Below are 115,343 nucleotides of genomic sequence, written 5' to 3'. Positions count from 1 at the left end.
TCCAAACAATAAATCAAAGTAACCATTATCCCACTGTGTTGGGTTAGCAGTCCAAGAACCTTCAAGACCGCTGGTGATGGTGTCACGGCCTTTACCGCTGCCGTATGTACTTAACCAGCCTAAACCTTGCGCTTCAATAGGAGCAGCTTCCGGCTCAGGACCAACATGGGATGCATCTCCTGCACCATGTGCCTTACCAAAAGTATGTCCGCCAGCAATTAGTGCTACTGTTTCTTCGTCGTTCATTCCCATACGTGCAAAGGTTTCGCGAATGTCGTGAGCCGAAGCAAGCGGATCTGGTTTGCCATTTGGACCTTCTGGGTTAACATAGATAAGTCCCATTTGAACAGCAGCAAGTGGATTCTCAAGATCACGTTCGCCTGTGTAACGATTATCACCTAGCCATTCCTTTTCATTACCCCAATAAATATCTTCTTCTGGATGCCAAATATCTGCGCGGCCGCCTCCAAAACCAAATGTCTTGCCGCCCATTGATTCAATCGCGACATTACCTGCTAGAATCATCAAGTCGCCCCAAGAAATCTTGTTCCCATACTTCTGCTTAATTGGCCATAGCAGGCGACGTGCCTTATCAAGGTTACCGTTGTCAGGCCAGCTGTTCAGTGGAGCAAAACGCTGGTTGCCAGTGCCGCCGCCACCACGGCCGTCACCAGTACGATAAGAACCTGCGGAGTGCCAAGCCATACGGATAAAGAATGGACCATAATTTCCATAGTCAGCAGGCCACCAATCTTGACTGTCTGTCATTAGGGTCTGAAGATCCTGCTTAAGAGCAGTGTAGTCTAATTTATTAAATTCTTCTACATAATCAAATTCTTCACCCATAGGGTTAGATTTTCTGTCATGCTGATGGAGAATATTCAAGTTTAACGCGTTTGGCCACCAGTCTCGAGTAGACGTACCACTTGATTTGACACTTGTAGCACCGCCGTGAAAAGGGCATCCCTGGGTAGTTCCATTGTTTTTAGCATCCATGTTATTAATCTCTCCTTTTGTATAAGTTTAGAAGTATTATAATTATATATCTAGTTTTAAACTAGAATTATAATAATTATTATGTAGTCATTATAATAAATTATGAAACAAATTGAAAGCAAATAATAAATATAATTGAAAGAAAATTTCGAAATAAATTCAGTAAAGGAGGAAAAACATATAATAGCAACAATAAACCAATCCTAAATTTTGAAAAAGAATACTAAATATTGAAGTTTCATAGGTAATGTAAGTAAAATCTGAGTTAGGGTTGTGAAATACATGACAAAGAGGAAAAATTAAATATTTGAGAAATACTAAATTCATGATCCAGGGCACCCGGACTATTATATTAGCTGTTCTAAAAAAAGTAGAGGAGAATGAAAATAATAATTGTAAATGAGAATGTAAAAGAGCTCTTAGAAGAATCATTTCAATGATAATTACATTGAATAAAAGGGTTTTTAAGAAATTATATATTTTCCTATATTACCATTATAATGAAATGGAATGATATTAGGCAAGCAATAGCATTGAAAAAGCACCGATTTGAACGGTGCTTTTTCAAGATTATATTGTGGCTTTTGCTTCTTTTGCCATGTTGTTCTTTACAAACACTGCTACCACCAAAATGATCGCCATCGCAATTGGAACAACTAAATGAAGTGAATCCGGAATTAAGATGTGGAACTTTTCTAATCCTTTATCTTCAACCATCATTTTACCGGCAGCATAGGTTAATAATCCTGCACCGGCATAAACGATGATTGGATATCTCTCCATTAAGCTCGTTAATAATTTGCTGCCAAAAATAATGATTGGGATCGAGATGGCAATTCCAACAGCAATCGGCAGAATTCCTTCTGCAACGCTTGATAACGCAATAACATTATCAATAGACATTGCGAAATCGGCAATCGCAATCGTTTTGATTGCACCCCAAACTTTATCTGATGGTTTGATATTCGGGTCATCTTCTTCTTTTTGTGCGATTAAATTATAACTGATCCGCAACAAGATTAAACCGCCAACTAATTGCACGAATGGTAAATCTAGAAACTGAATTAAAACAGTTGCTGCAACAATCCTTAACACAATAGCCATTAATGTTCCGCCGAAAATGGCTCGATTTCTCATATGAGGTGGCACTTTGCTGGCAGCTAATGCGATAACTACCGCATTATCACCCGATAACAAAATATCGATTCCTATTAAACTTAAAATTTGTAGAATCGTCATGTCTTATGATTCCCCCGTGTTTATGTATTTTTTTGAACATCTATAATATTGATATATCATATCTTTTTTGATTTAGGTAGAAAACATTATGAACTAAATATGGAAAAGTTTTGCCAAATCTATTTTTTTTAATATATGGACAACGGTTAACCAAAAAATAACCCTGCAACAGCTGGGTTATTATTGTATAAGATGAAGTTTATCTTTCAAAAAATTAAATGTACAACCTTGTTATACAATTACTTATTTCTTTCCTTTTATTTCGTCTTTATCCGGATAGTCATATCGCTTATGGTTAGAATCACCTTCACCTTTTTCATTCGACTTTTGTCCGCCTAATTTTACATTCGGGTATATCTTTGTATTTTCATCCATTTTTTTATCACCTCCAAATCTTTATTCTGTTCAAATTCCAAACATTTATGTTTAACAAGTCTGTAAGAACTAAGATTCCGCATAACCTTGAATCACGGAACAATTTCAAAAACACTACCTTGGTTAAAATCAGTGACTTTCATAGAGCTATTAACCCCTAAATATAGTCTGGTTTGATCCAGATTCGTTCCTAAACTAACATAATAAGCTGATTGAGACTCAAAATTATAATCGGCTTCAATAACACTAAAATCATTCAGTTTACCGTCTGTTCTTACTCTGGTATAAGCTAAAACCCCTCTAACTGGCGGCCCGGATTCTTCATTTCGGGCAAGGTCGGTAAACACAACGTTTCCCGTTAATTTGGGGATTGCATTCCCCGTATAGGCTTGCACTCCTGTGAGGGCAGTTCCTCCAAACTTATCGGGGCGAGGATCTTTATGAAAATAACTAGTTAGAGGCGGAAGACGCCTTACTGAAGTTTTTACTGCTTCATCGTAATAAGCAATTGTTTTCTCTTCCAGGTCCGGATTTCCAGAGCAGTCCTTAATAATCGAAGTAGGAAAAGCACCTTCCCAGCCTCGCCAGCCAAAGTTAATACATCCGTCTTTGTCAGGTTCGGTGTTTCTTAAAGAAGCTTGAGTAAGCTGTGTAACTGGTATGGGTTTATATTGTACAAATGAAAAAATCGACTCTGCTAAATCCTGGCCGACATTTCCTACATACTTGATATACTGATTATAAAACCTTTGATATGAAATGCCTGGTATATTACGAACCCCTTTGGCCATTACTGTAAGCGTCTCCTGAATAGGTACGGGAAGTTCATCAAAACGTGTGACTACTGGTGGATTTAAGATAAATGTATCCTTAGCGACGTCAATTTCAATTATTTTGCCGGCTATTTCCATATTATCCTGGCTTAAATTAAATGGATCATAGCCTGCTCCGCCATCTCCGTTTGTTAAAACTAGTTTTCCCGTTTCAGGTGAAAAGTTTAAGCTATTGACGCCATTATGATTGAAAAATGGTCTTCTTAAGTTTAGTAATGTCCGTCGTTTTTGAGGCTGCCTATTTGATTGTACAATCCATTCTTCGACTGTATCAATATGATCATATTGAGTTTCTCTATTTATCCACTTTAGGTTTATGGTTCCGGGATCACAAGGGTTAGGGTTAAAATGTTCAGGAAGAGCACCCGGACCCTGTGTTCCGGCTATTGAATAATGAAGATAAAACAGACCGTTATAATAAAATTGGGGATGAAACGCTAACCCCACCAAGCCCCGTTCATCATAACCACCTCGAGAAACACCTGGTTCAGAAGTTCCTAGCTTTATGATTTGCGGGCGTATATCTAAAAAAGTCCGTAAACTACCGTTTCCTATGTATATGATCTCTCCTACCTGGGTGGCAATAAATAATCTTTCCATTGAGTCACCCGGAAGTATAGCTGTTTTCAAGACGGTGGGTAAATTTATCTTACTAACAATGGGCAGTAAATTAACCTTCACTTTTTTCATCTAACTATACACTCCTCTCCTGGTTTTCTTGTATAAAAATATGATTAGAACTGGTCTATTAGTACCAAATTAGGGCAGACCAAAAAAGGCGGCAGACCGCCTTTTTTTGCCCCCTGTTGAAATTTTTTTCTGGACATGAATATTCTATATTACGCTCCAAGTCAAATGTTTCGAAAGGGTGATAATGTTGGCAAAAAAATCGAACAACAACAAAAAGCAGAACAATGCAACATCTAAAAATAGCAATAATAAAAATAATAATTCCAAAAAGTCAAACCAAAAGAATAAGAATAAATGAATGATAAATGCTTTTATTTTGTAAAGAATAGAAGAAGGAGTCTTGTTTAATGGGCTCTTTTCTACAATAATTACGAAAACAGCAAATAAATATTTATAGCTTGGCAGGAGATGGATTTCTCCTGCCGTTTTTTGATTTAAGAATATTAATTGCCTTGAAATTTGCAGGACATCCTGGAATCCAAAAATCAGCGAGGATTAATAAGATATTTATCCAAAAATTCGAATGTTAGGACATCTCGGTTAATAAAGTAATGGTAACGGGCGAAAAGTTTTTTAGAACCGAGAGATTCATATAGAAGGTTAAGTAATGGCCCTGCCATTTGCTTTTACAATAAAAGGAGGGATTAAATGCTGCACATTGTAGCTTGTATCAAGCAAGTACCTGACACCAAAATTATCAAGATGAATCCAAAAACAAACACAATGGACCGACGGACAGCGCCTGCGATCTTGAATCCGTATGACGCCCATGCTGTTGAAGAGGCAGTTCGGATAAAGAATAGATATGGAGGACATGTTTCTGTTGTGACGATGGGGCCGCCTCCTGCTGTTAACGCGATTAAAACGTGCATTGAAATAGGCGCCGACGAGGGTTATTTAATTACGGACCGCCGGTTTGCCGGGGCAGATACATTGGCAACGAGCTATGCTGTGACAAAAGCGATTGAAAAGATTGCAAAAATAAAGCCAGTAGATTTAATTATCTGCGGAAAAATGTCCATCGATGGAGATACCGGGCAAGTCGGACCTGGAATCGCAAGACGGCTCGATATTCCACCGCTGACTTCGGTGAACAAGGTGGAGGAAATCAATCAAGAAGAAGGATTTGCCATTGTCCATCGCAAGTTAGAGGAAGGCTATGAAGTCGTAAAGTCGACCTTGCCGTGCTTGTTTTCTGTTGAGAAAACAATCAATGAAGTGCCATACTCTCCGCTTCCAAACATGCTAAAGGCTGCCAGATATAAACCTCATATCTGGTCGGTTGATGACCTGGAGGATGTAGATATTAAGCAGCTTGGTTTAAAGGGCTCGCCAACGATTGTCTCCAAGGTATGGGCTCCGCAGAAACCGGCAGGGGGAACGTTCTTTGAAGGCAGTCCAGCGGCACAGGTAGAGCAATTGCTCTCTGTCCTTTTTGAAAAGAAAGAACTCTTTGAAACAAAGGGGGAAGTGTAATTGGATTTCCAAGATTACAAAGGTGTTTGGGTATTCATAGAACAAAAAGATGGAGCGGTTGCTTCTGTATCCCTTGAACTATTGGGTGCCGGCAGAAAGCTGGCAGATAAACGGGGAGTAGTATTAGCAGGTATTTTAATCGGAGAAAATGTTAAGCATTTAACAAACACTGTATTTGAATACGGGGCAGATACCGTGTATGTCTATGACCAACCCATCTTTAAACATTACCGGACAGAGTCTTATATGAAGGCACTGCTGGATTGCAGCGATAAACATAAACCTGAAATTATCCTGTTCGGGGCCACGTCGACCGGAAAAGATCTGGCAAGCGCGGTAGCCACCGACCTGCCGACAGGTTTGACAGCCGATACGACGGAGCTGGATGTGGAAGAGGAAACAGGGTTATTGCTCGCCAGCAGGCCAGCTTTTGGCGGAAATATTATGGCAACCATTCTTTGTAAAAAATACCGGCCGCAAATGGCGACAGTCCGTTCCAAAGTCATGAAGGCGCTGCCTCCACAGCCAGGGAGAACAGGCAAGGTGGTTGAAGAAACAATACTATTAAAAGAAGAAGATATCCGGACAAAAGTCTTGGAGATTGTAAGGGAAACGGTAAAGAAAGTAAGAATAGACGAAGCGGATATCATTGTTGCCGGTGGAAAAGGATTAGGGAGTTACGAGGGATTCCAGTTAATCCACCATTTGGCGGAAACGCTAGGAGGTGCGGTTGGCGCCAGCCGGGATGTAGTAGAAGCGGGATGGATTGACCATGCCCATCAAGTAGGGCAAACTGGTGTGACGGTAACGCCGAAAATTTATTTTGCGATTGGAATTTCCGGTGCGATTCAACATATCGTCGGAATGAAAAATGCCGGGTTAATCATTGCCATCAATAAGGACAAAGAAGCCCCAATTTTCCAAAACTGTCATTATGGAATTGTAGGCGATGCCTTTGAAATCGTTCCTGTACTAATCGAACAGTTTAAAAAGGCTCTATCCAGAGAGAAGGTAAGCAGTACCAGCGAAGGCTGATGTATTGGTGCCGGGCCGGTACTGGCAGGAATCTGCCTTGCTATACAAATTTAGCTTTTTTATTAAGAGAATCCCATAATAAAGTGGGGTTCTTTTTCATTTACAGCCGTAAATGTTTTTGTATCACCAACGGAATTGAAATTTAATAACTGCCAAAGGCATTATATTTTTAAAGCCAATGGAAACGGAAGTAGATGGTATAATTTTTGATGTATAGCACTGACTTTGTATAGTGATAAGTAAAGGCGGGAGAAAAAATTGAATTTAAATTATGAAATCCTATCTATTGAAAGGGCTGAAGATTGCAGGGAATTATGTAATGAACTTATGGCCTTTCAAAAGTCAAAGACAAAGATTAAAGCTGAATTGTTTGACACCATGAATTTTGAAACACGAATGATTCCTTCTTTGAAAAGTGCAATTTACAATCATATTGTGGTTGCTAAAGATGCTGATAAGATAATTGGCTATGCTTACTCGAACATCTCTCCCAAAGAAGTCTATTCCAATGATTTTGCCACTTTTTTTGATATGTTTTCTGTTGCTAGAAAGAATGTAGGTTGTCTATCCCAGTTTTATATTAAAGAAGAATATAGAAAATACGGGATTGGATCAACACTTTTCGAAATGTCAATGAGTTGGCTGCATCAATTTGAGGATGTCGAGGATTATTTTATTTTTGTTTCGAATGGCAATAATGATGCGTTGGAGTTTTATAAACGAAAAGGATTTGTTTTTAGCCATGAAATTTTGGATGGTTTTATAACAGTTTTACGAAACAAAAATGAAGAAAGCTGAGTATTAGATACACGGAAACTCTCCTTGAGCAGGAGAGTTTCTTGAATTTTTTCCTATTTACAATTGACAAAAAAGTGAACTGTGATTTATATCACATAAAAAAATAGGGTTTGTTGGATATTCTAGAACTAGACCAATGGAAAGAAGGAAAGTGAAAAAAATGTCTATGTTCTGTTATCAATGTGAGCAAACACCATCAGGAGGATGTAATGTGATTGGTGTTTGCGGAAAGGATGAAACCATCGCGAGTTTACAAGACACAATTATCTTTGGATTAAAGGGGATTGCTGCTTATCGGACACATGCAAACCAACTTGGTTTCACAGACCCGTTTGTTGATGCGACAACGCATGAAGCCCTTTATATGACATTAACCAATTCAAACTTTAATGTTCAGGAACATATCTATATGGCCATGAAAGTGGGGCAATCCGCCATCCGCGTGATGGAGCTGCTTGATGAGGCCCATACTAAACGGTTGGGAATTCCGGAACCGATTCGTGTCAGTCAAAATAAAATTGAAGGAAAAAGTATCGTAGTGACGGGGCACAATCTATTTGCTTTGGAAGAATTACTAAAGCAAACAGAAGGAAAAGGGATCAATATCTACACACATTCCGAAATGCTTCCTGCCCATGGTTACCCGGCATTAAAGAAATACTCTCACTTAAAAGGGAATATTGGAAAGGCATGGTACGATCAGCGAAGGCTTTTTGAGAAATTCCCTGGTGCCATCTTAGCAACAACCAACTGTGTCATGCCAATTAAAGGAACTTATGCTGATCGGATGTTTTCCTATGAAGTCGCTGGTCTTGAGAATATTCAAAAAATCCTTAACGAAGATTTCTCGCCACTAATCGAAAGAGCTCTTGAATTACCGGAAGCAGAGATTGACTCTGAAGAAACTTTACTGACAGGATTCCACCATGAAACTGTTTTAGGATTGGCACCAGAAGTAATCGCAGCTGTAAAGTCAGGCAACATCAAACGATTTTTTGTGATTGCTGGCTGTGATGCACCCGGCCAGGGCGGCAATTATTATCGTGAACTGGCCACATCTTTACCTAAAGATACCGTTATTTTAACAACATCATGCGGCAAGTTCAGATTTAATGACGTGGATTATGGTGTAGTTCCAGGAACAGATATTCCTCGCTATATTGATTTAGGACAATGTAATAATTCCGTTTCTACTATAAAGATAGCAAAAGCATTAGCAGATGCATTCGAATGCGAAGTCAATGAACTTCCAGTTAGTATTGTATTATCATGGTTTGAACAAAAGGCAGTAGCCATTCTATTAGGGCTCTTCAGTTTAGGAATTCAGGATATTCGGATTGGGCCAAAAGCGCCTGAATTTATTTCTGAAGGTGTATTAAATGTTCTTCAAGATACGTTTAATTTGAAATTAATCGGCTCAGCAAAAGAAGATATGGAAGCAATGTTAAGTCTTTCCTAAAAAATAATATAAATATTCTATTAAACACCTAGATTGTCAAGAAAGGAATTTTTCTTGGCAATCTTTTTTATTTTCCTAACATTACGGGGGAGTTGATACCACTCATGTTTTTGCATGATTTTTGGCGGCTTTTTATTAGATAGGCTATATTTGACAGCAAAATGGAATAATTTAAAGAAAGGAGGGTTTTATAACATGTCTCTTCTAAAATGGAAAAGGGGATTTTGATATGAAAAAGATGATTGTCTTCTTTGCCGTCTTAATTTTGATTGGAAACCTTGCAGGTTGCGGTATTCAAATCGGAAACAACAACGCCGAAAACAACAACGGCAGGAACAATAGCACTGCCAACAATAATGATAAGAACAATAATAGCACTTCCGACAATAATAAGGGTGAAAAAGAACCAACGACAAATTCAGAAACCATTAATGATTATTATCCAATGAAGAAAAATATTCGATATATATATGAAGGAACGGGAAACGAATTTGCCTCTTATGAAGTTTACAATGATTATATTTCTGAAGAAAAAGTTCAACAAAGAATCGATAATGGCGGTACCGTTATGGTCAATGTATTGGAAATTAAGGATGGCAAGCTTACTAAAGTCTTCTCAAGAGGAGAAACCTACTACAGAGAAAATCTGTTAAAAGCTAACAATGATGAAAAAGAAGTCATTTTGATGACCCCATTAACAAAGGGGACCACTTGGACATTAAAGGATGGGAGAGTGAGAACAATCACGAATACGGCAGTTGATATTACAACGCCAACAGGTAATTATAAAGCAATCGAAGTTACTACAAAAAATACAAAAGATAAAACCATTGATTATTATGCTAAAAACGTTGGTTTAGTTAAATCTATTTTTGTATCTGGCGGTACTGAAATATCCTCCACGCTAACTAAAATGGAGGAAAATGTGCCTTTGGTTCAGATCATCAACTTTTTTTACCCGAATATTGATGACGGAAAGCTTTATATTAAAAGCAAGCAAATAAAGTTTTATACCAATGACATTACGAGGAAAGTTTTGGCGGAGGCATACAAGGAGCCAATAAACAATCAATTGGGAGTTGTTTTTTCGAAAAATACTGAGATTAACAGCTTATATTTAAACCAAGATGGAATCGTGTATATCGATGTGAATCAGGCCTTTAGGGATGAAATGTCTGCTGGAGCAGCATATGAAGAAATGCTACTTCAAAGCGTTGTCAATACAGTAGGGCAATATTATCAAACGGCAAAAGTATACCTCACCATTGACAATAAGCCCTATGAATCGGGCCATATCAGCATGAAAAAAGGAGAGTACTTTAAGGTGCAAACTCAGAACTCCATAGAGATGAAGGATTCTCACTAATCTACTTTAGTAAAGACCGGTACACCCGGTCTTTTTTTATTGGTGCAACGCCAGAATGGTGGTGCCCCTCCGTAAACATTTTTTAATTCATACTTTACAGATAGGAATTATCAGTTTATAATAAAATTATCAACTAACCGGTACTGTAAGCTTTTGTAAAACCAAAGGAGTGTTTCTAATGAGAAATAACGACGAAAAAAAGCGACAAAAACTTATTAATAAACTAATTTTCCTTAACGTATATAATAAAGAAGATCAACAGCTTTATGGAATGACACTAAGAAAGCTAGAATCTGAATACAGAAGATATAAATTAGTAAACCATCCTCACGGTGAGTTCGGCTCTATTCAAATAATATAGGTTTTAAATTTTTTAGACTGTACGGTGTTTCCGCACCTGCAGTCTTTTTTTCTGCCCACCTTAATCCTCTTTCAAATGCTCCACAAGCCTGCTAAGCAAATCGCTTAAAACCATTATTTCTTGGTCATTATAAATATGATAAGTCTGGGCATTAAAATCGTTTCGTAAAGAACTCAATTGCTCATAGACTCGGAGTCCTTCCTCCGTTATTTTCACACGAGTTCGTCTTTTATCCTCAGGGTCTTGATATAGTGTTACTAAATTGGATTGCTGCAACCGGTTGATCATTCCTGTCATATTTTGTTTCGTGACAAGCATTTCATCTTTAAGTTCACCGATGGAAATACTTCCCTTTTGAATGATGGTCCTTAGAATCACCCATTGCTGTATGCTGGTCAATCCAACATCGGAGACCATTTTTGCTCCATATCTGCTTAATAAATTGGATATTCTCATAAAATCTAATGTAATGTTTGTTTTTAAATTATCCATATAGACCTCCGTTATATTGACTATTTATAATTTTAGTCAAGTTGTTGACTAAAATGCAATGATAACTTACACTATTTTAGTCAACAACTTGACAAACAAGGAATTTTCTCGATTTATGCAGATTATAAGGAGACATGAAACATGCCAAAAACAACTACGAATCGTAAAATGGTTACTGTTGCGATGCTGGTTGCGATTTTGCTCGTCGCCATTGATGTTACGGTTGTCAGTACCGCAATGCCGCGGATTGTCAGTGACCTTAGCGGGTTAAGATTAATCAGCTGGGTGTTTGCCATCTATACTCTCACCACGTCTGTAACAACACCGATTTACGGAAAATTAGCTGACTTATTCGGCCGAAAGAAAGTTTTTATGACAGGGGTTATTTTGTTTGTAGCTGGCTCGATGTTGTCAGGAGCTGCTCAGACGATGCATCAATTAATTTGGTTCCGTGCTTTTCAAGGAATTGGAGCAGGTGCGGTGATGCCGTTAACCTTTACGATTATCGGTGACCTTTACCCTGGAGAGCAGCGTGCAAAAATGCAGGGAGTTTTTAGCTCAATTTGGGGAATTGCGGGACTTCTCGGTCCATTGGTAGGCGGATTCTTCGTCGACCAAATCAGCTGGCGGTGGATTTTCTACATTAATTTACCGGTTGGGTTAGTGTCCATAGTCTTAATCACCTTCTTCTTCCACGAAACAGTTGAATTGAAAAAGGAACGTAAAGTTGATTATCTTGGGGCCGTTACGTTTACAATCGGGATTTCGACTCTTTTATATGCATTGCTAAATGCGGGTCCAGGGCAAAAGTATGCATGGAATTCAGCTGCAATTTATATGCTGTTTGCTGTTGCGGTGATCTTTATTGTGCTGTTTGGCTTTATTGAAACCAAGGTGAAGGAACCGATGCTTCCGCCATCGTTATTCAAGATTCCGGTCATTCTTGTTTCAAATTTTATCGGTTTTCTGGTAAGTGCTGTACTTATAGGAGTGAATGTTTATTTGCCAATGTGGATTCAAACTATTCTTGGACATAGTGCGACAAGCTCAGGGCTTACACTGATGCCAATGTCGATTGCATGGCCTTTAGGTGCCACTTTTGCCGGACGTTATATGTACAAAATCGGCTCCAAGTTAACTGCAGTCATTGGTGCTGTTTTGATTGCCCTTGGCGGAACATGGTTACTGGCTGTGGAACTTGATTCCCCATATTGGTATTTTGTAGGGATTATGATTGTTATCGGTCTTGGTATGGGTTACGCGACAACCCCGACAACTGTACTTGTTCAAGCAGCAGTAGGCTGGCAAATGCGTGGGGCGGCAACCGCTTCTAACTCATTTACCAGGTCAATCGGACAAACGGTAGGAATTGCTGTGTTTGGAACTATTTTTAACAACTCACTCATTCAGTTTGGAAAAGAACATTCAAACGGAGCATGGAGCGGAGGCGGCAATATTAACAGTCTCTTAAGCTCAGAAGCTGTCAATAAACTTCCTGCAAACGTCATGACGTTGATTCAAGAGGCTCTCGCTCATGGTATGCACCTTGTGTTTATTCTCGTGTTCTTTATCGCAATTGCAAATTTACTGGCTACTTTCCTCCTTCCTTCACATAAGAAGGTAATGGAGCAGCAAAAGCAGGTTCAACACTAAACGAAAAAAGCCGGAACCTGACCAACCTTCGGACAAAACCGATTGAAAAAAGGGAGGTAGTGCCCGAATCCCGGTTAATCGCAATGCTTGAACCCAACAAGTTGGAGTCCGAAATACAACTTGAAAAAGGGCCGGCAGCTGCGGACCCTTCTTTGCTTCAATTATATGTTGGAAAATGAGCATCATGAATGTGCCCCGGCTCTTGTCTTTCATTTAACTCTGCCAGTGCTGCCAGTAATACTTTCATTTGTGTTACTTTATCATGAGGCTTTCCCAATGAATGGCCGAATTCGAATCCAACTGGATGGATCGCACGAGGTGGTCTCATCAAACTGGATTGTTCAACATCCAACGTAATTAATGTAGTAGGAATTCCCTGTGATTCAATGCCGCGCTGCACTGTAACTACAGTGCGATGACAGAGCGGTCAGCCGGCAGTTAAGAGTACTGCATCCGCCTTGGAACGGACAACTTCTTTTACCAGCGCGGGAATGGTTTCATTATTAATTTTATTCAATCTCATAGAATAGCCCATCATCGTTAGATGTTTTTCTGCTACTCCACCAATGTCTCCATCATCAACCATTTCCCTGAGGCGGTCGATAGGGAAAACGCAGTTAATATCCTCATTAGGAGCATCTGTATTATAATGCTCCTTTGGGGCTGCATGGGTGACCATTAAATCCTTGGAATCAACATCTCCTGGAATAATGCGGAAGGTGGCATCTCCTTCTGAGGGATTCGTGTTAAAAGGTTCCTGCTCCTTCAAATGGACGCCAGAAGTTGAAACAATCATAATGGTCATTTCATGTAGCGGTTTACTGCTAGGTGTATATGGGATGGCTTTTCTTGAGAGTTCCATACCCATCCTCCTTATTTTCTACTCTCTTATAAACATTTAAAGTTTTCGCAGAACATCAAACAACTCTTCATTATCAGGCTGCCGATCAATTGGATGGACATCAATCCACTGGACGATACCTTCTTTATCAATGATAAACAGGGCACGCTCTGAAGCCCCATATGCAGGTTCGCCTTTGTTTTTGCGAAGGACTCCATATTTTTCCGAAACTTCCCCATGCGGATAGAAATCGGAACAAAGCGGGTATGAAATTCCGCCAATTGATTTTTGCCATGCGTCATGACTGTGAACACTATCAACTGAAATACCCAAGACCTGGGTATCAAACTCCTCAAAACGAGGTAAATCATCCTCGTAAGAAGGCATTTGCGCGCCTCAAACCGGGGTCCAATCTAGAGGATAAAAACAAAGAAATACATTTTTTGTTCCGCGGAATTCACTCAAAGTAACCCTGCGGCCGCCATGTGCTTCCAAGGTGAAATCAGGTGCTTGGTCACCAACCTTTAAGGTGCTGGTTTCAGTAGCTCCTTGTGGCATGTAAATCACTCCTTTCCTGTTATGTTTCACGAACACTTTTCATTATTCCCATGTCCCATCTGCCTTATCCCAAAATTAGTTAATGGCAAAAAAATAGCAAGAAAAACTTTCTGATAGCAAAGTATCAGTTGTTTTTTACGGATTAATTCATTTTCCTATTTTTTGAAAAACTGATTAGATGAATAAAGTAAAATAAACTGGGCACGACATTCATTGATAAAATGTCCTGCCCAGATTGCTAAGATAAAGTTATGCTTTAATCGTTACGATCTCTTCGCCAAGCATTTGTGACTGTTTTACCTTTCTAAATTTAATAAAGGAAATAATTCTCCAAGGAACAACATAGCCAACAGCAACTGTAAAGAAAAGCATACTTAAACTGATTGGATCGATGCCGGAAATAAATTGTCTTAAAGCGATTCGAATTACTAGAACGGCAATCAATGCAATAAAAAAGGTTTTATTTTTTTGTGCATAAATCTTTCCGTCCTGACGAATTTCATAGTTGGTTGTAAAAATAAGCGGAACTGCAAGCAATACTCCGATTAAAGCTGCAACGCCAACTTCCCAAACTTTTAAGTGCAATTGAAATTGTAAAAGTGCGGAAAACCCTGGAAGTAAAAAGAGCATCGGGAGCAATATTTTGATCCCCGACCCTTGAACCGGACGAACCATCGCCCTCGTACGTCTCCAAAATACCAATCCAAAAATCACAAAAAATATTCCATACATTGCTAATCCGTTCATCTTTCATTCTCCTTTTCTGTGAGCTTATTTTCAATTTAATTTTGTTTTTCTTATTTACAACTTGATTATAAGGTCACCGGAAATTCAAATATAGTCACCTTCGTCAATAGTGATATATGACTTTAGTCATTATTTTTGAAATTTAGAAGGCATTGGGCAAAGAGGACACTGAAAAAAACACAAATTCATAAAGAAATTTTAGAAAAATCTAAAAATATTTGATTATCTTAGAAAGCGGTTTCAATTATAATGGTTAGCATGTTAAAAGGAAAAAGGGGGGAAGGAGGGAGAAAAAGTTGTTTCACAAAAATCATATGAAAGGTGGAAACATAGTTGAAGAGATTTAAAGTAGGTATCTCTACCATTCTAGGATCGTTACTAGTATTCAGCCAGCTAGGTGCAGCAGCACATGCCGGAAAACCATCTTCCGGAAGTGCACCTGCATCGCCTGTAAACCTACAAGTCCCAAACCTTGCTAATGACGAGGACAGTATCACCCTTGTGTGGGAAAAACCAGAGGATTACAGCTCTATCGTAGATTTCAACGTTTATATGGATGGCAAGAAAATTGGCAGCGCCCAAAAAGATAATGGCGGCCCTGCAAAAGCCTATATCGATAATTTCTATAAGAATATCGATAAGGACGGTTTCCACGTAGATATTCTGATTCATAATTTCACCGTTGAAAATCTTAAACCAAACAAATCGCATGAATTTTATGTGACATCCGTCAATGCGGAGGGTGACGAATCTGCTCCTTCCAACAAAATTACGGGAAAAACTACTCCTGTACCGGAGGTTTTTAATATTGTTGATTTCGGGGCGACGCCGAATGACGAAACAAAGGATACTAAAGCGATCCAGGCTGCAATTGATGCAGCAACACCTGGAGCGAAAGTATTAATTCCGGACGGGAAATTTATCTCCGGAGAAATTTGGCTAAAATCTGATGTGACACTACAGGTTGATGGGTATTTGCTTGGTTCACCCGACGCTGAAGACTACAGCCGAAATTTCTGGCTTTACGACTACTCAACGGATGAACGATCTTATTCCTTAATTAATGCTCATACGTATGATTACGGAAGCCTAAAGAATATCCGGATTGTCGGCAAAGGAACGATTGATGGGAACGGGTGGAAGCAGGACCCTAGTTCTCCAACAATCGACGAAGCAGGAAATGAGCTTCCCCTTTTAATGGCAGGGAGCAACACTAAAGTTACAGGGAATGTTTCAGTAAAAAATGGAAAAATGAGCCCGTTAAATCATGATGAAGCATTTGGGATTTTGGCAGCAAACCAAACGTATGCAGCTCAAGTAGACGGAATGAATGCAAAATCTGCCTATTCTACTCGTTCCAACCTGATTACTGTACGTGGTGTCGACGGCATGTACTACGAGGGATTCACCCAGCTCAACCCGTCCTTCCATGGAATTGTGAATCTTCACAGTAAAAATATCGTGGTAAATGGGACAACGGCTAAAACATACGATGCCAATAATGCCGACGGCTTTGAGTTTGGTGATTCGCAACACATCATGGTTTTCAACAACTTTGTAGATACCGGAGATGACGCAATAAACTTTGCAGCAGGCATGGGACAGGCAGCCGCAGGAGAAGAGCCAACTGGAGAGGCTTGGATTTTTAACAATTATATCCGTGAAGGTCATGGCGGAGTGGTAACTGGAAGCCATACTGGAGGCTGGTTCCAGGACTTTTTAGTAGAAGATAATATCATGTATAAAACAGATGTCGGCTTGCGCGCCAAGACAAACACGCCAATGGGGGGCGGAGCAAGAGAAATCCTGTTCAGAGATAATGCTTTAGAAGGCATTGACGGGGATGGTCCGTTTGTTTTTACTTCCTCCTATGATGATCCGAATGCAGCTATTCTGTACGAGCCGGCCCAGCAAATTTCTCAATTTAAGGATATTAAGGTCGAGAATACGACAGTGCGTAATCAAGGCGGCAGTAAGAAACAGGCAATCCTTGTCCAAGGTAATAATGATGTAGGGGAAGTCTATCACGAAAATATTACCTTTGAAAATGTTAAATTTGACAATGTTTATTCCGTTAAAATGGATTACGCAAAAGATTTTACTTTTAAAAATGTATCTTTTACAAACGTCAAGGATAATGGCGGCAACCCATGGAGAATTACAAATTCAACGGGACTTGTCTTTGAAAATACTACAGGGGCACCAGAAGATGCTGCTCAAAGACCAGAATGGTCTAATAGCAAAGCTGTAGAAGCAGTATCGTCAGAGGATGGGAAGAGCGTTACTCTGAATTGGGACGGAGCCTCCGACAATACTAGGGTCACAGGCTACACCATCTTTAAAGATGGAAAGAAAATCGGCACAAATTACACCACCACCAAAGACTCAAGCTACACTGTGTCCGGTTTAACGCCAGCTAAGGAGTATACCTTTAAAGTAGAAGCTGCCGATGCAATAGGAAATCGTACTTCTGATGGTCCAGAAATTGCCGTGAAGACTAATGGAACAGCAGATGTGACAGCGCCGGTGGTTCCTGAGAACACTCAGATCAAAGAGCAGCAAACCACTATTTCAGCTAGCGAAACCTTTAGTGGCAAAGCAGCAGAAGTGGTTTACCCAGGATTCACCTGGGCATCACTAGATTGGGAATCTGCGAGTGATGATACCGGCATCGCCGGCTATAATGTTTATGCAAATGGGGAACTGCATGGGTTTGCGGAATCCAGCAATTATACCTTAACCAATCTTCAGCCAGGTACAAAATATTTGGTGGAGGTAGAGGCTGTCGACCTTGCAGGTAATAAATCAAAATACGGATCCTCTTTGGAAGTTGAAACCGCTGTTCCGTACGCAATTGGTGCTCCATCATTTGCCGGTGGGTTAAAAGCCGAGATTGGAACGGATGGTACCAGCGTTTCACTTTCCTGGAACAAGGCTACTGCAAAGAATCAAGATGTGATCGGGTACCGCGTTTATGTAAACGGGCAGCCAATTAAGTCAGAAGGAGCTGTATTTACACCAATTAATGCGGAATTGACAACAGCTGAAACCCATTATACCGTTACGGGCCTAAAACAAGGCAAAAAGTATACATTTAAGGTGGAAGCTGTTGGAAAAGGAATCAAGTATTCAAAAAGGGAAAGACTCTCTGATGTGATTCCTAACGGCCTTGAAAAAGTTTTTGGATATCGCTGGAGCGGGTTTGGACCAAGTGCATCGGCTCATTTAGTGCCTGGTAAAGCTATTAGTGAGCAGGCGAAACAAAAATAATATGCTCGCAGAGAAAAGAACAGGGTGTAATTTTTCTAAATTATGCCCTGTTTCTACCAAACTTGAATTCGTGGAGGGGTTTTATGAGAAAAAAACTAAAAGAAAGGATGTTATTGGTAATCTTGTTTTTATTAGTAGGTAGTACTTTTATGGAAAATTACCCATCTAAAGCTGCTAGTGATGGTAACATCCACAAGAACCGGATCACTGTTTATCTCGCGGGCGATTCAACAGTTTCTAACTATGCCGATTCGTTAGCGCCAAGGGCTGGCTGGGGACAGGTGTTTAATCGATTTTTCGATGATAAAATTGTCGTCAAAAATGAGGCCTCCTCAGGGAGAAGCTCAAAAAGCTTTATCGATGAAGGGAGACTCGATTCCATCTTAAATCAAATTGAAAAGGGGGATTACCTTTTCATTCAATTTGGACATAACGACGAGAAGATGGAGGATCCGACTCGTTATACAGAACCGTATACCACTTATAAAAGCTACTTAAAGCAGTACATTGATGGTGCTAGGGCAAAAGGAGCTAAACCCGTCCTTGTGACTCCAGTAGAGCGCCGTAGTTTTACGGCAGACGGGATGGCCCGTGATTCCCATGGTGAATACCCTGCTGCGATGAAGGAGCTTGGTCAGGAAGAAAATGTACCTGTTATTGACCTTACTGCTAAAAGCAAGGCGTTATTCCAGGAGCTTGGGCCAGAAGGGACTAAGGATATTTTTCTATTGCTAGATCCAGGCGAAAATGTGAACTATCCAAATGGTGTGCAGGATAATACACATTTTCAAGAGGCTGGTGCAGAACAGATAGCCGAGCTTGTCCTTGAGGGCATCAAGGAATCTCATTTAGTGCCTCTGCGTAATCACATTTTAAAATAGGTACTTTTTGATAATTTACTGATATGTACAACCGAACGCCTGGGGGGATTTTTCAAACGGTAACTAATAAAGGGTATGGATGCCCAAACTCAAGGAAAAGCCGCCGGAGGGTAACCAATAAGGGGTATGGGTGCCCGGCCTAAGGAAAAAACAGCCGGCAAGGTAACCAATAAAGGGGATGGGTGCCTGAACCCAAGGAAAACCCGTTGGCTAGGTAACCAATAAAGGGAATGAGTGCCCAAACCCAAGGAAATCCCGCCGGTAGGGTAACCAATAAAGAGTATGGATGCCCGAACCCAAAGAAAACCCGCCGTTAAGGTAACCAATAAAGGGTATGGATGCCCGAACCCAAGGGAAACCCGCCGGTAGGGTAACCAATAAAGGGTATGAATGCCTGAAGCCAAGGAAAACTCGTCGGCAAGGTAACCAATAAAGGGAATGGATGCCCGAACCCAAGGAAAAGCCGCCGGCAAGGTAACCAATAAAGGGAATGGATGCCCGAACTCAAGGAAAAGCCGCCGGCAAGGTAACTAATAAAGGGTATGGGTGCCCGAATCCAATGTTTATGAGAACATCTTTAAATAAAATGCACCAGGATAGATACGATACGACTGCAACTTATGTAAAGGAAGGAAAAAAATGTTTACCATTGGGACATCAAGTATTTATGATATCAAACAATATGGCGCGATCAGCGATGGAAAAACGATTAATACCACAGCAATTTCATTGGCAATTGAAGCATGTGCAAAAGCGGGCGGCGGGACTGTTTATGTGCCCGCTGGACGATTCTTGACGGGAGTAGTCATTTTAAGAAGCAATGTTCATCTATATTTAGAGGCAGGCTCCATTTTAGTGTTCAGCCCTGATGAAACAGATTACCCAGTCGTCGATTCCCGCTGGGAAGGTGTATCGAGGCAAGTCTACACCTCTTGTATTTATGCTGAAAATAGTGAAAATATTTCGGTAACCGGTCGTGGCACGTTGGATGGCAGCGGACATTTTTGGTGGAGCCTGTTTCGGAAAAAGGAAAATCAATTCCCAAGGCCGAAACTGATTGGCTTCGACCATTGTAAAAATGTCCTGATTTCTGGAGTGAAACTGATGAACTCTCCAAGCTGGACCGTTCATCCACTTTGCTGTGAAGATGTCACCATCCACAATATTCGGATTCAAAATCCAAGCGACTCTCCTAATACGGATGGGATTAATCCGGAATCCTGCCGAAACGTCCGTATTTCTGATTGCCATATTGACGTTGGCGATGATTGTATTGCCATAAAGGCAGGTACAGAGGAAACAGCGGAGCGGGTACCTTGTGAGAATATTACCATTACCAATTGTACGATGATTCATGGCCATGGCGGTATCGTATTTGGCAGTGAGATGAGTGGAGATATCCGGAATGTCACAGTAAGCAATTGTATATTTGAGGGAACAGACCGCGGGATCCGTCTGAAGTCAAGAAGGGGCCGGGGCGGAGTGATTGAGGATGTTCGAATCAACAATATTGTCATGAAGGGGGTAATCTGTCCTTTCATTGCCAATCTATATTACTTCTGGGGTCCACGCGGCGAGGAGAAATATGTATGGGATAAAAATCCTTACCCGATTACAAAGGAAACACCGGTGTTTAGAAGAATTCATTTTTCCAATATTACAGCCCGTGACGTAAGTGCCGCAGCTGGTTTCCTTTATGGTCTCGCTGAAATGTATCTAGAAGATATTACGTTTGATAATGTTTCTGTTTCAATGGCTGAAGAAGCTGAACCAGGAATGCCAGCGATGATGGCGGAACTCGAGCCAATGAAACAAAGGGGTTTTTATTGCTGCAATGTTTCGAATATTCGGTTCCACAGGGTAACAGTCAGCAATCATGAAGGACCAGCTTTCTATGTGGAAAACGGTAAGGATGTAGAAATAACCGGATGCAAATCCAAAAATGCTCTTACAAGCGACCCGCTTTTTGTATTTAAGGATGTTGCCAATGTTTAGACAATTATCTTTTCATGCCTAGCCAAATGGGTAGGCAAGACACATCTTCTTTAGGTGGTATTCTATAAGACTATTAAATAGTAAAAAGGGAGTGAACATATTGACCGCACTATCAAAATTCCGGAGTATTGGTCTTACCTTACTTATGGTTTGCAGCAGTATTCCGGCCGCGTTTGCGGAAGAAACAGGAACTGAACAGCAGGCTTCCAACAAAGAGAATCTAGTATGGCAAAGCGTAACCTTTGGACAATCGACCGATTTAAACTTTGCCGCGAATGTGCTGCCTGAAAAGATAGGAACAAACTATGCAGCGCCGGAAAAACCGGGCACGATTGAGGGCAAAATTACCTTGGAGAGCAGGGGAGGCAAGTTAGCGCCAGGACACGATGGGCTGACCTACTATTTTACAAAGCTTAATCCTAACCTTGATAACTTTGTCCTGGAAGCGGACATGACTATTGAGCAATTTGGACCTGAGACAGGGGCTGGACCCAATGGTCAAGAAAGTGCCGGAATTATGGTGAGGGACACGATCGGTGCACCGCGCCAAGACCCGATGATCCTTGGCTATGAAGAGGTTCCTGCTGCCTCCAATATTTTTGGAGTCGGTATGATGCGGAATGGTGTAGCCCCTATTTACAGGACAGGTGTCGTTTATCCATGGGGGAATCTCGGAAGCCAATTAAAAGCCTCTCCTTTTACAACGGATTCACAGTATAAACTCCCCAATGGAACACCTGTAAAGGTAAGGCTGGAGAGGACGGACACTGAATTTATCATGTCTGCTACTTTTACCCATTTGGCTGAGCAAAAAACATTTGAACAAAGAGTAAAAGGCGCAGACTTTGTCCAAGTGATGGATAAGGATAACATGTATGTTGGTTTTTATGCGGCCAGAAATGCTAAAATGACCATTCAGAATGCAAAGTTGACTCTGAGTGAGGCCCATACTGTGCCTACACCTCCTGCTGAACCTGTACCCGCCAATCCAGCTATTAATATCGTTTCTGCACTTGAGTCTGGTTCAGAACATTATGACTTTAAAGCAATGGCAAATTATAAAGGTACCGTAACAATTAAAAAAGCCGGTAAAGAAATAGTAAGTGCTGCTGAAGTTCAAAAAGACGAGGTCTATTCGTATAATACAACTTTGGACCAAGACACCACTGATTTTACTGTTACCTATACTCCAAGTGAAGGACCTTCAACATCACCAATCACCAAAAACATCACAGTAACGAAGAAAATATACACAAACGGAGCCGGTCTGTATGTATCGCCAAACGGAACTAGTTTGGCTAAAGGGACAATAGATGACCCAGTAGATTTAGAAACTGCGATCAAATTCGTCATCCCTGGTGAAACCATTTATATGCGCGAAGGAACCTATACTCCTGCTTCGATCATTAACATTAAGAAGGAATATAGCGGCAGCAAAGATAAAATCAAAACATTAATGGCCTACAATGGTGAAAAAGTCGTGATCGACGGACAAGGGAAACTTGGCAGCGTCCTGCAGTTAAATGGAGATTACTGGCGCTTGTTTGGTATCCAGATTACGAAGGCTGTATCAAGTGGAATGAGAGTCAGCGCTGACCACAACGTGGTCGAGCAAATGCTGTTCAACTATAACGGAGATACCGGCCTGCAAATCAGCGGCAGCGGGTCCAATCCTGATTTCTGGCCTAAGTACAATTTGATTTTAAACTGCGAATCGCATGATAATCGCGACCTTTCTGATGAAAATGCAGATGGATTTGCGGCCAAACTGGGTGTTGGGGTTGGAAATGTCTTTAGAGGAAACATCGCCCATCACAATATTGATGATGGCTGGGATTTATACAACCGCACGAATGAAGGCGCCAATATGCCGATAACACTGGAAGGAAACATTGCCTATTCAAACGGTAAACTGAGCAATGGCTACAATAAAGATGGCAATGCCGGCAATGGGTTTAAGCTTGGCGGGGAAGGCTTGCCGGTGGATCATATTGTCCGAAATAATATATCCTTTGACAATAACATGGACGGATTTACCGACAATTTTAATCCGGGCAAGATGATTGTCGAGAACAATACTGCCTTCAACAATAAACGCTTTAACTATGTGTTCAGAATCAATCCATACTTCACTGCACAAGAGCAGGGCACTTTTAAAAACAACCTTTCGGTCCGAACTGCTTCCGGTGCTGTTAAAGATTTTATTTCCGGTAATTGTGATCTGACGAACTTCTTCTATGATGGGGTAAAAACAGCAAACAGCGAGGGAACCACTGTAACTGAAAAAGACTTTGTCAGCCTCAATATTCCAGAAAAGTTTGATAGAGACTTCGATGGCAATATTGTGTATGGCAATTTTCTTCGGATAGCTCCTGATAGTTTGCTAAATAAAGCAGGAGTTGATAAAGGGTTCGTCGGGGCACTTCCAGCAGATCCTGTGTCGATTAGGGTAGTAGGACCTGCCACTCTAAGAGAAGGCGAGTCAGCGAACCTTGTAGTCAAAGCCACATTCTTTGATGGCTCTGAAAAAACATTATCTTCCGGTGCTCAGTTTACTAGTGGAAATAACTCCATTGCAGAAGTGGACAGAACTGGTCATCTTCAAGCAAATGAGAAAGGCAAGACGAATGTTTCCGTTACGTACCATGGATTGGAGGCCAAGCTTGCTATCCATGTTAAACAAATGCCGCCGGGTCTTAACAAGAAACAATAAATAGTGATGAAAAGGCAGCTAATTGGAGCTGCCTTTTTGATTGACCTTTGATAAAAGAATTTCCATCTTTGCTGTATTTCTAAAAGAAAACGAATTCTAAAAAACTATAAACATCTAAAAATATCTAACAATCTCCTAAAGATATTGAATTCTTCATGTAAGCGGTTTCGATTACAATAAAATACAAGAAAGGAGGATCCATACAATGAACCTAAGGCAAGAGTTGGAAGTACCAGCTGTTTCTACAGAGAAAAAGAAACCATTGAAAAAATTCAAAATAGATAAATGGATTCCTTATTTGTTTATACTCCCCTCTACATTAATGATTGTAACATTTTTGTTCTATCCTATCGGGACAGTATTTTACTATAGTCTTCAGCACTATGATATCTCAGCACCGTTCTATAACGCTTTTGCTGGGCTAGACAATTTCAAGAAGATTTTTACCGAGGATAAATTATTTTTTCCAAGTTTGCTCACCACTTTAAAATGGGTGGTTTCAGAGGTAGGCTTACAGCTAATCTTTGGCTTAACAGCAGCACTTCTTCTCAATCAAAAATTTAAATTTAGAGGAATGGTAAGATCAGCTGCCTTTATTCCGTGGGCAATCTCGGGTGTGTTAGCCTCTGTCATGTGGTCTCTCATGTTTAACGAGCATATGGGTGTCATCAATGATCTTTTTATGAGATTAGGCATTATCAGTGAAAGCAAAGCATGGCTGGCTGGTAGCACTAGTGCCTTTATATCGGTCGTTATTGCAGAGTTGTGGAGAGGGATTCCTTTCTTTGCCATTACTTTACTCGCTTCACTTCAAAGTATTCCGGAAGAACTGTATGAGGCGGCAAAGGTAGATGGTGCTAATAGGGTGAAAACGTTCTTATATGTGACATTGCCGTCATTGAAAAATACTATTGTCTTGACAACTTTACTTCGTGTAATTTGGGAATTTAATAACGTGGACCTTCTATTCAACCTGACAGGGGGAGGTCCGGCACACAGTACCACCACCTTGACGATGTACATTGCAGAACAGGCAGTACACGGATCGAATTTTGGCTATGGATCGGCGCTAACTGTTGTAGTCTTTGCTATATTGCTAGTCTTTGCCATCATTTATTTACGCATTACAAGATATGATAGGGAGGGTAACTAATGATCAAAACAAAGAAAAGAGTTGACCGGCTGCTAACATTCAATCTCCCGCTTCTGGTGATGCTCATCTTTACTCTCTTTCCGTTATACTGGACCATCAATACAGCTTTTAAGCATGAAGGAGATATCATCAAACGCCCGCTTGGATATGTACCAGCGTCCCCGACCATCGATAACTTTGTGACAGCCTGGACAAATGTTGGTTTTTCCACTTACTTTAAAAATAGTTTACTAGTAGGTGTTTGCACAGTTTTTATTGTCTTAATTCTATCAACACTATCTGGTTATGCATTAAGTAGATACAAATTCAAGGGAAAACGGGCATTTCTGCTGATGCTTCTATGCACGCAGTTTATTCCAAGGTCCATGCTCATTATCCCGCTGTTTATTATCTTTAAATTTTTAGGCTTAATCAGTAACCCGCTTTCCTTAATAATTACCTATGCGGCGGTTGAAATTCCATTTACGACTGTATTAATGAATGGTTTTATTTCAAATGTCCCACGAGAGCTTGAGGAAGCAGCAATGGTTGACGGATGCAATAAGCTGCAGGCCATCCGCTATGTCATCTTCCCACTGTTGGTTCCTGGGATTGTTGCCACAAGTGTGTTTACCTTCATTTACACATGGAATGAATTCTTGATTGCTTTAATGCTGACAAACCAGCAGGGCAAGTTCACGCTGCCAGTCGGCCTCAGTTACATGATGGGTGAATTCAATATCAACTATGGTGCTTTAGCAGCTGGAAGTGTAATCGCTTTAATTCCGGCAGTCATTTTGTTCGCCTATGCGCAAAAGCATTTGGTCAATGGCATGGGTGGGGCTGTCAAAGGCTAATCTAGGGTTTAATATTAAAATTATATAACAATATGTTAAGGGGGATTTTTGTGTACACAAAGTTTTTCAAAACGGTTGCCGCTACTTCAATGGCTGCATCGTTACTGTTAGCAGGCTGCAGTTCCGACTCCGGCAGCAGTAAAGAAGCCAATACAAAGGAAAAGAAAGAAGATCCAAATGAAAAAGTTACGTTAACGTTCTGGGATGAAAATGCCGGGCCGCAGCGTACACCAATCTGGGAAGAGTTAATTAAACGATTTGAAGAGAAAAACCCTAACATTGACGTGGAATATGTCGGGCTGCCAAAGGATTCTGCCAAAGCAAAGTACGATGCATCGATTGCTGCAGAAGACACACCTGACGTGGGCAGTGTTCAAACAAGCTGGCTTCCTGAATTTGCGCTCCGTGAAGCATTGCTGCCACTTGATTCTTATTTTGATAAATGGGATGAAAAAGGCAAGATTAATAAAGGCGCGGTAGCTTTTAACAAGGAAATCGTTGTCGACCACAAATTATACGGGGTTCCTTATACCCAAAATCTTGACATCTTATGGGTGCGCCCTGACTGGTTTAAGGAAAAGGGAACTAAAATTCCTGAGACTTGGGATGAGTTCTTCACAGCAGCCCAGCAGCAAACTGACAAAGCAAACAACCGCTATGGTTATACTATCCGCGGCGGCGCTGGCGGATCATTCCAATTACAACGTTTAATGTATGCATACTCTGGGGAAAAGGACTACATCAAGGATGGCAAAAGTACCATCAACAACAAAAAGCATGTTGAATTCTTGAAAAAGTATTTTGCACTCTATAAGCAAAATACTCCGCAAAGTGATATTACCAACGGTTATAAGGAAATGATTGCTGGCTTCGATACAGGTGCTGTTGCTATGGTTCAGCATAACATTGGTTCTTTTGGTGAGCATAAAGAGGCATTACAGCCAGACCAGTTCCAAGCGATTCCACTTCCAAAAACTGCTGATGGCAAGTATGTGGCAGAAGGTGGTAACACAATCGGAATCAGTGTCTTTAAAACAACCAAGCACCCTGATGCAGCATGGAAACTGGCAGCATTCCTGAACTCAAAAGAAAGCCAATCTTACTGGAATCAACAGGTTGGACAGATTCCTACCAACTCTGATGTCTTAAGTGAATCTTGGGTAAAAGATTCTCCACATATTCAAACAGCATTTAAAGTCTATGATGACAAGGAAACAATCCTTTACGAGCCGCCGTTCTATCTTCCTGAGTACAGATCGATTCTTGATACTGTCGTGGACCCTGGAACACAGGCTGTAATGAGCGGAAAAATGACAGTAGAAGAATTCTTAAATGAGTGGGCAAAAGCAATTGAAGATGCTCAGAAGAAATATGATGAGCATTTCAAGAAATAAACAATAAAAATAAAGCCGTCTAGAAACTTACTTTCGAGACGGCTTTACCTCTTCTAAGGTGGTGAATAGGTTGATAGGTAAAGAGTTTCCCTCTGAAATCAAAGAATACGTAGATGAGAAGACTGGCAAGACTGTTTTGCAGCTAACATCTGATGGCTCTAACAATTATCATTTTTATTTTACAGATAATTCTTTCACGCTAGGAGACGAGGAGATTTACTTCCTTTCTGACCGTTCTTCCAAGACTCCGAGAATCTATAATCTATTTAAAATGGATTTGAATTCAGGGCTCATTGTTCAATTAACGGATGAAATAGATGGGATTGAGCCCGGCAGCCACACGAAAACACCGGACAGCGAGTTAGTTGTTTATGTTACGGGAAAGGTGATAAAAAAACTAAATACAAGAACATCGGAAATCCAAGTTATTTATGAAGAGAGAAACGATGTTCACCTCGGCCATCCACATATTTCACCAGATAAAAAGTATATCGGTTTGGCCAGGAATGAACGGGTTCCTATTCCTCGGGGAGCTAACTACAAAGGGTTCAAAGAAACGATGTTTGCTACAAAAAAGGGCTGGATTACCCTCATAAGCCTCGATGGCTCAAAGGTAATCGATGTCTTTGAAGATACCCATTGGCTGGGGCATTTTCAGTTTTGTCCGACAGACAGCAGTGTTGGGATGTTTTGTCATGAAGGGCCGTGGAACCTTGTACACCAAAGGATGTGGCTGATTGATCTCACAAGCAGAAGTGTGCAGCCTGTTTACCGCCAAGGAGAAGATGATTGTATCGGTCATGAATTTTGGACGACAGATGGAAAGATATTTTTTGACAATCGCCGAAAAGGCCACGATGGAACTATTACAGTACATAAAACCCAGGCTACCGTCGAAAAAGTAGAAACCGATCAAGTTCCCTTTATTGGCCTGGCAGACAAGAATGGTACCATTCTCCGGACCGTTGATTTGCCTTATTACTGCAATCATTATCACAGTAATAGGGAAAATACCTTATTGGTTGGGGATGAAGTAGAGGACCTAGTGTTAATCAACATTGAAAGAGAAGAAGCTTCCATTGAGACGCTATGTACCCATATGACAAGCTGGAATACCCAGCAAACACATTGCCATCCAACCTTCAGCTGGGATAATGAAAAAATCTTATTCACTTCCGACCGTGAAGGTACGACAAATCTTTATTTAGTTGACATTTTAAATCCATAGGATTAACAGGAGGTACAAGCATGAAGAGTTATTCAGAGACAAAAACAACTGATGTAACAGCAGAACTTGCTCTTGCAATGGCTGAGAAGGCGTCAAAAACACTGATGAGAACATTTACTCCGGAAGAACTGCCGCCTGCCAATGTGTGGCACTATCACCAGGGAGTTTATCTTTACGGGATGCAGCGTGTTTGGGAAAAGACGCAGAATCAGGAGTATTTTGATTATCTAAAGAGCTATTTAGATAATCTTCTGGACGAGGAGGGCAATTTTCTATTCGAGCGGGATCAGCTGGATTCGATTCAAGTAGGGATATTATTATATCCTTTGTTGGATGAGACAAAGGATCAACGCTATAAAAAAGCTGCCGATAAGTTAAGATATCTATATTATACATTGAACAAAACTAAAGAAGGCGGATTCTGGCATAAGGACAAATACCCTTATCAAATGTGGCTGGATGGTTTGTATATGGCAGGTCCGTTTGCTTTAATGTACCAAAATGCCTTTAACGAACAAGGGTTAGATGACATGGTTTTATATCAGGAAAAACTGATGCGGAAAAATATGAAGGATGAAAAAACCGGACTCCTTTATCATGCCTACGATGAAAGCAGAAAGATGCCTTGGGCAAACCTAGAAACAGGCTGCTCTCCCGAGTTCTGGGGACGGTCGGTTGGCTGGTATGGCACCGCTTTAATTGATATCCTCGATCATCTTTCAGAGGAACATAGCGGAAGAGAAGAATTGATAGAATCCTTGCATAGCCTAATTAAAAGCCTTGTAAACTATCAGGATGAAAAGACTGGATTATGGTATCAAATTGTAGATAAAGGTAGCAAAGAGGATAACTGGCTCGAATCCTCCTGCTCCAGCTTATTCATTTATACCATTGCCAGAGCAGTTGAAGAGGGGTATGTCGGTAAAGAATACCTTGAAGCTGCTGTCAAAGGATACCAAGGATTATTAAACAAAATGATTGAAGTCGATGGTGATTTATTAACGATGAAAGGAATTTGTATCGGAACTTCTGCAGGTGTGTATGACTACTATGTTTCTCGTCCAGTGTCTGAAAATGATCTTCATGGTGTTGGTGCCTTTATTTTAGCAAGCATGGCACTTGTCAATATCATTAAATAAGCGCAGGGAACCCATAATTTTGTTATGGGTTCTAGCTGTGTCATCTAGGAAGTTTTTGGATGCGTGGGAAGACCCATTTACTAGTTTAGTAAAATATTGTATTTTATAATAGGATTTAGTATAAAAGGAATGGAGAGGAGGGTGCAGATATGAAAACGCTTCCTAGTTTACCTATGAGAAACAAACTTGTCGCATTTATAAAAAAGTATTTTCTATTCTCCCTTCGATCCACGATTATTTCGTTATTTCTGCCAGTCATCATTTTTTTTATCGCATTTACGGGCTGGATTTCCTACCAACTGGCTGTAACCCAGCTCGAGGAAAACGCCTATAAAAGTGTCGATGATACAGTATTTCAGACGAAGGCTTATTTGGAAAATAGATTATATGATATATTTGAACAGCTGGTTGCCTTCTCTAATGATCCGAAGACACTGGATTTGATTAACTCAGAATCTTCAGAAGTAATGCCTGAGGATTATATTAAAATAAACAATTCGCTAAAAGTGATTCATTTGAACTTTAACTCGATTATTGATTCTATTCTGGTGGATATGCAAAATGGAAAGTTTACGTTATATCGAAGCGATTTCCGGATGAAATTCAATCAATTTCCATATAAAAAATATGGAGAACTTTATCAAGGCAGCAAGGAAGGGTTTTATTGGCATAATGAGCATCCCGATGATATTTTTGCCAGTGATTCAGAAGTAGTAAGCGTTTTTAAGTTGATCGGTAATGGCAACTCGAAAGCGAATGGTATTTTACTCTTTAATTTAAGAAAAGAATTTTTTGAAAACGTTTTAAATAAATCTTTGATTGGGGACCATGGTTACCTCACCCTAGTAAGCCCTGAAGGAGCCTTCAATTCCAAAGCAGTGGCAAAGGAATACAGCTTGAATTCAAAAGAATTAAATCATTTGCAATCGTTAAAGGAAGAAAGAGGCCGATATGAGTTTCAAAATACAGATGGGAAGAAGATGACGATCATTTATGATACGATGGGTGTCAATAAGTGGAAAGTGGCGGCTGTTTTCCCCACAGATGAGATTTTAAAGAAAGTCAATTATATTAAAATTGTAACGGTTGTTGTCATTCTCATTTTAACTGGAATAGCCATCTTAATAGCCAACTTTTTCTCAAAATACATAACAAATCCGGTCTCTGCTCTAGTATCACAAACAAAACTCATCAATGAGAAAAATCTACAATTGGCTTTCTCTCACAATGGCCCTCGAGAAATTGGAATCTTAGGAACGGCATTGGATGATTTAATGGTTAAAATCAATAGTCTATTAGACCAAATACGGCTTGAACAGGACGAAAAGCGGCATCTAGAATTCTCAATTATGCACGCCCAAATTAATCCCCACTTTTTATATAATACCCTTTATTCCATAAAGGGCTTGTCTGATATGGGAATGAATCAGGAAGCTAGCAGCATGATAACAGCTCTGTCCAACTTTTTTCGAATTAGTATTAGCAGGGGGAAAGAAATTATCAGTTTGGAGGAAGAAATTGCTCACATCCAAAATTATCTGATTATACAGGAAATGAGATATGGAGATAATTTCTCCTATGAAATAAATGTCGATTCTAATCTATTACAATATAGAATTGTTAAACTTACCCTGCAGCCTCTGATTGAAAATGCCATCTATCATGGAGTCAAGCAAAAAAGAGGCAAAGGGAAGATTACGGTAAAAGGGTATGAAAATGAGGATATTATATTCCTTGAAGTGATCGACAATGGTTCAGGTATCGACACCGAAAAATTAACTGCCATTAGGGATGAACTTTCAAACAAAAGTAGAACTTCCGCGATTATTGGCATTGGTCTTAGAAGTGTTCATGAAAGAATCCAGATGCACTTCGGGGAGGCCTACGGGTTAACTATTGAAAGCGAGCTGGGGGCAGGGACAAGGTCCATTGTCAGGATTCCTAAGACGAAGGGAGAAGTTAACTAATGTATAAGGTAGTAATAGTTGATGACGACCGAATTATCCGCAAGGGGTTATCCAGTGTGATTCCTTGGACTGAGCATGGGTTTGAACTGGTGGGTGTTGCTGGAGACGGTGAACAAGGTTTAGAAATCATTGAGGCCACAGAACCTCATATTGTCATATCCGATATCCAAATGCCGTTTATGGATGGTCTTGAAATGACAAAGGCGATCAGGGAGTTTAATCCAAAAATAAAAGTCATCTTGTTGACGGGATATGAAGATTTTAAATATGCACATGAAGCTATACGATTAAGGGCATATGATTACTTGCTAAAGCCTGTAGAAACTAGTGAACTACTAGATAAGCTAAAACAAGCAACGGCTGATTTTGATTTTCAGAGACGAACAGAAAACCATCTTAACGAAAGCCAACATTATATCCAACAGCAGTTTCTAAAAAAACTAAGACTTAACAAGGTAACAGATGAAGAGATTTACAAAGAGTTGAGTTTAGTAGGAATAGAGCATAGTGGGTCACCCATTACAGCTCTATATGTCAAAATGGACCAAACAGATTTTGGCCCTCAGTCAAATTTGGAAACGATGAAAGAACATATGATGGATCACTGTAAAAGCATGCTCAATCTCTTCAACATGGATGGCTGCGTCTTGAACGATGAATCCAATCATTTTACCATGTTTCTTTTTGGTTCAAATCAATTGGTTGATAATTTTATTCATTTTATTTCCAATGTGACAAGTGAACTCCTCTCGACCATAAAGGAAACGTTTAATACGACCATTACGGTTACGAGAGGGAGAGTATATGATGAACTTTCAGGCCTTTCCTGCTCGTATCAAGAAGCAGTTAAAGCGATGGAATTCCGCCACTTGATTGGTATCAATCAAGCTTTTTCCATCGATGATATTGAATCTTCCGATTGTAACGAGGTGGTTGCCCAGCTAGCCATAGAAGAGGATCTTTTCCAATATATTTCACTGGGGCTTCCGGAAAAAGTTACGGAACTATTGGACCTAACAAAGGAACGTTTAACAAATAATAAAGCATCCTTACAGGAAGTGACCCTGCTTGCTATCAGGATCATCAGTTTAATTTTCCATGAATCATCCAAAATCGCGAAGACCTGGGATTATTCAAGATTTGAGAATGCCGAAAGCAAAGTAGTAAACATGCAGACGATCGATGAAATTTTTTTAGAGATTAAAATCATTGCAGTAGATTTATCTGAGTTTCTCAAAAGGATCAATACCAATCAAAAGCACTCGCTCGTTGATAAAGCCATTGATTTCATTCGTGAACACTATCATGTGGCTAATCTAAATCTTCAAACGGTATCCGAAGAGGTTCATGTCAGTTCAGCCTATCTTAGTAACCTCTTCAAAGTGGAAAAGGGCTTTAACTTTGGCGATTTCCTCCTTGAAACGAGGATGAAGAGAGCGATGGAGCTTTTTCAACAAACAGATTTAAAGACTTATGAGGTGGCGGAAAAGATAGGGTATTCCAATCCCCAATATTTTAGCAGCAGTTTTAAAAAATACACGGGGTACTCCCCAATTGAATTCAAAAAACTAAAGTAGGCATATAATTCGTGCTATCCGGATAAAAATAAATGACTCTGTAATTACCGAAATATAATGAAAGGAGTAGTGAAATTACATTGCCTCAGATCTTTAAGGATTCTAGCTTTGTACGAATCCTTATATTTTTTATTCCATTGGCCGTTTCTGCAAGCCTAACATCCATTTCTCATGTGATTATTAATGGAACATTGAGTAGAGCAGATCATGCGGAAGTCATTATTGCAAATTATGCTATTGCCTTTTCACTATTTGGAATTCTCGAACGGCCGGTCTTGGCGTTTAGGCAAACGAGCTCCGCTTTGGCAAAAGGGCAAGCTTCCTTTAACAAAATTGCTGCCTTTTTTATAAAGGTCTCTCTCATTATTACAGCCCTTTGTGCCATCATTGGTCTTACACCGATTGGAAATTTAGTGTTTAGGTACGGGTTTAATGCGGAAGCTGAATCAATGTCATCCTTGAAGTTAACCTTTCTTGTCCTTTCAGGGGTCATTTTATTTTCCGGACTCCGTTGCTTATATCAGGGGGTCATCATTAATAAGCTAGAAACTAAATGGTTAACGATTGGAGTCATTATTCGATTAGTATGCATGTTTGCTATTGCAGCTTTTTTAATTTTATCCAATCAGGCCAATACGAGCGCTGCAGGTGCAATGATTTTTTTGACAGGAATGGGAATCGAGTGCTTCATCAGTGTCTGGCGCGGGAATTCCATTATGAAAGGGTACGTCAAGGAACCTGATACTGCCCTAAGGCAAAAAGACATTTCTGCCTTTTATTTTCCGTTGGTTTTTTATTTGTCCTTTCAGACCATCTTAATTCCGATGATTTATGCGTTTCTTGGCAAAATTCAGGATGTTCATTTAGGGATTGCCTCCTTTGCATTGGCTTTTAGCATTACTAACCTGATTCTCAGTTTTTTTATGTACACACACCAAATTGTTCTGCAATTTTATGAACATAACAAACAGACAGTTTTAAGATGTGTGATTGTTTTCAGTATTGTTCCATCTGTCTTTTTGGCTAGTCTTAGTTTCACTAGCGCCGGCCCTTGGTTTATGGGCACGGTATTAGGGGCGGAAACGAAATTGGCGGCCGAAAGCCTCGATGTATTAAAATTCTTTATCTTTAAGACCATGGTCTTCCCGTGGGTTGATTATTTTGGCGGGATTCTTATGCTCCAAAAGAGCACAAAATCTCTTTTGAAACCGCAAATTTTTAATATGATCGCTGTTATCCTGATGATTATTCCATTGGTGTATTGGTATCCAGGGTTGAATGGCAAGGCAGGAGCCATTGCAGCTTCCACAGGCGAAATCATCGGTCTATTGGCTGTTTCCTTCGTCGTTACCCGCAGAGGAAAGGGAAAGCAAATAGAGGGACAGAAAGTAGTTTAGAGAATTGTTCACGTTAACATTTTTGAAGACAGTGTTTGGCTATAGAACGAAAGAGGTGGATTAGTATGAATTTAGGGATTCGGGCCCATGACATCGAAGCAAATTCATTAGAAGAACTGGTGACAAAAATAGCGGATAAAGGGTTGAGTTGTGCTCAGTTGGCATTAAGCAAGTCATTGCCATTCCTTTATCCAGAATTAGGCAGTCTATCTCCAGGCCTTGCCCGCCATGCCGGTAGAGCTTTTTCTGCCAGGGGAATTCAGCTTGCCTTCTTAGGTTGTTATTTTAATATGATTCATCCAGATTTAACAGAGAGAAAAAAAGGCCTTGCCCGTTTTAAAGAACATATCCGATTTGCAAGGGATTTTGGCTGCAGCATCGTCGGGACAGAAACGGGCAATGTCAACGCAGAGATTGTTTACACTAAAGAAAACTTTAAAGAAAAGCCTTTTATGGAGGTAGTTGAAACTGTCTCAGAACTCGTAAAAGAGGCAGAAAAATTTGGTGTCATTGTGGGGGTTGAGGCGGGAGTAAATCATCCTGTCTATTCTGTCCAAACCTTGAAGCGTCTTTTAGATATGATTGACTCGCATAATTTACAAATTATTTTTGATCCTGTGAATCTCTTAACCATTGATAACTATTTACAGCAGGATGAGATATTTGAAGAAGCATTTGCTTTGTTGGGAGACAGGATCGTTATTTTCCATGCCAAAGACTTTATCATTGAGGGCAACTCTTTGAAACAAGTGCCAGTAGGACAGGGGTTGTTACATTACGATAAGTTGTTTAACTTATTAAAGCTCAAAAAACTATATATCAATATTCTGATTGAAGGAACTAAGGAACCTTTTATTGATGAAAGTATCCTCTATTTGAGACGGATATACGAAAAATAGAAAATTAATAATGAAGGAAAAAGAAGCTGACTAAATGGTGGGAATGACACCATATTTGTTTAGCTTTTTCTGTGTACTTGAATTTGACTTTGAAATAAGGGCATCCTAAATCAAAAATGCAATTTAAGATAAGGATTTTTTTATGGAACTTCATAGCTTTACTTTGAGAGCAGGGGTGTGAAAACCATGTCAGAGACAGATATGTCGAAATACGAGAAGAAAATTGAGATTCGCAACATCTTTATTGAAGACATAGATGAAATTATTGCGCTTGGTAGAGTTTGCTTCCCCAACATGGACCCATGGAAGCGGGAGCAACTGCTTAGCCATATTCGAATTTTCCCTGAAGGTCAAATTTGTGTGGAATATGAGGGCAAAATCGTAGGGTCCTGTTCAAGCCTTATCGTCAATTTTGACGAATACGACGACCAGCACACCTGGGATACCATTACAGACCATGGGTATATCACTAATCACGACCCAAGTGGACTTAATTTATATGGAATTGAAGTGATGGTCGATCCCGAATATCGGCGCATGAAATTAGGTCACCGTCTTTATGAGGCGCGAAAGGAGCTAGCCGTTCGTTTAAATCTAGAAAGCATCATTATTGGCGGACGAATCCCAAATTATCACAAATACAAGGATGAAATGACAGCAAGGGAATATGTGGAAGAAGTGGAGAAGCACAATATTTATGATCCTGTGTTATCCTTTCAGCTTCTGCAAGGATTTAAAATTAAACGGATAAATACGAGCTACCTCCCAGACGACAAAGCGTCTGATTCAATGGCCACTTTGATGGAATGGAATAATGTCGATTATCGGCCCAAATCTAAGCGTATTTATCGTACATCATTCCCCGTTAGAATTTGCGTCGTCCAATATATGATGAAGAAAATTGACTCTTATGAAGATTTCAGTACACAAGTGCAATATTATGTGGACGTAGCCGCCGATTTTGGTTCCGATTTTGCGGTGTTTCCAGAAATATTCACAACCCAATTGATGTCCTATCTTGAAGAAAAACGGCCAGACCGGGCAGTAAGGCGACTGGCGACCTTTACAGATCAATATATAGAACTGTTTACGCAGCTTGCTGTAAGATATAACATCAATATAGTCGGCGGAACTCATTTTATCGAAGAAGATGGAGATATTTACAATGTCGGCTTTCTTTTCCGCCGGGACGGCACAATTGAAAAACAATCGAAGCTTCATGTGACACCTAACGAGAAAAAGTGGTGGGGAATCGCTGAAGGAAATGAGATCAATGTATTTGATACAGATTGTGGAAAAATTGCAATTCAGGTATCCTATGACATCGAGTTTCCTGAACTCTCACGAATTGCAGTTGAACAGGGTGCTAATATTATTTTTGTCCCATTCAGTGCAGAAGATCGGCAAAGCTATCTTCGCGTACGCTACTGTGCCCAGGCCCGTGCGATTGAAAACCAAGTTTATACTTGTATTGCCGGAACTGTGGGCAATTTAACACATGTAGAAAACATGGATATTCAATATGCTCAATCTGGAATTTTCTCGCCAGCCGATTTTGAGTTCGCAAGGGACGGGATTGTCGGGGAATGTGATGCTAACGTTGATACCGTCGTTGTTGGCGACGTTGACCTTGAGAAACTGAGACGCTCTCGGAATTCCGGTTCGATGCGACAATTACGTGACCGGAGACATGATTTGTATCGAATAGAATGGAATGGCTTATCTTAAAAAATAAATTTAAAGGTGCATACTACTACGGGTGATGAATAATGCCATGTCAACTTTAAGAGTAAGTTTTAATTTTTACTATAAAACGAGGGATTGTCATGAATAAGATCTCTAATATCTACTGCGTCGGTCGAAACTACGCTGAGCATGCTAAGGAGCTGCAAAATGAAGTGCCGACTTCTCCGATTATTTTTTCCAAACCTACTCATGCCTTGGTGGAACCTGTTGGTGAGGAAATTTTACTGCCTGGAAATCGAGGTTCTATCCATTTTGAAACAGAAATAGTAATAAGGATAGGAAAATCATATGAAAAAGGGATTAGAGTAGAGGAAATAGTCAATAGTATGGCCATTGGCATCGATTTTACCTTACGGGATGTTCAAAGTGAACTCAAGAAAAAAGGCCAGCCATGGCTATTGGCAAAAGGATTTCCAAACTCAGCTATTGTGAGCAAATTCATCTCCTTTCCTGGGATAGAAGAAATGAAGAAGACCGAATTTTCTCTTCTTATAAATGGTAAAAAGGTACAGCATGGGAACATAAAAAATATGATCTTTGATTTGCAGACCATAATTGATTTCATTGCCCTAAACTTTGGATTAGGGGAAGGGGATCTAATCTTTACGGGTACTCCTGAAGGGGTTGGACCAGTTAGGGACAAGGATCATTTATCATTACTTTGGGGAACTTCGGTTCTAGGTGAAAGTATTATAAAACTAAATTAAATTACTTAACAGGCTCTAAGGAATACCTTTGGGCCTTTTTTGACAGTTTTTTAAGCCTACGTATGGACTAGGACTATTCTTGTCTTGCTACCTATTGAAATATCACCGTACAATAGATTTAGCTTGTACGATATATTGAGCCGTGATTTGAACAAAGCAACCGCGATCGTTATTATCGGAGTATTACTAGTCTTATTCTTAGTCATACGTTCGTTCTGGACACCAGTTTTTATCACTGCGTCCCTTTTAGGAGCATATTATACTGCGATGTTCATCATTAACTATATTTTCATAGATTGGTTGGGATATGCTGGTATTTCTTCCTTTGTTCCATTCTTCTCTTTCATCATCATTGTAGCCTTAGGTGTGGACTACAGTATATTCTTAATGATGCGCTATAAGGAATATCAACATCTGTCACCAAAAGAGGCAATCGTTTTGGCTTCCAGAAATACAGGTGGAGTCATTATTTCGGCAGTAATTATACTCGGCGGCACCTTTGCTACACTAATGCCATCCGGAATTATCCTGTTGGGTGAATTGGCAATTGCCGTCATCACAGGTCTCGTCGTCCTATGCTTTATTCTGCTTCCTGTCTTCTTGCCAGCGATGATTGCCCTGCCAGAGGCCCTTGCCCATTTATTTTCTCGTAAAAGGGAAGATGAATTAAGCCTGGAGGAAAAAGTAATCTAATAAGTAGGTAGAGGATCCCGATGGCAAATGCTATCGGGATCATTTTGTAACCATTATTACGACATTTTTTGATCAGGTGATAGGACTTTTTTAGTAAAAACCATGATTAATGTGGATTTATGTAATAATAAGCAGGAATTTAAGTTTTAAAAAAGAAATATAAAAGATATGTTGAAAGATAAGGAGAAAAACTGTTTTCAACCATTCTATTAAGGTTTGAGAGAAGGTGTATGATATGATGGATCATTTTTTTGCAGACTATAAAAAATTTATTGTAGTACCGGAAGATGAAAAAAAACGCAATGAAGTATTTGATCACAAAAACTATGCAGCATATTATATACTAACACTGTCTTTATTTGATCCACGAGTATCGTGCTGGAGAGACGCGGGTAAATTTGAAATAGATATTGATAAAAGTATCGAAACGGTCTTAAAGGATTTCAATGAAAAGCAGCGTGAGAGGTACCATCTTCAATTACTAGAAGTAGATAAGGAGAAAAACTATTTTATCTTAGCCCTTTCTTCAAAAGTAAAATTTACATCAGAGGAAGAAAAGGAAAGCATTTCTTTTATTATTGATAGAATATTAACAAACCCTTTTTATGTTAGGCAAAGCTGGTTCAACCTAATTGGTGAAAAAGGAAGAATCGCGCGTAAACTATTTAGCTGTTCGTTTAAGGAATATGTGATTGAAGATTCAACCAATCCAAATAGGGACGAAAAATATGAAAACATTAGTGAATTTCCTAAACCAAATGGAGAAATTAAACTGCTTAAAAATCCTTTGAAACGAGATATTCTCTAAGAAAGGGTACCTAGATAATGATGAATTATCTAGGTTTTTTTGTATATGGAAAAAAATAACTTATGTTACTCTTTTTCTGAAATTACCCACCCATCAGGTGTCTTTACAATATGATAAACATCTTCATTGAATTCTTTTCGTAATTCTTTATATTCCTCATTTTCGATTTTAACCTGTGTTTTTTTTATATGTTTTACCGGAATTTCCGGTTTCTCAACTTCAAACACCAAATCTTCAATCATAAAATAGGTTCTTTTACGTTTCATAAACGAATTCCCCCTTTTAGGTTTCTTATGTATAGAATTTGCCAAAAATGAATAAAACCCTATAAATCAAATGTAAAAAATTTGTAAACAGCGCAAATTTACACTACTTTAACAGAATGAATACAAGAATTAAACATTATCTTGTTAAACTACTAACAGCAGAAGTTCTAGTAAAATCTGCTTTCAAAAAACTACTTTCACAAGAAAGGTGAATTAGAATGAAAAAAAGAAACATTCTTAGGCCGAAAAATATTCTTTCAGCTTCCTTAGCTATAACGATTATGACAGTACCACTGCTTTCCACACAAGTAAATGCAGCAGAATTACAAAATAAAAACATACCAGTAAACGTTCTAGCAAAGCAATCCAATAAAGACCTTGTAAATTTACGTCTCATGGAAACGACTGATATTCATACAAATCTATTAGCCTATGATTATTTTAAGGATGGCCCTTATGAGAAGGTTGGATTGGCTAAGACTTCAACACTCGTAAAACAAGCAAGACAAGAAGTAAAAAATAGTATTTTAGTAGACAATGGAGACTTAATCCAAGGTACTCCTCTTGGAACTTATAAAGCAAAAATTGAACCAATAATTGAAGGTGAACTACATCCTGCCATTAAAGCCATGAACAAAATGGGTTACGATATGGCTACACTCGGAAACCATGAATTCAATTATGGCTTAGACTTTCTAGATGAAGTATATGATGATGCCAACTTTCCCGTTATAAATGCAAATGTATATATTGATGATCATGATCAAAATCCAGAAAATGATATTAATAAATATACTCCATATCGCATTGTCAATAAAAAGGTAATCGATGAGAGTGGTAAAACGCATGTGATAAAAATTGGATATATCGGTTTTGTTCCGCCGCAAATTAATGATTGGGATCAATCTAATCTTGATGGAAATGTCATCACCAAAAATATTGTTGAAACGGCAAAAAAGTTCGTCCCACAGATGAGAGAACAAGGTGCTGATATCGTCATCGCTTTGACGCATTCTGGATTTAGCAGTGATAAGGCAAGTACGGAAAATGTGATTTATTCGTTAAGTGAAGTACCTGGCATAGACGCTATTACTTTTTCTCATACTCATAAGTTGTTCCCTGCTAAAACGGAAGCAGCTCTTGACAGTTCGTTTTTAGGTGCTGACAAAAAACCTTTACCGGGAGTGGATAACGCAAAGGGAACCATTAATGGCGTTCCTGCAGTACAAGCAGGTTACGGCGGTGGTTCTTTAGGACTAATCGATCTTCAGCTGAAGAAAGAAAAAGGCAAATGGTCTGTAGTTAATTCGCAATCCTCCACCCGTGAGACCTATAAGGATGTAAAGGATCCTGCTACTGGTAAGACGAAAACAGAGAGCACTGTGGAGCCCGATCCAACTATTACCAATCTGTTGAAAGCCGATCACGAGGCGACCGTTAACTATGTAAATACACCAATCGGTAAAACGACTGATGATATCCACAGTTACTTTTCATTAGTTCAGGATGATCCTTCTATTCAAGTCGTGACAAATGCTCAAAAATGGTATGTCGAAAAATACATCGCCCAAAGTAAACCAGAATATAAAGACATTCCAATCCTTTCTGCGGGGGCTCCATTCAAGGCTGGTGGCAATGGGCCGGCAGAATACACTGAAATTAATAAAGGGGATTTAACCATCCGTAGCGCTAGTGATTTATACCTTTATGACAACACGTTAAAGGCGATAAAGGTAAAAGGCTCAGTAGTTAAAGAATGGGTTGAAATGTCGGCTGGGAAATTCAATCAGATTGATCCTGCAAAAACGGACGAGCAACAACTTTTAAACTCGACGTTCCCAGGTTTTAACTTTGATGTCATTGATGGTGTACACTATCAATTTGATATTACAAAACCTGCTAAGTACGATTCAGCTGGTAAACTGATTAATCCAGATTCAAGCCGTGTTATTAATTTGACTTATAACGGCCAACCAGTGGATCCAAATCAAGACTTTATTGTTGTGACAAACAACTACCGCGCAGGTGGCGGCGGAAACTTCCCTGGTCTAAAAGGGAGTGAACTAGTAGTCGACTCTGCGGATGAGAGCCGTCAAATTCTAATGGATTATATCTCTGAAATGAAAGAGATCACGCCTACTGCTGATAACAATTGGTCGATTGCTCCAATCGATGGGGATGTAAATGTTACGTTTACAACATCTCCTAATGCAGAAGGCTATATAAACCAAGGCAGCAATATCACTTATACAAACAAAACAGACGACAAGGGTTTTGGAATCTTCAAATTAAATCTTAGTCCGATAAAAGTACAATTACTAGGCTTAAACGACTTACATGGGCAGCTTGATACCAGTACAAAAGTTGGAACAGAGCTAGCTGGGAATATGAAGTACACAGCTGCGGCGATGAAAGTTCGTAAAGCAACAAACCCTAATACTCTTTTAGTTCATGCTGGTGATATGATTGGCGGCAGCCCGCTCATCTCCGCTCTTTTCCAAGATGAGCCGACTGTTGAAGTGATGAATGCGATGCATTTTGATGTTGGTACACTAGGGAATCATGAATTCGATGAAGGAATCGCAGAATTACAGCGCATGATCCATGGCGGCGACCATCCAAAAGGTAGTCCTGGTTATAAAGGAATGGATTTCCCGGTAGTAGCAGCGAACGTGTATGATAATTCAACCGGAAAATTAATTACCGAACCTTATGCAATAAAAGAAATTGGCGGCAAAAAGATTGGGTTTATAGGTGTTGTGACGCAAGAAACACCTAATATGATTGTTACTAAAGGAAACGAAAATCTTCAAATCACCGATGAAGCAGAAGCCATCAACAAATATGCTGCTGAATTAGAGAAGCAAGGTATCAAAGCGATCGTCGTTCTGGCACATAATCCAACAACACAGACAGGTAGTTCAGATTCCTATGATGCTTCAAAAATTGCTGAAAATATCGATGATGAAGTAGACGTTATTTTTGCTGCTCATAACCATGTCGGGGTTAATAAAGTAGTAGATAACAAGCTTATCGTCCAGGCTTATTCATATGGCTCTGCTTTTTCCGATGTCGATCTTGAACTTGACCCAGTAACCGGGGACATTGTGGACAAGAAAGCAGAGATTGTAACGGTATTCCAAAAAGATTACCAACCGGACCCAGAGGTATCTGCGATCATGCAGAAGTATGAGGAAAAGATCGCTCCAATTAAAGCAGAAGTTGTTGGAGAGTCTAAAACAATTCTAGACAAAGCTTATCCTAGTGCAGTAACAGGTGATTTTGCACTTGGAAACTTGATTGCGGATGGAATGAAGGCCGAAATGAATGCGGACTTTGCCTTAATGAATGGCGGCGGTGTCCGTGCAAATCTTGATGCGGGGACAGTAACGTTTGGCGACCTTTTCACTATCCAGCCCTTCGGGAATGTGTTAAATAAAGTAAAGCTTAGCGGTTCAGATTTGGAAACTGTTCTAAATAACCAAATTACTCCGTTTACTGAGACAGATGGGACACAAACATACAGGTTAGATTTTCATGTTGCAGGTTTTAAGTACACATGGGATGGAAAAACAGGTAAAGTAGCTGACATCTTCTTGCCTGATGGTTCAAGGATTGACAAAAATAAAGAATATACAGTGGTTGTTAACAACTATATGTACGGTAATGTCAAATATGGTATTCAAGACCTTGCTACAGACTTAGAGGTTGGCCCGGAAGATCTTCAGGGGACTGTTAACTTTGTAAAAACACTTCCGAAACCATTTGAATATAAAGCGGAAGAGCGCATTAAACAATTAATTCCATTGGCTATTGCACAATAAAATGAACAAACTCAAAAAAGTCTTGGTTTAGCAGCTCCTAAACCAAGCTTTTTTTGACTGTTGTTCAATCCTGAAGGCTCAACAGAAATGTAACTAAATACTTCCATTTCCTTTCCTATATTCAGGGAAATAGTAGGATGCTGTGGAAATTACTTGATAGAACTTTACATTAAATTAATCATATTTAATAAAACGCTTATAAAATAAAATGAGTAACAATGATTGATTAAGGGGGAATTTGTATTAATGTTAAATCAAAACGTTCTTTATAATAATAAAAAATATATTCTCCTTTATGAGTACACTTCGGGTTTTTGCGAAATAAAAGAAGTTGATTCTGCTGATTATTATAAAATCGAATTAGTACATAAATCGGAATTAAAATTTCATCCTACAAATAGTTTTAATCTATAATTTTTAAAGACTAATGAGGTGTTTGGAATGGAAACTATCTTTTTATCTATCTATTTAACTACGATTATTTATACTCTTCTATATATTAACTTACCTATTATGCATGGCGATGACTACAAGGGGATGGATTATTTTCACAATAATGATTGGGTTGAATGATTGATATTTGAGACAGGAATCCAGTGTTCCAGTGCTTGATTTAATTGTGTGGGGAATTTGCTGCCTGCGTCCAGACCAATAGATGGAGCTTGAGTCTTAGACTCGGGCTTCTTTTTTTTCAAATGGTTAATTATGGAATTACCTCCTCCTTGCTCAAACATTAGTGGTGCTAAGCAGCGGAAACGCCTGTTTCATAATAATAGATACTAAATCCTATTCCGTTCACTTACAATTCAGGAAAATAGTAGGATGTTATTTTTATTTATTGATAATAGAATAAAAATACTATAAAAGTAGTAAATATACATAATTGGGGGGTAAATCAATGAAAAAGAACAAAAAGAAAAAAGCCGCAGCAAGCTTGTTGATTATTAGTCTAGTTTCCACTGTTCCATTTTCAGCTGGTTATGCTGAGGGGAACAAGTGGACAAACGTTAATACATATGAAGAACAAGATGGAAGCAAGTTTAATAGTGAGAACTATGATTTTGTTAAGTTCTCGCAAATCGGCACGAAGCTGAAAGATATTGAGAAACAATCCAACCGTGTGAAGGTTGAAGTCCGTGGAACATCTGCAGATGGGAACCCTCTTTATGTTGTCACCATTGCAGACCCAACCACACAAGGGAAATTTGGTAAAATACAAGCTTTACGGAAACAAATGTTTAAAAATCCAAGCAAGGCTCAAGACTGGATTGCCGCCAACCCGGATTTTAAAGTTCCGATTATGATCAATGGTTCAATACATGGAACAGAGTTTGTAGGAAGTGATGCAGTTCTTCAGTTAATTGAACGCTTTGCGACACAGGATGATCAAGAGACCAAAGATATTTTAGCTAACAATATACTAATTTTTAATGTTGTCCAAAATCCTGATGGCCGTGTCAATGCTACCCGTTTTAACGGTGAAGGAATTGATTTAAACCGTGATTTTATTACGCAATCACAGCCGGAAACCCAGGAAACGGTTGAGTTGATTAAAGAATGGAATCCGATGGTATTCCTTGACACACATGGTTATGTAAAAAATTATGCTCCAAACCATCAAGGCTTAATCGAACCTTGTACACCACCGCATAATCCGAATTATGAATATGATTTGTATAACAAATGGGCATTTCAGCAGGCTGAAGCAATGGAAGCCAACATCATGGCCGATAAAGCTACTTTTAAAGGGAATTTGTATAAGAGTATGGAGGGTGTTTATGTTCCTCAGCGCGATGACTCCGCCGGCTGGGACGACTATCCGCCAATTTTTACTCCAATGTATGCAATGTACCATGGTGCCTATGGTCATACATTAGAAGCACCAACAAACGATTGGGATGGTGTTCGCTGGCAGTATGATGCCATTATGGGTGCACTGAAATTTGCTACGGAGAATAAGCAAGCAATGATTACCGATCAAATTGAAATGTTTAAACGTGGTATCAACTTTGACCATCCGTTCCATAAGGACGGCTTTTTCCCAAAAGCATACATCCTACCGGTTAAAGAACAGGATCCAACTGTAACGGATAAAGCCGTTAAGCATTTGCTGAAAAACGATATTGAAGTGGTACAAGCCGCAAAAAGCTTCACTGTTGATGGAAAAAACTATCCAAAAGGAACCTATATTGTAAAAATGGATCAAGCCAAGGCTGGTTTAGCTAACACGATACTATGGGATGGAGAGGATATCTCAAACGATACACCAGCAATGTATGATATTTCGGCATGGAGCTTACCAGAGCTTTGGGGCTTTGAAGCTATTTCAACGGAAAATGATGTGAATGTAGTTACAACTAAAGTTAATCAGGTTACAGAACAAGGTGCGGTTACCGGAAAAGGACCATTTGTTATACCGAATAGTTCTGTAAAAGCTGTTAATCTAGTAAATACACTACTTCAGCAAGGCGTATCTGTGAAGCGTGATGAAAACGGTGACTTTTATGTAGAGGCAGCAGCTAATCAAATTGGTGCAGCGGTCAAGGCATCTGGCATCCAAGTTGGAAGCACTGAAAAGGTACCAGCAAATGCCGCTAAACTATCGAGCTTAAAAGTGGCAATCTTGAAGGACGGCGGCATGGGAAAACAACAGTCCCACAGCGGTACAAAGCTGGCACTTAAACGACTTGGTTTTGCTGTAACCGAAGTGACGCCTGTAGAAGTTGCTGAAAATGGTTTAAGTGGATTTGATGTATTTGTATTTAGCGGAACTGAAAGTCTAATCGCCCTGCCAGATAGATTATCAGCTGCTAATAAAGAATTTGGCTTCCAAGCTGCCAGCCAATTTGATTCTTTTAAAAACAATGTTTCTGATTTTGTAAGTAAGGGTGGAAAGTATATTGCGGTTGGTGCAGGGGCATCGAGCGCAACCAAAACCCTAGGGCTTACTGATGATACCATTAATACCGCCGGATCTAACAGTAACGGAATCGTAAAGGTGAATTATTCGGGAACTGGGGTAGCTGCCGGTTATGACCAGGATGATCTTGGTTTTGTTTACCGCCCGGTTTGGTATACTGGTACAGGCAATGATGAAGTAATTGCTAGTTTAGGAAGCGAAGATGATTTCTTTATGGCTGGCCATTGGATTAATAAAAAAGCGGAAGCAAAGGGTCAGGCTGTCATTGTGAAAGAGCAGGATAAAGATGTAACACTAATTGGATTGGAAGCTGGTTTCCGTGATCATACAGATTACTTGTTCCGACTATTATCCAATGCCATTTTTGAAAAATAAAAATGAAGTAGAGGGCCTGGCTTAAAATATGAGTTAGGCCCTTTTATATGTAGTGTTAAAAAGTGTTCAGGTTAAAAGTTTATATAATTACCACTTTGGTTAAAACGCAGCAAAAAACTAATGAATGACAGTCACTTCATTCGCCCATACTACTACGGGTGATGCAGAATGCCATGTCAATCAAGTGACGAATTGCGGCAATTGGTGGAAGAAGCAAAACGATGCACAAAAGAGGGAAAGGTCGCAGATTATATTCCTGAATTGGGTAAAGCAAATCCAAATGCCTTGTCGATTGCGATAAACTATCCTGACGGAAGATGTATCTCAGCGGGAGATATTGATAAGAAGTTTACGCTGCAAAGTATTTCAAAGGTTATTAGCTTAGCTCTTGTTCTAATGGAACATGGCTTTCGCTACGTGTTTGAACGGGTTGGGATGGAACCGACTGGAGACCCGTTTAATTCGATTGCCAAGTTGGAAACCATGGCTCCGGCCAAACCATTAAACCCGATGATCAATGCCGGGGCCCTTGTTGTCACTCATATGATAAAAGGGGGTTCAGTGGAGGAGCGGTTCAATCGATTATTAGGCTTTATTAGGGAATTGGCTGGCGCCCCTGCTATTGGCTATAGCGAAAAGGTAGCCCGCTCAGAGTTTGAATCGGCGAATTTAAACCGGGCATTATGTTATTTTCTCAAGCAGCATAAAATCATCACTGAGGATGTCGAAACATTATTAGATTTATATACAAGACAGTGTGCGGTGGAAATGAATTGTCTGGACTTGGCGAGAATCGGTATGATTTTTGCGATGGATGGAGTGGATCCTCTTAACGGGAAGCGAATTTTGCCTGACGATGTAGCAAGAATTTGCAAAACCTTTATGGTTACGTGCGGAATGTATAACGCATCCGGCGAATTCGCAATAAAAATTGGTATTCCTGCTAAAAGTGGTGTATCAGGCGGAATCATGGGGGCGGTTCCAGGTAAATTTGGAATTGGCATTTTCGGTCCAGCATTAGATGAAAAAGGAAACAGTGTGGCCGGACTTAAACTTCTGGAACTTTTGTCAAGAAAATATCAGTTGAGTATGTTTTAAAGGGATTCCTTAAATGAACAATAGGGACGGTTCTTGCATTTGATACGCTAGAACTTTCCCTATGTTTCATTATTTGTAAGATGTGGTGTAATAATATATAGCAGTTTCTGCGATAAGTAGAGTCGTGGATCCTATATCAGCAATCATTTTTAAAAAGAACATAGAAAAATCTATTAAAATCCCTATGAATATACTGTATATTATTCCAATACTTTGATATACTTTAACCCAAATATAGAGGCAAGGGGTACAAACCGTGTCAAAATCAAAATTACAATTCTGGCTCATTCAAATTTTGCTTATTTTATCAATTATTTTCGTTTCAACAAAAATCACCTTTATGTTTAAGCCGATAGGAGTCTTTTTCTCAACGGTTTTCTTTCCAATTCTGATCACTGGATTTCTTTATTTCCTTTTAAATCCGTTAGTGAATTTTCTCGAACGTAAAAAGCTGCCAAGAATAGCCTCGATTCTTATCATATATGTCGGGTTTATTGGCCTCCTTGTGTTGGCGATTAGCAGCTTGGTTCCAATTGTTTCTAAACAGGCGACGGACCTTGCCAACAATTTGCCGGTCTTTGCCCATGAGATTACTGAGTTTTTAAAAAATATGGTTAAGTCTTCAGAGTTTAAAAGCTTTCGGGATACTCAGAGTGAAATTATTGATACGGTACAGCAACGGTCAATGGAATTTGCAAATACATTGCCAAAAACCCTGACGAATGCACTATTGAGTTTGTTTGGAATGGTCACCAATCTAGCTATTATACTTGTCACAGTACCATTCCTATTATTTTATATGTTTAAGGATGGTCATAAATTTCCAAAAGCCGTTTCAAAATTTTTTCCGTCAGGTTACAGAGATGAAGGCCTAAAGATTTTGAAAGAAACAGGGGAGACATTGTCTGCCTACATCCAGGGGCAGGTTATGGTTGCCCTGGCAGTCGGAACCTTGTCTTTTATCGGTTATTTAATCATTGACATGCCATATGCGTTAATCTTGGCGCTTATTGTAGCCTTCACCAATATCATCCCATATGTTGGGCCAATCATTGGCGGTACTCCCGCTGTGCTTGTTGCATTCTTTGATTCTCCAACAAAAGCTTTACTGGTCATCGTCGTCATCCTAGTCGCCCAGCAAATAGAAGGAAACTTCCTGTCCCCGATGATCTTAGGAAAGTCATTGGATACGCATCCAGCAACCATCATCATTATTCTATTGGCCGCAGGCAATCTGGCAGGAGTACTTGGAATGGTATTGGCTGTCCCAACCTACGCCGTTTCAAAAGTAATTGTTTTAAACCTAGTCCGATTTTTGAGAGCGAGAAAAGCTGCAAATAAGATCGTAGAGGGAACTTGAGTCTTAGACTCAGGTTCCTTTTTGAAACAGGGGTGAAACACGGGGACGGTTCTCGTGTGTCAGAAAATGAGACGCAAGAACCGTCCCCGTGTTTCAGGAATATTTTATATATGTAATTTACATATAAAGGTGGTCTGTTGTATAATAGGTGTAAATTACATATATAAGTAGGAAATGGTATTAGGGAACTTACATCGAATGGAGGCTTTTTTATGAGTGATCAAGAAGAAATTTTGCTTTATAAAACTTCTCGAATCCTTAATAAAGACACAAGCATGATGAGGTTAAACGATATTATTGAGGAGCTGGTAAATATTATCGAGTTAAACGCAAAGAATAGCAAAAATACTAATTGATTATAACTTTGTGGTAGCTGCTTGTATCGAATAATCTGAATAGATCGGGTGATAATAATCCCATGATTCTTTTAAACAAGGAGTGGGATAATGTATCAAATAGCTGATATCACAGAAAATCAGAAGGAAATGATAAAGCAGCTTGAACATGAATTAGGCTTAGTGTTAATTGCATACGACGATAAAAACGGCGGGCAGATGAAGGAATACAGCAAGGACCTGAAGTAATAACAAGGAACCTATAGAGTGGACATTTTGAAAAAAGTCACCCTATAGGTTTTTTTGTGCAGAGTGAAACATGGGGACGGTTCTTGTGCATCATGCTTGTGATGCACAAGAACCGTCCCTGCGTCTCATCCTGGGATTTTTAAAGTTTGTCCCACATAAATTGTGTCTGTTGTTAGGCCGTTTAGTTCTTTAATAGCGGTGACGGTAGTGTTATACCGTTTCGCAATGGCTGATATGGAATCACCGGACACCACTTTGTACGTAATGACTGTTGAATTCACTTGTGTAGTGTTTGTGGTCGTGATTTTTAAAGTTTGCCCTATATAAATCGTATCAGTTGTTAACTGGTTTTCTTCTTTAATGGCTGTCACTGTCGTATTATACCGATTTGCAATGACCGATAATGAATCGCCCGACACTACCGTATAGTTCACGGTGGTGGCGGTCGCAGCAGGCGCCGGCGTAGGTGCAGGTGTTGTATTCGTCCCTGTTGTGTTCGGTAATGTTAATGTCTGGCCAACATAAAGAGTGTCGGTAGTCAATTTGTTGATTTCTTTAATTTGGCTGACAGTTGTATTGTATCGAAGGGCAAGTGAATATAAATTATCGCCCGCAACAACTGTATACGATACATAAGATGGAGCAGGTGGACCAGCCGCTTCCAAAGGTGGAGGAGTCTGAGTTACAACCACGGTTGTCGGAAGCGTAGTCGCATAACTGTTCCAAACCTCTTTGTTTTCCTGTCCGATACTCCAGTTTCCAACACCGAGCAAATTATATTTACTAATCAGCAGTAATTTTTGCCGAATCGATTCCTCGTTTTCGTACCAGATGCTATAGGTACCGGCAGTCAAAGTAGTACCCCCAACAACCGGCTTTGGGTCTCCGTCTCTAATGGTAATAATGGCTTTTGGCGTTTTACTTACTTCATCAAAAACAACCGTTCCATTATATTGTTTAATTAATTGTTCCACCTGCCAATTTGAAATTCCAAAGCCTCCATAGGTTTGTCCCTGAATCCAGTAGCGTCCATATTGAGCAATACCAAGTAAAATTTTATTAGAAGCAACATTTTGATTAAGGGCATATTGAATCGACCTTTCCACCCAAGGGAGACTGGCAACAGGGCCTGCTTCTCCACCCGGATAGCTTTCGTCGTAACTCATGATCATTATATAATCAGCATATTTCGCTAAGCGGTTATAGTCATACGAACCATGCCAGCCTGTCGTCCAGCCATTAGGATTTGCCGCAACCGCCACTGAAACTTCCTTCCAGGCTGGAATCTTTTCCCGTAATAACCGAACAAATTCTGTATAGTTGGCCCGGTCCACTTCCGTGACATTTTCAATATCCACGTTGACACCATCCAAGTTAAAGCGGGCAACGGCATCGGCAATCTGTTGGGCGGCAAGTTCTTTATTGGCGAGCATAGCACGGCCGAGATTTCGATCCCAATGATTACTTAAGAATGGGACCACCCGGATTCCTTGCAAATGCATCGCTGAAATGAAGGCTGGGTCCAAGCTGTACGTTAGTTTCAATGTACCGTTGGCATTGATATCAAAATAACTTGGCGACACGGTATTGACGGAACTTGCGGTTTGGTTCACCATCGAGCCGTAATCTTGAGTATTGCCAAAATACATATAGCCAAGATTGACTACTTCACTTGCCATTACTGGTAATCTCAACAGCTGATTTGGCTGAATGGCATCATTGGACAACTGATTCAGTGCCATTAATGCGTCAACCGTGGTGTTATAGCGTTTGGCAATCGTATACAGGGTTTCGCCAGCTGTAGCTGTATGGCTGTAAAGTGGAACCGAGGCTAAGGTACTGATATTTCCTGCAAAGTCCGTTTGATATACAGAAGCCGTCGCGGCGCCGGTCATATCTGCTTGGTCTAGATAGAATTTTAAGGTATAAAAACCTTCCGCGTCCGCTGTCCCAGAAGTGCTCATTAACTCTGCCCCATTTGTGTTGCGAATGGTTGCATAAACGACAGAATAGGGTTCTGCTGTGCCAAGCATCGTATAAATCGGACGTTTATTTTCAAAACCAAAGCCGTTTTTGGATATGACTGGATTTGGAACAACGGTATCTTTTACAACAGTTGAAGTTTGAACGATACTTGCATTTCCTGCTTTATCAATCAGCATGATTTCCAGCGTTAAGTTTCCATCTTTCAAACTGGCTAAATCAAAGTTGAGATTAAATTTGCCGTTTGAAATCATGGTGTTTTTGACTATATTGGTGGTCCCATCGCTAACGGTGGTTTTAACCGAAGCACCTTCTTCCACAGAAGAACCACTGACAGAAAATTGATTTTGATTTAACAGATTCACATATGGTGCCATGGTTGTTACTGGCACTTCCGGTGCAGTTGTATCCTTTGTTATGGTCAGAGGCTGAAGCTGGCTCCTGTTCCCGGCAGCATCAGTGGCCACAACGGCTACTATAATATCCCCATCCTTCAGGCTGCTAACATCAACAGGCAGAGAAAAATTGCCTCGCGAATCCGTTACGGTAGTTTTAATCAGACTGGTTACACCGTCTGAAATGGTCAAGTCCAGTGTGATAAGCGGTTCAGCAGTACCACTTAGTTTATAGGTGTTGACGTTTCCGCTAAAAATACTTGAAGGCTGGTTAAATTGGATACTCGATGGACCGAGCGTATCTTTGTTCAGCGTCTTGACGGTCAATGGGCTCATATTACCGGCTTGGTCGACTTGGGATATTTCGAAACGGATATCGCCATCATTTAAGTTGGACAGGTCTGCGGGAATGGTGTATCCGCCAGTTTCATTCACCTGCCCGATTGTTTCAACGCTTTTGCCTGTCCCGTCGAAGGCTTTGATGTTCACCTGTGCATTTGGTTCGCCAGTTCCGTTTAGTAAAAATGAGCTCTTGTTTTCCAGATTTATAAAATTGTTATTATTTAAGATTGGTGCAAGGGGAGCACTTGTATCTTTCGCAACAGTCATTTTTCCAGCTGGGCTTTTGATACCCGTTGGACTTGTTTGCACAGCCAAAATGTTGAGGGCACCATCCTTCAGACCAGTTACATCCACATTAGCAATAAATTCGCCGTTTGCATTCGCAACAGCAGTTGTTGTAATGGCATTACCTAAAGTCCCATCTGAAACAGATATGTCCACTCTTGACCCCGGCCGGGCAGTCCCGAATATCGGATAATTTGTAGCTGTTTGGCTGTTTATTACTTTCGCATTTCCGATCAGCGGTGCATCCAGACTAGTGTCCTTTGTAATCGTCGTTTGTCTGATGGCGCTAATGTTTCCCGATGGATCGATAGCCCGTGCGGTGACGGTTAATTGCCCATCATTTAGAGAAATCAAATCGGCATTTGCACGAAATTCACCTATTTCATTGGCAATTGCTCTCATCGTTACATTTGGATGGACACCGTCTGAAACGGTCAAATCCACGAAAGCTCCAGGGTCAGTTACTCCAAAAAGGGTGTAATTTTTTACAGTCTCAATCGTTACTTTTACGGTACCATCTAGAACAGGTTCATTAACAATGGTATCTTTCGTGACAATTAATCGGCTTTCTGGACTTCGGTTTCCTGCCTGGTCCGTTGCTACAGCGGTAATTGTAATTGTTCCGTCTGATGAGCTGGAAGTGTCAACTTTTGTTTCAAACCTGCCGCTGACATCAGCTTTTATTTGAAGCAATTTTGCTGGACTGATTCCATCTGATAGTGTTAGATAGACGGTTGCGTTTGCTTCAGTAGTCCCTGAAATGGAAGTACTTGCCTGATTGATTGAAGTAATTTTACTAATTGAGTTTAGTAAAGGTGCTGCAGGTGCTGTTGTATCGGCAGTGACTGTGCTGCCTGCTGAAATTGTTAGGATCTGGCCGACAAAAATCAAATCGCTTGTTAATTTATTTGCTGCTTTAATTTGATCCACAGTCGTGTTAAATCGTTTGGCAATAAGTGATAAAGAGTCGCCTCCTACAACTGTATAGGTTGTGGTGGTTACTGGAGCAGGAGGAGTCTGCTTCTGTACCGGTTCCGGGCTTTGAACGGTTTGTGTCTGCGATACTATTAAGACTTGCCCGACATAAATGCTATCAGTAGTTAAATGGTTTAGATTTTTAATTGTATCCACGGTAGTGGCGAATTTTTTTGCTATTTGATATAACGTATCACCTGCTGCAACTTGATATGTACTCGTTGTAGTTGTGGTGTTTTCCACCGTAGGGGCAGGTGTTGGAGCAGGCGCGGGTTCCGGAGCAGGTGTCGGCGCTGGTGCTGGTGTAACAGCTGTTGTTTGCTCAACAGTCCTTGGAATCCTTATTTTTTGTCCAATCGAAAGGAAATCGCTCGGAAGCTGATTATAAGAACGAATACTATCAACGGTTGTGTTAAACTTCCTCGATATCGAATATAAAGAGTCACCTGCAACGACGGTATATGTATAAAAAGGCAGGTTTAATACCTGGCCTACATAAATGGTGTCGGAAGTTAAATTGTTTGTAGTTTTAATAGACGATACTGTTACATTAAACTTCCTTGCAATTGAATATAAACTGTCGCCAGCCTGGACTTTATACACAACGTATTGACCGGTTTGCTGAGTCTGAACAGCGATTGTAGTTTCTGCACCTGCCCTTGTAATGTTGGAACCAAAATAAATAGTCGTTACCAAGAGTGAACCAGCCATAACCTTGGCCGCATTAATATTTAAATAAGGGAATCTTTCCCTGATTAAATGATCGATTTGTACTTGGAGAGTTTTTTTTCTGAAATCCGAGGGTCCCAGTTCATTCGAAAACTCCTCCAAATAAGAATCGAGGTAAACCACTAACGTAAACCCGCCTCGTTCTTGAAGCAACTCATATCTTTTAATCTCCACTTAACCACCTCCATTTAATAAAATGAAACATGAGGACGGTTCTTATGCATCATTTTGATGCATAAGAACCGTCCCCATGCCTCACCTTAAATAAAGATTTAAGGCAAAGGAGATTTATAACGCATGGAGAATTTTCTAAGATATGAATTAAGAAGACTGGCTTCTAGTCGAGATGAGTATGAATTGATTGTCCATCTTGATAGCCAATTAACGGAGTTTGCAGGTGAATTGGGGGCAATTCAGAGGGATAGGAAAGATATTACTTCGTTGGCTAAACAGCTTTTAAAGGATCGGTACCCTTATTTAAAAGTAACAGTGATTAAGGTCATTCTTGGAGGAGTGGCAGCAGCCTCGATTCCGCTGACACATCATTCAACAGCATATGCGGAGGATTCCAACGGAAACAATCCTTCACAGATGGCGCACGCAGACTCTATCTATTATCACGTTTCAGCCGGAGATACTCTATGGGGATTATCCGTTAAGTTTGGAACGACTGTTGATAATATCAAGAGAGCAAACCACCTGACTACTGATAGTTTGAGTGTAAATCAGCTTTTAATCATCCCGAAGGCATTTCACACAGTAGGTACAGGGGATTATTTAACTGTTCTTGCCAAAAAATATGGAACGACAGTTGAGGGTATCAAGCTGGCAAATAATCTAAACAGTGATGCCACATTTCTTGGGCAAACACTAATTATTCCCGTCTTAATAGGTAGCGGACCGACAATTGGGCAGGCCCAAGAGGTAATTCAGGCACCACCCCAAAACCCAACTATTTCAACATATACGGTTGTTTCGGGTGACAGTTTGTCTGTTATTGCAAAACGGTTTGGTACGACGGTTGAAGTGCTAAAAAGCACCAATCAATTAACATCCGATTTCCTCAGAGTTGGACAAATTTTATCGATCCCCCAAACTGCTAATGAAGTTCAAAAGCCTGTATCCGAACGTCCCCTTGAATCAGTACCATCGCAGGAACCAGCGAATGTTCAATATACCGTTGCCGCAGGAGACACTTTATGGGGAATTTCTGCGAAATTTACAGTAAGTTTAGATACATTGCGAATAGCCAATAAATTGCCAAATGATTTGCTACACATCGGTCAGACTCTAATCATTCCAAATGGGCAAGCGGGTGTTACAGCCCCAACAGTTTCAACGGAACCAACTGCTTCCTCCAATCTCGAGGAAACAACGTATACTGTAGTACCAGGGGATACTTTATTTTCGATTGCAAAGCGGTACAATCTTACAGTCAATCAATTAAAACAAGCCAATCAATTAACGAGCGATAATCTCCATGTTGGCCAATTACTAACTGTTCAGATGGCATCGGCAGCCAAGGACACTGGAAGAGGCGGTGCAGTGACGGCGCCTGATCCTGCTCTACCCGGGCCATCTGCAGCTCCCGGTATCGATTTGGCAACGATTCAAAAGAATCTACAGATACTCGGCTACTATACCGTCCCAACTATGACTGGAAGCTATGATGCCACAACAACACAGGCGATCAAAACCTTTCAGGCAGATTACAGTCTTCCTGTGACAGGGACAATCAATGAAGCAACAAATACCGCCATTAACCACGCGGTTATTAAGAAAGAATTAGTCACGGACACAGCTAAATATCGCGGTGTTCCTTACAAGTGGGGTGGTGTGACCCCTAATGGCTTTGATTGTTCGGGATTTGTCTATTACATGTTCAATCAGCATGGTGTAAACATGTCCCGCAATACTTCTGAAGGACTTTTTAAAACAGGGACACCCATTGACCGGTCTCATTTACAGCCTGGAGATTTGGTTTTCTTCGCTGTTAACACACCTGGAACCATTTCACATGTAGGTTTTTACTTAGGGGACAACCAATTTATTTCTGCGACCAGCTCCAATGGGATTGCTATTCAACCATTAGATAGTGGATATTGGGGGAAATATTATGTCGGTGCTAAAAGAGTATATTGAGGCGCGGGGACGTTTCTCATGCATCAAATTGATGCACGAGAAACGTCCCCATTATTATTGGCTTTTTAATCTCCCATCCCCAGAATACACATAATTAAACAAGCTAATCGAATAGGTAAACAGTAACTAAGTTACGAATGTTTTGGTTAATGGTAAAATATTAATGAAAACAGAAAAGTTCTTACTCTCGATGAAGAAAAATAAAATATGAAAGCAAGCAGGCTCTAAAGGAACTTTCCATTAGTGCAATATTTAATTTTTCGCCAAATGGAATATTGGCGGAATTGAGGTCGCAAATATGTTCGCTAATTTATTTTTATTGAGTTTTGTAATAGGTTCCAATTTAATTATCGGAATTTTATTAGGGTTGTCGGGGATTTCTGGTTTTCTCCTGCCTTTGATTTATGTAGGTGTTTTAAACATGCCCGTGCATGATTCCCTTGCACTTAGCTTCTTATCCTTTTCAGTCTCAGGCATCATCGGTGCCTATTCCTATTGGAAATCCAAAAACATGGATTTAAAATTGGCACTTTACTTGAGTATTGGCAGTCTTCCCGGTGCCTTTTTGGGTGTGCAAATTAATGTGATGATTTCGGATTTCCTGGCAAAACTCCTTCTTTATATTTTCGTCTTGTTTGCAGGCTTATCCATCTTATTGAAGAAAAATAAAAAAAACACAAATGCACTAAATGGCAATAGCCATTCGAAAATTCTTGATCATTCATTAATGGTTGTTTTGCTCGGTTTCATTACATCTGCCATTTGCTCATTAACAGGAGCAGGCGGTCCTATTTTACTAGTGCCGTTATTAGCAAGTCTTGGGATCAATATTAGGGTGGCAGTAGGAGTGAGCCTGCTAAACTCCGTCGTCATTGCCATTCCGTCTATTTTCGGATATTTTGCCCATGCAAGTACGCTAAATACACCCTCGTTAATAATCGCTAGTCTAATAGGGACAATTGTCGGGATTGTAACAGGCGCCCGCTTCGCTACGAAGGTGCCTATTCACCAATTAAAAATGGCCATCGCCATCATCACCATCCTTTCATCAGTTTACATGCTTGTCATGCTAAAAATGGGGGCCTAATGGATAAGAGGGGGTAATCCCCCTCTTTTTTATATAACGAGATTTAACAGGACAGGGTATTGACTCTGTTTATTATATGCTTAACAATGGGTCCCCTGTATGGGTTATTACCAATTCGAGATTTGCCTCTCTCCCTCAAAGTGAATATTCGACTTGGAATACAGCATCAGGGAAAGTACAAATTACCTATAGAGAGCATAGTGTTTTATTAGTAGGCTATGACGAAAATAATGTTTATCTCAAAGATCCATTAGCGGAACAGCCGTATAAATCTGTTCCAAGAAATAGTTTTGAAGAATCATGGATTCAAATGGGGCAACAAGCAGTAAGTTATCAACAAAATTAATTATCTGAGTAAACGCGGCGGGAAGAAACTGCCGGGTTTTTATCTACCTAAAATATTTATAAAAGTATCCAAAATTAGTCGATAACTTTTATTTTTATAATAGTGCTAGTATTGTTATATTGAGGATGGAAATTCGTAAAAAAATTTTATAAAAAAGGAGCAAATAGCATGATTAGGGTTGTGTGCAAATCTAAATTAAAACCGGATGTAAACGTTGAGGAATATCTTAAATTGGCGAGTGAAGTGATTACCGAATCGAGAAAAGAAAAAGGCTGTTTCATGTATACGCTTCATGGTGATATCAACGATCCGACCATTTTCGCTACAATTGAAGAATGGGAAGATGAAGAAGCTCTGAGACAGCACGATAATAGTGAACACGTTCGGAGAATTGTGCCAGAACTTAGGAAACGACGAGAAAGTACAGAAATGAATATTTATAAAGTATTAATATAATCATTTGCAGGCCCACTATTAAGTGGGTCTTTTTTTAAAATGGCAGGGTGAACAAATATATTGATATATTTTTATTTTGTTGCAATAATTAAGAAATATCAAAATACTAAAGCAGTATTTTTTATAGGAGGGAACGCAATGTCAGAGATAAAAACCGCACTCATTGTCGGCGGCGGAATCGGCGGCCTTGTAACGGCACTTAAACTTAATCAAGCCGGAGTGTCTGTCCGCGTTTTCGAGAGTGTAGAAACGATAAGAGCGCTGGGAGTGGGGATTAACCTTCTACCACATGCTGTCAGGGTCCTCACCGAGCTCGGCCTCGCAGATGAACTTGAAAAAACTGGCCTGCCAACGGCTGAACTCATGTATGTTAACAAATTCGGCAAGAAAATTTGGCAGGAACCACGTGGTAAAGCTGCCGGCTATCATTGGCCGCAATATTCGATTCATCGCGGACGCCTGCAAATGCTGCTGTTAAATGCTGTCATTCAAAAATTAGGGGAGGATTCAGTTTTAACCGGACATCATTTGCAATCGTTTGAACAGACAGGAGACACGGTGACGGCTAGGTTCATCAATCGAAAAACAGGAGAGTCTCTTGGCTCTTACAATGCGGACTTGATGATTGCCGCCGATGGCATCCACTCGGTTGTCCGAAAAACGTTTTATCCAAATGAAGGTCTGCCAAAATTCAGCGGCCGGATCTTATGGCGTGGAATTACCGAAGCTGATCCATTTTTGACCGGAAGATCAATGATCATGGCGGGTTACCAAGATCAAAAGTTTGTCGCCTATCCAGTTTGTCCGGAAACCGCAGCAAAAGGGCGCTCTTTGGTTAACTGGATTGCAGAATTGGCGATTGAAGATGAAATGCCTGACCGTGCCGACTGGAATAAAAAAATTGATAAGGAAAAATTTGCTCCGCAGTTTGCAGCATGGGATTTTGGCTGGCTGAATGTTCCGCAGCTAATCGAGGAAACAGATGCAGTGTATGAGTTCCCAATGGTTGACCGTGACCCGCTTCCGGCTTGGACCTTCGGACGTATCACGTTGCTTGGAGATGCAGCCCATCCTATGTACCCAATCGGCTCAAATGGTGCTTCACAAGCGATTTTGGATGCAGATGCCCTAGGAGAGGCCATTTTAGCAGACCTGACTGCAGAACAGGCATTGAAGGCATATGAAGAAGCCAGAATAGAACCAACTGCCAACATTGTTATGGCAAACCGGAAAAATGGGCCTGAAATGGTCATGCAAATCGTCGAAGACCGCGCACCTAACGGTTTTGCCAATTTAGATGATGTCATTTCCCAGCAGGAATTACAGGATATCGCCAATCAATACAAGCAAATTGCCGGTTTTGATCGCGAAAAATTAAACAGCAAGGCGGGGAAACGGTAATGGTAGAACACATTGTTTTACTGAAATTCTCACCAAAGACAACTATAGAACAAAAGCAAGAGACAATTAGCCGGACCCTGCTGCTAAAAGAAGTAATCCCCGGTATTATGGATATACAGCAAGGAATCAATTTTTCAAATAGGAGCAAAGGTTTTGAAATTGGATTAACGGTCCGATTTGAGGACAGAACGTCCTTGGAAAACTATGGACCACATCCGGCACACCAAGAGGTTTTCGCCTATTTACAGGAAATTGGGGTCGAAGACATCATTGTCGTTGATTTTGAATTTTAATATTTTTTTAGCATTATGCTTTAATGCTTAAACGCGTTTTAGTATTTAAGAAAACAAAATTATAATTTGCGATAAATATATGTAAAGGACCCCTAGAGGTCCTTCTTTCATTTTACGTTCTCTGGATAAATTCAATATTTTTGCAAATAAAGAGACTTCCCAGTTTGCCATTCAGCGTAACAAACTTCCTTGGGATTTTTAACCCCGCCTTTATCCAACTCCTTATAAAGCCAATTCTCATCTAACCCGGCTTGTTTAAGGTTCTCTTCTAAAATTTCGCCGTCACTGATAATGGTAAGTGGAATTGTTTTCTGTTCCGCTTTGATTTTTAAATCCTTGCATGTTGGAGTATCCGCCTCTGGCTTCTTCAGAATACTAATTCCGCCGCTGTTTTCATAAATGGCATACTCTACCTCTTCGAGAGAAAAAACGTCTTTGGAACGCAGGAACTGCTTTAATTGATCCAAATCCAACCGGTTCTTTTTCATTTCTCTCCAGTCAATCTTCCCTCTGTTAATAATCATCGAAGGCTTACCCTCAAAAAACAAGCGTAATTTCCGCGATTTCTGTGTAAGCAACTCTGTAATATAAATAAGGAACCCCCACACACCAATAGCTAGAAGGACTTTCAAAATGCCGGCACCATCATCAAAGACCGCACTACTTAATAAATCACCTAGGACTAATGCTGAAATAAAATCGAATGGAGTAATTTGACTTAATTGGGTTTTTCCTAAAAATTTTACAGTAATAAAAAGGGCAATATATCCAATTACCAATTCAAAGATAATATCCACGTAACTCATAAGCTGCCTCCAATTTATTCATACTGTAATGTTATGGACATCGGGGCTATTTCCTAAACGAGAAATTCATGATATTAGGGCAATTGAACTAGTTTTGTTCAAAACAATTTAATTTTAGAAAATTTAAACTAAAATAGAGGAAATAGAAAAAATTTACAGAATTAAAACATAAACATGTTAATAAAATGTACAAATTGGGTTTTAGAAACATGTAAGCGCTTTATTGGTGACGCAATGAGAATTTGGGTGCAAGGGATTTATTAAAAAAACACTAAAAGAGGTGTATGAAATGAAAGTAAGTCCACTTGAGTTTATTGAATGCGTTGAACTAATGGTAGCAGCTGAGGAAAATCGGTTAATATTAGACGGAACGACGATAAAAATTTTTGGTGAAGAAGTGGAATTCTAAAATTAAACCAGCATGTTCGAGTAGCAACATCATAACTAAAAGCCGCACAATTCACAGTGCGGCTTTTAATATAGAGATCAAGCTGTTCTATAGAATTGATATTTATCCCTAATCATACTAAAGAGTTTTAATAAGATGAAAACAGCAATAAATAACATCATTGGAACGACAACTAGCACGAAGGATTGGCTGTCTGTTTGAGCTTTAGGAGACTTTGTACTTTCCCCAACTGCATTCCTTCCGGCTACGACATACGAATAACTGCCGCCGTCACGGAATGTAGCAGTTTTATCCTCAAAATTAGGTTCTGTTAGTTTTGTTGCAATAGGAGTATAGTCGCTGCTGAATCCAAATCTATTGATGGTTTTACGATAGACGGTATAGGACTCCGCTCCATATACAGGATTCCAAGTAATTGTAACGGAATTTTGATTATTCCTGTCAGCCATGACCCAATCTGGGGCAGCAGGAACTGTTGATATATTTGCATTATAGGGAGTATATCGGTCTCCACTCAATGAAGTGGGAATTACATGAACCATACGAGAAGCATGAGTGGAAAGTTCTGTGGTGAATCCTGAATCCAGGCTGCCTAAATCCTGATGGCTCCACATATCATGTACCATTGCTGAGCCCTCGACCCCCAAATCTGCCCATTTCACACTTACGTTTTGTGAAGCTGGTCCGGTATTAAAGAGTCCGATAGTGTAAGAGCCGTCCGGTAGTTTTTGATAGAATACTTGAGAGGCAGCGGTTTTGTATAGACGTTTCCCTGCTGCTCCACTTTGGTTGGCCCCAATAATTTCGTCATTTGTCAACAAGCTGATCCCGTAATCGTCTAGCTTTGTCAGGTCGTTCCCAATCACAAACTGGGATGCCGCAATCGCCCACAGAGATACATAAGATCGTTTTTCCTCCTCTGTCAGGCCATCCTTACCTCCGTTTGCTACATTGAGTGAATCAAAATCGTTCCACCCGCCAGGACTTGCATGTTCGTGCCACTCTGCGGCATCATCAAATCTTCTAGACACCTTTTTCCAGTTTGTGAGAGTTGGCTTTCCATATGCCTCTACGTCGTGATCGGTTCGCCAGCCATTCGATAATTCCCTCCATGTAGAAGCATGTTTGATATCAAGATTATTGGACAGCTCCACATGAATCGGTCGTCCAGTTTTCTTCAACGCCCTTGCCCAGGCCTCGACATCTTGAATATCCTGGTTGCGGACACCATCAATTTTTAGATAATCCACCCCGTAAGAAGCAAACAGCTGAGCCCACGAATCAATATACTCCTGTGCCCCCGGCTTGGAAAAATTAATGGCATACATATTCTTGAAGTTAAAATTCACTTTTTGCCCTTTCCTGAAGTTCACAATATCTTTAGCGTGATAGGGCGTTCCCTCAATCGGCGTGTTTTGATCCACCGCACCTTGTGGAATACCTAGCGTAACATAGAGACCAAACTTTAAGCCTTTGTGGTGAATATAATCTCCAAGTGCTTTCATCCCGCTTGGAAATTTCTTTGGATCTACTACCCACCGACCATATTTATCAACGGTTGTGGTCCAATCAAGCATATAGTAATCATCCAAGTTAACATATTGGTATCCGTGCGACTTGAATTTTGCAGCCATTACATCAGCTGCATCTTTGATGTTTTGCTCCGTCGGTTTTTTCCGAATCGAGCTCCAGCTGCTCCAGCCCATAAATGGCCGGTCGGCTAAACTATTATAGGAAGAAGCTTTTGCCTCTTCTATGTCAAAAATGGATACGGGAAAATTTCCACAAAGTAAAAATGAGAATGATAGCAAAGTTGTAATAATTTTCTTAAGCATAGACATTTCCCCTATAAGCAGATAGGTATTAATAAATCTATAATAATACAGAAAAGTCTATATATTAATGAACAATATGTTCCAGCAAAATATGAAAAAATTCACATAATGTTCTAATCCACTCACGATCGGAAGTGTGAAAAAGTTATATAATAAAAGTGAATAAATGGTATTTATACCAATATGAGGGGGATAAGTAAATGCTGACTGATTATTCAAGAATCGTGGTTCCTTACGATCATTCCGAATTAAGCAAAAAAGCTTTAAAAATGGCAATGAATCTAGTAAAGCAAGACGAAAAAATTGAATTATATGTTGTCATGGTTATTCAACCGGAAATTCAGCTAGCTTACCATTATGCAGTTCCGATACAAGATCGGCGCGAGGAACAGTTTAAAGCGATCGAACCGATTCGCGAAGAAATAAACCAAGAGCTGCTTAAGCTTCCAAATAAGACAAGAACATTTGTGTTGGAAGGGGATCCTGCAAGAACCATTATCGATTTTGTTAGAAAGAATGACGCCGATTTTATTGTCATGGGAAGCAGAGGATTAAGCGGACTGAAGGAACTGTTCTTGGGAAGTGTAAGTCATTATGTAGTACAGAAGGCCAATTGCCCGGTTCTGATTGTAAAATAATTTCTAACCTATAATAAAAGGTTGTTCTTAAGTTCTTGGGAACAACCTTTTTATATTCATCTTAGCTAAGCTTACTAAAAAAGATGGTGAATCTTCAGAGAATTTAGAAAAACATTCTGAACTTTCAAGAAATTATGACAAGGATTTCCGGTGATATAAATAAACATGTTCACACGAATGACATATTTTATCAAAATCTTTGTTTTACATTTCGACACTCACATACAAAGTTCTTGTTTTTTTCTTTCTAATGATGGTGGTTCCTAATAGAATAAAGAATAAATTTGTAAAAAAAAGGTTAAAGTAGTCGGAATATTTAAATTTTAATAAACTGCGAAGTTTGTTACAATGAAAAACATGAAGGAAGGTCGGGGAGTTTGAAATAAAAGCTTTTTAAGAAAACTTATTTGTTTTGAGGGAGGGGTTTATATGGTATTCAAGGTAGCATTTTGGAGATTGTTAACAAAAAACCAGAAGTTACGATTGCTAATGCAAAAAGCTCATATAGAACATCATTCTGCTGGGCCCCGTGAATTATAGGGGTTCTTTTTTTATGTGTGTGCGTACAAAAATAAGAATATCAAAGGAATTTCCGTACTTGTTATTGAACTTAAATTAGTTATAGATGTAATGGACAAGTCGATAATTATGGGGTGAAACCTTGAGGAAAATTGTGATATCTGATATTCATGGCTGTGCAGCGGAACTGGATCAATTGATAACAAAAACTAATGCACAACCGGAAGAGGTAATTTTTTTAGGTGACTATGTCGATACAGGCCACGACAGTATGGCTGTACTTGATAGAGTACAAGAATGGTGCAGTCAAGGGGCAACTGCTTTGCTTGGCAACCATGATGATATGTTTTTGCAATGGCTAGCTGAAAAAGAAATTATCTTTTATTATGGCAGGGTTGGCGGAATAGCGACGATAAATAGCTGTTTACATAGACTTGGTATGGATCGGGTTGAATACTCAGAATTGCTGAATGACATGAAAAAGGAAAATGACATAAGAAACATCATCCTAGATCATTTTTCTTCGCAAATTTCATTTTTACAATCTCTCCCTTTATTTATCAAGGAACAGGATTTGATTTTTGTCCATGCAGGAATCCATCCGAAAAAAGGTCTGGAAAAAACTACAAAAGTGGAGTTTCTAAATATTCGGGATGAATTTATTTACGAATATCAGCATCCTGAAACGGTCATTTTTGGCCATACTCCGACCAGAAGGATCCATAAACAAAACAATGTTTATTTTGGTCCAAACCGGGTAATCGGAATCGATGGAGGCTGTGCTTTCGACGGCCAGTTAAACGCATTAATCATAAAGGATGGAAGTTTTGAGACGGAATCTGTTTTAAAAATAAAAGAAGGAAAATAAACATTATTTGGAGAATTAAATTTTAGTAGAATGTTAAAAATTTGAATGGAGGGACAAGGAAAATGCCAAATATCCCAACAGTACTGAAGGACTTGCGTTTACCTGTAATCGGTTCACCGCTTTTTATTATTAGTAATCCAAAATTGGTCATTGCTCAATGTAAAGCTGGAATTGTCGGCTCTATGCCGGCCCTAAATGCGAGACCGGCCTCACAACTTGATGAATGGCTGCATGAAATCACCGAGGAACTAGCAGCATATAACGCTCGTAATCCGGAGCGGCCTGCTGCACCATTTGCCATTAATCAAATTGTGCACAAGTCCAATAATCGCCTTGACCATGATGTGGAAATGTGTAAGAAGTATAAGGTTCCTATCATTATTACGTCGCTTGGGGCACGTGAAGAAGTAAATACCGAAATACATAGTTACGGAGGTATTGTGCTGCACGATATTATTAATAATACATTCGCACATAAGGCAGTTGACAAAGGTGCGGATGGGTTGATTGCCGTTGCCGCAGGTGCCGGTGGTCATGCTGGTGTGAAGAGCCCGTTTGCCTTAGTTCAGGAAATCCGTGAATGGTACGATGGTCCGGTTGCTTTGGCAGGTTCGATTGCTACCGGCAGTGCTGTACTCGCCGCTCAAGCAATGGGGGCTGATTTTGCTTACATTGGTTCGCCATTTATTGCCACTCACGAAGCTAATGCTGTAGAAGAGTATAAGCAGGCAATTGTAGATTCCACATCTGACGATATTGTCTATAGCAGTCTGTTCACAGGTGTTCCAGGAAACTATTTGGCACCATCCATACGTGCGGCAGGGTTAGATCCTAATGCGCTCCCTGAAAGTGACCCGTCTAAAATGAGTTTTTCAGACGGCAGTTCGAAACCGAAGGCATGGAAGGAAATTTGGGGTTCTGGCCAAGGAATTGGCGTCATTAATAAAGTTAGCGGTGCTGGAGATTTCGTTGACAAGCTTTATCAGGAGTATATGGCAGCGAAAGAGAGACTAGGTCTGGTTGTTGTTTAATGGCAGGATAAAATTAAAGCGGAAAAACTGACACAACTTTTGGAGTCAGTTTTTTTTATTGAATATCCATATTGCGAACAATGGACTGGTTATCATTCATAATCTATTGTATCAACTAGAAAAGGTGTTCAATATGAGAAACATGAATGAAGTGCAAATACAACCTATTATTGGGCAGGCATGGACAGGTAAACATGTTATCCTGCTTCATTGTACAAATAATAATCAATTCCTGCAGCTTTATAAAAGCTACCACGCACCGATTGAGCCCCCCCGGCATAATTGTGCAGAAACTTTATCACAACTTTTAAGTATCGGCTATTCTGTTGCGGCTATTACACCCATTTCTTCCAATCAAATTCAATATGTGCTGGTACTTTGAGATAGACCTGGGCATGCAGCGTGGGTCTTTTCTTATTCCGCTAGTTTATATACAATATATATAATAAAGAATGTATTGGAGAAATTGATTATGGAATATTTATCACTGAAAGACCATGTTTATAATTATATTGTTGATCAAATCAACAGTGGGAAATTGCTTGCAGGGGCAAAGTTAAATGAAAACAATATTTGCGAAAGCCTTCAAGTCAGCAGGACCCCAGTAAGGGAAGCACTCATCCAACTAGCGTCGGAGGGGCTGATTGATAATGTACCAAGGAAAGGGTTTGTCATAAAAAGTCTTACAAAGCAAGAGGCTGAAGAAACCTATTTTATCATCGGAGCATTGGATGGTCTCGCTGCTTCCTTGGCTGCACCGCTTTTAACCGAAAAGCACTTGAGTGAAATGGATTTCTACATACAGAGTATTGATTTGGCGCTGAATACCGAGAATTATCGAATGTATGATAAGATGCAAGAAGCTTTTCATAGTGTCTATTTATCTGTTTGTCCCAACAAAAGCTTAGTCAACCTTTTGCTTCAATGGGAAAAGAAATTTTTGAAAAATTTAGGGGAAAACGGCTCACAGGAAGGCTTGAAAGAAAAACTAATGCAAACCAATAATGAGCATCGAAAAATGCTTGAGCTTTTTAAAAGTAAAGATACTGTTGAATTGGAAAGAATATTGAAAGAAGTCCATTGGAACCCTGAAAAGGTGGAAAACCTGCCACTATAAGAAGAAAAACCCGAAAGATTTTGTTGATTATTCGACAGAATCTTTTTTTATTGACAGGAAAAAATAAAATATATAATATAAAGTATACAAATAACTGAATATTTGAAAAGGTGTTTAAATTGAAAAGGGTTTATTTTATTAAACTATTAAATTAAAAAAGGGGAAATTTATCTATGGCAAATAACACCAATGACCTTCAACGCGGCTTAAAACAGCGGCATATTACGATGATTTCCATTGGCGGAACAATCGGTACAGGTCTGTTCCTTGCTTCTGGTAATGTCGTTTCGAAGGCCGGAGCCCTAGGCGGCCCGATTGCCTATTTAGTGATTGGGATTTTAGTGTTTGTTTTAATGAAAGGTCTAGGCGAAATGTCTACCTTCATGCCTGTTCCGGGTGCCTATACATCCTATTCGGGGCTCTTTGTTCATCCTGTATTGGGCTTTATGGTAGGCTGGAATTTATCCATCAACGGATTCCTCGGCCTTGGCGCTGAAATCGTTGGGGGAGGAATGATTCTAAATCAATTTTTTCCTAATGTACCTCCTTCTGTCTTCTGTATCATCATTTCATTATTGATATTGGCCTTGAATTTAATCGATGTAAAATCATACGGGGAAGCAGAATACTGGTTTGCCGGCATCAAGGTTGTTGCTATTATTATCTTCTTAATTGTTGGTGTGTTAATGATTTTTGGATTGATTGGACATCAAGGATTTATTGGATTATCCAACTGGACAGACAAGTCCATGTTCCCTAACGGATTCGCAGCAGTTATTTTGATGATGACTGGCGTTATCTGGTCATATCTTGGGGTTGAAACCGTTATTACTGCATCTGGAGAAACAGAGAATCCTCAGAAAAATGTACCTAAAGCGATAAATACTATTTTCTTCCGGATTTTGCTTTTTTATGTTGGTTCCGTGACTGTCATGGGATTGGTTGTTCCTTACAAAGAAGTAAGCGTTTTAAATAATGGATATGCTGGTCTATTTGGGTTGGCAGGCGTTCCCGGCGCTGCCACCATAATGAATATTGTCATTCTGACTTCACTCGCATCTGCGGCAAATTCGATGATTTATGCCATCAGCAGAACGCTGGTCGCCTTGTCAAAAGAAGGAAAGGCTCCAAAAGCTTTGGGTAAAGTAAATAAACGCGGGATCCCGATGAATGCGGTTATTCTGACATTGTTCCTTGGACAAGTTTCTCTGATTACAAACTTCGTTTCACCAGATAAGGTGTTTGTATGGTTAATCTCCATCGCTGGTTTCAATACATTACTTGGCTGGTTCGGTAGTTTTCTTTCGCACTATAAATTCAGAAAATGGCTGGTGTCAAATGGCGGTTCTGTGGACAAACTAAAGTTCAAAACGAATATTTATCCACTTCCAACCATTATTTGTTTAATCGCATTAGTTGCGATTGCCTCTTATACGGCCTATAGTCCTGATACAAGATTTTCATTCTATATTGGAGCACCAATGCTAGTCTTGTACGCCATTATTGGTACCATCTTGTATAAAAAAGGAAAACTGAAAGATCCGGACTATAAGCCTTTCTTAGAGGCCCACATTAAAGAAACAGAAATAAAATAATGAATCTCACAAATTTTCATATTAGTAATGTGTAAAGGCGGGTCCCTAGTTGCTAGTATGTAAACTAGGGATTCGTCCTTAAATGGAGAGGAGAGAAACAGATTGGAAAAGAAAAACCTTGAATTGGCGGTGCAGCTTCGTCATGAATTACATGCACATCCTGAATTATCCAATTATGAAGTATGGACTAAACAACATTTAATTGATTTCCTAAAAGCAAACACAAAACTTGAAATCGTTGACCGGGGCCGCTGGTTCTATGCCATCTATCACTCTAATGTTGGAAAAAGAAACGTTGCCTTCCGTGCGGACTTTGATGCCCTCCCAATAGAGGAAACTATTAATCTTCCATACGGTTCTCAAATTCCTGGAGTGTCACACAAATGCGGACATGACGGGCACTCCGCAACTCTTGCTGGATTTGCGTTGGAAATCGATCAAAAAGGATGTGACAACAACGTCTACTTCTTATTCCAGCATGCGGAGGAAACAGGCGACGGTGCATCCGAGTGTGCTGTTTTTATCAAGGAAAATAACATTGAAGAAATTTTTGCTTGGCATAATATGAGTGGTTTTAAACACAATTCCGTATTGGTCATAGACGGAACAGCTCATTGTGCATCCAAGGGAATGAGCATACATATGGAGGGTGTACCTTCTCATGCCAGCGAGCCGGAGAAGGGAATCAATCCATCCTTTGCGATTGCCAAGGTCATCGATGCCATTCCTGGATTCATTGATCCTGATGTGAACGAAGGCATTGTTCTATGCACGATTGTTCAAGTGGACATCGGCGCCAAAGCATTTGGTGTTAACGCCGGCAAAGGTGTGCTTAGAATGACAATTCGTGCTCTTTATGAAGAAGAAATGGATAAACTTCAGAAGAATCTTGAGGAAGTTGCCAAGGCCGAAGCGGAAAAGTATGGTTTGAAGGTCAGCTTCGAATACCAAGATGAATTCCCTGAAACAGCGAATGACAAAGAAAGCTCCGATAAGATTCGTCAGGTTTGTAGAGATAAAGGATTTGATTTGATTGAGCTAGTGGAAGCGTTCCGAGGTTCCGAAGATTTTGGTCATTACACAAAACTCACCAAGGGAGCCTATACTTATATTGGAAACGGGGAAGATTATCCGAACCTGCACAGCTATGAGTATAACTTCCGTGATGATATCATTGAGACAGGTGTGGAACTGTTCAAAGGTTTAGCGGATTTGTAAAATTTAATAAAAATATTAGAGGGTGTCCCAAAATATAGTTTGGGCCCTTTTTTTGATTTTTATATAAATAAATCTGAAGTTACCATCAATAATATTAAATTTACTTAAAAATATTTTAATTATAAAATGAATTTAGATAATTTCAAAAACTAAGGTAGCAACTAGAAAAGAAGGATATTTTAAAAGGGAGGTTATAACAATTTGTCGAAAAAGTCGTTTATGAAAGGTACGGTATCGGTTCCAGTTGCCTTTATGTTATTGCTAGGTTCAACTAATGCAAGTGCTGACACAAGTAAGCCGATGCCCGCTTCTAGCACTACCATCCTGGCCAATAAGGCCATTTACAATCAGTTGGATTTTTCAAACAAGCAAGAATTTGATGATGCTCATAAAGGATTTATTTCGCCTTTACAAATGGATCCAATAAAGAATCCTGCTGGGAATGTGATCTGGGACAGCAATCAGTATTCGTTTATAAAAGAGGATGTCCCGGCAGCGCATACGGTTAACCCAAGTTTATGGAGACAAGCCCAATTACAAAATATTTCCGGTTTGTTTAAAGTCGTCGATGGGGTCTACCAAGTTCGTGGACAAGATTTATCTGTCCTTACCATTGTCGAGGGAAAAACAGGATTAATTGTTTTGGATACCCTTTCAACCGTGGAAACGGCTAAAGCGGCAATGGAATTTTATTTTCAACATCGTCCTAAAAAACCAGTAAGCGCCATTGTCATAAGTCATAGCCATGTTGACCACTTCGGAGGAATTAAAGGGGTATCTCAATATGCTGCCGATCCAAAAAAAGTTCCCATTATTGTACCGGACGGATTCAATAAAGAGGCACTAAGTGAAAACGTTCTTTTAGGCACCATCATGTCCCGGCGGGCGGGCTACATGTTTGGTAATCTCTTGCCTGCCAATGAACAAGGTTTTGTCACTTCAGGAATCGGACCGGGATTAAGTAATGGAACCTTCAGTTACATGCCTCCAACAGTGGAGATAAAAGATAACGTGCAAACAATGGAAATAGACGGGATTACTTTTTCGTTTCTATTAACACCAAACACGGAAGCACCTGCTGAAATGCACTACTATATTAAAGATTATAAAACACTGGTGGTAGCAGAGAATACAGGACACACCTTACACAATATCTACACGTTAAGAGGTGCCAAGACCAGGGATACATTAAAATGGGTAGAGGCACTTGATGAAACAATCGATTTATATGGTAGTGAAGATATTGAGGTCATGGTGACAGCTCATTCCTGGCCAACATGGGGTAAAGATCGTGTGTTCGAACAACTTAAAAACCAGCGTGATTTGTATAAATACATTCATGACCAAACCATCCATATGGCTAATTTAGGCTACACCGCAGATGAAATTGCTGAAAAAATTAAACTGCCAGAAAGCATAGACAAGGTTTGGGCGAATCGTGGCTATTACGGTACACTAAAGCACAATGTAAAAGCGGTTTATAACTATTATTTAGGCTATTTCAGCGGCAATCCTTCCGATCTGGACCCGTTGCCTCAGGAAGAAGCTGGAGCTAAATATGTTGAATACATGGGCGGCGAAAAAAATGTTCTTAAACAAGCAAAACATGATTATGCCAAAGGTGAATACCGCTGGGTAGCACAAGTGTTAAAGCATGTGGTGATGGCAGACCCCAAAAATAAGGAAGCAAAGGATTTACTTGCCAAAACATACGAACAGTTAGGATATGTGGCAGAATCCTCTGTTTGGAGAAACTTTTACCTGTCAGGGGCCCAGGAGCTAAGAAATGGAGTGGCAGAATCGAAAGGCTCAGGCGGCATGATGAATCTCGATACGCTTCTGAACATGCCGATGGATGATTTCCTAAACTTAGTCTCGATTAAGTTAAACGGAACGAAGGCAGAAGGCAAAAATATGACTTTTAATGTGTCGTTCACAGATTTAAAAACGAACTATACAATTACCTTAGGAAACTCTGTTGTCAATTATAAGAAAGGTCAAACGGCATCAATGCCTGATGCCACGTTAGTATTAGATCGAGTAACATTCTATCTTATCGCTCTAGGAAAAGAAGATTTGGATAAAATGGAGGCTTCCGGAAAGGTATCCGTTACGGGAAACAAGGAACAATTTAAAGAGTTTTTATCTTTACTGGATAAATTTGATCCTAAGGTAAATATCGTGACACCATAAATATTTATATATGTGCTGGTTCCGAATCTATGCGGAACCAGCCTAAACTCAAATTTGATTGAATGATTATCTATCAATTTAATTTATATCATCATAATAATCGCTTAATTTTCTTAAATTTATTTTATGATAATATTAATCCTAAGATTAAGAATATTTCCAACTATTAAACTAGCATAATCAATCAGATGTATCAACTTTGTTCAATTAGCTAGTCATTATTTATAAATTGAAAACGCTTCCTGTTAGCCCCGGTTTTAGTGAATTGTGGCCGCAGGTTTACTAATGTTGTATTTCAAACTGAACTAAAATGGAGTGAGAGTGGAAATGGAGATGTATGCAAGTAAAAAACGGAAAATAATCATTAGCGGGCTTTTATTTGTAGGAATGGTTTTAAGCTTTTTTGACAGAGTCGCCATTAACGTTGCGGTAATCCCAATTGGCGATGAGTTTCACTTAAACACCTCTCAGACAGGTTTGTTGATCAGTATATTTTTCATTAGTTACTCGCTCATGCAGCCGCTTGGCGGATGGATGACGGACAAGTATGGTGCGAGAGTCATGATTACATTATCCCTGTTTGGCTGGTCTTTGTTTACCTTAATGACTGGATTCGCTTGGTCCTTTGTAACTTTATTATTCATTCGCTTCATTTTCGGATTGGGAGAGGGCCCTTTTTATCCAGCCAGTATGTCAACCATCCGGGATAACTTTCCACAAGAAGAACGCGGCCGGGCCAATTCCTTTTTCCTATCTGCGCAAAATATAGGCGGAATCCTAGGTACAGCCCTTGCTGCTGCGATGATTGCTGCATTTGGATGGAGAGGCATGTTTTCTGTTGCAGGTATTTTGGGAATGATTGTTGCTATTGGATTTTGGTTTATCTTAAAGCCTAAAAAAGTACAGAAAACAAACGTCATCCTAGCGCGAAAAAAGGTTCCTTTAAAGCAATTATTAAAAATAGATAATATATGGAAACTCATCTCTTTTAAATTCTTATTCAATATTATTAACTATGGATTAATTACATGGATGCCAATCTACCTGGTAAAGGAAAAAGGAGTGGATTTAGTTCATGCCGGAAGTTTACTGGCCATCCCTTACATTCTTGGGTTCTTTATGTTTAATGTGAGCGGATTGGTATTGGATAAATGGATGGTCGGCCGTGAGAAATACTTGGCTGCTGCCGGTGCACTTTTATGTGCAATTTTCCTATACTTTATGGCAAATGCTACGTCAGTTACACAGTTTATTACGTATCTTACGTTAAATTCCATCGCTCTTTCTTTTTTCGGAACCGTTCTTTATACGATTATTATCAAATATTCACCAAAGGAACTTACCGGTTCGGTATCTGGTGTTGTCACCTTTGCAGGTCAAATTGCCGGCGCGGTTTCTCCAACAGCAATTGGCTTGATCATTAGCTTATTTAAGGGCTCCTATAATGCGGCTTTCTGGTTTTTAGTCATTTCAGCGCTACTAGCTATGGTTATTGTCATTTCGATTAAAAATAATGCATCACAATCATCAAAGGAATTTGAAAATGAAACTGCGGCCATTTAATTCTATTAAGCCAAATCCATCTGGCTATGCTTAAACTCTTTGATTGAATGGGCTTACAATTCGCGGTATGATTCTAATATGAGAAATTGAAGGGGAATCATCCATGAATATTGAACAATTGGAATATATCATTAAAGTCGCTGAAACGCGTTCGATTTCTACCGCCTCGGAAAGCCTTCATATTTCCCAGGCCGGTATCAGTATGGCGATTACTAGCTTGGAAAAAGAACTAGGAATCAAAATATTCAAACGGTCGAGATTGGGGACGATTCCGACTGAAGAAGGCATGGACATCATTCAAAAAGCCTATGAGGTAATGAGTAAGCTTGAGGAAATGAAGGACAGTGCCCAAGCACATTCGGACACGATCGAAAAAGAATTGCGCCTTTCCTCTACACAGGGACTGTTTCTGACGGTCCTGCCCAAATCATTGGCTTTATTTAAGAAGAAGTATCCCGAAGTAAGAATTGTTATTGATGAAAAAGGCGGCAAAGAAATTATCCAAGATGTTCTGCAAAATAAAATAGACATCGGGTTGTTAAATATGCCTAAAGAAAATCCTAAAGAGGATGAACTGGAGTTTTGCAAACTGATGGAAGCAAAGGTGGTTGTAACAGTAGGCAAGAACTCCCCCTTAGCCGGCAAAAAAAGTATCACACCCCAAGAACTGCAGGATCAAACCCTGGTTTTCTACAATGGGCCAAATATGAAAGCATATCTCGATGATTTTTTCGCAAAATACGGAGAACTGGATGTTTTGTTTTTAACCAATAATACAGAAGTGATTAAAAAAACAGTTGCCGAGGGATTGGCGATTACCCTTTCTTATGAAATCGGAATCAACAGCGACCCGTATTACCTGAGCGGGGAGCTTGTGCCTATTCCATTGAGGAATTTTCATCATGATTTAATGGAACTAGGATATGTGCGTTCAAAGAAACAGCACTTTTCCAAAGCAGCCAAAGAGTTTATTAAATGTCTTGAAGTATACACTACGACCTTAAAATACTAGTTTCCTATTAATGATAGGGGACTAGTTTTTTTATATTAAACATAAATTTTATTTAAGTAATTATAATAAATGGTTATTTTACTTAAAAATAATTTATAAATATAATTAATTTAAGATTTAAAATATTAAATAAAATTCATTCTGAAAGAAGGGGAGTAAATGTTAATGACTTTGGGAGAAGATTTAAAAACGGTTCATAGGAAATTGCGCGATTTCATTCAAAATGAATTACTTCCATATGAACGAGAGCAGCGCCTAAATGCGGAAGAAGACATCCCGATGGAGTCGATTAAATGGGTCAGAAAAAGATCTAGAGAGTTAGGGTTCTATGGAATTAATCTGCCAAAGGAATATGGAGGCCGGGATATAAGCTTAAAAGGGCTTTGTCTGTTGAAAGAGGAATTGGCCCGATCCGGTTCTGTTTTATGGGGCCAGGTACTTGGAGAAATCGGTGGACCGCTCCGAATTGGCCAGATGCTCGAAAGCTTTACAAAAGAGCAAATTGAAAAATACGTCATCCCGTTAGTTAAGGGAGATATCGGATGCTGTTTCGCATTGACAGAGCCAAATGCCGGTTCAGATGCGTTTGCCATTGAAACAACGGCAGTTAGAGATGGAGATGACTACATATTAACAGGGAAAAAGCATTTTATCAGTGCTGCCCCATATGCTGATTTTGCTATTGTCATAGCAAAAGAATTAGTAGAAGACGAGAAACCTAGAATTACAGCTTTTCTAGTTGATAAAAAGACACCGCTAAATGATGGTTTTGAACTCGGAAATATCCAAGTTCCGATTTCAGGAGAACGAATTCATGCTGAATTATTTTTCAATCAGTGTCGGGTGCCTGCCACAAATATTATCGGTGCACCGGGAAGAGGCTTGTTGCTGGGCTTAAAGAGAATCAATACGAATCGCGCCTCTCATGCTGCCAGTTTCGTAGGAATGGCTCAGCACCTTCTTGATTTAGCAGTGGAACAGGCCAAAAAGAGGGTTCAATTCGGCCGCCCAATTAGTGAATTTCAGGCAATTCAGCACATGTTGGCGGAAATGGCTACGGAAATATATGCGGCAAGAAGTATGGTTTACGATGTAGTTGAAAAAATCGACCGGGGAGAAGAAGAGCGGGCAGGAGCTTCCATGGCAAAGTTGTTTGCATCAGAAGTAAACAATCGTGTCGCCGATAAGGCCATCCAAATATTTGGATCCCAAGGCTTGGTGAAAGGGCACCCGGTTGAAAAAATGTACAGAAGTTCGCGGATGTACCGGATCCTGACCGGAACTTCGGAAATTCAAAAAAATACAATTGCCAAGGAACTTTTGAAGGATTAATTCAATTTTTAAGGAGGGACGACTTATTATGCAGCAGACGACTTTTCAGGCAGTGCTCCTTAAGGGATTAAGGAGATTCGCAGAACTCCCGGCAGTCACCCTACTGCCGTCTGAGGAAACGATAACATATCGGGAGCTGTTAGAAAAAATAGAGCTTGTTTCAACTTATTTACACAATTTAGGTGCCAGAAGGGGGACCCATATTGCTACCCTTATTTCTAATAGCTTAGAAGCGGTTATCTTTGGGCTTGCTGTCCAGCGGCTTGGAGCAACCTTGGTCCCGCTTGGCGAAAAGCTTGGACCACGGGAAGTTGGTTTTATTTTGCGGGAAGCAAAACCGAAATTGGTGATCATGGCAACAAAGCCACATGTTACGACCATTCTCGAATACTTAGAGGAGGCAAATGATCCGAATGTACATGTAATTGGGCTTCCGGGCTTTGGTGTCGACTATCCAGAAAAATTTATGATATTCGAATGGCCTGTGGAAAAAAAGGATTTGGATTTCCCTGTATCGGAAGGGGAAGATATCGCACTTCTTTCTTACACTGGCGGGACAACAGGTACACCGAAGGGCGTTATGCATTCCCAGGCAGGTTTGGCTGCGGGCATCCTTTCTGCTGCTATTGAGGATCCAATAGATGACCGTGACCGGTTGCTGCTAAGTACACCAATCGTTCATGCGGGCGGTTCCCTGCTGTGGAGAGCCCTGATTTCCGGGGTCCATGTTTATGTCATGCGTGCATTTGATGCAGAATATTTTATCAAGGCCATTAAAAAATATCAGATTACTACTACATTTATGGTCCCGACCATGCTGTACAGACTTCTCGACCAGGTGAAAATCATGGAATATGATGTCAGTTCCATGCGCAGTATCTTTTATGGTGCTTCACCCATTTCACCAAAGCAGCTTAAGGAAGCCTTCGAAGTGTTTGGGCCGATTATGCGCCAGCAATACGGCATGACAGAGTGTAATATTGTGATTTCTAGACTTTCGAAAAGCGCCCATGTTTGGGCTTATCACAATAACCAGGAAGTTTTGAAAAGCTGTGGCAAACCGTGCCTGTTTACTGAAGTTCGAGTAATTGACGATAACGGGCAAGATGTGGGACAAAACGAGATGGGAGAGATTATTGTAAAATCACCTTCCATGCTGGTAGGCTACTACCAAAGGCCGGAGCAGACCCAGGAAGCCATTCGTGATGGCTGGTTCTACACGGGAGATATCGGCAAGTGGGATGAATATGGATACCTTTATATTGTCGATCGAAAGAAGGATATGATCATTTCCGGGGGCATGAATGTCTATTCCTCAGAAGTTGAACGGGTCGTCAATCAGCATCCGGCCGTAGCCATGAGTGCGTGTATTGGTGTTCCACATCCGGATTGGGGGGAAGCAGTCTGTGTCGTTGTGTCAGGAAGAGCAGGAAGCAGCTGCACGGAGGAGGACATTATTCAATTCTGTAAGGAGCGCACTTCAAAGTATATGGTGCCGAAAGTGGTATATTTCCAGGAGCAGTTTCCACTTACGCCAATTGGAAAGATTGATAAGAAAGAATTGAAGAAAATGTATGCCCAAGGTTTACTAACCATTTAAATAGAATGAAAACTGGGAATATGGTTTTATTCCCAGTTTTTAATTCGTAAGGGAGGCATAAGAATGGATATCTCAACAGGCCTCTTGCTGCTATTAGTTGGAATCATTGCTGGAGGATACGGAACCATTGTAGGCGCCGGCGGCGGGTTTATTTTTGTACCGGTGCTATTGATGGTTTTTCAATTAAAACCTGCGGTTGCAGCCGGCTCAGGTTTAGTTATTGTCTTAATCAATGCAATATCTGGCGTTGTAGGGTATGCAAGGAAAGGACAAATTAATTATTGGATGGGAATGACACTCGCCATTGGAGCATTGCCCGGGTCACTCATCGGGTTTTTGCTGCTGCAATTATACTCTTCGAATTTTTTTTATATTCTTTTTGCCAGTATCCTAGTTTGTTTGGGCATTTTCTTAATGGTGAAAAATACTTCGGTTCAATTAAATAGGAAACAAGTTTTATTGGAGGGGGAAAGGGATGGTCTATCTTCACGAAATGCAGAGTTCGAATCAGTAGACATACCCAGTGTTCAGTCAAAATGGCTGCTTCCTTTAGGTTTTTTAATGGGTATCCTCTCAAGCTATTTGGGAATTGGAGGAGGCTGGTTACTTGTTCCAATTTTAATCTATTTGTTTCACGTTTCTACCCACCAGGCGACAGCAACATCCATCTTTTCATTATGCATATATTCATCAGCAGGCGTTTTTCTTCATTTTTATTATGGCAGTTTTGATTGGTTTACGATCGTCTGGGGAGGGGCGGGGGTTACCATCGGTGCACAGTTTGGGGTCATCATGGCACAAAAAATCCCGGGTAAGATTGTCCTTCAAATGTTGTCGGTATTACTTATCATCATTGGATTTCGCATGTATTTAAACTAAATTGATAAAAAATTTAGGAGCGGTCAAAGTCTTGGCGGCTGCTTTTTTTAAACAAAATTTCTATGCGTCTGTGCCTTTTTTTTCAAGAGTAAGGTGGCATATAAGGACTCTATGCGCCCGAACCAGAGAGAGTAACAAGAATACGGTAGCATATAAAGGCTCTATGCGCCCGAACCAAAGAGAGTATCAAGAGTATGGTAGCATATAAGGGCTCTATGCGCCCGAACCAGAGAGAGTATTAAGAGTACGGTAGCATATAAAGGCTCTATGCGCCCGAACCAGAGAGAGTATTAAGAGTACGGTAGCATATAAAGGCTCTATGCGCCCGAACCAGAGAGAGTATCAAGAGTATGGTAGCATATAAGGGCTTTATGCGCCCGAACCTGAGAGAGTAACAAGAATACGGTAGCATATAAAGGCTCTATGCGCCTGAACCAGAGAGAGTATCAAGAGTACGGTAGCATATAAAGGCTCTATGCGCCCGAACCAGAGAGAGTAACAAGAATACGGTAGCATATAAAGGCTTTATGCGCCCGAACCAAAGAGAGTATCAAGAGTATGGTAGCATATATGGGCTCTATGCGCCCGAACCAGAGAGAGTAACAAGAGTACGGTAGCATATAAAGGTTTTATGAGCTCAATCCAGAGTACTTCATAGGTACGGTCACATATATAGACCCTATGCCGCAATGCAGAAGACTCCTATTCTCTTGCTGAATTCATAAAGCAAGAAAGAGCCAACAGAAGAAAAAATGTTAACGTTAACAATAAGCGTTTACATATATTACTAGATTTGATAGACTATAAAGGAATGGAAATGTTAACGTTTGCAAAATGGCGTGACAGTACGAAGCATCCGCGTTTCACAAAACCTATCGGCAAAGAGTCCGGCAGGCTTTGAAAACTATAAATTATTGACGAAGGAGTAATGAATAATGGAAACTCGTTATGCAATTCACCCCGAGGATATGAAGAAATACACAACGGAAGAATTAAGAAGGGAGTTTTTAGTGGAAACCCTATTTGAGCTTGGGCAGGTCCACTTAACCTATACACATAATGACCGGATGATTTTTGGAGGGGTCACGCCTGCTGAACAAGAATTGACCATCAAACTTGATAAAGAGCTTGGCGTGGAGTATTTCCTTGAACGTCGTGAGCTGGGAATTATCAACATCGGCGGCGATGGTGCAGTTATACTTGATGGCGTGGAATATGAGATGCAGGGAAGAGACGGCCTGTATGTCGGCAAGGGAACAAAGGAAGTCCTGTTCCGTTCAAGTGATGCAAACAATCCGGCCAAATTCTATATCAACTCGACTCCAGCACATCATACCTATCCTACAGTCAAAATTGATATTAACAAGATTGTTCCCCTTGAAACGGGCGAGCCGGGTACATTAAATGAACGGAAAATTTATCAGTATGTTCACCCGAATGTTTGTGAGTCCTGCCAGCTGCAAATGGGGTTAACGATGCTTGCACCGGGCAGCGTTTGGAATACCATGCCATGCCACACCCATGAACGGAGAATGGAAGTCTACCTGTATTTTGATATGGAACCTGAAACGCGCGTTTTCCACTTTATGGGCAAACCGGATGAGACAAGACACTTAGTGTTGAAAAACGAGCAGGCGGCCATTTCTCCTAGCTGGTCCATTCATACAGGTACAGCCACAAGCAACTATACATTTATTTGGGGAATGTGCGGTGAAAATATCACTTACACTGACATGGATTTTGTAAAAATGGAAGATTTGCGCTAGTTTTTACAGCAGTATGAAAATATAAAAAAGCGGAGGCTAATGATATGACGAATAATCTAAGATCCTTCTCTCTCGATTTTTTCAGTCTAGCAGGAAAAGTCGCCATCGTTACAGGGGGGAACAAGGGACTTGGGCAGGCGTACGCCGTTGCCCTTGCAAAAGCCGGGGCCGATCTTTTTGTGGTGTCCCGCAGTGAAGATTGGCAGGAAACAAAGGAGCTGATCGAAGGGACAGGTCAACGTGCCGTCTTTTTCCAAGCAGACTTAAGCGACAGGGATAAAGTTAAGCAGGCAGCTGCAGAATGTGTGAAGGAATATGGCAGGATTGATATTCTGGTGAATAACGCCGGTACTATCCGCCGTGCTCCTCTACTGGAGTATAAGGAAGAGGATTGGGATGCCGTAATGGAAATCAATCTTAATTCCATATACCTGCTCAGCCAGGAAGTGGCGAAGGTCATGGTCGAGCAAAGATCCGGGAAGATTATCAACATTGCCTCCATGCTGACATTCCAGGGCGGCAAGTTTGTTCCTCCCTATACAGCCAGCAAGCATGCTGTTGCCGGCCTGACTAAGTCGTTTGCCAACGAACTTGCCGAATATAATATTCAAATTAATGCGATTGCGCCAGGATATATTGCGACAGACAACACAGCGCCAATTCGGGCGGATGAAAAACGCAATGCGGAGATTCTCTCCCGCATCCCTGCCGGACGCTGGGCGGACCCGTCTGACTTAATGGGTGTGGTCGTATTCCTTGCAAGTGACGCCTCTAATTATATGAATGGCCATATCTTGGCGATTGATGGCGGCTGGTTAGCAAGATAATATCGAAAATATATAAAGAGGCCGCTCGTGGATGAGCGGCTTTTTATTATACAAACACTGTTTCGACCGCAAGTGGCTCAAGTGCGGTTGTAGAATTGATATAGATAAATGCGTCGGTGTTTGGCTGTTTGGCGTTAACTTTTTTAATCGCCTAAGTATTTTATCGAAGAGCCTTCGAAGGTCTTGCTCAATATCCTCATCTTTAGAAGCTAAATCGTCAATGCGACGTTTAATGTCGTCCAGATTGGGGTCATTTTCTTTTTTTAATTTGGTTAAAATTGGGCCCAAAATTTCATCTCTATGGATGTTATATTCTTGTTCTAAAAACAAATTAAATTCTGCCTCAACACGCTTGGGCAACCCTTTAAATTGTTTTTCTATTGCATCACCACTTTTTCCGTCGCCCTGACCGATAATCTCATGGAATATTTCGTTTTAATTTTCTTATGCTCCTTCAATTGTTCCTGCAATTGGTCCATTACATTTTTTAAATTGTAATAGGTATTTTCCATTAACTTGTTTACGTTTTCATTTTTTATTGCAAGAATATGGTCGATTTCTTCATATGCCTTAAAATTAGGATCAAGTATTTCATCCTCGAAGGATACACAATACAGCCCATCGTCACTTCGTTTGATATTCATAAATAAGTAAAGAATCTGGGCTATAAAAAACAATAAACGGATTTTGGTTTTGGGTTCTTCACTTGCATCCTCTAAATGTATAGATAGCCTTTTCCTTACTCTATTTGCTTTTTCAAAAGCTGCATCATTTTTGGGCTGTACAAGTTTATCAAGTATATGTTCAATAAAATTAAAAAGATTATGGTAAGATTTCGCAGGTCCATCCAATTCTTTCTCTAACATAAATTGATTAATTTCATTAAAAACTTTTAATTTGTCCTCTGAGTTTAAATCTTGAAATTCTTTGAGTATGCCTTCAACTCCCATATTTACCACTCCACCAATTTTTATCTATTTTTTGTAGGTAGGGAGGGATTATACAATTTTCCTTTTCTAGCGTGTTAAATAAATGTGAAATGACAATGTTTGTTTATTGTACTTAGATTAACCATGAAAAAAGTAGGAGGACATTTTTAACATAAAAACGAAAGTTTGGGTTAAGAGTTAAAGAGTATTAAAGGGGATGTAATTATTTTAAAAAATGATTTGGAGGCATTGAAAGTGAATATTGATGTTAATGACATAAGAGGAATCATATTGAGCTCAATAATTTAAAAGGTATGAATGAGAGCTATACTTTTTATTATGATGAAACAAATAATATTAGAAGCTTTCACTTAAAGGAAGGTAACCTTAATGCTATGGCAGAGGCCAACTTTGTTCTAGGTGGAGTGATGCATATAGGGAACAACCCAACCGCTGATTTCAATACCTTACGAAGTGATTTAAAACTGCAGAAAACAGTTAAAGAGATAAAACTTAGACATTTAGCTACAGGTAACTTTATCGAGTGTTTAAATTCTAAAAAACTAAACATATATTTAAATTGGCTTTTAACAAGTGACCTTTACATCCATTATACTAATTTAAATATCTTTTATTATTCAATAGTGGATATAATTGACTCGATAATTGATGATGCAATCCTTAGACAATTCCCTGTGGATTTAATAAACAATTTAAAGAACGATTTATATCGTATAGCCATGCTTGAAAAAGATTCGTTTATAGATTTATTCTATACTTTTGAATACCCAAATATTAAGGATAATAAGATTACAGATTTTATAGATTCGTTAATTGACATTATTGATAAATACATTTCCAACATAGATTTTCATATAGGTCTGACAATAATCAAACAGCTGTTAAAACAATCAAGGAAAAAGGGAGAACTATATTTCCTCAATAACGAAACAGACCATTCACTAATTAATGATTTTTCAGATTTCTTTTTAAGGTCCATTTACTTATTTAAAAACTCACACCATGTTTTTGATGAAGAGTCAGTTATTGAAGGAATCTTAAATGATATTGACTTGTATGATGGTGGCAAGAAAGTTAAACCCTATGAATTTGTGGGTTCTAAGAAAACTTCATTGACTCAGGTTTCAGATGTAATAGTTGGGTTACTTGGCAAATGTTTTTTATTTATTAACTCTACACCAGCATATAGTCTTCATGTAATAAAAAAAGGGCTAAAACCTTTGCAACTGGATAATTTAACATTACTAATTAATATCATTGCTAAGTCTAATAACTTCAATAAAGCACTATTACTGTCTGTTACAAGCTTACATGAAAGAGAAAAAACCAGTATTCTTTTATCTAAGTGATATAAAATAAAACACAATTTAAGAAAAAATGGGGGAGGAAATTCTTCCTTGCCCATTTTTTTAACTGTGTATGGCAGTATTTTTAATGAATCTTAATAAGCAAAAATTTACATAGTGTGTATTAAAACTTGAATATTTTTCGACTTTTTTGTTTATTCCTTTTTGTGTTAAAGCACTCGTTAGTTTAATAAGGAAATCAATACTTATTAAAAAATCACAACTATTCATTAAGAGGTAAGGAATAAATTTACTATTATTTTTGAATATTTATTACTAATACGGTTAGTATAAGGGTTTTTGACTTATCAAGTGGATGTTCAGTATTATACCGTAAGGTATATTTATAGTCTTGAACCTCTAAAGGAAATTTTTTAAAGGTAAGTTTATTGTCTTTAAAAAACTTATCTGTTCTTTCTTCTGCGTGCCTAACTGCAACTGAAGAATCGTAATTTTTATTGAAAACTATTAAAGCAACTTTATCATCGTATGTAGTAGTATACTTTAAGAGTAATTGTTCTAAGCCTTCATCAATACTACCTGGTCGATGAAGAACTTTGCATTCTGCAACAAAAATATTAATATCTTTTACACGAATGCAAATGTCACTTTTACCTTCCTTATTGAAGGTTTCACCACCACCAAGACCATTATAAATAACGTTTAGAGCATTTAGAATAGTAAATCGAAGTGGTTCCTCATCCAGATTAAAGTAAGGTTCTACTGTTCGAGACATTTGAATACCATACCGATAAATAACGTCTATAATACCAGCGTAATCAGGATCAGTTAAGGCCATATCCTCCTCAATCATTTTAAAATCTCTTCCCATCCCTATAATATCTCTATGTTCAAATAACTCAATGGCATCATTTAAATGATTATAGTAAATTTTCATATCATCAATAAACCCATCTATGTCACTAAACACTTCCAATTCTGATTTAGGTAGAGGATCAATAAAAGCTTTTAAATCCTCGTTGTAGTATAACTGATGAAGGATACAAGTTTACCTATATTCTGAAACCATTCTTTAAACTCAAGGGATATTTTTGATTTTACTTCATTTAGTACTTTCTCTTTATCCTCAGTCGTATCAGTTAACAAGCGATCGCACGACTGGTTAAAGGTGATTAATTATAAATATGCAGGTGTTTTTATCACAGGGTTAAGGAAAGATGATTTTGTCCTTCTATTAAGCACTTATGATGGGGATAATCTAAAACCTTCAGGTGTTATGGAATTCATTAACCAAAAGGAAATGATGAAGTTCTATGCTAGATACCAAGATTTAATAATTGGAGAAGATAAGAAGTTTGTTTTTATCAAGCCAGAAATATAGTGCCGAGTAAGATTTAGAAATTATACCAAACAGGGGTTATTACGGATCCCATCATTCGTTGAATATATTTCCTAGTTAGAGTCTTTTATTGATCTCTTTTTTAATTTGTTTATAAACATAAAAAAACAAAAGAAAAGGCCCCAGTAAACTGGTTCCTTTTCCAATGCTGTCCTATTGGATCTATTTCATTACTAGTGCTTCCACAATTCTTCTGTCTTAATCACTTTATAATCTGAATTCTGAACCGTATATCTCATGGTGGGATTATTTGGAAATGATGCATTTCCATCAAAGCTCGTGATTACTGTGGTTTCATCATTTTTAACAAATTGATCATAGCTGCCACCAGCCCCACTAATATTAGTAAAGTGTAACGTTATAGTATTGCCTGAAGTTCCATTTTTGACCAAACCCCACAAATCCCTTTGGTAATTTTCCCATGCAATTTCTTTAGAAGCCTCATTATCAGCATTCTTATAAGTCTTCTCCCAAAAATCAATTACTTCATCCATGCTTCCCCATGCATTCTGTTGAAAAGTAAATTCGATAAGCTGGCCATTTGGCACCGTTCCATCAGCTAAGTATTTGTCGTAAGCTTCTCCTTCAACAGTTATACCTTCAAATTTCCTGCCATTACCTTTCAACAACAAAGCATGTGTCTTGCCTTCATTATTTTTTATCGTCACAACAGTATACCGATTAGAATCTTTAGTTTCGGCGACCACATAAGAAAAATTATACACGTAATTTACTACTAATTGCCCTCTATTAAAGTACCAAGTGCTACTTATCCCATCCTCTTTACCCGTTGCCTTCCAAACACCACCGACATCCTCACTAGCCTTGGATACTTCTGAAGATCTTGAAGTTTCAGATTGTGAAGTCGTTTCTGCCGTTTCTATTTTCTGTTCCGAACTTTCTGAAGAAGTTTTTGTTGGTTCATCAGTTGTTTTTCCGCATCCAGAAAGGATTACCCCAAGAAAAACTAATAAACTAACTAGCATCCTTTTCAATTTCATTAACCACCTTTGCCTCCATTTTTCATTGATTAGCACTAATGAATCTTACTTTTTAATATTTGATCCTATTTAAAAGCTATTACTGATAGAATAAAATTTATTAAACTGGTTTTGTATATTTTGTAGACAATAATTATTAAATCGGTCTACATGTGATTCTGGACTATGTTTTTTAAATGAATTTAAATCTATAAACTCACCACCAATATAGTTTATTAGGGAAAAGAGAATGAGTTGATAATCAAAAAAGACTCCGCTAAATCCCGTCCAGTAAATATTTTTTCGCTCAGCTAATATGTTATATAGTTTTTTATACAATAAAAAAGGTTTTTCAGTTTTGAAAACAAACCAATTGCTATCCAAAACATGTTTTGTTTCATAATCAAATGAATTTGAATCATTGAATTTTTGTTCTTTTAATGATTCGTAAAGTGCGTATGATAAACGATTAAAGAAATTGCTTAAAAAATCTGATAGCCTAATACCGGCAACTAATTCGGAATCTCCATTAATAACCTTTTTGAAACCCTGTTTTTTTGCCGTTTCCAGTATTTTTCCTGTCCCTTCTTTATCAAGAGTAAGATTAATTCTATTTGATTTTATTGAAAATTCTTCGGTTAGAAATTTAAAACCATCAAAGAGTGGTTGATAATCCCAGTTATATTTATTTTGAGGGGATGGTATGACAACTGATTCCTCTAAGATGGATAATAGGTTTTTAAGAACAGGTAATTCTATTTTTTTTCGTGGCACATGTTTAATTTTCTTGATTACTTCCTTTAACATTTCTATTAATTCGTAAAGAAATTCTTCGGTGGACTCAATATTTTCAGAAAACATTTTTTGCAGTAGCTCTGTATTTCGATAATTAAATAGAAATTTGATAATTGAATAAATCAAGGGGGGATAACTAATATTCATATACTGAGGTAATATGATTTGTTTAAAATAATGGGTAATTAAGAATTCAGTTTTACTAAAGAGATTGATGTGTAGGATAACATTGTTATCAATCAGATCAAACATCCGACTATATATATCAAGTGCGTTTTTATTGAAAGAGCTAAATCCATATTTAAAGTTAGACTTTTTAATATTTGTGCCCTTTAGTTCTAGTTCTTCAGCTAATCCTAAAAGTTTTTTTCCATAGGTTTCAAATTCTAGATATTTATTTTCGTATTCTTTTTCAAAACGACTATCTATTCCCCAAAATACTCCTAGGAAAAGATCATTGTTGCCTTCCATATAAATATTAATTCCCTTTTGGGTATTAGTTACTTTTCGATCGTGAGAAGATTCATCAAAAAAGAAATTATACGTTTTTTTATGTTTCATATTAATCACCATCACTATTCAAGTTAGTCCGCTATATAAATATAACGAAAAATCCTAACATTTCATATAGTTGACTGTTTTATTTTGGAAGGAACGCTGTATGGCTTGATCAAGGAAGTTACTAGTGTAGTGTAAAATTTAGAAAGTCACAAAACTATTGTTATTATAAATCCCTTCGTTTGTTTAATAAATTTCTCAGTACGGATCCTTTAAAACAACTCCAAACGAATAAAAGAACCCTCAAAAGAGAGTCCCTTAAGCGTATCTTCGTCTATTTTTTTAAAGGTGAATCAATTCAATGATTAGAATAATCAATATTACCCACCAGAATGCTGCATAAATGAAAAACAGAATAATGTTGATCCACAATTTCCTAGCCTTTAATCTATGAGCAAGTACTGGACGTACATCAAATGCATGCTTGATACTTGGAAATAAAAAGAATAGTACAGCTAGTATTAATCCTGTGATAGCATAACCATCACTTACTTCCTCTGGTTTTTTGGTCGATTCTAAATCCCCACTAGTCACCTGTTTTTCTTCCTTTTTTACTTTTTCATTTTTGTCATCAGGTTGAGTAGCTGTTTCAACTGCCACTTTATCTTCCTTCTTTTCCTCGGTTACAGTTGTATTATTTTCAGGTTGTGTTGTAGTTTTTTTATGTTTGTTAGATCCTTAGTTCTATTTTCTGCTTCTTCTCAGAACAACTCGGTCTGTTGTCCGATACCATCTACTTCTCGATACATGCATTCAAGAGAAACGTATTATTCGCAATAAACCTTATAGGATGCCGAACGTCATTGCTGCTAAAACAGGATATACTGATGCTGCTCAGTATATCCTCATAGAATATTTAAAAAAGGAGAGAACGAGGTTATTTCTGTTGGATATTTAAAAACCTTCCGTACCAAATTTAACAATATTACAATCTTTTTCGAAAAATGACAAATTATTTACTAAGTTCCAAATAATAGATAAAATTGATAATAATAGCATAAAAGGAGTAGGAAAAATGTATCTTTCAGAAGTATCAATAACGAACTTTCGTAAGTTCGGGGAACCTGGTCTTCAATTAAACTTAAATAAAGGGTTCAATTTGTTTGTTGGGGAAAATGATTCTGGGAAAACAACTGTTATAGATGCAATTAAATTAGTGCTTGGTACTCAAAGTAACGATTTTAATAGAATAGAGATCGATGACTTTCATTTTCCAAATGGCTCCACGTCTGAAAGAGATAGGGCTACTACAGTTGAGATCTCTTGTGTCATTCGAGAAATATCATTGGATGAAGCTAAACATCTGTTAGAATGGTTGTCATTTGAAAAGAATAATGGCAAAACGGAGTACATACTCCATCTTACATATAACGCAAGAAGGCAAGGAAAGAAGATCTTTTATGATGTTAAAGCAGGTATGGGTGAGGGTGCAAAGTTATTAAACAGCGAGGTTAGAAATCGTATAAAAGCCACATATTTAAAACCCTTAAGAGATGCCAATACTGAACTCGCACCAAGAAAAAACTCAAGATTATCCCAAATACTGAGTAGCCATTCTGCTTTCGAAAATGAAGATTCCCACTTTTTAATCGAAACTTTCAGGGAAGCTAATAATAAAATAGATTTATATTTTAAAGGAAAAGATTCAGATGAGAGAAAACTGCCAGATCAAGAAGGTAAAAATCTTTTAGAGGATATCAACACTTACCTTGAAAAATTCTCGAATAAAAACAATGTACTTGAATCAGGATTCAAAGTATCGGATTTAAAGCTAAGATATATCTTGGAACGACTAAGTTTGCAGTTTTCAAGTGAAAAACCAGGTTTAGGTTCTCACAATGTTTTGTTTATAGCTGCTGAACTTTTATTGTTAAAAAGGGAAAAATTCGATGGATTGAAGTTAGCGTTAATTGAAGAAATAGAGGCTCATTTACATACCCAAGCTCAAATAAGACTTATTGAATATTTACAGGAAGAAGCAGAAAACTCGAACATTCAACTTTTATTAACCACACACAGCACAGGATTGTCGTCAAAAATAAAATTAGAAAATCTTTTTATTTGTAACAATGAAAATATTTTTTCAATGCGGCCAGACGAAACAGAACTTTTAATAGGGGATTATCTATTTTTAGAACGATTCTTGGATGCAACAAAAGCTGATATGTTTTTTGCTCAGGGAGTGATAATGGTTGAGGGTGATGCAGAGAACCTGATCATTCCAGCATTAAGTAGGGTAATAGACAAACCACTTTCGCAGTACGGCGTAACCGTTTTAAATGTCGGTAGCACGGCCTTTTTAAGGTACTCAAGAATTTTTAGACGCAAGAATATTGAAGAGGGTCAATTTGCAATCCCTGTAGCATGTATAACTGACTTAGATATTGATACTGAAAAGTATATAGGTGATGAGAAACTAGATACAGCTTTTTATGAGAAACGGACAGAGAAGGTAAGTAGTATTAAGAAGAGGATAGATGGCCAAATGGTTAAAACATTCATTTCACCATTTTGGACATTAGAACATGATATAGCCCTGAGTGGGCTCCGACCATTACTGATTAAGGCAGTTTTACAAGCAAAAAAGATTCAAAATAGCGATGAATATGGTTTAACAGATAAGAAAAATGAAACGGTCGAAGAAGAGATAAAAATCCTTGAAGCCCAATGGAATGCAAAAAGATACAATGAATATCAAATAGCATATGATATATACAAAAACATCATCACTAAAAAGCAAAATAAGATTTCCAAAGCAATTATCGGACAATGTTTTGCGAGTTTACTTGGACAATACGAAGATAAAGAAGGGTTAAAAAAGCTGATTTTGGAAGATAAATATATTAAATACCTTGTAAATGCAATAAACTATGCTACTTCCCAAGGAGGTGGAAACATTGATTGAGATTACCAATGAGGATATAGATAATATTGAAACAATTCTTTTTCCTGACGGGAGTAAGTTTAACGAAAGCCATAGGACTGTCATAAAAAATCTAGAAACAGTCGACATTAAAGCTTGTCCAGGAAGTGGGAAAACGACTTCTTTAATTGCCAAACTATTAATTCTTGAAAAGAAACTTCCACTTGAAAACAATAGGGGAATTTGTGTATTAACCCATACAAATGTGGGAGTAAATGAAATCAAAGGTAGAAGTTCACAACAAGAGGGAAGCAGGCTGTTTCAATATCCCAACCATATTTCAACTATACAAGTGTTTGTTGATAAGTATTTGGCAATTCCTTCGTATAAACATTTTTATCATGGTAATGTTTATAGTATTGATATGGATACATACATTGAGCATTTTAAAAAATTGTTTTATAAAATACCATGGAGATTTAGACAAAATATAGAACGTAAATTTCCACTTGAAGACCTATGTCAAAAGCTCGTTTTTGATTTTGAAGATGACGGAATTATATATTTGGGGGCAAAAAAATTAGAAGGTGTTTACAGTAACGCTACAGACACTTATCAATACTTAAAAGATTTAAAAGTAGATCTCTTAGAGAATGGCATCCTTTCATATCGAGATGCATATGTTATGGCATTTAAATTTATAAAAGAATTCCCAGAAATTCGTGACCTAATCTCCACAAGATTTAAATTTTTATATATGGATGAAATGCAAGATACTTCTCCGATTCAAATGAAATTGCTAAATCAAGTCTTTGATAAGAGTCTAGTAACAATTCAAAGGATTGGAGATACAAATCAAGCGATTTTTGAAAGTTCAAGCGACGATTTAAGCTGGAAGCCAGATAAGAGGGCCCTTTCCATATCCGAGAGCAAGAGATTTTCACCTGCTATTGCAAAATGTATTGAGAAAGTATGTGTGGATCCGCAAGGTGTTAGAGGTAATGAGACTATCCAAAATATTAAACCTACCATAATTGTATTCAAGGATAATAACATAGAAAAAGTATTGCCAACCTTCGCAGATCTGATTATAGAGAATAATCTACATCAAAATAACAGGAAGGTCTTTAAGGCAGTTGGTCGAGTAGGCAAGTTACATTCCGAAGGTAAAATAACACTGCCCAGCTATTATCCATCCTTTAATAAGAGTAGTAATAATAGGTCAAGAACAAGTTATAGTTCCTTATACGAATACATACTTGCCATTAATCAAATTGATAACCCAAACGTTAATGAATATCGTAGACTTTTAATCAATTCCTTGCTGCATGCAACGAGGATTGAAAATATTAAGAATAAAGATAAATGGTATTCTGATAAATCACTTTTACAGACCATAGCAGAGAAAAACGAACAATTAGTTATTAATCTAAACAAAAGGATCGCAAAATGGATTTTAAATACAAAAAATGGGCAACAAATTCATGAAGAATTAGCCAAATTTATAACCTGTAAATTTATTCCTTACTTGAAAGGTAGTAAACAGGTGACGAAAGATCTTAAAGACTTTTGCACTACCAAACACATTAGCGAGCAAAAGGATAGTACAAAAGAAACTGAGCAAATAAACACCTATACTCATGTTGTAGGCAATTTCGAGGGAGAGGTTAAAATAAACCTGGATACGGTATATAACGTAAAAGGGGAAACCCACACAGCCACCCTTTATTTAGAGACGTTTTATAAAAAATATGACCTATTTCACTTAGTGGAGTATTTAAAACAAAACCATACAAAACTTAAAGGAAAAGAAAAGACTAATGCTCTGTGTGTCGCTTATGTAGGGTTAACCAGGCCTACTCACTTCCTTTGTTTAGCAATGAGACAAGAAACCCTTGATGGTAATGAAGAGGAACTTAAAAAAGTAGGATGGAATATTGTTAATATAAAAGATTAAAAAAGGCTGAATCTCAGCCTTTTTTACGTTTATGTTCCATAATTTTTTTCTAATCAAAACTAACTTCTATATTTGTAACATCATAATAATTCAATTCAGTAATTGTTGTTTTTGATTGATTGAATATAACTATATTGTTACTTTTTCCTAACGAGCTTTTAAATATCACACCATCATAACCCAGTGATTTAATAAATTCTGTTAAATATTGTGATGGAATGTACTCTAATTCTGATTTATTAGGATCTACTGGTCGTGATAATATTTCTTGCAACTTTAATAATAAATTCCTATTGCGAATCTCAGACATTATATCATCAAATTGAAATGGTGACATAATCGGTTTAACTTTTGATAAATCAATTAGAGTTAAATCTTGGTTATTTCTTACTGTTGCAACCGTTACCTCTGAGCCTTTCCATGGCCTTACTTCCGATAGGGCCGTCTCTATCCGTATAAGCACAGTATAAAACCGAAATACCAACGGGATTCGCTCTACCACCTCTAAGGATATTTTCAAAAGGAGGGGCTTGGAGATCCTTATTTTCCGTAAAGTGACCTATACGTGCTCTGTAAAAGGATTGATCTGGGCTAACCTCTGTCATATATTGTTTAATTAACTCTTCAATTTCATCCAAAAGGGAATCTGTACTATAAAAATAATCTAACTCTTTACTTGGGAAAAATCTATTTTCTTTAATTATTTGTAAAGAAAAAGTTTCCGATAAAGAAGAACCATCGACATATGAGAAAGAAGCAGATGCTCTTGAAAACAGTACTGATTCATCAATTTGCCCATCGATTTCATAGTCACGGCTAATATTCATAATATCAAAGAATAATGATTCTCCTGATTCATCAGGGAATATAGCCCAATCATCTTGAACTAATTGAAACAGATTGTTACCAAAATCAGATGGATCATCATGTATTTGATATATGTAATGTTCACCATGTTGAGTTTCTTGATAGTAGGTCAACAGTTTTTCAAAAAAACTATAATAAAGATCAACTAGTCCAACAATAAGTGTGTCTTCTTCCCCACAATAAACACAATTTCCTTGTTCCCCTTGTTCTCTAATAAACTCGATTAATATTTCATCTTCAAAACAATTTTTGCAGCAATACAAAACATTAATCCCCCTATAACAATTTAAATGGTGCCTAAACGGCGAAGTTTATATTGCTTTTTCAATTATTGTTCTATTGGTAAATGATTGGTAAAAATTGAGGTGGTTATTATTTAAGTTAAATCATTTTCCCCTTGTTATATTTTACCTCAAATTAAATGTGAAGGTTTATAGTTTAATGGAGGTAACAATTTATTTCTAAGGGTCCTCGGACTATTATCCTGCGGAGACGCCTCCCGCTGGGCTATGTCCCCCTCTAATAATATTAATGAATTGTGATAACAATATTGTTAATTTTCTTATTCAAAGGTATTTCACTCTAGCATTACCCAACGTGATTAATTATGTACACTCAAATCAATTACAATATTTCTCGATACGCTATTAATTTAATAATCCCTCTCAAATAATTATGTACAGAGTAATATTAGTGACTAAGATAAACAAAAAGTGGGTATATCAATGTTTGCATGAACTATTCCATGTCATTGACGTACCAAGTTATTTATGTACAACATTATTATGATAGGGTTCCGTGTGAGGATTCTCCTAATAATACATTTTTCTGGTGATTGATTTCGTTTATTAACGGCTGGAAGTCATTCATCTCTTTTAGTGGAATTGACGCATTTAAATGGCTTGAATTTGGTTTTTATTCGTGATTTCATACTCCAGTTGCTTTTTTTAGAAAGAGCATTTTTGTTTTTTTCAGTTAGGAATTGTTTTATCCGATAGAAGCTGTTTAGAAAGAAGATGCGGTTGTTCTGTAAAATCTAAAACGCCTGAAGAAGAAATTATAATGTTAAAGCGTTATGGGGCTAATAACACTCGAAGGAGGAAAAGAATAAGGGCTTCAGTCGTTATGAAAGGTTCATAACGACCGAATGAGGAAGCAAATAGAAGGCCCGGTCGTTATGAAAGGCTCATAACACCCGAAGGAGGAAGCAAATAGAAGGCCCGGTCGTTATGAAAGGATCATAACGACCGTAGGAGGAAGCAAATAGAAGTTCCGGTCGTTATGAAGGGTTCATAACTCCTGAAGAAGGAAGTAGATAGAAGGTCCGGTGGTTATGAAAGGGTTCATAACTCCCGAAGGAGGAAGCAAATAGAAGTTCCGGTCGTTATGAAGGGTTCATAACTCCTGAAGGAGGAAGTAAATAGAAGGCCCGGTCGTTATGAAGGGTTCATAACGCCTGAGGGGGGAAGCCAAAATAAGTTCCGGTTGTTATGAGGAGTTCATAACGCCTAAAGGAGGACAAAATAGAAGGTCCGGTGGTTATGAAGGGATCATAACGACCAAACCTATGAAACAAAGTGAATTTACGAGTCACTACAAACTACCGATTATTTATATGCCTCCACGTCCGAACCAATCCATCCGCAATCCCTTCAATTACATCCTTGTCTCTAAAATAACTCGTATGGCACAAAGGGTTCCAGCTTGTTAAAATATTTCCTACGTTCACCTGCCTATCCTCCGTCACCGCATTTTTATAAATGTCATTGATCGGCTGTAATGGATAGCCAAGAATATCGTCTTTGTCATAAAAATTAATCCATTCACCTTTTAGGCCAGGATAGAATTCTTTCAGTTTAGGAGAAGGGATTTTAATGGGTCGGTCAAAATTATAATAACGCAGGCTCCACAATGGAAGGGTCGTACCTAATGTATAAAAAAGCGTAATGGTGTCACCGTTTTCTAATGGTGAAAATTCATTTTGCCTATTCTGTAAATCATAGAAGTAATTACTGGTGATGACCGACCCTAAACTATGGGAAATCACGCATAATGGGGCACTCCCGCCTGCATTATTAGCAAGCTCATGGAGATTTTCAGCAATTTTTTCATGGACTCTTTCGTAATTATGCTTTGCCGACTCCACAGGCTGATAGGCGATGACATCTCCCAAATAATGAATAATAAAATGACGAAGTTTTTGATAATCCAAATTGTGATTCAAAACGATTTTTTCATAAAGTTCTTGCTCTCTGTCCTCTAATACCTCCGACCATTGTATTGGCTGGAATATCAGCTGGGAAGAAGGGTCTGTGACCAAATTTCCTAATTTCTTGGAAAAATTCTTTTTTAGCATGCCAATCATACCTGAAGCAAAGTTCTTATCTTGTCTGCCTATCCCATGAATAATGGCAACAGCTATTTTCTTCACGAAAGTCCACACCCCTTTAATGAAAGCTATAAGACAATATATTTAATTTTTTTCAAAATAAGAATGCCTTTATATCCGTTCGTTTTAAATCCTGTGAGGATTTTGGAGGATTTGACAAACAGTTTGAAAAGTACTAGAATTATCTCGAATTCGAAATGATTTAAATTGAGGTTTTATTTGAGGCAATGAAGGAGGCCAATGACATGCTCAGAAAATTAGATAACGAAAACATGGGAAGAAGTAATTTAGGCTGGCTAAATAGTATTTTTCATTTCTCGTTTGCAGAGTACTATAATCCGAAAAATATCCATTTCGGGCAGTTGAGAGTCATCAATGACGATTTGATTGCACCCGGTACTGGTTTTAATCTTCACCCGCATAAAGAAATGGAGATAGTTTCTTATGTGGTGAATGGAGATCTTACACATGGAGACAGTATGGGAAACAAAAATACGGTTACGCGCGGCCATGTCCAATATATGAGTGCGGGGACAGGTGTTTTCCATAGCGAGCACAATCTTGGCAGCGAGACATTACGATTTTTGCAAATCTGGATTCTCCCAGATAGGGCGGGGTATGAACCAAACTATGGAGATTACCGATTTAATTGGGAAGACCGGCACAACGAGTGGCTTCATATGGTTTCAAGTAAGGAAGGGGATGCCCCAATCAAAATAAACCAGGATGCAAATATCTATTCATTGGAACTTGAAGCAGGCAAAGAAATCAGTTTTCCAGTTAGTGAAGGAAGACAAGCCTATTTGGTGCAAATCGAAGGAAACTCTACCATAAATACTCTAACTTTAAATACAAGAGATGCTCTTGAAATTGTTGAAGAGGATATTCAGATTAATTCAAATGAAACCTCCCATATCCTGCTAATAGAAATGAAAAAAGGCTGAGACACGAACTCAGTCTTTTTGGTATACTCAAAATTAACTTATGGGTATACAAAAATTTTTTAGAAAGCAGGGAAATTTTTGAAAGAAATAACAGAAACGATTTCTTTACGAACAATAACTACACCCGAGGAACTGGCTTTGGTCACCAACCTTGAACGGATTGTTTGGGGAGATGATGATCCCGTCCCTGTCAACCATTATGTTGCAGTAGTAAAAAACGGAGGGCTGGTCATAGGAGCTTTCTTGGATGAAAAACTAATTGGTTTCCAATATAGCTTTCCGGGATTTAACGGATCGAATGTCTATTTATGCTCACATAGTATGGGGATACATCCTGATTATAGAAGAATCGGGATCGGTGAAAAATTAAAACGAAAGCAGCGGGAAGTTGCTTTGGAAAGAGGCTACAAGCATATTGAGTGGACATATGATCCACTTGAAACCGTAAACGGATATTTGAATTTAAGCAAGTTAGGCGGGGTTTGTAGGAAATATATTGAAAATTGCTATGGGGATATGCCCGACGTTCTTAATGCAGGAATGCCGTCTGACCGGTTTTTAGTGGAATGGCGAATTGCCGAAGAAAGGGTTGAAGTGATCCTTGATGTGAACGAAACTGGTGACGTCCCACGATTGATAAATGTGATCTATGACGAGCAGGGATTTCCTGTGCCAGAGTCCGTACACCTTGATTACGGAAATAATGCAGAGCTTTTATACGTTCCAGTTCCGGGTAATATCCAGGAAATTAAAATTCAGCGGATGTCTCTCGCCTTAGAGTGGAGGATGCGGACGCGGGAGGTATTCACCCATTACTTTAATAGAGGCTGGATGGCAACAGCCTTGAGGAAAAGTGATCAATCATCAATCTATTATTATGTGTTGCAAAAGACAAAAAAAATTTAATAGTCCAAATTTAAAAGCAGTCTCGGTTTCATTTGAGACGGCTTTTTCTACATTAGGTTAATAATTTCATATATAACAATTCAAAATAAACTGAAATATATTATAATAAAACAAAAACAGATCCGATTCGCAACAAATTTTTCGGACAAAGGGGATGGCATACAACAATGAGAGTGAGTCTATTTGCAACCTGCTTGGTTGATATGTTTCAGGGCAATGTAGGGAAAGCAACGGTTGAACTGCTCGAGCGGCTAGGCTGCGAGATAGATTTTCCAGAATCACAAGTCTGCTGCGGACAGCCGTCATATAATAGCGGGTATATAAAAGAATCGAAGGAAGCCATGAAACGGATGATCGAAACGTTTGAGGATGCTGAATATGTCGTATCTCCCTCCGGTTCTTGCGCGTTTATGTTTAAGGAATATCCTCATATTTTTAAAGGCGACCCAGTTTGGGAATCGAAAGCTAGGAAATTGGCGGAGAAAACCTATGAACTTACTCAATTCATTGTAGATGTTTTAAAGGTCGAGGATGTCGGGTCCACATTTGAAGGTAATGCTACCTATCATACCTCCTGCCATATGACGAGATTGCTAGGAGTAAAGGAAGCACCAATGACACTATTAAAAAATGTAAAAGGTTTAAACTTTACTGAATTGCCTGGCAAGGAACAATGCTGTGGCTTTGGCGGGACCTTTTCTGTAAAAATGGCACAAATCTCTGAGCAAATGGTCGACGAAAAAGTGTGCCACGTTGAAGAAACGGGTGCGGATTATTTGATAGGCGCAGATGCCGGCTGCCTCATGAATATTGGCGGCCGTATCGATAGAAAAGGAAAACCAGTTAAGGTTTTGCATATTGCTGAGGTATTGAATAGCCGTTAATAGTTGTTGCTAGATTGATAGAAACGAGGGGGATTTTTGAATGGCTATGAAAATTGGCAATGAACAATTTAAAGAACGTGTCGATAAGGGAATCCATAATGACTTTATGCGCGGAGCCGTTTCCAGCGCTCAGGACGGAATGGGCATGAAGAGACAACTTGCGGCCAAGGAGCTGGGGAACTGGGAAGAATGGCGTTCGCATGGGGAAGAAATTCGCCAGCATGTTCTTGAACATTTGGATTATTATTTGGAGCAATTAAGTGAAAATGTGGCAAAGCGGGGCGGTCACGTCTTTTTTGCTCAAACGAAGGAAGAAGCCGTTGAATATATTCGTGGAGTGGCTAAACGGAAAAATGCTAAAAAGATAGTGAAATCAAAATCGATGGTAACCGAAGAAATCAGCTTAAATCAGGCGTTGGAGGAAGAAGGCTGCGAGGTTATTGAAACAGACCTTGGCGAATACATTCTCCAAGTGGATGATCACGATCCCCCTTCCCATATCGTTGCCCCTGCTCTACATAAAAATAGAGAGGAAATCCGTGAAGTTTTTGCAAAAAAACTTGGTTATAATAAATCCTCAGAACCAGTGGAATTGGCTGGACACGCCCGGCAAATGCTGCGCGAGGAATACCTGTCTGCTGATATTGGTATCACCGGCTGTAATTTTGCTGTGGCAGAAACAGGCTCTATTACTCTAGTTACGAATGAAGGCAATGCGGATTTAGTTACGGCATTGCCAAAAACGCAAATAACCGTGATGGGAATGGAAAGGATCGTTCCTACCTTTGAGGAAATGGAAGTGCTCGTTTCTTTATTAACAAGGAGTGCGGTCGGGCAGAAACTAACTAGTTACATTACTGTGTTGACTGGACCTCGTGAGGAAATGGATGTGGACGGTCCTGAAGAGTTTCATCTGGTAATCGTGGACAATGGCCGTTCCAATATTCTAGGCGGGGAATTCCAATCCGTCCTGCAATGTATTCGCTGTGCGGCCTGTGTTAACGTATGTCCAGTTTATCGTCATGTCGGCGGACATTCATACGGTTCCATTTATTCCGGACCAATAGGGGCTGTGTTGTCTCCATTGCTTGGTGGTTATGACGAATACAAAGAACTGCCTTACGCATCGACACTTTGCGGGGCCTGCACAGAGGTTTGTCCTGTAAAAATTCCGCTGCATAACCTGCTTCATAAACATCGGGAAGTTATCGTGGAAAGGGAAGGCAAAGCACCTATTTCGGAAAAGCTGGCCATGAAGGCTTTCGGTTTAGGAGCAGCGTCACCGACCTTATATAAAATTGGCTCGAAAATTGCACCAACGGCGATGAATCCATTTACAGTTGGGGATAAGATTTCGAAGGGACCTGGTCCATTGAAGGCTTGGACAGAAATTCGTGAATTCCCTGCACCGAATAAAGAGAGATTCAGAGATTGGTTTAAAAATCGCGAGAAAGGGGGCAAATAGAACGATGATTGGTACAATCCAAAATCGCGATGCATTTTTAAATAAAATTGCCGGACAGCTTGGACGTTCAAGAATCACCACACCAGTTGAGCGCCCTCGATGGAAATTCCGTCCGCAGGATGAGGTATTAAAAGGCGCATCCCAGGATGAATTATTAGAAGTGTTAAAAGAGCAGTGTAAAAGGATTCATACAACGATTTATACCACTGATCTTATCAATTTGGGCTCCACCCTCAATGGAGTGGTAGCTGATTTTGGTGGAGGTCCAATTGTGACTTGGAAGGATGAGCGGTTTGCGGAATGGGGCATTAATTCCCTAATGAAGTCAGAATGGCCATCACAGAATATTGATGTCTTTGAATGGGATTCTGCAAAAGGAACAGAGAACATTTCAAAAGCGGAAAACGCCAATATTGGCATCACAATTAGTGAGGTCACGCTTGCTGAATCTGGTACAGCTGTCTTATTTAGTGACGAGAATAAAGGCAGGACAGTAAGCTTTTTACCTGCTGCTTCGGTAGTCCTTATTCCAAAAAGCTCGTTAGTCCCAAGAATGACACAGGCCGCTCAAAAAATGCGGGAAATCCACGGAAAAACCGGCCGCGTCGCGTCATGCATCAATTTTATCACTGGACCTAGCAACTCAGCGGACATTGAGCTGAACCTTGTGGTTGGGGTCCACGGACCGGTGAAAGCGACTTATATTGTTATTAATGATCTTTAAGTTTAAAAATCTGCCTCGGGATTTATTTGAGGCAGATTTTTATTTCTTGGGGGATAAATGGGGTTTGTCTTTAAATCCCATCTTTACCAAGGGTACCTATCTAACCTGTCGATCATTACCTTTTGTATTGTTTATTCAATATAAAAACACTCGCCCCAAGCGTAATAACTGAAATAAACTTACTTGCCAAAATTAAGTAGGTCGTTGTTTGATTATTCAACGTGACATTTGGCAGTTTGACCAGGGCAATGACGACAAGAATGCCGAAGGATAATATGGCAAACGCATAGTTATAAGCCTGGTTAATAATGAGAGAGCAGCGTTCCTCCTTCTCACTAGATAAGACAAAGACAAGATACGCCATGACAACCAATAAGACATATGTTAACAATGCAATTGCTAACTCAATGCCCACTTATACGAGGCCTCCTTTAAAAGGTGTTGTTTTGATCCTCTACTGACTTTTGTGGGACAGGGGTGAGTCGTTTTTTTGCTTTGTCCTCCCATTTGAAAAATCTATTCAAAAATTTGTATATAATCTTAGATTCCTTCGCCAGCAACGGCCCGAGGATCGCCAAAATTAAAACGTATACTGCGGTAAAGGGTTTGAGAATGGGCATCAGCCCTCCGGCAAGTCCCAAATTAGCAACAATGATCGAAAATTCGCCTCTTGAAACGATTGTCAATCCGATATTGGAGGAAGCTTTGTGTGATAAACCAGCTTTTCTCCCGGAAATCATTCCAGCTACAAAGTTGCTAATGATTGTGAGAATCACGGCACCTAAAGCAAGCCATATGGCGCCACCTAAGCTAAATGGGTCAATGCTTAACCCGAAACTGAAGAAAAATATGGCACCAAAGAAGTCTCTAAAGGGAATAACCAAATGCTCGATTCGTTCACGGTGTTTTGTTTCTGAAAGGGCTAAACCTAATAATAATGCGCCAATCGCTTCAGCGACATGGAGTTTTTCAGAAAAGCCAGCTACAAAAAACAGCAAGGCAAAGATGACGAGGATAAAGATTTCATTTGATTTAATATCTAACAGTTTGTTTAGAATCGGGGTACCTTTACGGGCGATAACGAAAAATAGCAGCATGTAACCGAGAGAAATGAGAACCGAAACGATCGTACCTAATACGGTCGTGGAACCGCCTAACAAGAGTCCCGACATGATGGAGAGAAATAATGCCAGGAATATATCATCAAAAAGAATGATCCCTAGAATCAATTCTGTTTCGGAATTGGCCGTTCTTTTTAAATCAACCACCACTTTAGCCACTATCGCAGTGGAAGAAACGCTTAAGAGTCCTGCAATGATTAACGTTTCCATTATCGGAAAACCTGTAGCAAATCCGTAAATCAGGCCAAGGAAGAAATTCATCGCTACATAAATTGTCCCGCCAACAACAATTGATCGTCCTGAGCGTATTAATTTTCCGACTGAGAACTCAATTCCCAAATAAAATAATAAAAACAAAACACCAATGCGCCCGAAAAACTCGATGATTTCTGCGCTTTCAATAAATGTGAAATCAAATATACCAATTTCAGGGGCATGGGGGCCAAGTGCCATCCCTAAAAGGATGAGAAATGGGATGAAGGAGAATTTTAATTTGGATGCCAGAAAGGCGGTTAGAGCAACCAAGACCAAAGCTGTTCCGACTTCAAAAAGTAAAGTGTTAGTCATTCTAGTATCACCCGTCCCTTCTTGTGAGAACTTCTTTTACGAACATTTTTACTTGCTTACGCTGTCCAGATACGATCACGGTATCACCTTCCTCTAAAATTGTTTCAGGTCCAGGGGTATGAATTTCTTTGTGATTCTTTTGTTTAATGATAGCGACGATATTGACTTCATATGATTGACGGATATTGAGCTGCCCGATAGTTTGGTCCGCTGCTTCTGACCCGTCTTGTACTTTAAACCATTCTATAACCAATTCATCAAAGGCCATTTCGATCGTTTCCAATGCCTTTGGAGCATACGTCATTCCGCCGATAATTGCAGCAATCTGTCGTGCTTCGGCATCATCAAAGGAAGTGCTGGCAATTGCCTCCTCGTAATCATCTTGGTCAAAATAATAAAGATCCCTTCTGCCGTCATCGTGAATAATCACCACGATTTTATCCTTGTTTTTGGTGATGACTTCAAACTTTTTCCCAATTCCCGGCAGTTCGATTTCGCGAACGTTCATTTTTTGATTCCTCCTCTAAAAATTTGCTTCATGGATTAAGCGGGTTTTGACATTATAGATTTACATCAATTTCAGTTTTAATTTTCTCCTCTTTAGAGATGCCAAGATATTTTAGAGTTTCAGATGGGGTTGAATGATTAAAATGTTTTTGCAAAAGGGAGATGGCCACCCCGCGTCTATACGCATGATATCCAAATGTTTTCCTCATTGAATTGGTCCCGATTTTCCCCTCAATACCAATGGCTTCAGCTGCCTGATGAATGATTCGATAGGCTTGTTGGCGAGTGATAGGCTTTTCTGTTTTATTGGATTTGAACAAATAGACTTCCGTGTCCAGTTGGTTGGTTTGGACATAATGGAGGAGGGCTTTTTTGACCTTTTGGTTAAGGTAAACCTCCTTGTTGATATCGTGGTGTAAATACTGATAAAAATTCTTCGCCGTGTGCTCGTTTTCTAAAACATCGGCCACCCTAATTTCCAGCATTTCGGTAATTTTCAACCCAGTGTTAATCCCAAACACAAAGAGAAGATAATCACGCTCGGAATGCTTTTTTAAATATTTCTTAATTGCATTGATTTGCTTAACATCCCTTAATGCTTCAACATATTCCATGCTAAACGCTCCTTAATCCATGTTACATAATAGTATTGTATCATGATATTATGTAACATACAAAAAATCTGCTTTTAAAACCACTATAGTTTTTGGTTAGTTTACAGATATTTTAATTAAAATAAAAACCTGATAAGAAAAAATCATTAAATGCCGTCGTGCCAACAGCTGCATAGTCCCTAGTTGCATCTTTTTCTCCCAAGTATGCTACTATAATATCGTGACAAAAAATTCCGGGAGGTAAATATATGGTGCTGCCTAATTTTGAAGAGAACTTACATAAGTATGCAAAGCTTTTAGTGGCGAAAGGGATCAATGTTCAACCAGGGGATTGGGTGAAAATGACCATAAACGTAGATCAGGCGCCTTTAGCCCGCCACATCACGAAAGAGGCATATGCCACGGGGGCTGAAAAGGTTATTGTCAAATGGTCTGATGATGAAATTACAAAAGAACATTACTTGCATCAACCAGTGGATGTATTGACCAACATTCCTGACTATGAAATTCAGGAATCTGAAGACCACGTATTAAACCACCGTGTCAGCCGTCTTTCCATTCTTTCAAGCGATCCGGGCTTGTTGAATGAAGTCGACCCGGCTAAAGTGGCGGAGTATCAAAAGGTTGCTGGTAAGGCATTCCATGCCCAACGCAAGGCGACCCAGAACGATGATTTAAAATGGACGGTTGCTGCTGCTGCCGGAGCGGGATGGGCGGCCAAAGTATTCCCTGATTTGGCCACCCCTGAAGAACAGGTTGATGCCTTATGGGATCAAATTTTTAAAACCTGCCGTGTATACGAAGATGACCCGATAGCTGCCTGGGACCAGCATAAAGACAAATTGAACGAAAAAGCTGACAAATTAAATGAAATCCAATTTGAAGCACTCCACTATACGGCACCTGGCACCGATTTAACGCTCGGCCTGCCAAAAAGCCATATTTGGGCATGTGCGGGAAGCCAAAACCCAAAAGGAGAAGAATTTATTGCCAACATGCCAACGGAGGAAGTGTTCACGGCTCCTGATACTCGCCGCATGGACGGGGTAGTTCGCAGTTCTAAACCATTAAGCTATGCGGGGACGTTAATTGAAGGAATTGAAGTCCATTTTAAAGACGGGAAAATTGTCGATATCACTGCTGAAAAAGGTGGAGATGCCATCAAGAAGCTTGTATTCGACAACGAAGGCGGAACAGGTCTTGGTGAAGTTGCGCTTGTGCCAGATCCATCACCGATTTCTCAATCTGGGATTATTTTCTTTAATACTCTATTTGACGAGAATGCTTCGAACCACTTGGCAATCGGCTCGGCCTACCCGACTACGATTGAAGGCGGAACAAAAATGAGCCAGGAAGAGCTGCAGCAAAACGGGATGAATACATCAACTGTTCATGTGGACTTCATGATTGGCTCTAACAAAATGAATATTGACGGCATCAAACAAGACGGTACCGTCGTGCCAATCTTCAGAAATGGTGATTGGGCTATCTAAAAAGGTAAAAAGGGTCCATGAGGCATAGCTGTTTTCCGGCAGCTACTGTTTCTTGGACCCTTTTGTATACATCCATGACTCCTTAGTTTTCCAAAATTACCCTAACAGTAAATGAGTGGTTGATTAATCTTTGTAATTATCCGATTACATCTATATTACTTTTCAACAAATTTTTGTATAATAGTTGTGAAAACAGATATTTTTCTAATATTGAAAACGAGTATTTATTATAGAACGAGAGGGCAAAGACAAATGTCTATGACAAAGACCGATAAAGTATATATACAATTACATGAGAAAATTGTTAAGGGAGTCTTTCGCCCTGGTTCAAGATTAGTCATTTCACAAATAGCTAAAGAATTTAATGTAAGTGAAATTCCAGTACGTGAGGTTATTCAGAGACTAGCCCAAAAAGGATATGTTAAATTGCATCCCCATGCAGGGCCAACAGTAACTAGCTTAACAGAAGATGAGGTAAGGCAAATCTTTGAAATTCGAGCCAATCTTGAATCATTAGCAACAAGACTTGCTATTGAACACATCTCAAATGCTCATATAAAAGAACTGGAACTTATCATAGAAGAGTCAATCGGAATTTGTGAAGAGGAAAATTTTGAAGGGTATTTTCATATAAACGAAACCTTTCATAATTCCTTATATAGACATTGTAATAATCAAATGCTCGTTAAAATGATTAAAGATATAACTAGTCTAGCGGCAAGGTATCCAATTTACTATCAGGATAAAGAGACAACGCAAAAGTCACTTAATGAACATAGACAAATTTTGAAGGCGGTTTCTGAACGAGATGGAGATTTAGCTGAACAACTGACAAAAAATCATTTACTTGGGGTAATTCCTAAAATAACTGAAATTGTACGGTCGATGGATATTTAACAGGTTCTTAAATTGGAGTAAAAAATAATTTAAATATCAGTGAAGCAAGAAAAAGTCCCCAACCGTGGGGACTTTTTTTTCGTTACTTGAAGCTACTCTTAGCGTATTAGCAAAAAATATACGATTGACTCAAATCATATATTATTTTAAAATTAAAATATCTAAAATTTTAAAATTATCAAACTCCTCCACTCTAGGTCAGAGTGGGCTTGTTAATGAAAAGGGGGAAGAAATTTGCATTCTGAGTTGGAGAATCCGATTAAGACGAATGTTCAATTTCTATCAGTTGACGAAGCGATTAAGCAAATTCCAATGAGTGCGACGATGTTAGTAGGGGGATTTGGTGCAACAGGGGTTCCGGAATATTTACTGCAAGGAGTAATCGATAGAACGCAACTTCAAGATCTAACCATCATTAGCAACAATATTACAAAAGAGACGAATTTGAATGTTCTATTTCAACAAGATCGGATTAAGAAAGCGATTGGGTCGTATTTTACCACCAATAAAGAGGTGGTTCAGGCTTATAGGGAAGGCCGAATAGAAATTGAATTATTACCACAAGGAACCTTTTCGGAAGCTATTCGATTAGGCGGATCAGGAGTTCCTGCCTTTTACACTCCGACAGCAGCTGGGACAGAACTTGCAATAGGGAAAGAGACGCGGACCTTCAAGGGGCGGGAATATGTTCTTGAACAAACCCTGTTTGCCGATGTTGCCCTAATAAAGGCTTATAAAGCAGATAAGGCTGGTAATCTCATATATAGGAAGTCCGCTCGAAATTTCAATCCAATCATGGCAATGGCAGCTGATCTTACAATTGTTGAAGTAGGAGAAATCGTTGAAATAGGTGAGCTTGATCCAGAATCTATTGTAACTCCTTTTGCATTTGTAGATATTGTGGTTAAAAGGGAGGAGCTGTAATGGAAAAATCAATGAAAGAGTATATTGCATGGCGTTGTGCACAAGAATTAACATCAGGCATCGTTAATCTTGGAATTGGTATTCCTACTCTAGTTGCTGATTATCTTCCACAAGGTCTGGTGACGCTCCACTCGGAGAATGGGATTCTTGGGGTGGGACCAGACCCTAGTCCGGATCAAATCGACCCTGATTTAGTTAATGCCGGAAAAGCTCCGGTTACAGTTTTGCCTCATGTATCCTATTTTGATAGTTCCATATCTTTTGGAATGATGCGGGGTGGTCATATAGATACAACCGTTATTGGAGCACTGCAAGTATCGGAACAAGGTGATATCTCGAGTTGGGCAATACCAGGAAAAGATGTGCTTGGGGTTGGCGGCGCTATGGATTTAGTAGTCGGGGCCAAAAGGGTAATTGCTGCCATGACCCATTTGAATCAAAAAGGTGAGCCAAAAATACTCCGTGAATGCACGTTCCCACTTACTGCTAAAAAAAGAGTCGATACCATTATCACAGAGTATGCCGTTTTTAAATTTCGAGATCAGCAACTTTGGTTAGTGGAAATGAGTGATGAAATCACAATGGACCAACTAAAAAAAATAACACCTGCCTACTATGAAATAGCAAGTGATTTTAAAACTTTTAATAGGAAAGAATTGATAAATCAACGTTAAGCGTATCTCAAGTTTAGGTGAGGCTATAGACCTCACCTATTTTTTTTGTAATAGATTTGGCTACTGTTGTTAAAGCCATTTTTTATAATTTATTGATATACATTTTTTTACAAAAAAATCAATTCCAACAAATTATAATTAATAGCACTTGTGAAATCGGGGAAGGAATTCGCCATCAAATATTTCGAATGGTATGATGGAGCGGATAAAACGCCGGAAAATCGGCCATAAGTATTTACTATTTTTCTAAATGATCATTTTTTTTGGATAGGGGTTGGTTAAGCGGTCTTGAATAATAAGGCATCTTCATAAAATTTCTATTGGAGGTGTTGATATTGAAAAATAAAACAAATGAAATTGAGTGTCTTGTTTGCAATGGTACCCACTTTCGAAAAGGATATATTGCGGTGAAATATGAAAGGTACCATGAGAATTATAAAATTAATGAGGCTGCTGATGCTGACTTAGAGTTCTTACTGGAATCTGAAGAGGAACATCCATTAAAAAACATTCCGGAGCAATCAAATTTATTTACCTACATTTGTGAAGATTGTGGTTTCATCATGAATTTCATCCAAGAAAAACAAGTTGAAAGTAAAAAGAAAGAACGGCTTAGAAAACAAAGACAAAAAATGTATGATTGGACAAAATTTAAATAAGCAAGCACCATTTAGGCACTCAAACTGTTTGAGTGTTTTTTTATTTATCGGCATGGTACATGGCTAAGGAGCTTCCGGATATGCCATTGACAGTTTTAACAAACTCCATAAAATAAAAAGATTCAGACCAAATTAGTCTGAAATCTTTTTATTTAGCACATCTAATAATCAATGATTTTTCCAATCTAAATTTTCGATGAAATGTACGAATGCTTTTACAACATTCCATTCCATTGATTCCTTATGATAGTACATCCAAGTTCTTCGCAATAGAGGATTTCCTTCTTGATCTGTTAATGGGATTTTGTAAATGTCTTCTATTCCGTCAAGTACCCTGCTGGATAAAATGCCATATCCTAACCCATTTATAACCATCTCTCTACAGGTATCAACTTGGTCGACTTCAATACTAATAAAGGGTGCTTCCGCATAATTTTCGGCCCACCAATGATCAATTATTGATTTTAGGAGGTAATCCCCTCGATAATCGATTCTTGGAAGACGTGGAAGATCCGTTATATCAATCTTTTTCGTGGAAGCGATACAGATGGTTTCCTCAAATAATTGATGTATTGATAGCCCCCTCCAGCCATAGTCTCCTCGAACAAAACCGATATGAACATCCTTATTGTGTATGAGCTGAGTTACGTCTCTGCTCCATCCTGTTATCACTTTGAATTCCACATGGGGATATTGATTTTTGAATAATTTCAAAAGATATGGAAGTTCATTATTCGCGAAATAATTGGATACCCCCAATTTCAATGTACCTGCCACTTCATTCTTTTCGTTATTGCTCATATTTTGGACATTTTCTTTTACTTTTTGAAAATGGGCTAGTGCCTCCTCAGCACAATGGACCAGATATTCTCCCTGAGGGGTAAAATGTACACCCCGGCTTTCACGGGTTACGATTTTAACACCCAGCTCTTCCTGCATATGTTTTAATCGGCTCGTTAACGCAGGTTGAGTCAGAAATAATAGACGAGCTGTTTTCGTTAGATTTTTTTGATTATATAGCACCTTCAATATTTCCCAATCACGATAATCCATTGTTCCACCTATCTATCTGATATAAATAATTTTTATAATAAAATATAATTTTTTAGCATTTTATTTATTTCAATTATTACATTATCCTTATCCATAGGCAATTGATAATTATTACTATTTATCTATTTAAATATAAAACATAAGAACTGAATCATGGGGGTATTGTAAATGGGAGTAAACGACAACCAACCAAATCCATGGAAAAAATTTATTGGTCCGAACCTTGGATACGTGATTGAACAATATGAACGGTTCACGAACGGAGAAGAATCCATTGATCTAAATTTAAAAGAGCTTTTCATTAAATGGGGCTCACCTTTGTCCTATGAAACAAATCAAATGAAAGAAACCATTGGAAATGTACCTGATCTTCCTTCAGCAAGTATAGAGAAAGTATTGAAAGCGGCCAAACTGCTTGAAAACATTCGTACAAATGGCCATTTGGCAGCAAACATAAATCCTTTGGAGGAGAATCGAAAGGGTCAAGAGTTGTTCAATCCTGTAAAACATGGAATAAGTGAACAGGATTTGAAAGCGATACCAGCTAAATTGGTTTGGGAAGAGGCACCGAAAGATGTTGAAACCGCATTTGAGGCCATGAATCGTTTAATGGAACGCTATACATCAGCCCTTGCATACGAGTTTACGCATGTTAGTGATTCGGAGGAACGAATTTGGCTGACTCAGATGGTGGAGACGGGTTCCTTACAACGCTCCTTATCTAAAGAAGAACGAACAAACCTATTAAAGAGTTTGACAGAAGTTGAGGGATTTGAACAATTTTTACACAAAACCTTTGTTGGTCAAAAAAGATTTTCCATTGAAGGTGTAGACATGCTTGTCCCAATGCTTGATGAAGCAGTGCGTGAAGGTGTCGAAGAAGGAGTCTGCAACGTCGCAATTGGGATGGCGCATCGCGGACGTTTAAGTGTTCTCGCACATGTGTTAAAAAAACCATACAGCAAGATTTTCTCTGAATTTCAGCACTCCCACGCCAAACAACAAGGTCCGTCAGCAGATTTAGTCGACATTAGCGAGGGCTGGACAGGGGATGTGAAATACCATTTAGGACGCAATCGATTCGTTGAAGGCACTGGTACCCCTCGCACTCGTATTACCTTGGCGAATAATCCAAGCCATCTTGAATTTGTCAATCCGGTAGTCGAAGGTTTTGCAAGGGCAGCCCAAGAGGATCGAAAGAAACCTGGTTATCCGGAGCAGGATATTAAAAAGGCGTTTGCGATTTTGGTCCATGGCGATGCAGCCTTTCCGGGCCAGGGAATTGTAGCGGAAACTTTGAATTTAGGTGGATTAAAGGGATACCGAACAGGAGGAACCATCCATATTATTGCGAATAACATGGTCGGCTTTACGACAGATAGCCACGACTCTCGTTCAACTCGATATTCCAGTGACTTAGCAAAAGGATTTGAGATTCCGATTGTACATGTGAATGCAGATGAGCCAGAAGCATGTCTGGCAGCTGTTCGCCTTGCTTATCAATACCGTGCTCGTTTCCAAAAGGATTTTGTGATTGATTTAGTCGGTTACCGCCGTTTTGGCCACAATGAAATGGACGATCCTGCGGTCACCCAGCCACAGGTGTACAAAAAAATTGCCAAGCATTCAACTGTAAGAGCATTGTATTCTACTCAACTGTTAAACAACGGAACACTAAATCAACAAGAAGTTGAACAAATCAATCTTAGCGTGCAGGAACTATTGCAGACTGAGTATGACAAAGCGTCAGAGAAGAAGCAGAGTGAACCACCGGCAGAAGTAGCGGTTCCGGGTGTTATAGCGAAAGGAATTCCACCTTTGGAAACAAAAGTACCGCTTGGCACTCTTCAAGAAATAAATCGTGAATTGCTAAAATGGCCAGAAGGTTTTCATATTTATCCAAAATTAAAGAAGATTCTTGAGCGCCGTGAAACAGCTTTGGAAGAGAACGGAAAAGTGGAATGGGCAGTAGCAGAAGTGCTGGCTTTCGCGACGATGTTACAAGAAGGCACACCGATCCGTCTTACGGGTCAAGACTCCGAGCGCGGAACGTTTGCGCAGCGGCACATTGTTCTTCATGATGCAGAAACAAACCAAACGTATTCACCACTGCACCATCTTCCGCAGACAGGCGCTTCGTTTGCGGTTCATAATAGCCCGCTATCGGAAGCGGCAGTAGTAGGTTATGAATATGGATATAATGTATTTGCACCTGAGACACTTGTCATGTGGGAAGCGCAGTATGGCGACTTTGCCAACACGGCACAACCGCTATTTGATCAATTTGTTTCATCGGCAAGAGCAAAATGGGGGCAAAAGTCAGGGCTTACTCTGCTTCTGCCGCACGGTTATGAAGGCCAAGGCCCTGAGCATTCCAGCGCTCGTCCGGAACGCTTCTTGCAGTTGGCGGCTGAAAACAACTGGACTGTTGCCAACCTGACAAGTGCGGCCCAATATTTTCATGTTTTACGGCGTCAGGCAGCCACTTTAGGAACAGAATTTGTTCGGCCATTAGTGATTATGACACCGAAGAGTCTGCTTCGTCACCCGCAGGTCGCTTCTTCTGCTTCCGCTCTTAGCGAAGGTAGTTTCCAAACGGTCATTGAACAGCCGCAACTCGGAAAAGCGCTAGATAAAGTAAAACGATTAGTATTAACAACTGGTAAGATGGCCATCGATTTGGCAGTTGAGATCGACTCAAGTAAAGAAAATCGTAACTTGGATGAGATACACATCGTACGTATTGAACAGTTGTATCCATTCCCACACGAAAAAATAGAAGCAATCATCAAGCGTTATCCAAACTTGAATGAAATTTTTTGGGTACAGGAAGAACCGAAGAATATGGGAGCGTGGCATTATATTGCACCAACCCTTTTTGAACTTGCATCGGGCAAACTGTCAGTCGGCTACATTGGACGTCAGTACCGTTCAAGCACGGCAGGCGGAGATCCACTCGTTCATAAAACGGAACAAGAACGCATTGTCCACCAGGCATTAAATTCTAAGAGTTTAGTAGATACACAGAAACAAAAAACACAATTTGTTACACGCTGAAAATGAAAAGAGTCTATTAGCAAAACTTTAATGGACAAAACGCTGGTGAATGCAGAGGAAATTGTCCAATAGAAACGTTCTATCGGACAAAACATCTGGGAATTCCATGAAAAATATCCATAGAGCCACACTATTTGGCAAAATTCAAATTAATAGCCTGACGTAACAAATACCTAGGAGGATTTGACACATGATTGAAATCAAAGTACCAGAGCTCGCGGAATCCATTTCAGAAGGAACCATTTCACAATGGCTCATTAATATTGGAGACAAAGTCACCAAGGGTAATAGTATCGTAGAGTTGGAAACGGACAAAGTAAATATTGAATTAAATGCCGAAGACTCAGGGGTTGTCACTAAGCTATTAAAAGAGCCTGGTGATACAGTAGAAGTTGGCGATGTTATTGCCATTATCGAAGAGAATGCAGCTGAAGGAACTGCACCGGCTGCTCCGACAGCAGCACCGGAAAAACCGGCACAAGAAACAAACAATCAACCAATCACCCAGCCTGAGCCGGAACTTTCTCTAGCCGCCCGTCCGATTGCTTCACCAGCGGCAAGAAAATTGGCAAGAGAGCTGGGAATTGATTTACACCAAGTAAACAGCAGTGACCCGCTTGGCAGAATTCGTCCAGATGATGTGAAAGCACATACGCAAACACCAGCAGTTCCGGAAGCACCAAAAGTAGAAAAGGCAAGCCCAAAACCTGCCGCACAACAAATAGATGTTGAGTTTGATAAACCAGTAGAACGTGTAAAAATGTCCCGCCGTCGTCAAACGATCGCTAAGCGCTTAGTGGAGGTCCAGCATACTGCTGCGATGCTAACTACTTTTAATGAAGTGGACATGTCCGCCATTATGGATTTACGTAATAAGCGGAAGGATGCATTCCTTGAAAAACATGGTGTTCGTTTAGGGTTTATGTCCTTCTTTACAAAGGCCGTGGTTTCAGCCTTAAAGCAATACCCTCTTTTAAATGCTGAAATTCAAGGCGATGAATTAATTCTTAAAAAGTTTTATGATATCGGAATTGCCGTAGCAGCCCCAGAGGGTTTGGTTGTACCAGTTGTCCGTAATGCCAACCAGAAAAACTTTGCCGAAATCGAGCAAGAAATCAGCACTCTTGGTAAAAAGGCTCGTGATAACGCCCTTACTTTAAATGATTTACAAGGCGGAACATTTACGATCACAAACGGTGGAGTTTTCGGTTCATTAATGTCAACACCGATTTTGAATAGCCCGCAAGTGGGTATTCTCGGAATGCATAAAATTCAAACAAGACCGGTTGCAATTGATGCAGAACGAATGGAAAACCGTCCAATGATGTATATTGCCTTGTCTTACGATCACCGAATTGTAGACGGAAAAGAGGCTGTCAGCTTCCTGGCAGCAGTAAAAGAATTATTGGAAGATCCGCACTCTCTTTTATTAGAAGGATAAAAGTTACTGAGGAATCCGATGGAATACTGCAGGATAACCTACTCTTAAACGTGAGTAGGTTATTTTTTACTCATCAAGGAGCGACAGGGCGGCCAGTAATCTCCTTTTTTAGTCACCATTTCACCCCAATTAAAATACAGCTTACCCCAAGAAAGATCCACAATATTTTTACAATCGATAATTCTCCACCTGCCATTCCAAGAACGCCGATGGTGGTTGTCAATATGAGGATCACTGGCCCGACCAGTGCAAGTGAACTATTTACGATTAGAGCTTTTTCAATTGAATTAAATTTTATCATCAGCACAGCAGCAAATATTTCGATACTGCCAGACAAGACCCTCAACATAGCCATGGCCAAAACAGCTTTTTCAATAAAAATAAACATATGTAACCCCCTGAAAACAGTTAGTCATTCTCATTATATGAAGACAATCCGTATACAAGGACAAGTTTTTAAAAATACCAAAAGGGATAATTTTCAACTACTGGGTAATATTAAAAATGGTTTTGAAATATCCACGGCCAAAATTATTGACACGGAGGACTCCAATGAAGAAATTAAAAAAATTGAAATCCTCTAAAGAAAAATCCCTATCAAGTGATGAGACACATAAGGAAATTCAAGCTGATTTAAAGGATAATATAGAAATTTTAAAAGAGCTGTTTCAGGATTGTACCGATGTTGTCTTCCGTCCGTTGATTGCCGGCAACGTCCATGCCTATTTGCTGTTTGTAGATGGCTTTGTAGATACGAAAGCAATTGAACTTCATGGGTTAAAACAACTGATAGAAGAAAATGAAGTGAACCGGATTACAGCAGATTTTTTAACAGAAAGAGTTATTTCGATCAGTTCTGTATCTGAAACAATCAAATTGGATGATGTGGTTAAAAACGTATTGAAAGCCAATACCGTACTTTTGGTTGATGGGCTGACGAAGGCGATAATTTTTGATGCTAAAGGGGGAGAAAGAAGAGGGGTTTCAGAGCCCACTACAGAATCCGCCGTCCGTGGACCGCGTGAAGGGTTTACCGAAATATTAAGGGTAAACACGGCTCTGGTCCGCCATAAGATCCGCTCCAATCGATTAAAAATTCTTTCAAAAGACGTCGGTGAAGAAACCCAAACGAACTTAGCCATTTTGTATGTGGAAGGTTTGGCGCCCCCGGAATTAGTGGAAGAAGTCCTCTCAAGGGTTGAGCGAATAAAAATCGATGGGATATTAGAAAGCGGCTATATTGAAGAGTTCATTGAGGACAGCGCCTGGAGCATGTTTCCTCAAATCCAAAACACCGAGAGACCTGATACAGTGGCTGCTAACCTCCTCGAAGGCAGAATTGCCATCATCGTTGACGGGACACCTTTTGTATTAATTTTGCCGGCAACCTTTTGGCAGTTTTTTCAGTCAAGTGAAGATTATTACGACCGGTTTCATATTTTTATTTTTTTAAGGTTGCTCAGAATTTCCTTCGTGTTTATTGCCATCACATTACCGGGGATTTATGTCGCTGTAACCACCTATCACCAGGAGATGATTCCCACTTCGCTTCTTTTATCGATTGCCGCAAGCAGGGAAGCCATACCTTTTCCCATGTTTGTAGAAGCATTGATTATGGAATTGGCGTTTGAAGCATTGCGGGAAGCGGGAATTCGACTTCCACAAATTGTCGGACAGGCAGTAGGGATTCTCGGTGCTCTGGTTATTGGACAGGCGGCTGTAGAAGCCGGAATAGTTTCCGCGCCAACGGTTATTATGATTGCGCTTACCGGCATCGCATCATTCACAATTCCAAGGTACAATATGTCTATTTCCGTACGGATGCTCCGCTTTCCACTGATGATTCTAGGCGGTATGTTTGGACTGTTTGGTGTAGTACTGGGATTCCTGATTATTTTGACACATTTATGCAAATTACGGTCGTTTGGGATTCCATATTTTTGGCCTATCGCCCCAA

The 115,343-nt window shown here is 39.3% G+C and carries 94 protein-coding genes and 1 pseudogene (2 of these 95 only partly in view); 68 read left to right on the top strand and 27 right to left on the bottom strand.

Annotated elements, in window-relative coordinates; genetic code table 11:
- The 4 genes from katG to KHA99_RS04280 all read right to left on the bottom strand — a co-directional run.
- Positions 1–996, bottom strand: the beginning of a protein-coding gene (gene katG / locus KHA99_RS04290; protein ID WP_213116173.1) for a catalase/peroxidase HPI. 1,221 nt of this gene lie to the left of the window's left edge; the window shows 996 of its 2,217 coding nt (coding positions 1–996); the start codon lies at positions 994–996; the stop codon falls past the left edge of the window.
- 570 nt (positions 997–1,566) lie between these two features.
- A complete protein-coding gene (locus tag KHA99_RS04285) occupies positions 1,567–2,235 on the bottom strand; it encodes a TerC family protein (RefSeq protein WP_213116172.1) in 669 nt (222 codons plus the stop codon).
- Between the two features lie 243 nt (positions 2,236–2,478).
- Complete coding sequence (locus KHA99_RS31145) at positions 2,479–2,610, bottom strand: hypothetical protein (protein ID WP_261363766.1); 132 nt, start codon at positions 2,608–2,610, stop codon at positions 2,479–2,481.
- Between the two features lie 92 nt (positions 2,611–2,702).
- Positions 2,703–4,133, bottom strand: a complete 1,431-nt coding sequence (locus tag KHA99_RS04280; RefSeq protein WP_213116171.1) for a PQQ-dependent sugar dehydrogenase — start codon at positions 4,131–4,133, stop codon at positions 2,703–2,705.
- A 648-nt stretch (positions 4,134–4,781) separates the two neighbouring features.
- On the opposite strand from KHA99_RS04280, the gene KHA99_RS04275 reads away from it, so the two are divergent.
- From KHA99_RS04275 to KHA99_RS04250, 6 genes are all read left to right on the top strand, one after another.
- On the top strand, positions 4,782–5,609 hold the full coding sequence (locus KHA99_RS04275; protein WP_213116170.1) for an electron transfer flavoprotein subunit beta/FixA family protein: 828 nt from the start codon (positions 4,782–4,784) through the stop codon (positions 5,607–5,609).
- Positions 5,610–6,644: an electron transfer flavoprotein subunit alpha/FixB family protein gene (locus tag KHA99_RS04270; protein ID WP_213116169.1), complete on the top strand. Its 1,035-nt coding sequence runs from the start codon at positions 5,610–5,612 to the stop codon at positions 6,642–6,644.
- A 258-nt stretch (positions 6,645–6,902) separates the two neighbouring features.
- Entirely contained in the window at positions 6,903–7,442 is a 540-nt protein-coding gene (locus tag KHA99_RS04265; protein ID WP_213116168.1) for a GNAT family N-acetyltransferase, read from the top strand.
- Between the two features lie 160 nt (positions 7,443–7,602).
- Positions 7,603–8,901, top strand: coding sequence for a hydroxylamine reductase (gene hcp, locus KHA99_RS04260; protein WP_213116903.1), 1,299 nt, complete (start codon positions 7,603–7,605; stop codon positions 8,899–8,901).
- A gap of 229 nt (positions 8,902–9,130) precedes the next feature.
- Positions 9,131–10,267: a GerMN domain-containing protein gene (locus KHA99_RS04255; RefSeq protein WP_213116167.1), complete on the top strand. Its 1,137-nt coding sequence runs from the start codon at positions 9,131–9,133 to the stop codon at positions 10,265–10,267.
- A 178-nt stretch (positions 10,268–10,445) separates the two neighbouring features.
- Positions 10,446–10,628, top strand: coding sequence for a Fur-regulated basic protein FbpA (locus KHA99_RS04250; protein ID WP_213116166.1), 183 nt, complete (start codon positions 10,446–10,448; stop codon positions 10,626–10,628).
- 60 nt (positions 10,629–10,688) lie between these two features.
- Here KHA99_RS04250 and KHA99_RS04245 read toward each other — a convergent pair whose 3' ends face one another.
- The gene (locus KHA99_RS04245; protein WP_213116165.1) at positions 10,689–11,120 is read right to left on the bottom strand and encodes a MarR family winged helix-turn-helix transcriptional regulator; all 432 of its coding nucleotides are present in this window, start codon (positions 11,118–11,120) and stop codon (positions 10,689–10,691) included.
- Positions 11,121–11,261: 141 nt separating this feature from the next.
- Here KHA99_RS04245 and KHA99_RS04240 point away from each other — a divergent pair, with 141 nt between their 5' ends.
- A complete protein-coding gene (locus KHA99_RS04240; RefSeq protein ID WP_249366422.1) occupies positions 11,262–12,773 on the top strand; it encodes an MDR family MFS transporter in 1,512 nt (503 codons plus the stop codon).
- Positions 12,774–12,930: 157 nt separating this feature from the next.
- On the opposite strand, the gene KHA99_RS04235 is transcribed toward KHA99_RS04240, so the two are convergent.
- The 4 genes from KHA99_RS04235 to KHA99_RS04215 all read right to left on the bottom strand — a co-directional run bounded on the left by KHA99_RS04235 (position 12,931) and on the right by KHA99_RS04215 (position 14,919).
- A complete protein-coding gene (locus KHA99_RS04235; protein ID WP_213116164.1) occupies positions 12,931–13,173 on the bottom strand; it encodes a hypothetical protein in 243 nt (80 codons plus the stop codon).
- A 27-nt stretch (positions 13,174–13,200) separates the two neighbouring features.
- A complete protein-coding gene (locus KHA99_RS04230) occupies positions 13,201–13,635 on the bottom strand; it encodes a glycine/sarcosine/betaine reductase selenoprotein B family protein (RefSeq protein ID WP_213116163.1) in 435 nt (144 codons plus the stop codon).
- A 36-nt stretch (positions 13,636–13,671) separates the two neighbouring features.
- Positions 13,672–14,172 carry a redoxin domain-containing protein gene (locus KHA99_RS04225; protein WP_249366421.1) on the bottom strand — a complete coding sequence of 167 codons (501 nt, stop codon included), beginning with the start codon at positions 14,170–14,172 and terminating at the stop codon, positions 13,672–13,674.
- 249 nt (positions 14,173–14,421) lie between these two features.
- A complete protein-coding gene (locus tag KHA99_RS04215; RefSeq protein WP_213116160.1) occupies positions 14,422–14,919 on the bottom strand; it encodes a CcdC family protein in 498 nt (165 codons plus the stop codon).
- A 333-nt stretch (positions 14,920–15,252) separates the two neighbouring features.
- Between KHA99_RS04215 and KHA99_RS04210 the strand changes: the two genes are divergently transcribed.
- The 17 genes from KHA99_RS04210 (at position 15,253) to KHA99_RS04130 (ending at position 39,322) form a co-directional block, all read left to right on the top strand.
- Entirely contained in the window at positions 15,253–18,189 is a 2,937-nt protein-coding gene (locus tag KHA99_RS04210) for a fibronectin type III domain-containing protein (protein WP_213116159.1), read from the top strand.
- Between the two features lie 149 nt (positions 18,190–18,338).
- Entirely contained in the window at positions 18,339–19,070 is a 732-nt protein-coding gene (locus KHA99_RS04205) for a rhamnogalacturonan acetylesterase (protein WP_249366520.1), read from the top strand.
- Between the two features lie 639 nt (positions 19,071–19,709).
- Positions 19,710–21,065 carry a glycoside hydrolase family 28 protein gene (locus KHA99_RS04200; protein WP_213116158.1) on the top strand — a complete coding sequence of 452 codons (1,356 nt, stop codon included), beginning with the start codon at positions 19,710–19,712 and terminating at the stop codon, positions 21,063–21,065.
- 100 nt (positions 21,066–21,165) lie between these two features.
- On the top strand, positions 21,166–23,778 hold the full coding sequence (locus KHA99_RS04195) for a right-handed parallel beta-helix repeat-containing protein (RefSeq protein WP_213116157.1): 2,613 nt from the start codon (positions 21,166–21,168) through the stop codon (positions 23,776–23,778).
- A gap of 205 nt (positions 23,779–23,983) precedes the next feature.
- Positions 23,984–24,931 (top strand): carbohydrate ABC transporter permease, encoded by a 948-nt coding sequence (locus KHA99_RS04190; RefSeq protein WP_213116156.1) that lies wholly within the window; start codon positions 23,984–23,986, stop codon positions 24,929–24,931.
- Positions 24,931–25,767: a carbohydrate ABC transporter permease gene (locus KHA99_RS04185; RefSeq protein WP_213116155.1), complete on the top strand. Its 837-nt coding sequence runs from the start codon at positions 24,931–24,933 to the stop codon at positions 25,765–25,767. The genes KHA99_RS04190 and KHA99_RS04185 overlap by 1 nt, the downstream gene beginning before the upstream one ends.
- A gap of 50 nt (positions 25,768–25,817) precedes the next feature.
- Positions 25,818–27,161, top strand: a complete 1,344-nt coding sequence (locus KHA99_RS04180; RefSeq protein WP_284037635.1) for an ABC transporter substrate-binding protein — start codon at positions 25,818–25,820, stop codon at positions 27,159–27,161.
- A 70-nt stretch (positions 27,162–27,231) separates the two neighbouring features.
- Positions 27,232–28,389 carry an oligogalacturonate lyase family protein gene (locus KHA99_RS04175; RefSeq protein WP_213116153.1) on the top strand — a complete coding sequence of 386 codons (1,158 nt, stop codon included), beginning with the start codon at positions 27,232–27,234 and terminating at the stop codon, positions 28,387–28,389.
- Between the two features lie 20 nt (positions 28,390–28,409).
- Entirely contained in the window at positions 28,410–29,528 is a 1,119-nt protein-coding gene (locus KHA99_RS04170; protein WP_213116152.1) for a glycoside hydrolase family 88/105 protein, read from the top strand.
- Positions 29,529–29,677: 149 nt separating this feature from the next.
- The gene (locus KHA99_RS04165; protein WP_213116151.1) at positions 29,678–31,495 is read left to right on the top strand and encodes a sensor histidine kinase; all 1,818 of its coding nucleotides are present in this window, start codon (positions 29,678–29,680) and stop codon (positions 31,493–31,495) included.
- The gene (locus KHA99_RS04160; RefSeq protein ID WP_213116150.1) at positions 31,495–33,072 is read left to right on the top strand and encodes a response regulator; all 1,578 of its coding nucleotides are present in this window, start codon (positions 31,495–31,497) and stop codon (positions 33,070–33,072) included. The genes KHA99_RS04165 and KHA99_RS04160 overlap by 1 nt, the downstream gene beginning before the upstream one ends.
- Positions 33,073–33,152: 80 nt before the next feature.
- Positions 33,153–34,469: a multi antimicrobial extrusion protein MatE gene (locus tag KHA99_RS04155; protein WP_213116149.1), complete on the top strand. Its 1,317-nt coding sequence runs from the start codon at positions 33,153–33,155 to the stop codon at positions 34,467–34,469.
- A gap of 65 nt (positions 34,470–34,534) precedes the next feature.
- A complete protein-coding gene (locus KHA99_RS04150; protein ID WP_213116148.1) occupies positions 34,535–35,368 on the top strand; it encodes a sugar phosphate isomerase/epimerase family protein in 834 nt (277 codons plus the stop codon).
- 186 nt (positions 35,369–35,554) lie between these two features.
- The gene (locus KHA99_RS04145) at positions 35,555–37,096 is read left to right on the top strand and encodes a bifunctional GNAT family N-acetyltransferase/carbon-nitrogen hydrolase family protein (RefSeq protein WP_213116147.1); all 1,542 of its coding nucleotides are present in this window, start codon (positions 35,555–35,557) and stop codon (positions 37,094–37,096) included.
- Positions 37,097–37,194: 98 nt separating this feature from the next.
- Positions 37,195–37,821 carry a fumarylacetoacetate hydrolase family protein gene (locus KHA99_RS04140; protein ID WP_213116146.1) on the top strand — a complete coding sequence of 209 codons (627 nt, stop codon included), beginning with the start codon at positions 37,195–37,197 and terminating at the stop codon, positions 37,819–37,821.
- 84 nt (positions 37,822–37,905) lie between these two features.
- Positions 37,906–38,514: an MMPL family transporter gene (locus KHA99_RS04135; RefSeq protein WP_307851974.1), complete on the top strand. Its 609-nt coding sequence runs from the start codon at positions 37,906–37,908 to the stop codon at positions 38,512–38,514.
- A 235-nt stretch (positions 38,515–38,749) separates the two neighbouring features.
- Entirely contained in the window at positions 38,750–39,322 is a 573-nt protein-coding gene (locus KHA99_RS04130) for a hypothetical protein (protein ID WP_213116145.1), read from the top strand.
- Positions 39,323–39,387: 65 nt separating this feature from the next.
- Here the strand turns inward: KHA99_RS04130 and KHA99_RS04125 are convergent, their stop codons facing one another.
- Complete coding sequence (locus KHA99_RS04125; RefSeq protein ID WP_213116144.1) at positions 39,388–39,588, bottom strand: hypothetical protein; 201 nt, start codon at positions 39,586–39,588, stop codon at positions 39,388–39,390.
- A 218-nt stretch (positions 39,589–39,806) separates the two neighbouring features.
- On the opposite strand from KHA99_RS04125, the gene KHA99_RS04120 reads away from it, so the two are divergent.
- The 6 genes from KHA99_RS04120 to KHA99_RS04095 all read left to right on the top strand — a co-directional run bounded on the left by KHA99_RS04120 (position 39,807) and on the right by KHA99_RS04095 (position 49,749).
- Positions 39,807–43,412, top strand: a complete 3,606-nt coding sequence (locus KHA99_RS04120; RefSeq protein ID WP_213116143.1) for a bifunctional 2',3'-cyclic-nucleotide 2'-phosphodiesterase/3'-nucleotidase — start codon at positions 39,807–39,809, stop codon at positions 43,410–43,412.
- 898 nt (positions 43,413–44,310) lie between these two features.
- Positions 44,311–46,707, top strand: coding sequence for a M14 family zinc carboxypeptidase (locus KHA99_RS04115; RefSeq protein WP_213116142.1), 2,397 nt, complete (start codon positions 44,311–44,313; stop codon positions 46,705–46,707).
- 168 nt (positions 46,708–46,875) lie between these two features.
- Positions 46,876–47,805 (top strand): glutaminase A, encoded by a 930-nt coding sequence (gene glsA, locus KHA99_RS04110; RefSeq protein WP_213116141.1) that lies wholly within the window; start codon positions 46,876–46,878, stop codon positions 47,803–47,805.
- Between the two features lie 256 nt (positions 47,806–48,061).
- Positions 48,062–49,165 carry an AI-2E family transporter gene (locus KHA99_RS04105; protein ID WP_213116140.1) on the top strand — a complete coding sequence of 368 codons (1,104 nt, stop codon included), beginning with the start codon at positions 48,062–48,064 and terminating at the stop codon, positions 49,163–49,165.
- Between the two features lie 212 nt (positions 49,166–49,377).
- Complete coding sequence (locus KHA99_RS04100; protein WP_213116139.1) at positions 49,378–49,521, top strand: hypothetical protein; 144 nt, start codon at positions 49,378–49,380, stop codon at positions 49,519–49,521.
- 90 nt (positions 49,522–49,611) lie between these two features.
- Positions 49,612–49,749, top strand: coding sequence for a hypothetical protein (locus KHA99_RS04095; protein ID WP_213116138.1), 138 nt, complete (start codon positions 49,612–49,614; stop codon positions 49,747–49,749).
- A gap of 125 nt (positions 49,750–49,874) precedes the next feature.
- Here the strand turns inward: KHA99_RS04095 and KHA99_RS04090 are convergent, their stop codons facing one another.
- The gene (locus tag KHA99_RS04090) at positions 49,875–54,632 is read right to left on the bottom strand and encodes a LysM peptidoglycan-binding domain-containing protein (RefSeq protein WP_213116137.1); all 4,758 of its coding nucleotides are present in this window, start codon (positions 54,630–54,632) and stop codon (positions 49,875–49,877) included.
- Positions 54,633–54,755: 123 nt separating this feature from the next.
- On the opposite strand from KHA99_RS04090, the gene KHA99_RS04085 reads away from it, so the two are divergent.
- The 6 genes and pseudogenes from KHA99_RS04085 (at position 54,756) to KHA99_RS04060 (ending at position 60,183) form a co-directional block, all read left to right on the top strand.
- A complete protein-coding gene (locus KHA99_RS04085) occupies positions 54,756–56,600 on the top strand; it encodes a C40 family peptidase (protein WP_249366419.1) in 1,845 nt (614 codons plus the stop codon).
- Between the two features lie 298 nt (positions 56,601–56,898).
- On the top strand, positions 56,899–57,687 hold the full coding sequence (locus KHA99_RS04080) for a sulfite exporter TauE/SafE family protein (protein ID WP_213116136.1): 789 nt from the start codon (positions 56,899–56,901) through the stop codon (positions 57,685–57,687).
- A gap of 52 nt (positions 57,688–57,739) precedes the next feature.
- Positions 57,740–58,033: pseudogene (locus KHA99_RS31465) on the top strand (C39 family peptidase); the annotation flags it as partial.
- 168 nt (positions 58,034–58,201) lie between these two features.
- A complete protein-coding gene (locus KHA99_RS04070) occupies positions 58,202–58,489 on the top strand; it encodes a putative quinol monooxygenase (RefSeq protein WP_213116134.1) in 288 nt (95 codons plus the stop codon).
- 138 nt (positions 58,490–58,627) lie between these two features.
- Positions 58,628–59,890: a flavin-dependent oxidoreductase gene (locus KHA99_RS04065; protein ID WP_213116133.1), complete on the top strand. Its 1,263-nt coding sequence runs from the start codon at positions 58,628–58,630 to the stop codon at positions 59,888–59,890.
- Positions 59,890–60,183, top strand: coding sequence for a Dabb family protein (locus KHA99_RS04060; RefSeq protein WP_213116132.1), 294 nt, complete (start codon positions 59,890–59,892; stop codon positions 60,181–60,183). The genes KHA99_RS04065 and KHA99_RS04060 overlap by 1 nt, the downstream gene beginning before the upstream one ends.
- Before the next feature lie 131 nt (positions 60,184–60,314).
- Here the strand turns inward: KHA99_RS04060 and KHA99_RS04055 are convergent, their stop codons facing one another.
- Positions 60,315–60,989 carry a YetF domain-containing protein gene (locus tag KHA99_RS04055; RefSeq protein WP_213116131.1) on the bottom strand — a complete coding sequence of 225 codons (675 nt, stop codon included), beginning with the start codon at positions 60,987–60,989 and terminating at the stop codon, positions 60,315–60,317.
- A 486-nt stretch (positions 60,990–61,475) separates the two neighbouring features.
- A complete protein-coding gene (locus KHA99_RS04050) occupies positions 61,476–63,233 on the bottom strand; it encodes a glycoside hydrolase family 27 protein (RefSeq protein WP_213116130.1) in 1,758 nt (585 codons plus the stop codon).
- 200 nt (positions 63,234–63,433) lie between these two features.
- Here KHA99_RS04050 and KHA99_RS04045 point away from each other — a divergent pair, with 200 nt between their 5' ends.
- From KHA99_RS04045 to kduD, 15 genes are all read left to right on the top strand, one after another.
- Positions 63,434–63,871, top strand: a complete 438-nt coding sequence (locus KHA99_RS04045) for a universal stress protein (RefSeq protein ID WP_213116129.1) — start codon at positions 63,434–63,436, stop codon at positions 63,869–63,871.
- 661 nt (positions 63,872–64,532) lie between these two features.
- Positions 64,533–65,258 (top strand): metallophosphoesterase family protein, encoded by a 726-nt coding sequence (locus KHA99_RS04040; RefSeq protein WP_213116128.1) that lies wholly within the window; start codon positions 64,533–64,535, stop codon positions 65,256–65,258.
- A gap of 62 nt (positions 65,259–65,320) precedes the next feature.
- Entirely contained in the window at positions 65,321–66,289 is a 969-nt protein-coding gene (locus KHA99_RS04035; RefSeq protein ID WP_213116127.1) for an NAD(P)H-dependent flavin oxidoreductase, read from the top strand.
- 58 nt (positions 66,290–66,347) lie between these two features.
- Positions 66,348–66,671: a hypothetical protein gene (locus KHA99_RS04030; protein ID WP_249366418.1), complete on the top strand. Its 324-nt coding sequence runs from the start codon at positions 66,348–66,350 to the stop codon at positions 66,669–66,671.
- A 90-nt stretch (positions 66,672–66,761) separates the two neighbouring features.
- Positions 66,762–67,406: a GntR family transcriptional regulator gene (locus KHA99_RS04025; RefSeq protein WP_213116126.1), complete on the top strand. Its 645-nt coding sequence runs from the start codon at positions 66,762–66,764 to the stop codon at positions 67,404–67,406.
- A gap of 173 nt (positions 67,407–67,579) precedes the next feature.
- Positions 67,580–69,001 carry an amino acid permease gene (locus KHA99_RS04020; protein ID WP_213116125.1) on the top strand — a complete coding sequence of 474 codons (1,422 nt, stop codon included), beginning with the start codon at positions 67,580–67,582 and terminating at the stop codon, positions 68,999–69,001.
- A 102-nt stretch (positions 69,002–69,103) separates the two neighbouring features.
- The gene (locus tag KHA99_RS04015) at positions 69,104–70,219 is read left to right on the top strand and encodes a M20 metallopeptidase family protein (protein WP_213116124.1); all 1,116 of its coding nucleotides are present in this window, start codon (positions 69,104–69,106) and stop codon (positions 70,217–70,219) included.
- A gap of 201 nt (positions 70,220–70,420) precedes the next feature.
- Positions 70,421–72,412: an alkyl/aryl-sulfatase gene (locus tag KHA99_RS04010; RefSeq protein ID WP_213116123.1), complete on the top strand. Its 1,992-nt coding sequence runs from the start codon at positions 70,421–70,423 to the stop codon at positions 72,410–72,412.
- Positions 72,413–72,739: 327 nt separating this feature from the next.
- Positions 72,740–73,975 (top strand): MFS transporter, encoded by a 1,236-nt coding sequence (locus tag KHA99_RS04005; protein ID WP_213116122.1) that lies wholly within the window; start codon positions 72,740–72,742, stop codon positions 73,973–73,975.
- 103 nt (positions 73,976–74,078) lie between these two features.
- Complete coding sequence (locus KHA99_RS04000) at positions 74,079–74,987, top strand: LysR family transcriptional regulator (protein WP_213116121.1); 909 nt, start codon at positions 74,079–74,081, stop codon at positions 74,985–74,987.
- A gap of 159 nt (positions 74,988–75,146) precedes the next feature.
- Entirely contained in the window at positions 75,147–76,319 is a 1,173-nt protein-coding gene (locus KHA99_RS03995) for an acyl-CoA dehydrogenase family protein (protein ID WP_213116120.1), read from the top strand.
- Positions 76,320–76,347: 28 nt separating this feature from the next.
- Positions 76,348–77,919, top strand: a complete 1,572-nt coding sequence (locus KHA99_RS03990) for a class I adenylate-forming enzyme family protein (RefSeq protein ID WP_213116119.1) — start codon at positions 76,348–76,350, stop codon at positions 77,917–77,919.
- 63 nt (positions 77,920–77,982) lie between these two features.
- Entirely contained in the window at positions 77,983–78,798 is an 816-nt protein-coding gene (locus KHA99_RS03985; RefSeq protein ID WP_213116118.1) for a sulfite exporter TauE/SafE family protein, read from the top strand.
- Positions 78,799–79,733: 935 nt separating this feature from the next.
- Positions 79,734–80,564, top strand: a complete 831-nt coding sequence (gene kduI / locus KHA99_RS03980; RefSeq protein ID WP_213116117.1) for a 5-dehydro-4-deoxy-D-glucuronate isomerase — start codon at positions 79,734–79,736, stop codon at positions 80,562–80,564.
- Between the two features lie 44 nt (positions 80,565–80,608).
- A complete protein-coding gene (gene kduD / locus KHA99_RS03975; RefSeq protein WP_213116116.1) occupies positions 80,609–81,391 on the top strand; it encodes a 2-dehydro-3-deoxy-D-gluconate 5-dehydrogenase KduD in 783 nt (260 codons plus the stop codon).
- 377 nt (positions 81,392–81,768) lie between these two features.
- Here the strand turns inward: kduD and KHA99_RS03970 are convergent, their stop codons facing one another.
- Positions 81,769–82,341 (bottom strand): hypothetical protein, encoded by a 573-nt coding sequence (locus KHA99_RS03970; protein WP_213116115.1) that lies wholly within the window; start codon positions 82,339–82,341, stop codon positions 81,769–81,771.
- A 293-nt stretch (positions 82,342–82,634) separates the two neighbouring features.
- On the opposite strand from KHA99_RS03970, the gene KHA99_RS03965 reads away from it, so the two are divergent.
- Complete coding sequence (locus tag KHA99_RS03965; protein WP_213116114.1) at positions 82,635–83,690, top strand: DUF3800 domain-containing protein; 1,056 nt, start codon at positions 82,635–82,637, stop codon at positions 83,688–83,690.
- Between the two features lie 253 nt (positions 83,691–83,943).
- On the opposite strand, the gene KHA99_RS03960 is transcribed toward KHA99_RS03965, so the two are convergent.
- On the bottom strand, positions 83,944–84,585 hold the full coding sequence (locus KHA99_RS03960) for a hypothetical protein (protein ID WP_213116113.1): 642 nt from the start codon (positions 84,583–84,585) through the stop codon (positions 83,944–83,946).
- Between the two features lie 231 nt (positions 84,586–84,816).
- Here KHA99_RS03960 and KHA99_RS03955 point away from each other — a divergent pair, with 231 nt between their 5' ends.
- Positions 84,817–85,029, top strand: coding sequence for a hypothetical protein (locus KHA99_RS03955; protein ID WP_213116112.1), 213 nt, complete (start codon positions 84,817–84,819; stop codon positions 85,027–85,029).
- A gap of 191 nt (positions 85,030–85,220) precedes the next feature.
- Here KHA99_RS03955 and KHA99_RS03950 read toward each other — a convergent pair whose 3' ends face one another.
- The 3 genes from KHA99_RS03950 to KHA99_RS03940 all read right to left on the bottom strand — a co-directional run bounded on the left by KHA99_RS03950 (position 85,221) and on the right by KHA99_RS03940 (position 87,980).
- Positions 85,221–86,042 (bottom strand): hypothetical protein, encoded by an 822-nt coding sequence (locus KHA99_RS03950; RefSeq protein WP_213116111.1) that lies wholly within the window; start codon positions 86,040–86,042, stop codon positions 85,221–85,223.
- A 75-nt stretch (positions 86,043–86,117) separates the two neighbouring features.
- Positions 86,118–87,383 carry a hypothetical protein gene (locus KHA99_RS03945; RefSeq protein ID WP_213116110.1) on the bottom strand — a complete coding sequence of 422 codons (1,266 nt, stop codon included), beginning with the start codon at positions 87,381–87,383 and terminating at the stop codon, positions 86,118–86,120.
- Between the two features lie 279 nt (positions 87,384–87,662).
- The gene (locus KHA99_RS03940) at positions 87,663–87,980 is read right to left on the bottom strand and encodes a hypothetical protein (protein WP_213116109.1); all 318 of its coding nucleotides are present in this window, start codon (positions 87,978–87,980) and stop codon (positions 87,663–87,665) included.
- A 415-nt stretch (positions 87,981–88,395) separates the two neighbouring features.
- On the opposite strand from KHA99_RS03940, the gene KHA99_RS03935 reads away from it, so the two are divergent.
- The gene (locus tag KHA99_RS03935; protein ID WP_213116108.1) at positions 88,396–90,285 is read left to right on the top strand and encodes an ATP-dependent nuclease; all 1,890 of its coding nucleotides are present in this window, start codon (positions 88,396–88,398) and stop codon (positions 90,283–90,285) included.
- Positions 90,278–92,200, top strand: a complete 1,923-nt coding sequence (locus tag KHA99_RS03930) for a UvrD-helicase domain-containing protein (protein ID WP_213116107.1) — start codon at positions 90,278–90,280, stop codon at positions 92,198–92,200. Before KHA99_RS03935 ends, KHA99_RS03930 begins: the two co-directional genes overlap by 8 nt.
- 49 nt (positions 92,201–92,249) lie before the next feature.
- Here the strand turns inward: KHA99_RS03930 and KHA99_RS03925 are convergent, their stop codons facing one another.
- From KHA99_RS03925 to KHA99_RS03915, 3 genes are all read right to left on the bottom strand, one after another.
- Complete coding sequence (locus KHA99_RS03925) at positions 92,250–92,663, bottom strand: RES domain-containing protein (RefSeq protein ID WP_213116106.1); 414 nt, start codon at positions 92,661–92,663, stop codon at positions 92,250–92,252.
- Positions 92,581–93,330 (bottom strand): hypothetical protein, encoded by a 750-nt coding sequence (locus KHA99_RS03920; RefSeq protein ID WP_213116105.1) that lies wholly within the window; start codon positions 93,328–93,330, stop codon positions 92,581–92,583. The genes KHA99_RS03925 and KHA99_RS03920 overlap by 83 nt, the downstream gene beginning before the upstream one ends.
- A gap of 1,337 nt (positions 93,331–94,667) precedes the next feature.
- A complete protein-coding gene (locus KHA99_RS03915) occupies positions 94,668–95,498 on the bottom strand; it encodes a chemotaxis protein (RefSeq protein WP_213116104.1) in 831 nt (276 codons plus the stop codon).
- A 203-nt stretch (positions 95,499–95,701) separates the two neighbouring features.
- Here KHA99_RS03915 and KHA99_RS03910 point away from each other — a divergent pair, with 203 nt between their 5' ends.
- From KHA99_RS03910 to KHA99_RS03890, 5 genes are all read left to right on the top strand, one after another.
- Complete coding sequence (locus KHA99_RS03910) at positions 95,702–96,400, top strand: pirin family protein (RefSeq protein ID WP_213116103.1); 699 nt, start codon at positions 95,702–95,704, stop codon at positions 96,398–96,400.
- A 78-nt stretch (positions 96,401–96,478) separates the two neighbouring features.
- Positions 96,479–97,306 carry a GNAT family N-acetyltransferase gene (locus KHA99_RS03905; protein WP_249366416.1) on the top strand — a complete coding sequence of 276 codons (828 nt, stop codon included), beginning with the start codon at positions 96,479–96,481 and terminating at the stop codon, positions 97,304–97,306.
- Between the two features lie 167 nt (positions 97,307–97,473).
- Positions 97,474–98,190 (top strand): lactate utilization iron-sulfur protein LutA, encoded by a 717-nt coding sequence (gene lutA / locus KHA99_RS03900; RefSeq protein ID WP_213116102.1) that lies wholly within the window; start codon positions 97,474–97,476, stop codon positions 98,188–98,190.
- A 40-nt stretch (positions 98,191–98,230) separates the two neighbouring features.
- Positions 98,231–99,655 (top strand): LutB/LldF family L-lactate oxidation iron-sulfur protein, encoded by a 1,425-nt coding sequence (locus KHA99_RS03895; protein ID WP_213116101.1) that lies wholly within the window; start codon positions 98,231–98,233, stop codon positions 99,653–99,655.
- A 4-nt stretch (positions 99,656–99,659) separates the two neighbouring features.
- On the top strand, positions 99,660–100,379 hold the full coding sequence (locus tag KHA99_RS03890; RefSeq protein WP_213116100.1) for a LutC/YkgG family protein: 720 nt from the start codon (positions 99,660–99,662) through the stop codon (positions 100,377–100,379).
- Between the two features lie 115 nt (positions 100,380–100,494).
- Here KHA99_RS03890 and KHA99_RS03885 read toward each other — a convergent pair whose 3' ends face one another.
- From KHA99_RS03885 to KHA99_RS03870, 4 genes are read right to left on the bottom strand one after another with little or no spacing between them, the layout of a single operon-like run.
- On the bottom strand, positions 100,495–100,794 hold the full coding sequence (locus KHA99_RS03885; protein ID WP_213116099.1) for a hypothetical protein: 300 nt from the start codon (positions 100,792–100,794) through the stop codon (positions 100,495–100,497).
- Positions 100,795–100,810: 16 nt separating this feature from the next.
- Positions 100,811–102,067 (bottom strand): cation:proton antiporter, encoded by a 1,257-nt coding sequence (locus KHA99_RS03880; protein WP_213116098.1) that lies wholly within the window; start codon positions 102,065–102,067, stop codon positions 100,811–100,813.
- Between the two features lie 7 nt (positions 102,068–102,074).
- Positions 102,075–102,575, bottom strand: coding sequence for a cation:proton antiporter regulatory subunit (locus KHA99_RS03875; RefSeq protein ID WP_213116097.1), 501 nt, complete (start codon positions 102,573–102,575; stop codon positions 102,075–102,077).
- A 52-nt stretch (positions 102,576–102,627) separates the two neighbouring features.
- On the bottom strand, positions 102,628–103,188 hold the full coding sequence (locus KHA99_RS03870) for a tyrosine-type recombinase/integrase (RefSeq protein ID WP_213116096.1): 561 nt from the start codon (positions 103,186–103,188) through the stop codon (positions 102,628–102,630).
- Between the two features lie 248 nt (positions 103,189–103,436).
- On the opposite strand from KHA99_RS03870, the gene KHA99_RS03865 reads away from it, so the two are divergent.
- From KHA99_RS03865 to KHA99_RS03845, 5 genes are all read left to right on the top strand, one after another.
- Positions 103,437–104,681 carry an aminopeptidase gene (locus KHA99_RS03865; RefSeq protein ID WP_213116095.1) on the top strand — a complete coding sequence of 415 codons (1,245 nt, stop codon included), beginning with the start codon at positions 103,437–103,439 and terminating at the stop codon, positions 104,679–104,681.
- A gap of 252 nt (positions 104,682–104,933) precedes the next feature.
- Entirely contained in the window at positions 104,934–105,578 is a 645-nt protein-coding gene (locus KHA99_RS03860; protein WP_213116094.1) for a GntR family transcriptional regulator, read from the top strand.
- Between the two features lie 234 nt (positions 105,579–105,812).
- A complete protein-coding gene (locus KHA99_RS03855) occupies positions 105,813–106,502 on the top strand; it encodes a CoA transferase subunit A (RefSeq protein ID WP_213116093.1) in 690 nt (229 codons plus the stop codon).
- A complete protein-coding gene (locus tag KHA99_RS03850) occupies positions 106,502–107,176 on the top strand; it encodes a 3-oxoacid CoA-transferase subunit B (RefSeq protein WP_213116092.1) in 675 nt (224 codons plus the stop codon). Before KHA99_RS03855 ends, KHA99_RS03850 begins: the two co-directional genes overlap by 1 nt.
- Positions 107,177–107,511: 335 nt before the next feature.
- Positions 107,512–107,835 carry a hypothetical protein gene (locus KHA99_RS03845; protein WP_213116091.1) on the top strand — a complete coding sequence of 108 codons (324 nt, stop codon included), beginning with the start codon at positions 107,512–107,514 and terminating at the stop codon, positions 107,833–107,835.
- Between the two features lie 168 nt (positions 107,836–108,003).
- Here KHA99_RS03845 and KHA99_RS03840 read toward each other — a convergent pair whose 3' ends face one another.
- Complete coding sequence (locus KHA99_RS03840; RefSeq protein ID WP_213116090.1) at positions 108,004–108,888, bottom strand: LysR family transcriptional regulator; 885 nt, start codon at positions 108,886–108,888, stop codon at positions 108,004–108,006.
- 168 nt (positions 108,889–109,056) lie between these two features.
- Here KHA99_RS03840 and KHA99_RS03835 point away from each other — a divergent pair, with 168 nt between their 5' ends.
- Together KHA99_RS03835 and odhB are read left to right on the top strand one after the other, a co-directional pair.
- Positions 109,057–111,945 (top strand): 2-oxoglutarate dehydrogenase E1 component, encoded by a 2,889-nt coding sequence (locus KHA99_RS03835; RefSeq protein ID WP_213116089.1) that lies wholly within the window; start codon positions 109,057–109,059, stop codon positions 111,943–111,945.
- Positions 111,946–112,135: 190 nt separating this feature from the next.
- Complete coding sequence (gene odhB / locus KHA99_RS03830) at positions 112,136–113,386, top strand: 2-oxoglutarate dehydrogenase complex dihydrolipoyllysine-residue succinyltransferase (RefSeq protein ID WP_213116088.1); 1,251 nt, start codon at positions 112,136–112,138, stop codon at positions 113,384–113,386.
- Positions 113,387–113,498: 112 nt separating this feature from the next.
- Here odhB and KHA99_RS03825 read toward each other — a convergent pair whose 3' ends face one another.
- Positions 113,499–113,774, bottom strand: a complete 276-nt coding sequence (locus tag KHA99_RS03825) for a YqhV family protein (RefSeq protein WP_213116087.1) — start codon at positions 113,772–113,774, stop codon at positions 113,499–113,501.
- Between the two features lie 164 nt (positions 113,775–113,938).
- Between KHA99_RS03825 and KHA99_RS03820 the strand changes: the two genes are divergently transcribed.
- Positions 113,939–115,343 carry the 5' portion of a spore germination protein gene (locus KHA99_RS03820; protein WP_217034124.1) on the top strand. The gene runs 155 nt beyond the window's last position, so only the first 1,405 of its 1,560 coding nucleotides appear in the window; the start codon lies at positions 113,939–113,941; the stop codon falls past the right edge of the window.

The sequence above is a fragment of the Neobacillus rhizophilus genome (assembly GCF_018343535.1).
Taxonomy (GTDB): domain Bacteria; phylum Bacillota; class Bacilli; order Bacillales; family Cytobacillaceae; genus Neobacillus; species Neobacillus rhizophilus.
The sequence above is the reverse complement of the archived record's forward strand: the minus strand, read 5'-3'. Positions and strand labels throughout refer to the sequence as shown.

Excerpts from the sequence above, each read along its gene's own strand:
- KHA99_RS04285 (WP_213116172.1), bottom strand. The coding sequence starts at position 2,235 with ATGACGATTCTACAAATTTTAAGTTTAATAGGAATCGATATTTTGTTA.
- KHA99_RS31145 (WP_261363766.1), bottom strand. The coding sequence starts at position 2,610 with ATGGATGAAAATACAAAGATATACCCGAATGTAAAATTAGGCGGACAA.
- KHA99_RS04280 (WP_213116171.1), bottom strand. The coding sequence starts at position 4,133 with ATGAAAAAAGTGAAGGTTAATTTACTGCCCATTGTTAGTAAGATAAAT.
- KHA99_RS04275 (WP_213116170.1), top strand. The coding sequence starts at position 4,782 with ATGCTGCACATTGTAGCTTGTATCAAGCAAGTACCTGACACCAAAATT.
- hcp (WP_213116903.1), top strand. The coding sequence starts at position 7,603 with ATGTCTATGTTCTGTTATCAATGTGAGCAAACACCATCAGGAGGATGT.
- KHA99_RS04255 (WP_213116167.1), top strand. The coding sequence starts at position 9,131 with ATGAAAAAGATGATTGTCTTCTTTGCCGTCTTAATTTTGATTGGAAAC.
- KHA99_RS04250 (WP_213116166.1), top strand. The coding sequence starts at position 10,446 with ATGAGAAATAACGACGAAAAAAAGCGACAAAAACTTATTAATAAACTA.
- KHA99_RS04245 (WP_213116165.1), bottom strand. The coding sequence starts at position 11,120 with ATGGATAATTTAAAAACAAACATTACATTAGATTTTATGAGAATATCC.
- KHA99_RS04240 (WP_249366422.1), top strand. The coding sequence starts at position 11,262 with ATGCCAAAAACAACTACGAATCGTAAAATGGTTACTGTTGCGATGCTG.
- KHA99_RS04230 (WP_213116163.1), bottom strand. The coding sequence starts at position 13,635 with ATGGAACTCTCAAGAAAAGCCATCCCATATACACCTAGCAGTAAACCG.
- KHA99_RS04215 (WP_213116160.1), bottom strand. The coding sequence starts at position 14,919 with ATGAACGGATTAGCAATGTATGGAATATTTTTTGTGATTTTTGGATTG.
- KHA99_RS04205 (WP_249366520.1), top strand. The coding sequence starts at position 18,339 with ATGGAAAATTACCCATCTAAAGCTGCTAGTGATGGTAACATCCACAAG.
- KHA99_RS04200 (WP_213116158.1), top strand. The coding sequence starts at position 19,710 with ATGTTTACCATTGGGACATCAAGTATTTATGATATCAAACAATATGGC.
- KHA99_RS04190 (WP_213116156.1), top strand. The coding sequence starts at position 23,984 with ATGAACCTAAGGCAAGAGTTGGAAGTACCAGCTGTTTCTACAGAGAAA.
- KHA99_RS04185 (WP_213116155.1), top strand. The coding sequence starts at position 24,931 with ATGATCAAAACAAAGAAAAGAGTTGACCGGCTGCTAACATTCAATCTC.
- KHA99_RS04170 (WP_213116152.1), top strand. The coding sequence starts at position 28,410 with ATGAAGAGTTATTCAGAGACAAAAACAACTGATGTAACAGCAGAACTT.
- KHA99_RS04165 (WP_213116151.1), top strand. The coding sequence starts at position 29,678 with ATGAAAACGCTTCCTAGTTTACCTATGAGAAACAAACTTGTCGCATTT.
- KHA99_RS04160 (WP_213116150.1), top strand. The coding sequence starts at position 31,495 with ATGTATAAGGTAGTAATAGTTGATGACGACCGAATTATCCGCAAGGGG.
- KHA99_RS04150 (WP_213116148.1), top strand. The coding sequence starts at position 34,535 with ATGAATTTAGGGATTCGGGCCCATGACATCGAAGCAAATTCATTAGAA.
- KHA99_RS04145 (WP_213116147.1), top strand. The coding sequence starts at position 35,555 with ATGTCAGAGACAGATATGTCGAAATACGAGAAGAAAATTGAGATTCGC.
- KHA99_RS04140 (WP_213116146.1), top strand. The coding sequence starts at position 37,195 with ATGAATAAGATCTCTAATATCTACTGCGTCGGTCGAAACTACGCTGAG.
- KHA99_RS04130 (WP_213116145.1), top strand. The coding sequence starts at position 38,750 with ATGATGGATCATTTTTTTGCAGACTATAAAAAATTTATTGTAGTACCG.
- KHA99_RS04125 (WP_213116144.1), bottom strand. The coding sequence starts at position 39,588 with ATGAAACGTAAAAGAACCTATTTTATGATTGAAGATTTGGTGTTTGAA.
- KHA99_RS04120 (WP_213116143.1), top strand. The coding sequence starts at position 39,807 with ATGAAAAAAAGAAACATTCTTAGGCCGAAAAATATTCTTTCAGCTTCC.
- KHA99_RS04115 (WP_213116142.1), top strand. The coding sequence starts at position 44,311 with ATGAAAAAGAACAAAAAGAAAAAAGCCGCAGCAAGCTTGTTGATTATT.
- glsA (WP_213116141.1), top strand. The coding sequence starts at position 46,876 with ATGCCATGTCAATCAAGTGACGAATTGCGGCAATTGGTGGAAGAAGCA.
- KHA99_RS04100 (WP_213116139.1), top strand. The coding sequence starts at position 49,378 with ATGAGTGATCAAGAAGAAATTTTGCTTTATAAAACTTCTCGAATCCTT.
- KHA99_RS04095 (WP_213116138.1), top strand. The coding sequence starts at position 49,612 with ATGTATCAAATAGCTGATATCACAGAAAATCAGAAGGAAATGATAAAG.
- KHA99_RS04085 (WP_249366419.1), top strand. The coding sequence starts at position 54,756 with ATGGAGAATTTTCTAAGATATGAATTAAGAAGACTGGCTTCTAGTCGA.
- KHA99_RS04080 (WP_213116136.1), top strand. The coding sequence starts at position 56,899 with ATGTTCGCTAATTTATTTTTATTGAGTTTTGTAATAGGTTCCAATTTA.
- KHA99_RS04070 (WP_213116134.1), top strand. The coding sequence starts at position 58,202 with ATGATTAGGGTTGTGTGCAAATCTAAATTAAAACCGGATGTAAACGTT.
- KHA99_RS04065 (WP_213116133.1), top strand. The coding sequence starts at position 58,628 with ATGTCAGAGATAAAAACCGCACTCATTGTCGGCGGCGGAATCGGCGGC.
- KHA99_RS04060 (WP_213116132.1), top strand. The coding sequence starts at position 59,890 with ATGGTAGAACACATTGTTTTACTGAAATTCTCACCAAAGACAACTATA.
- KHA99_RS04055 (WP_213116131.1), bottom strand. The coding sequence starts at position 60,989 with ATGAGTTACGTGGATATTATCTTTGAATTGGTAATTGGATATATTGCC.
- KHA99_RS04050 (WP_213116130.1), bottom strand. The coding sequence starts at position 63,233 with ATGCTTAAGAAAATTATTACAACTTTGCTATCATTCTCATTTTTACTT.
- KHA99_RS04045 (WP_213116129.1), top strand. The coding sequence starts at position 63,434 with ATGCTGACTGATTATTCAAGAATCGTGGTTCCTTACGATCATTCCGAA.
- KHA99_RS04035 (WP_213116127.1), top strand. The coding sequence starts at position 65,321 with ATGCCAAATATCCCAACAGTACTGAAGGACTTGCGTTTACCTGTAATC.
- KHA99_RS04025 (WP_213116126.1), top strand. The coding sequence starts at position 66,762 with ATGGAATATTTATCACTGAAAGACCATGTTTATAATTATATTGTTGAT.
- KHA99_RS04020 (WP_213116125.1), top strand. The coding sequence starts at position 67,580 with ATGGCAAATAACACCAATGACCTTCAACGCGGCTTAAAACAGCGGCAT.
- KHA99_RS04005 (WP_213116122.1), top strand. The coding sequence starts at position 72,740 with ATGGAGATGTATGCAAGTAAAAAACGGAAAATAATCATTAGCGGGCTT.
- KHA99_RS04000 (WP_213116121.1), top strand. The coding sequence starts at position 74,079 with ATGAATATTGAACAATTGGAATATATCATTAAAGTCGCTGAAACGCGT.
- KHA99_RS03995 (WP_213116120.1), top strand. The coding sequence starts at position 75,147 with ATGTTAATGACTTTGGGAGAAGATTTAAAAACGGTTCATAGGAAATTG.
- KHA99_RS03990 (WP_213116119.1), top strand. The coding sequence starts at position 76,348 with ATGCAGCAGACGACTTTTCAGGCAGTGCTCCTTAAGGGATTAAGGAGA.
- KHA99_RS03985 (WP_213116118.1), top strand. The coding sequence starts at position 77,983 with ATGGATATCTCAACAGGCCTCTTGCTGCTATTAGTTGGAATCATTGCT.
- kduI (WP_213116117.1), top strand. The coding sequence starts at position 79,734 with ATGGAAACTCGTTATGCAATTCACCCCGAGGATATGAAGAAATACACA.
- kduD (WP_213116116.1), top strand. The coding sequence starts at position 80,609 with ATGACGAATAATCTAAGATCCTTCTCTCTCGATTTTTTCAGTCTAGCA.
- KHA99_RS03970 (WP_213116115.1), bottom strand. The coding sequence starts at position 82,341 with ATGGGAGTTGAAGGCATACTCAAAGAATTTCAAGATTTAAACTCAGAG.
- KHA99_RS03965 (WP_213116114.1), top strand. The coding sequence starts at position 82,635 with ATGAATGAGAGCTATACTTTTTATTATGATGAAACAAATAATATTAGA.
- KHA99_RS03960 (WP_213116113.1), bottom strand. The coding sequence starts at position 84,585 with ATGAAAATTTACTATAATCATTTAAATGATGCCATTGAGTTATTTGAA.
- KHA99_RS03945 (WP_213116110.1), bottom strand. The coding sequence starts at position 87,383 with ATGAAACATAAAAAAACGTATAATTTCTTTTTTGATGAATCTTCTCAC.
- KHA99_RS03935 (WP_213116108.1), top strand. The coding sequence starts at position 88,396 with ATGTATCTTTCAGAAGTATCAATAACGAACTTTCGTAAGTTCGGGGAA.
- KHA99_RS03910 (WP_213116103.1), top strand. The coding sequence starts at position 95,702 with ATGCTCAGAAAATTAGATAACGAAAACATGGGAAGAAGTAATTTAGGC.
- lutA (WP_213116102.1), top strand. The coding sequence starts at position 97,474 with ATGAGAGTGAGTCTATTTGCAACCTGCTTGGTTGATATGTTTCAGGGC.
- KHA99_RS03895 (WP_213116101.1), top strand. The coding sequence starts at position 98,231 with ATGGCTATGAAAATTGGCAATGAACAATTTAAAGAACGTGTCGATAAG.
- KHA99_RS03890 (WP_213116100.1), top strand. The coding sequence starts at position 99,660 with ATGATTGGTACAATCCAAAATCGCGATGCATTTTTAAATAAAATTGCC.
- KHA99_RS03880 (WP_213116098.1), bottom strand. The coding sequence starts at position 102,067 with ATGACTAACACTTTACTTTTTGAAGTCGGAACAGCTTTGGTCTTGGTT.
- KHA99_RS03875 (WP_213116097.1), bottom strand. The coding sequence starts at position 102,575 with ATGAACGTTCGCGAAATCGAACTGCCGGGAATTGGGAAAAAGTTTGAA.
- KHA99_RS03870 (WP_213116096.1), bottom strand. The coding sequence starts at position 103,188 with ATGGAATATGTTGAAGCATTAAGGGATGTTAAGCAAATCAATGCAATT.
- KHA99_RS03865 (WP_213116095.1), top strand. The coding sequence starts at position 103,437 with ATGGTGCTGCCTAATTTTGAAGAGAACTTACATAAGTATGCAAAGCTT.
- KHA99_RS03860 (WP_213116094.1), top strand. The coding sequence starts at position 104,934 with ATGTCTATGACAAAGACCGATAAAGTATATATACAATTACATGAGAAA.
- KHA99_RS03850 (WP_213116092.1), top strand. The coding sequence starts at position 106,502 with ATGGAAAAATCAATGAAAGAGTATATTGCATGGCGTTGTGCACAAGAA.
- KHA99_RS03840 (WP_213116090.1), bottom strand. The coding sequence starts at position 108,888 with ATGGATTATCGTGATTGGGAAATATTGAAGGTGCTATATAATCAAAAA.
- KHA99_RS03835 (WP_213116089.1), top strand. The coding sequence starts at position 109,057 with ATGGGAGTAAACGACAACCAACCAAATCCATGGAAAAAATTTATTGGT.
- odhB (WP_213116088.1), top strand. The coding sequence starts at position 112,136 with ATGATTGAAATCAAAGTACCAGAGCTCGCGGAATCCATTTCAGAAGGA.
- KHA99_RS03825 (WP_213116087.1), bottom strand. The coding sequence starts at position 113,774 with ATGTTTATTTTTATTGAAAAAGCTGTTTTGGCCATGGCTATGTTGAGG.